At 74.7% G+C, this 106580-nt stretch carries 103 protein-coding genes, 1 pseudogene and 2 riboswitches; of the genes and pseudogenes, 52 read left to right on the top strand and 52 right to left on the bottom strand.

What is annotated here, in order from left to right; all coding sequences use genetic code 11:
• The 4 genes from GCU56_RS21375 to GCU56_RS21360 all read right to left on the bottom strand — a co-directional run.
• On the bottom strand, nucleotides 1-181 hold a 181-nt coding region (locus GCU56_RS21375; RefSeq protein ID WP_163484075.1), incomplete at its 3' end, for a hypothetical protein.
• An 89-nt stretch (nucleotides 182-270) separates the two neighbouring features.
• Nucleotides 271-4059: a DNA polymerase III subunit alpha gene (locus GCU56_RS21370; protein WP_345771995.1), complete on the bottom strand. Its 3789-nt coding sequence runs from the start codon at nucleotides 4057-4059 to the stop codon at nucleotides 271-273.
• Entirely contained in the window at nucleotides 4056-4535 is a 480-nt protein-coding gene (locus tag GCU56_RS21365; protein ID WP_163484073.1) for an SAV_6107 family HEPN domain-containing protein, read from the bottom strand. Before GCU56_RS21365 ends, GCU56_RS21370 begins: the two co-directional genes overlap by 4 nt.
• Nucleotides 4535-4861: a DUF6504 family protein gene (locus tag GCU56_RS21360; protein WP_163484071.1), complete on the bottom strand. Its 327-nt coding sequence runs from the start codon at nucleotides 4859-4861 to the stop codon at nucleotides 4535-4537. Before GCU56_RS21360 ends, GCU56_RS21365 begins: the two co-directional genes overlap by 1 nt.
• Before the next feature lie 213 nt (nucleotides 4862-5074).
• On the opposite strand from GCU56_RS21360, the gene GCU56_RS21355 reads away from it, so the two are divergent.
• From GCU56_RS21355 to GCU56_RS21330, 6 genes are read left to right on the top strand one after another with little or no spacing between them, the layout of a single operon-like run.
• Entirely contained in the window at nucleotides 5075-5599 is a 525-nt protein-coding gene (locus GCU56_RS21355; RefSeq protein ID WP_163484069.1) for a YbaK/EbsC family protein, read from the top strand.
• Entirely contained in the window at nucleotides 5596-6183 is a 588-nt protein-coding gene (locus GCU56_RS21350) for a GNAT family N-acetyltransferase (RefSeq protein WP_163484067.1), read from the top strand. The genes GCU56_RS21355 and GCU56_RS21350 overlap by 4 nt, the downstream gene beginning before the upstream one ends.
• Entirely contained in the window at nucleotides 6180-7820 is a 1641-nt protein-coding gene (locus GCU56_RS21345; protein WP_163484065.1) for an NAD(P)-binding protein, read from the top strand. Before GCU56_RS21350 ends, GCU56_RS21345 begins: the two co-directional genes overlap by 4 nt.
• Entirely contained in the window at nucleotides 7817-8614 is a 798-nt protein-coding gene (locus GCU56_RS21340) for a carotenoid biosynthesis protein (protein WP_163484064.1), read from the top strand. Before GCU56_RS21345 ends, GCU56_RS21340 begins: the two co-directional genes overlap by 4 nt.
• Nucleotides 8611-9750, top strand: coding sequence for a glycosyltransferase (locus GCU56_RS21335; protein WP_163484062.1), 1140 nt, complete (start codon nucleotides 8611-8613; stop codon nucleotides 9748-9750). Before GCU56_RS21340 ends, GCU56_RS21335 begins: the two co-directional genes overlap by 4 nt.
• On the top strand, nucleotides 9747-10418 hold the full coding sequence (locus tag GCU56_RS21330; protein ID WP_345771994.1) for a flavin reductase family protein: 672 nt from the start codon (nucleotides 9747-9749) through the stop codon (nucleotides 10416-10418). The genes GCU56_RS21335 and GCU56_RS21330 overlap by 4 nt, the downstream gene beginning before the upstream one ends.
• Here GCU56_RS21330 and GCU56_RS21325 read toward each other — a convergent pair whose 3' ends face one another.
• The 3 genes from GCU56_RS21325 to GCU56_RS21315 all read right to left on the bottom strand — a co-directional run bounded on the left by GCU56_RS21325 (nucleotide 10419) and on the right by GCU56_RS21315 (nucleotide 12638).
• A complete protein-coding gene (locus GCU56_RS21325) occupies nucleotides 10419-10856 on the bottom strand; it encodes a VOC family protein (RefSeq protein WP_163484060.1) in 438 nt (145 codons plus the stop codon).
• A gap of 45 nt (nucleotides 10857-10901) precedes the next feature.
• The gene (locus tag GCU56_RS21320) at nucleotides 10902-11876 is read right to left on the bottom strand and encodes a PfkB family carbohydrate kinase (RefSeq protein ID WP_163484058.1); all 975 of its coding nucleotides are present in this window, start codon (nucleotides 11874-11876) and stop codon (nucleotides 10902-10904) included.
• A 114-nt stretch (nucleotides 11877-11990) separates the two neighbouring features.
• The gene (locus GCU56_RS21315; RefSeq protein WP_163484056.1) at nucleotides 11991-12638 is read right to left on the bottom strand and encodes a CDP-alcohol phosphatidyltransferase family protein; all 648 of its coding nucleotides are present in this window, start codon (nucleotides 12636-12638) and stop codon (nucleotides 11991-11993) included.
• Between the two features lie 68 nt (nucleotides 12639-12706).
• On the opposite strand from GCU56_RS21315, the gene GCU56_RS21310 reads away from it, so the two are divergent.
• Nucleotides 12707-13510, top strand: a complete 804-nt coding sequence (locus GCU56_RS21310; protein ID WP_345771993.1) for a lipase family alpha/beta hydrolase — start codon at nucleotides 12707-12709, stop codon at nucleotides 13508-13510.
• A 78-nt stretch (nucleotides 13511-13588) separates the two neighbouring features.
• Here GCU56_RS21310 and GCU56_RS21305 read toward each other — a convergent pair whose 3' ends face one another.
• The 5 genes from GCU56_RS21305 to GCU56_RS21285 form a co-directional block, all read right to left on the bottom strand.
• Nucleotides 13589-14398 carry an ABC transporter permease gene (locus GCU56_RS21305; protein WP_163484054.1) on the bottom strand — a complete coding sequence of 270 codons (810 nt, stop codon included), beginning with the start codon at nucleotides 14396-14398 and terminating at the stop codon, nucleotides 13589-13591.
• Nucleotides 14395-15315 (bottom strand): ABC transporter ATP-binding protein, encoded by a 921-nt coding sequence (locus GCU56_RS21300; RefSeq protein ID WP_345771992.1) that lies wholly within the window; start codon nucleotides 15313-15315, stop codon nucleotides 14395-14397. Before GCU56_RS21300 ends, GCU56_RS21305 begins: the two co-directional genes overlap by 4 nt.
• The gene (locus tag GCU56_RS21295) at nucleotides 15312-16421 is read right to left on the bottom strand and encodes a transcriptional regulator (RefSeq protein ID WP_163484052.1); all 1110 of its coding nucleotides are present in this window, start codon (nucleotides 16419-16421) and stop codon (nucleotides 15312-15314) included. The genes GCU56_RS21300 and GCU56_RS21295 overlap by 4 nt, the downstream gene beginning before the upstream one ends.
• Nucleotides 16422-16454: 33 nt before the next feature.
• Nucleotides 16455-16997, bottom strand: a complete 543-nt coding sequence (locus tag GCU56_RS21290) for a 2,4'-dihydroxyacetophenone dioxygenase family protein (protein WP_163484051.1) — start codon at nucleotides 16995-16997, stop codon at nucleotides 16455-16457.
• 116 nt (nucleotides 16998-17113) lie between these two features.
• Nucleotides 17114-18046: a DUF808 domain-containing protein gene (locus GCU56_RS21285; RefSeq protein WP_163484049.1), complete on the bottom strand. Its 933-nt coding sequence runs from the start codon at nucleotides 18044-18046 to the stop codon at nucleotides 17114-17116.
• Between the two features lie 234 nt (nucleotides 18047-18280).
• On the opposite strand from GCU56_RS21285, the gene GCU56_RS21280 reads away from it, so the two are divergent.
• From GCU56_RS21280 to GCU56_RS21265, 4 genes are all read left to right on the top strand, one after another.
• Nucleotides 18281-18928, top strand: coding sequence for a hypothetical protein (locus GCU56_RS21280; protein WP_163484047.1), 648 nt, complete (start codon nucleotides 18281-18283; stop codon nucleotides 18926-18928).
• 149 nt (nucleotides 18929-19077) lie between these two features.
• Nucleotides 19078-20205 (top strand): polyprenyl synthetase family protein, encoded by a 1128-nt coding sequence (locus GCU56_RS21275; RefSeq protein ID WP_163484046.1) that lies wholly within the window; start codon nucleotides 19078-19080, stop codon nucleotides 20203-20205.
• Nucleotides 20205-21701 carry a phytoene desaturase family protein gene (crtI, locus tag GCU56_RS21270; RefSeq protein WP_163484044.1) on the top strand — a complete coding sequence of 499 codons (1497 nt, stop codon included), beginning with the start codon at nucleotides 20205-20207 and terminating at the stop codon, nucleotides 21699-21701. The genes GCU56_RS21275 and crtI overlap by 1 nt, the downstream gene beginning before the upstream one ends.
• Nucleotides 21698-22651, top strand: coding sequence for a phytoene/squalene synthase family protein (locus tag GCU56_RS21265; RefSeq protein ID WP_345771991.1), 954 nt, complete (start codon nucleotides 21698-21700; stop codon nucleotides 22649-22651). Before crtI ends, GCU56_RS21265 begins: the two co-directional genes overlap by 4 nt.
• On the opposite strand, the pseudogene GCU56_RS24300 reads toward GCU56_RS21265, so the two are convergent.
• From GCU56_RS24300 to GCU56_RS21250, 3 genes and pseudogenes are all read right to left on the bottom strand, one after another.
• Nucleotides 22648-22857, bottom strand: a pseudogene (locus tag GCU56_RS24300) (lycopene cyclase domain-containing protein); the annotation flags it as partial. The gene GCU56_RS21265 and the pseudogene GCU56_RS24300 overlap by 4 nt on opposite strands.
• Nucleotides 22854-23204: a lycopene cyclase domain-containing protein gene (locus GCU56_RS21255; protein ID WP_163484040.1), complete on the bottom strand. Its 351-nt coding sequence runs from the start codon at nucleotides 23202-23204 to the stop codon at nucleotides 22854-22856. The gene GCU56_RS21255 and the pseudogene GCU56_RS24300, both read right to left, overlap by 4 nt.
• A gap of 16 nt (nucleotides 23205-23220) precedes the next feature.
• The gene (locus GCU56_RS21250) at nucleotides 23221-23544 is read right to left on the bottom strand and encodes an Rv2175c family DNA-binding protein (RefSeq protein ID WP_163484038.1); all 324 of its coding nucleotides are present in this window, start codon (nucleotides 23542-23544) and stop codon (nucleotides 23221-23223) included.
• 13 nt (nucleotides 23545-23557) lie between these two features.
• On the opposite strand from GCU56_RS21250, the gene GCU56_RS21245 reads away from it, so the two are divergent.
• The 6 genes from GCU56_RS21245 (at nucleotide 23558) to bfr (ending at nucleotide 30175) form a co-directional block, all read left to right on the top strand.
• On the top strand, nucleotides 23558-24688 hold the full coding sequence (locus GCU56_RS21245) for an alpha-hydroxy acid oxidase (RefSeq protein ID WP_163484036.1): 1131 nt from the start codon (nucleotides 23558-23560) through the stop codon (nucleotides 24686-24688).
• 16 nt (nucleotides 24689-24704) lie between these two features.
• Nucleotides 24705-24788: riboswitch (ZMP/ZTP riboswitch) on the top strand.
• Between the two features lie 26 nt (nucleotides 24789-24814).
• Entirely contained in the window at nucleotides 24815-26272 is a 1458-nt protein-coding gene (locus tag GCU56_RS21240) for a glycine hydroxymethyltransferase (protein ID WP_163484034.1), read from the top strand.
• Nucleotides 26273-26391: 119 nt separating this feature from the next.
• Nucleotides 26392-28386, top strand: coding sequence for a Stk1 family PASTA domain-containing Ser/Thr kinase (gene pknB, locus GCU56_RS21235; RefSeq protein ID WP_345771990.1), 1995 nt, complete (start codon nucleotides 26392-26394; stop codon nucleotides 28384-28386).
• Nucleotides 28387-28393: 7 nt separating this feature from the next.
• On the top strand, nucleotides 28394-29302 hold the full coding sequence (locus GCU56_RS21230) for a deoxyribonuclease IV (protein WP_163484032.1): 909 nt from the start codon (nucleotides 28394-28396) through the stop codon (nucleotides 29300-29302).
• A 71-nt stretch (nucleotides 29303-29373) separates the two neighbouring features.
• Complete coding sequence (locus GCU56_RS24295; RefSeq protein WP_204332578.1) at nucleotides 29374-29607, top strand: (2Fe-2S)-binding protein; 234 nt, start codon at nucleotides 29374-29376, stop codon at nucleotides 29605-29607.
• A gap of 79 nt (nucleotides 29608-29686) precedes the next feature.
• Nucleotides 29687-30175 carry a bacterioferritin gene (gene bfr, locus GCU56_RS21220; protein ID WP_163484030.1) on the top strand — a complete coding sequence of 163 codons (489 nt, stop codon included), beginning with the start codon at nucleotides 29687-29689 and terminating at the stop codon, nucleotides 30173-30175.
• A gap of 47 nt (nucleotides 30176-30222) precedes the next feature.
• Here bfr and GCU56_RS21215 read toward each other — a convergent pair whose 3' ends face one another.
• The 3 genes from GCU56_RS21215 to GCU56_RS21205 all read right to left on the bottom strand — a co-directional run bounded on the left by GCU56_RS21215 (nucleotide 30223) and on the right by GCU56_RS21205 (nucleotide 33679).
• Entirely contained in the window at nucleotides 30223-31245 is a 1023-nt protein-coding gene (locus GCU56_RS21215; RefSeq protein WP_345771989.1) for a threonine aldolase family protein, read from the bottom strand.
• Nucleotides 31238-32575 (bottom strand): class II 3-deoxy-7-phosphoheptulonate synthase, encoded by a 1338-nt coding sequence (locus GCU56_RS21210; RefSeq protein WP_163484028.1) that lies wholly within the window; start codon nucleotides 32573-32575, stop codon nucleotides 31238-31240. The genes GCU56_RS21215 and GCU56_RS21210 overlap by 8 nt, the downstream gene beginning before the upstream one ends.
• A gap of 78 nt (nucleotides 32576-32653) precedes the next feature.
• Nucleotides 32654-33679, bottom strand: a complete 1026-nt coding sequence (locus GCU56_RS21205) for a 6-phosphofructokinase (RefSeq protein ID WP_163484026.1) — start codon at nucleotides 33677-33679, stop codon at nucleotides 32654-32656.
• A 77-nt stretch (nucleotides 33680-33756) separates the two neighbouring features.
• On the opposite strand from GCU56_RS21205, the gene GCU56_RS21200 reads away from it, so the two are divergent.
• Both GCU56_RS21200 and GCU56_RS21195 read left to right on the top strand, forming a co-directional pair.
• On the top strand, nucleotides 33757-34644 hold the full coding sequence (locus GCU56_RS21200; RefSeq protein ID WP_163484024.1) for an NmrA family NAD(P)-binding protein: 888 nt from the start codon (nucleotides 33757-33759) through the stop codon (nucleotides 34642-34644).
• 93 nt (nucleotides 34645-34737) lie between these two features.
• Nucleotides 34738-35607: an MBL fold metallo-hydrolase gene (locus tag GCU56_RS21195; protein WP_163484023.1), complete on the top strand. Its 870-nt coding sequence runs from the start codon at nucleotides 34738-34740 to the stop codon at nucleotides 35605-35607.
• A 3-nt stretch (nucleotides 35608-35610) separates the two neighbouring features.
• Here GCU56_RS21195 and GCU56_RS21190 read toward each other — a convergent pair whose 3' ends face one another.
• The 3 genes from GCU56_RS21190 to GCU56_RS21180 form a co-directional block, all read right to left on the bottom strand.
• Complete coding sequence (locus tag GCU56_RS21190) at nucleotides 35611-36117, bottom strand: DinB family protein (protein ID WP_163484021.1); 507 nt, start codon at nucleotides 36115-36117, stop codon at nucleotides 35611-35613.
• On the bottom strand, nucleotides 36114-36701 hold the full coding sequence (locus GCU56_RS21185; protein WP_163484019.1) for a GNAT family N-acetyltransferase: 588 nt from the start codon (nucleotides 36699-36701) through the stop codon (nucleotides 36114-36116). Before GCU56_RS21185 ends, GCU56_RS21190 begins: the two co-directional genes overlap by 4 nt.
• Nucleotides 36702-36773: 72 nt before the next feature.
• Nucleotides 36774-37259 (bottom strand): polyadenylate-specific 3'-exoribonuclease AS, encoded by a 486-nt coding sequence (locus tag GCU56_RS21180; RefSeq protein ID WP_163484018.1) that lies wholly within the window; start codon nucleotides 37257-37259, stop codon nucleotides 36774-36776.
• Nucleotides 37260-37294: 35 nt separating this feature from the next.
• Here GCU56_RS21180 and glpK point away from each other — a divergent pair, with 35 nt between their 5' ends.
• On the top strand, nucleotides 37295-38770 hold the full coding sequence (glpK, locus tag GCU56_RS21175; protein ID WP_163484016.1) for a glycerol kinase GlpK: 1476 nt from the start codon (nucleotides 37295-37297) through the stop codon (nucleotides 38768-38770).
• Nucleotides 38767-39066, top strand: coding sequence for a DUF6221 family protein (locus GCU56_RS21170; RefSeq protein WP_163484014.1), 300 nt, complete (start codon nucleotides 38767-38769; stop codon nucleotides 39064-39066). Before glpK ends, GCU56_RS21170 begins: the two co-directional genes overlap by 4 nt.
• A 12-nt stretch (nucleotides 39067-39078) precedes the next feature.
• Here GCU56_RS21170 and GCU56_RS21165 read toward each other — a convergent pair whose 3' ends face one another.
• Both GCU56_RS21165 and GCU56_RS21160 read right to left on the bottom strand, forming a co-directional pair.
• Complete coding sequence (locus GCU56_RS21165; RefSeq protein ID WP_204332577.1) at nucleotides 39079-40368, bottom strand: cation:proton antiporter domain-containing protein; 1290 nt, start codon at nucleotides 40366-40368, stop codon at nucleotides 39079-39081.
• A gap of 107 nt (nucleotides 40369-40475) precedes the next feature.
• Nucleotides 40476-41240, bottom strand: coding sequence for a lysophospholipid acyltransferase family protein (locus tag GCU56_RS21160; protein WP_345771988.1), 765 nt, complete (start codon nucleotides 41238-41240; stop codon nucleotides 40476-40478).
• Between the two features lie 125 nt (nucleotides 41241-41365).
• On the opposite strand from GCU56_RS21160, the gene GCU56_RS21155 reads away from it, so the two are divergent.
• From GCU56_RS21155 to GCU56_RS21145, 3 genes are read left to right on the top strand one after another with little or no spacing between them, the layout of a single operon-like run.
• Nucleotides 41366-42181, top strand: coding sequence for an alpha/beta hydrolase (locus GCU56_RS21155; protein WP_345771987.1), 816 nt, complete (start codon nucleotides 41366-41368; stop codon nucleotides 42179-42181).
• On the top strand, nucleotides 42178-42861 hold the full coding sequence (locus GCU56_RS21150) for a hypothetical protein (RefSeq protein ID WP_163484010.1): 684 nt from the start codon (nucleotides 42178-42180) through the stop codon (nucleotides 42859-42861). The genes GCU56_RS21155 and GCU56_RS21150 overlap by 4 nt, the downstream gene beginning before the upstream one ends.
• Nucleotides 42862-42874: 13 nt before the next feature.
• Nucleotides 42875-44116, top strand: coding sequence for an ornithine cyclodeaminase (locus GCU56_RS21145; RefSeq protein WP_163484008.1), 1242 nt, complete (start codon nucleotides 42875-42877; stop codon nucleotides 44114-44116).
• A 6-nt stretch (nucleotides 44117-44122) separates the two neighbouring features.
• Here GCU56_RS21145 and GCU56_RS21140 read toward each other — a convergent pair whose 3' ends face one another.
• The 4 genes from GCU56_RS21140 to GCU56_RS21125 are packed head-to-tail and all read right to left on the bottom strand — an operon-like array spanning nucleotide 44123 to nucleotide 47042.
• Complete coding sequence (locus tag GCU56_RS21140) at nucleotides 44123-45118, bottom strand: ROK family glucokinase (protein ID WP_163484006.1); 996 nt, start codon at nucleotides 45116-45118, stop codon at nucleotides 44123-44125.
• Nucleotides 45119-45448: a hypothetical protein gene (locus tag GCU56_RS21135; protein WP_163484004.1), complete on the bottom strand. Its 330-nt coding sequence runs from the start codon at nucleotides 45446-45448 to the stop codon at nucleotides 45119-45121. It lies immediately after the preceding gene.
• The gene (locus GCU56_RS21130) at nucleotides 45445-46599 is read right to left on the bottom strand and encodes an ArsA family ATPase (protein WP_163484002.1); all 1155 of its coding nucleotides are present in this window, start codon (nucleotides 46597-46599) and stop codon (nucleotides 45445-45447) included. Before GCU56_RS21130 ends, GCU56_RS21135 begins: the two co-directional genes overlap by 4 nt.
• An 8-nt stretch (nucleotides 46600-46607) precedes the next feature.
• Nucleotides 46608-47042: an SRPBCC family protein gene (locus GCU56_RS21125; RefSeq protein ID WP_163484000.1), complete on the bottom strand. Its 435-nt coding sequence runs from the start codon at nucleotides 47040-47042 to the stop codon at nucleotides 46608-46610.
• Nucleotides 47043-47195: 153 nt separating this feature from the next.
• Between GCU56_RS21125 and GCU56_RS21120 the strand changes: the two genes are divergently transcribed.
• Nucleotides 47196-48989: an AMP-binding protein gene (locus GCU56_RS21120; RefSeq protein WP_163483998.1), complete on the top strand. Its 1794-nt coding sequence runs from the start codon at nucleotides 47196-47198 to the stop codon at nucleotides 48987-48989.
• Here the strand turns inward: GCU56_RS21120 and GCU56_RS21115 are convergent.
• The 5 genes from GCU56_RS21115 to GCU56_RS21095 all read right to left on the bottom strand — a co-directional run bounded on the left by GCU56_RS21115 (nucleotide 48977) and on the right by GCU56_RS21095 (nucleotide 55210).
• Entirely contained in the window at nucleotides 48977-50113 is a 1137-nt protein-coding gene (locus GCU56_RS21115) for a glycosyltransferase (RefSeq protein ID WP_163483996.1), read from the bottom strand. The genes GCU56_RS21120 and GCU56_RS21115 overlap by 13 nt on opposite strands.
• Nucleotides 50110-51381 (bottom strand): M48 family metalloprotease, encoded by a 1272-nt coding sequence (locus tag GCU56_RS21110; RefSeq protein WP_163483994.1) that lies wholly within the window; start codon nucleotides 51379-51381, stop codon nucleotides 50110-50112. The genes GCU56_RS21115 and GCU56_RS21110 overlap by 4 nt, the downstream gene beginning before the upstream one ends.
• Nucleotides 51382-51588: 207 nt before the next feature.
• Nucleotides 51589-52668, bottom strand: a complete 1080-nt coding sequence (locus tag GCU56_RS21105; RefSeq protein ID WP_163483993.1) for an NlpC/P60 family protein — start codon at nucleotides 52666-52668, stop codon at nucleotides 51589-51591.
• 16 nt (nucleotides 52669-52684) lie between these two features.
• Nucleotides 52685-52882: riboswitch (cyclic di-AMP (ydaO/yuaA leader) on the bottom strand.
• A 181-nt stretch (nucleotides 52883-53063) separates the two neighbouring features.
• Nucleotides 53064-53387, bottom strand: coding sequence for a hypothetical protein (locus tag GCU56_RS21100; RefSeq protein ID WP_163483991.1), 324 nt, complete (start codon nucleotides 53385-53387; stop codon nucleotides 53064-53066).
• Between the two features lie 98 nt (nucleotides 53388-53485).
• A complete protein-coding gene (locus GCU56_RS21095; protein WP_163483989.1) occupies nucleotides 53486-55210 on the bottom strand; it encodes a D-alanyl-D-alanine carboxypeptidase family protein in 1725 nt (574 codons plus the stop codon).
• 195 nt (nucleotides 55211-55405) lie between these two features.
• Between GCU56_RS21095 and GCU56_RS21090 the strand changes: the two genes are divergently transcribed.
• Nucleotides 55406-57280 (top strand): DEDD exonuclease domain-containing protein, encoded by a 1875-nt coding sequence (locus GCU56_RS21090; RefSeq protein ID WP_163483987.1) that lies wholly within the window; start codon nucleotides 55406-55408, stop codon nucleotides 57278-57280.
• Entirely contained in the window at nucleotides 57277-57564 is a 288-nt protein-coding gene (locus tag GCU56_RS21085; RefSeq protein WP_163483985.1) for an Lrp/AsnC ligand binding domain-containing protein, read from the top strand. The genes GCU56_RS21090 and GCU56_RS21085 overlap by 4 nt, the downstream gene beginning before the upstream one ends.
• 85 nt (nucleotides 57565-57649) lie before the next feature.
• Here the strand turns inward: GCU56_RS21085 and trpD are convergent, their stop codons facing one another.
• A complete protein-coding gene (gene trpD, locus GCU56_RS21080) occupies nucleotides 57650-58708 on the bottom strand; it encodes an anthranilate phosphoribosyltransferase (protein WP_163483983.1) in 1059 nt (352 codons plus the stop codon).
• Nucleotides 58705-59121, bottom strand: a complete 417-nt coding sequence (locus GCU56_RS21075) for a hypothetical protein (protein ID WP_163483981.1) — start codon at nucleotides 59119-59121, stop codon at nucleotides 58705-58707. The genes trpD and GCU56_RS21075 overlap by 4 nt, the downstream gene beginning before the upstream one ends.
• 130 nt (nucleotides 59122-59251) lie before the next feature.
• On the opposite strand from GCU56_RS21075, the gene ctaE reads away from it, so the two are divergent.
• Genes ctaE through qcrB form a run of 4 tightly spaced genes read left to right on the top strand, consistent with a single transcriptional unit; the run spans nucleotide 59252 to nucleotide 63528 of the window.
• On the top strand, nucleotides 59252-59866 hold the full coding sequence (gene ctaE / locus GCU56_RS21070) for an aa3-type cytochrome oxidase subunit III (RefSeq protein ID WP_163483979.1): 615 nt from the start codon (nucleotides 59252-59254) through the stop codon (nucleotides 59864-59866).
• 7 nt (nucleotides 59867-59873) lie between these two features.
• Entirely contained in the window at nucleotides 59874-60755 is an 882-nt protein-coding gene (gene qcrC, locus GCU56_RS24885; protein ID WP_163483977.1) for a cytochrome bc1 complex diheme cytochrome c subunit, read from the top strand.
• Entirely contained in the window at nucleotides 60752-61864 is a 1113-nt protein-coding gene (qcrA, locus tag GCU56_RS21060; RefSeq protein ID WP_163483975.1) for a cytochrome bc1 complex Rieske iron-sulfur subunit, read from the top strand. Before qcrC ends, qcrA begins: the two co-directional genes overlap by 4 nt.
• Nucleotides 61864-63528 carry a cytochrome bc1 complex cytochrome b subunit gene (qcrB, locus tag GCU56_RS21055; RefSeq protein ID WP_163483973.1) on the top strand — a complete coding sequence of 555 codons (1665 nt, stop codon included), beginning with the start codon at nucleotides 61864-61866 and terminating at the stop codon, nucleotides 63526-63528. The genes qcrA and qcrB overlap by 1 nt, the downstream gene beginning before the upstream one ends.
• A 564-nt stretch (nucleotides 63529-64092) precedes the next feature.
• Here qcrB and GCU56_RS21050 read toward each other — a convergent pair.
• Nucleotides 64093-64494 carry an aa3-type cytochrome oxidase subunit IV gene (locus tag GCU56_RS21050; RefSeq protein WP_163483972.1) on the bottom strand — a complete coding sequence of 134 codons (402 nt, stop codon included), beginning with the start codon at nucleotides 64492-64494 and terminating at the stop codon, nucleotides 64093-64095.
• A gap of 45 nt (nucleotides 64495-64539) precedes the next feature.
• Nucleotides 64540-65409: an aa3-type cytochrome oxidase subunit II gene (ctaC, locus tag GCU56_RS21045; protein WP_163483970.1), complete on the bottom strand. Its 870-nt coding sequence runs from the start codon at nucleotides 65407-65409 to the stop codon at nucleotides 64540-64542.
• Nucleotides 65410-65676: 267 nt separating this feature from the next.
• Between ctaC and GCU56_RS21040 the strand changes: the two genes are divergently transcribed.
• From GCU56_RS21040 to asnB, 3 genes are read left to right on the top strand one after another with little or no spacing between them, the layout of a single operon-like run.
• Nucleotides 65677-66042, top strand: coding sequence for a metalloprotease (locus GCU56_RS21040; protein ID WP_163483968.1), 366 nt, complete (start codon nucleotides 65677-65679; stop codon nucleotides 66040-66042).
• Entirely contained in the window at nucleotides 66032-66406 is a 375-nt protein-coding gene (locus GCU56_RS21035) for a DUF3817 domain-containing protein (RefSeq protein WP_163483966.1), read from the top strand. Before GCU56_RS21040 ends, GCU56_RS21035 begins: the two co-directional genes overlap by 11 nt.
• A 57-nt stretch (nucleotides 66407-66463) precedes the next feature.
• Nucleotides 66464-68413 (top strand): asparagine synthase (glutamine-hydrolyzing), encoded by a 1950-nt coding sequence (asnB, locus tag GCU56_RS21030; RefSeq protein WP_163483964.1) that lies wholly within the window; start codon nucleotides 66464-66466, stop codon nucleotides 68411-68413.
• A 64-nt stretch (nucleotides 68414-68477) separates the two neighbouring features.
• Here the strand turns inward: asnB and GCU56_RS21025 are convergent, their stop codons facing one another.
• Nucleotides 68478-68834 (bottom strand): HesB/IscA family protein, encoded by a 357-nt coding sequence (locus tag GCU56_RS21025; protein ID WP_163483962.1) that lies wholly within the window; start codon nucleotides 68832-68834, stop codon nucleotides 68478-68480.
• Between the two features lie 143 nt (nucleotides 68835-68977).
• On the opposite strand from GCU56_RS21025, the gene GCU56_RS21020 reads away from it, so the two are divergent.
• Together GCU56_RS21020 and GCU56_RS21015 are read left to right on the top strand one after the other, a co-directional pair.
• Nucleotides 68978-69586, top strand: a complete 609-nt coding sequence (locus tag GCU56_RS21020) for a DUF3043 domain-containing protein (protein ID WP_163483960.1) — start codon at nucleotides 68978-68980, stop codon at nucleotides 69584-69586.
• A 255-nt stretch (nucleotides 69587-69841) separates the two neighbouring features.
• Nucleotides 69842-70642, top strand: a complete 801-nt coding sequence (locus tag GCU56_RS21015; protein WP_345771986.1) for an aldo/keto reductase — start codon at nucleotides 69842-69844, stop codon at nucleotides 70640-70642.
• A gap of 49 nt (nucleotides 70643-70691) precedes the next feature.
• On the opposite strand, the gene GCU56_RS21010 is transcribed toward GCU56_RS21015, so the two are convergent.
• Nucleotides 70692-70904 carry a hypothetical protein gene (locus GCU56_RS21010; RefSeq protein WP_163483959.1) on the bottom strand — a complete coding sequence of 71 codons (213 nt, stop codon included), beginning with the start codon at nucleotides 70902-70904 and terminating at the stop codon, nucleotides 70692-70694.
• Nucleotides 70905-71026: 122 nt separating this feature from the next.
• Here GCU56_RS21010 and GCU56_RS21005 point away from each other — a divergent pair, with 122 nt between their 5' ends.
• Genes GCU56_RS21005 through GCU56_RS20990 form a run of 4 tightly spaced genes read left to right on the top strand, consistent with a single transcriptional unit; the run spans nucleotide 71027 to nucleotide 73314 of the window.
• Nucleotides 71027-71464 carry a phage holin family protein gene (locus GCU56_RS21005; protein WP_163483957.1) on the top strand — a complete coding sequence of 146 codons (438 nt, stop codon included), beginning with the start codon at nucleotides 71027-71029 and terminating at the stop codon, nucleotides 71462-71464.
• Nucleotides 71461-71910 carry a DUF3618 domain-containing protein gene (locus GCU56_RS25415; RefSeq protein WP_163483955.1) on the top strand — a complete coding sequence of 150 codons (450 nt, stop codon included), beginning with the start codon at nucleotides 71461-71463 and terminating at the stop codon, nucleotides 71908-71910. Before GCU56_RS21005 ends, GCU56_RS25415 begins: the two co-directional genes overlap by 4 nt.
• Nucleotides 71907-72182, top strand: coding sequence for a DUF4235 domain-containing protein (locus GCU56_RS25410; RefSeq protein ID WP_163483953.1), 276 nt, complete (start codon nucleotides 71907-71909; stop codon nucleotides 72180-72182). Before GCU56_RS25415 ends, GCU56_RS25410 begins: the two co-directional genes overlap by 4 nt.
• Nucleotide 72183: 1 nt before the next feature.
• Complete coding sequence (locus GCU56_RS20990) at nucleotides 72184-73314, top strand: YhjD/YihY/BrkB family envelope integrity protein (RefSeq protein ID WP_163483951.1); 1131 nt, start codon at nucleotides 72184-72186, stop codon at nucleotides 73312-73314.
• 4 nt (nucleotides 73315-73318) lie between these two features.
• Here GCU56_RS20990 and gcvT read toward each other — a convergent pair whose 3' ends face one another.
• Nucleotides 73319-74437 carry a glycine cleavage system aminomethyltransferase GcvT gene (gcvT, locus tag GCU56_RS20985; RefSeq protein ID WP_163483949.1) on the bottom strand — a complete coding sequence of 373 codons (1119 nt, stop codon included), beginning with the start codon at nucleotides 74435-74437 and terminating at the stop codon, nucleotides 73319-73321.
• A gap of 144 nt (nucleotides 74438-74581) precedes the next feature.
• Between gcvT and GCU56_RS20980 the strand changes: the two genes are divergently transcribed.
• The gene (locus GCU56_RS20980) at nucleotides 74582-76093 is read left to right on the top strand and encodes a leucyl aminopeptidase (RefSeq protein ID WP_163483947.1); all 1512 of its coding nucleotides are present in this window, start codon (nucleotides 74582-74584) and stop codon (nucleotides 76091-76093) included.
• Between the two features lie 66 nt (nucleotides 76094-76159).
• Here the strand turns inward: GCU56_RS20980 and GCU56_RS20975 are convergent, their stop codons facing one another.
• Nucleotides 76160-76486 carry an oxidoreductase gene (locus tag GCU56_RS20975; protein ID WP_163483945.1) on the bottom strand — a complete coding sequence of 109 codons (327 nt, stop codon included), beginning with the start codon at nucleotides 76484-76486 and terminating at the stop codon, nucleotides 76160-76162.
• A gap of 152 nt (nucleotides 76487-76638) precedes the next feature.
• On the opposite strand from GCU56_RS20975, the gene lpdA reads away from it, so the two are divergent.
• The 3 genes from lpdA (at nucleotide 76639) to GCU56_RS20960 (ending at nucleotide 80935) form a co-directional block, all read left to right on the top strand.
• Complete coding sequence (gene lpdA, locus GCU56_RS20970) at nucleotides 76639-78018, top strand: dihydrolipoyl dehydrogenase (RefSeq protein WP_163483943.1); 1380 nt, start codon at nucleotides 76639-76641, stop codon at nucleotides 78016-78018.
• A 48-nt stretch (nucleotides 78019-78066) separates the two neighbouring features.
• Nucleotides 78067-79950, top strand: coding sequence for a 2-oxoglutarate dehydrogenase, E2 component, dihydrolipoamide succinyltransferase (sucB, locus tag GCU56_RS20965; RefSeq protein ID WP_163483941.1), 1884 nt, complete (start codon nucleotides 78067-78069; stop codon nucleotides 79948-79950).
• Between the two features lie 76 nt (nucleotides 79951-80026).
• Nucleotides 80027-80935 (top strand): TIGR01777 family oxidoreductase, encoded by a 909-nt coding sequence (locus GCU56_RS20960; RefSeq protein WP_163483939.1) that lies wholly within the window; start codon nucleotides 80027-80029, stop codon nucleotides 80933-80935.
• Between the two features lie 2 nt (nucleotides 80936-80937).
• On the opposite strand, the gene GCU56_RS20955 is transcribed toward GCU56_RS20960, so the two are convergent.
• A complete protein-coding gene (locus GCU56_RS20955; protein WP_163483937.1) occupies nucleotides 80938-82524 on the bottom strand; it encodes a serine/threonine-protein kinase in 1587 nt (528 codons plus the stop codon).
• Between the two features lie 184 nt (nucleotides 82525-82708).
• Here GCU56_RS20955 and GCU56_RS20950 point away from each other — a divergent pair, with 184 nt between their 5' ends.
• Together GCU56_RS20950 and lipB are read left to right on the top strand one after the other, a co-directional pair.
• Nucleotides 82709-83443, top strand: coding sequence for a Type 1 glutamine amidotransferase-like domain-containing protein (locus tag GCU56_RS20950; RefSeq protein WP_163483935.1), 735 nt, complete (start codon nucleotides 82709-82711; stop codon nucleotides 83441-83443).
• 71 nt (nucleotides 83444-83514) lie between these two features.
• Nucleotides 83515-84180: a lipoyl(octanoyl) transferase LipB gene (lipB, locus tag GCU56_RS20945; RefSeq protein WP_163483933.1), complete on the top strand. Its 666-nt coding sequence runs from the start codon at nucleotides 83515-83517 to the stop codon at nucleotides 84178-84180.
• 60 nt (nucleotides 84181-84240) lie between these two features.
• Here the strand turns inward: lipB and leuS are convergent, their stop codons facing one another.
• A complete protein-coding gene (gene leuS / locus GCU56_RS20940; RefSeq protein ID WP_163483931.1) occupies nucleotides 84241-87132 on the bottom strand; it encodes a leucine--tRNA ligase in 2892 nt (963 codons plus the stop codon).
• 215 nt (nucleotides 87133-87347) lie between these two features.
• The gene (locus GCU56_RS20935; RefSeq protein WP_163483929.1) at nucleotides 87348-88277 is read right to left on the bottom strand and encodes a TIGR03560 family F420-dependent LLM class oxidoreductase; all 930 of its coding nucleotides are present in this window, start codon (nucleotides 88275-88277) and stop codon (nucleotides 87348-87350) included.
• Nucleotides 88278-88358: 81 nt separating this feature from the next.
• Here GCU56_RS20935 and GCU56_RS20930 point away from each other — a divergent pair, with 81 nt between their 5' ends.
• The 3 genes from GCU56_RS20930 (at nucleotide 88359) to GCU56_RS20920 (ending at nucleotide 91466) form a co-directional block, all read left to right on the top strand.
• A complete protein-coding gene (locus tag GCU56_RS20930; protein WP_163483927.1) occupies nucleotides 88359-89522 on the top strand; it encodes a hypothetical protein in 1164 nt (387 codons plus the stop codon).
• A gap of 67 nt (nucleotides 89523-89589) precedes the next feature.
• Nucleotides 89590-90564, top strand: a complete 975-nt coding sequence (gene lipA / locus GCU56_RS20925) for a lipoyl synthase (RefSeq protein ID WP_163483925.1) — start codon at nucleotides 89590-89592, stop codon at nucleotides 90562-90564.
• 53 nt (nucleotides 90565-90617) lie between these two features.
• On the top strand, nucleotides 90618-91466 hold the full coding sequence (locus tag GCU56_RS20920) for a DUF4191 domain-containing protein (RefSeq protein ID WP_163483923.1): 849 nt from the start codon (nucleotides 90618-90620) through the stop codon (nucleotides 91464-91466).
• A gap of 32 nt (nucleotides 91467-91498) precedes the next feature.
• On the opposite strand, the gene GCU56_RS20915 is transcribed toward GCU56_RS20920, so the two are convergent.
• Complete coding sequence (locus GCU56_RS20915) at nucleotides 91499-93184, bottom strand: MFS transporter (RefSeq protein ID WP_163483921.1); 1686 nt, start codon at nucleotides 93182-93184, stop codon at nucleotides 91499-91501.
• 77 nt (nucleotides 93185-93261) lie between these two features.
• Nucleotides 93262-93681, bottom strand: coding sequence for an RDD family protein (locus GCU56_RS20910; protein ID WP_163483919.1), 420 nt, complete (start codon nucleotides 93679-93681; stop codon nucleotides 93262-93264).
• A gap of 183 nt (nucleotides 93682-93864) precedes the next feature.
• On the opposite strand from GCU56_RS20910, the gene glnA reads away from it, so the two are divergent.
• Together glnA and GCU56_RS20900 are read left to right on the top strand one after the other, a co-directional pair.
• Nucleotides 93865-95298, top strand: coding sequence for a type I glutamate--ammonia ligase (gene glnA / locus GCU56_RS20905; RefSeq protein WP_163483918.1), 1434 nt, complete (start codon nucleotides 93865-93867; stop codon nucleotides 95296-95298).
• 327 nt (nucleotides 95299-95625) lie between these two features.
• The gene (locus GCU56_RS20900) at nucleotides 95626-97107 is read left to right on the top strand and encodes an FAD-dependent monooxygenase (RefSeq protein WP_163483916.1); all 1482 of its coding nucleotides are present in this window, start codon (nucleotides 95626-95628) and stop codon (nucleotides 97105-97107) included.
• Nucleotides 97108-97123: 16 nt separating this feature from the next.
• On the opposite strand, the gene GCU56_RS20895 is transcribed toward GCU56_RS20900, so the two are convergent.
• The 5 genes from GCU56_RS20895 to GCU56_RS20875 all read right to left on the bottom strand — a co-directional run bounded on the left by GCU56_RS20895 (nucleotide 97124) and on the right by GCU56_RS20875 (nucleotide 101977).
• Nucleotides 97124-97960 carry an ATP-binding cassette domain-containing protein gene (locus tag GCU56_RS20895; protein WP_163483914.1) on the bottom strand — a complete coding sequence of 279 codons (837 nt, stop codon included), beginning with the start codon at nucleotides 97958-97960 and terminating at the stop codon, nucleotides 97124-97126.
• A gap of 52 nt (nucleotides 97961-98012) precedes the next feature.
• Entirely contained in the window at nucleotides 98013-99065 is a 1053-nt protein-coding gene (locus GCU56_RS20890; protein ID WP_163483912.1) for an iron chelate uptake ABC transporter family permease subunit, read from the bottom strand.
• Nucleotides 99062-100105 carry an iron chelate uptake ABC transporter family permease subunit gene (locus GCU56_RS20885; RefSeq protein ID WP_204332575.1) on the bottom strand — a complete coding sequence of 348 codons (1044 nt, stop codon included), beginning with the start codon at nucleotides 100103-100105 and terminating at the stop codon, nucleotides 99062-99064. Before GCU56_RS20885 ends, GCU56_RS20890 begins: the two co-directional genes overlap by 4 nt.
• Nucleotides 100102-101127 (bottom strand): iron-siderophore ABC transporter substrate-binding protein, encoded by a 1026-nt coding sequence (locus GCU56_RS20880; RefSeq protein WP_163483910.1) that lies wholly within the window; start codon nucleotides 101125-101127, stop codon nucleotides 100102-100104. Before GCU56_RS20880 ends, GCU56_RS20885 begins: the two co-directional genes overlap by 4 nt.
• A 220-nt stretch (nucleotides 101128-101347) precedes the next feature.
• On the bottom strand, nucleotides 101348-101977 hold the full coding sequence (locus tag GCU56_RS20875) for a putative quinol monooxygenase (protein WP_239522670.1): 630 nt from the start codon (nucleotides 101975-101977) through the stop codon (nucleotides 101348-101350).
• A gap of 145 nt (nucleotides 101978-102122) precedes the next feature.
• On the opposite strand from GCU56_RS20875, the gene GCU56_RS20870 reads away from it, so the two are divergent.
• A complete protein-coding gene (locus GCU56_RS20870) occupies nucleotides 102123-103841 on the top strand; it encodes an AMP-binding protein (protein WP_163483908.1) in 1719 nt (572 codons plus the stop codon).
• A gap of 45 nt (nucleotides 103842-103886) precedes the next feature.
• On the opposite strand, the gene GCU56_RS20865 is transcribed toward GCU56_RS20870, so the two are convergent.
• Nucleotides 103887-104081: a CstA-like transporter-associated (seleno)protein gene (locus GCU56_RS20865; protein WP_163483906.1), complete on the bottom strand. Its 195-nt coding sequence runs from the start codon at nucleotides 104079-104081 to the stop codon at nucleotides 103887-103889.
• Nucleotides 104078-106300, bottom strand: coding sequence for a carbon starvation CstA family protein (locus tag GCU56_RS20860; RefSeq protein WP_163483904.1), 2223 nt, complete (start codon nucleotides 106298-106300; stop codon nucleotides 104078-104080). Before GCU56_RS20860 ends, GCU56_RS20865 begins: the two co-directional genes overlap by 4 nt.
• Nucleotides 106301-106580: the final 280 nt, after the last annotated feature.

Raw genomic sequence — 106580 nt, 5'->3', positions numbered from 1 at the left:
CCACCCGGTACGCCGCGATCATCGCCTCCAACCGGGCCAGCCGCCCCAACTCCAGCGCCTTCTCCTCCGGCGTCCGCGACCCCGGCGGCAGGATCTCCGACAGGCGCGCCGGACCGGGCACCGCCGGAAGGTCGACCTCGGCCACCGTCAGGCCCAGCCCGAACCCGCCACCGATGAACACACCCCGAACCTACGAAGGGGGTACGACAGTTCCAGGCCGCTGAGCAGCGTCTTCGCACCGGAAGCGGCACGAACGGACCCGCTCGCCTGTCAGTGACCGGAGCTGCCAGGGCTGGAGTGCCAGAGCTTGCGGGGTGGGCCGGCGGCCGCGCGCCGGGCGGCGGTCGCGGCGTCGTCCCCGGCGGGCTTGATGTCGGCGTAGGGCGACATGCGGAAACCGGTCGGGTGCACGAGCACCGGCTTGACCACCACCGGCCGCGACCCGTGCGATGCAGCCGCTCCGCTGATGGCCGCGTCGGTGTACTCACCGGCCGCGGCCATCTGTTCCGCGACTGCCGCAGCTCCACCGGTCTCCCACGCCTCGTGCAGCGCCGGCAGCTCCCACGCCCCGGTCGCCCGCAGCGACACCCCGCGGGGGCCGGTGCGCCGCAGCACCCCGCGGATCACCAGCAGCCAGGAGTGGAAGACCGTGGCGGCGTAGGGCCCCTGCGCGTCCTCGAAGAAGGTGGAGTCGGTGCACCCGGTGCCGTCGTCGAGGGTCACGAAGACCACCCGGCGCCCCGACCGGATCGGCGGGGTCTGGGTCGCCACCTTGACCCCGGCCACGAGCACCTCCGCGCCGCTGCGGCTGCCGAGCAGCTCACCGGCCGGCACCGCACCGATGGCGGCGAGGAACGGCCGGTAGAAGTCCACGACGTGCCGGCTGGCGTCGAGTCCGAGCACCTCCAGCTCGGCCCGCACCAGCTCCGCGTCGGTGAACTCGGGCAGTCCGCTGCCGGCCGCCCAGTCGAGGCCGGGCTCGGCCGACTCCTCCTCGGAGCCCGGCAGCTCCAGGCCCATGAGATCGAGGCTGAGCTGACCGACCGAGCTCGCCTTGGCCCCGCTGCGGCTCCACCGGTCGAGCTCGCCGATCTGCAGCAGGAGGTCGCGTCGGGTCACCTGCTTCCGGCGGTGGGTCGGCCGCCCGGCCTCGCGGTCCCGCACACCGAAGCCGTAGAGGGAGTCGAAGCCCCCGGCGAGCACCAGCCGCTCGACGACCGGCCGGGACACCGGAGCCCGGTGCCAGAAATCCGTCAGTGACCGATAGGGCTGCCCTGCGACGACGCGGGCCACCTCCTCCTCGGAGATGCCCTTCACGTCGGCGAGGGAGAGCCGGATGCCGTACCGCGAGGGGTCGGGCATGGACGCCGGCATCCACCCCGGCCGCCGCCACGACGGCTCCTCGTCCGGCTCGGCGGTGTCCTCGCCCTCCTCCTCGAGCCGCTCGACGCGGTACGTCCCGGTCGAGGCGTTGACGTCCAGGCCCAGCACCCGGACGCCGAAGTTGCGGGCGTCGTCGAGGATCAGCCGCTTGGGGTACATGCCCGGGTCGTGGGTGAGCACCCCGGCGAGGAAGGCGGCGGGGTGGTGCGCCTTGAGCCACGCCGACTGGTAGGTGGGCAGGGCGAACGCCGCGGCGTGGGCCTTGCAGAAGCCGAACGAGCCGAAGGCGACGAGCACCCCCCACACCTGCTCGGCCACCTCCACCGGATAGCCCTCGGCCAGCGCCCTCGGGACGAACCAGGCGCGCACCTCCGGGTGGGCGTCCTTCTCCCCCAGCGCCCGGCGCACCTCGTCGGCCTCGGCCAGGGTGCAGCTGGTCATCCGGGCCACGACCTGCAGCACCTGCTCGTGGAAGACCACCACCCCGGCCGTCTCCTCCAGCGCGAAGGCGAGGTCCGGGTGCGGGTAGACCGTCTCCCGCCAGCCGTTCCGGGCCATGAGGAACGGGGTGACCATGTCGCTCTTCACCGGACCGGGACGGAACAGCGAGATGTCGATGATGAGGTCCTCGAACGTCCGTGGCCCGAACTTGCCGACCAGCTCCCGCTGGCCCGGGGACTCGATCTGGAACATGCCGAGGGTCCGGGTGCTCTGGATCAGCTCGAACGTCGTCGGGTCGTCGCGGGGGACGGCGTCGATGTCGACGGTCACCCCGTCGACCCGGGCCACCTCGTCCAGGGCATGCGCGATCGCCGACTGCATCCGGATCCCCAGCAGATCCAGTTTGAGCAGCCCGAGCTCCTCGACGTCGTCCTTGTCGAACTGGCTCATCGGGTAGCCCAGGTAGCTGTTCTCGACGGGGGTGCGGTCGAGCAGGGTGGCGTCCGACAGCAGCACTCCGCAGGGGTGCAGGGCGATGTGGCGGGGCAGGCCGTCGAGTCGGGCGACGAGGTCGAACAACAGGTCGAGGTCGCCGGTGCCGCCGCCGCGCCGCGACCCCAGCCGGCTGGCCTGCAGCTCGGGGAGGTCCTTGAGCGCGGCGTGCACCTGGTTGGCGCGGATGTGCGGGAAGGCCTTGGCCACCGCGTCGATCTCCGCCGGAGGGAGTCCCAGCGCGGCGCCGACGTCGCGGATGGCGTGCCGCACCCGGTAGGTGTCCATCATCGAGATGCAGCTGACCCGGTGGGCGCCGAACCGGTCGATGACCGCGTCGTAGACCTCCATCCGCCGGGCGGACTCCACGTCGATGTCGATGTCGGGCAGCTGGTGGCGCAGCGGGGAGAGGAAGCGCTCCATCAGCAGCCCGTAGCGGATCGGGTCGACGTCGGAGATGCCCAGCAGGTAGGTGACCAGGCTGCCCGCACCCGACCCCCGGGCCGCGGCGCGAACCCTCAAGCTCGAGATGAGGTCGACCACGTCGGCGACGGTGAGGAAGTAGGACGGGTAGCCCAGGGAGTCGATGACCGACAGCTCCTCCTCCAGCCGCACCCGCACCCGCTCGGTCAGCGCCATCCCGCGCCGTCCCAGCCCGGCCTCGCAGCGGGCCCGCAGCACCGCCGACGGGCCCATCCCCTGCTCGGCGGGGGTGGTGACCACGTCGAGCTCGGGGTAGCGGACGGTGCCGATGCCCAGGTCGGCCCGGATGTCGACCGCGCACTGCTCGGCCAGCCGGGCGGTGCGCTCCAGCAGCCGCAGCACCGCGTCGCGGTCGGGACCCAGCAGGTCCTCGGCCACCTCGGCCATCTCCTTGCCCGACTTCAGGTACCCCTCGGCGGTGCGCCGGTCGACGTGCCGGAGGTCCAGCGGCACCAGCCGCCGGGCGGCGTCCAGGACGTCGGCGGTGGGGGCGTCGAGGGCGTCGACGTAGCGGACGGCGTTGGTCAGCACCACCGGCACCCCCTCGGCGGCGGCGAAGCGCAGCAGCGCCTGCGCCCGGGAGCGGTCGCCGCGGCCGCGGTGGTGCACGACCTCGAGCACCAGCGACCCCGCCCCGAACACCGCCCGCCAGGCGGCCAGCCGGGCCGAGGCGACGTCGGCCCGGCCGGCGGCCAGCGCCCGGCCCACCGGGGAGTCCGGCCCCAGCAGGGCGACCAGCCCGGCGGCGTGCTCGGCGGCCAGCGCCAGGGAGCTCACCGGCTCCCCACGGGTGCCGCGCAGGTGGGTGGCGCTGGTCAGCCGGCACAGCGACCGCCAGCCGGCGCCGTCCCGGGCGAGGAAGGTGACCCGCGGCAGCCGCGGGTCGACGCCGGCTCCGCCCCGGGCGGGAGCCCGGCGTCCCGGCCCGCCCCGCGCGCCGGGCGGGGCGTCCGGACGGCGGGACCGGCTGAGCTCCGCCGAGTGCTCGCCGCCGATCGCCGGGGCCAGCGCGGGCGGCACGGTGCCGTCGACGGTGGGGACCACCGCGAGGTCCACCCCGAACACCGGCCGGACGTCGACCGCCCGGCAGGCGAGGGCGAACTTCACCGCGCCGTAGAGCCCGTCGCGGTCGGTCAGCGCGAGCGCCCGCATGCCGTGCTCGGCGGCCCGGGCGACGAGGTCGACCGGGTGGTTGGCCCCGTACTGCATCGAGTAGCCGGAGGCGACGTGGAGGTGGACGAAGGGGTCGGTGCCGGTCACCTCCGGTACTCGGAGCCGCCGACCACCCGGGGCCGCGCGAGCCGGGGCGACTCGGGCACCGGCGTGCTGCCCAGGCAGCTCTCGACCACCGCGAGGAAGGCGCGGACGTCGCGGACGAGGTCGTCGGCCTCCCGGTCGGTGACCGCCCGGGAGAGCCCGGCCTCCGCCGCGGCGCGCTTGGTGGCCCCGGCGGCGAAGAAGGTGGCCCACTCCCCCAGCTCCGGGGCGACCTGGCCGAGCAGCACCCAGGCACTGCGCGGCCGCCGGCGGCCGGACTCCGGGCGGGTGCGCGCGGCCAGCACCGCCGCGGCGGCCCGCAGTGCACCCAGGTGGGCCGTGGCGTAACGCTGCCGGGCGTCGGTGCTCGCCGCGGCCTCGGTCAGGGCGCGGGAGGCCTGGTCGAGCAGCTGGACGGCGGCGGGCGGCAGCGGCGGAGGCAGGGGCAGCTGGTCGGCCATGGCTCGGACGGCGCCCATCAGTCGTGGACCCGGACGAGCGACCACCGGTTGTCCGTCGACTCCCAGCTGAGGTCGAAGACGCCGGCGAAGCTCATCCGCGACCGCCCGGCGCGCACCGCCTCCACCCGCCACACCTCGCGGGTGGCGACCAGCTCGGCCGAGGCGCCCCCGGCCGTCGCGGCGCCGCGCTGCCACCACGGTGCGGTCTCCACCCACGAGTCGAGCAGCTCGCCCACGACGTACCTCGACTGCCCGCGCCAGAACTGCGCCGGACCGAGCGGGCCCCGCTCGACCTGCACCTCTTCGCCGACCCGACCGCCGACCCCACCCAGCACCCGGCTCATGACCGACTCCCCACCGCTGTCCACCGACCCACCGGCCCCGGCCCGCCGCACCGGGTGGGGAAGGACCCAGGTGCGACGGGAGACCGACGTCGTTCGAACGCCTGTTCGAACGACGTCGAGTAGACCCGACCCCACCCCCGGCGTCAAGCGGGGCACGCAGGAGGCGGGACCGGAGCGCAGCGGTCGGCCGGGGCCGATGGCAGGATCCGTCCCATGAGCGCACCCGAGCACCCACGGGTGGCCGCGATCGCCCGCCTCCTCGTCGGGGCCGGCGCGGCCGGGGAGGTGCTCGAGCTGCCCGACAGCGCCCGCACCGCCGCCACGGCCGCCGGCCAGCTGGGCGTCCCGGTGGGGGCCATCGCCAACAGCCTCGTGTTCGACGTCGGCGGTGCGCCGCTGCTCGTGCTCACCAGTGGCGCGCACCGGGTCGAGGTCGACCGGGTCGCCACCCTGCTCGGCGTCCCCGGGATGACCCCCGGCTCCCCGGACTTCGTCCGCCGGCACACCGGCCAGCCGATCGGCGGGGTGGCACCGATCGGGCACCCCGAGCCGATCGGCACGCTGGTCGACGTCGAGCTCGCGCGGTACCCGCGCGTCTGGGCCGCCGCCGGGCACCCGCGCGCGGTGTTCCCCACCAGCTACGACGAGCTGCTGAGGCTGACCGGCGGCACCGCCGCCGAGGTGGGCGCCGGTCCGGTCGCCCGCTCCGGGGACGACGTCGAGGCGGCCGCCCGATGACCGGCACGACCCCCGCCACCCGCGTCGTCGAGCTGCCCACCCCGTGGCTGCGCGACCACTTGCACGAGGCCCTGGCGATCTACGGCGCGGCCATGGGCTACGGCCCGTCGGTCGTCGCCGGCCGCTACGGCTACGCCGTCCAGCACACCGAGCGTCCCGGCTTCCGCGCGGTGGGCGCCTTCGTCGGAGGCCCCGAGGGCGAGACCCTCGTCGGGTTCGGGTACGGCTACCTGGTGGCGCCTGGCCAGTGGTGGCACGATCAGGTGCGCGCCGCCCTGGACCGGCGGACGGCGAAGAAGTGGCTGCCCGGCGCCTTCGAGGTCTGCGAGCTGCACGTCCACCCCGACTCGCAGAGCCGCGGCCTGGGCCGACAGCTGCTGCACGCCCTCGTCGCCGACCTCCCGCACCCGGCCGCGCTGCTGTCCACCCCGGACAACGACACCAAGGCCTTCCGGCTGTACCACGCCGACGGCTTCGTCGACCTGGCCCGCAACTACCACTTCCCCGGCGACTCACGCCCCTTCGCGATCCTCGGCGCGCGCCTCCCGCTGCGGCCGCCGACCCCCCGGCCCTACGCGCCGTGACGGAGGACGCCGGCGTCGACGCCGTCGTCGTGGGTTCGGGCCACAACGGGCTGGTCGCCGCCTGCTACCTGGCCCGCGCCGGGCTGCGGGTGGAGGTGGTGGAGCGCGACGAGGTGCTCGGCGGGGCGGTCTCGACCGTCGAGCGCTGGCCCGGCGTCCGCGTCGACCGCGGCTCGAGCGCGCACGTGATCATCCGGCAGAGCGGCATCGTCGAGGAGCTCGGGCTCGCCGCGCACGGCCTGCGTTACGTCGACTGCGACCCGTGGGGCTTCGCGCCGGCGCCGCTCCCCGGCGACCCCGGCCCCGACGGGCAGCCCCTCGTGTTCTCCGTCGACCTGGACGCCACCTGCGCCTCGATCGCGGCCGCCTGCGGCCCGTCCGACGCCGAGGCCTACCGCCGGTTCGTGGCGGTCTGGGCGCCGCGCAGCCGCGCCGTGGCGGCGTCCTTCGGCCGGCGGCCCAGCGCGAGCGGGCTGGCCCGCTCGTTCTGGCCGCTGGGCGCGCCGGCCGAGGGCCGGCCGCGCACCTCCGGCGGCGACCTCGCCGTGGACTTCCTCGGCTCGGGTGACGCCCTGCTGGACCGCTGGTTCGGCAGCGAGCGGCTCAAGGCGGCGCTGGCCTGGTTCGGCGCGCAGTCCGGCCCGCCCATGTCCGAGCCCGGCACGGCCGCGATGGTCGCGTGGGCGACCCTGCTGCACGACGTCCCGCCCGGCCACCCCGTGGGCGGCTCCGGCGGGCTCACCGCGGCGCTGCGCCGCCGGCTGGAGGCCGACGGCGGCCGGGTCGCCCTCGGGGACGCGGCGGCCCGCCTCCTCGTCGACGGCGGCCGGGTCGCCGGGGTCGAGACCGCGTCGGGACGGCGGATCGCGGCACCCGTGGTCGTCGCCGCCTGCCACGTGCTGGCGACCCGCGACCTGGCTGGCGAGCACGCCCCGCCCGCGCTCGCCGACGCCGCGCCCCCGCTGGGCAACGGCTTCGGCCTCGTGGTGCGGGCCCTCACCGACGCCCCGCCGGCCTACCCCGGCGTCCCCGCGGACCAGGCACTGCAGGGGCTGCAACTGCTGTGCACCGACCGGGCGGTGCTCGCCGCCGCGCACGGCGACTGGCTGGCCGGCCGGCTGCCCCGCGAGCCGGTGCCGCTGGCCATGTGCTTCTCGGTCAGCGACGACACCCTCGCCCCGCCCGGGCAGCACGTGGTCACCCTCTGGGGCCAGTGGTACCCGTACGCGCTGGCCGACGGGGCCGACTGGGACGCGCTCGCCGAGACCGAGGCGGCCCGTCTGGTCGCCGCCGTCGACCGGTTCGCGCCCGGATTCGCCGCATCGGTACAGCGACTGTACGTCCAGACGCCGCTGCGACTGGAGCAGGAACTGTCCCTGCTCCGTGGCAACGTCATGCACGTGGAGATGGGGCTGGCCAGCATGTTCGGCTTCCGGCCCACGCCGGCGCTGTCCGGGTACCGGGTCCCCGGCCTGCCCGGCCTCTACCTCGCCGGCGCCTCGACCCATCCCGGCGGCGGGGTGTCGGGCAACTCCGGCCGGACGGCGGCCCGCACGGTGCTGGCCGACCGCGCGCCGTCCGCGCGGGTCCGCGCGGCGGCCGCCCGGCTGGTCGGCCGCGCCCGGGGAGCGCGGTGACCGGCCTGGCCACCCGGCGGGCCCGGCGCCCCGCTGCCGTCGTGCCCTGGGTGCTGGCCGCGCTGCTCGTGCTGACCGCGATCAGCTACCCGCTGACGGAGGGGCCGGCCCGCACCACGGTCAGCTGGACGATCGTGCTGCTGGGCGCGGCCCTGTCGGTGGGGCACGCGGGGCTCAGCCGCGGCCGGGTGACCGGGGCGGGGGTCCTGCTGCTGGTCGGCGCCACCGCTGTCGTCTTCGAGGCGGTCGGGCTGGCCACCGGCTTCCCCTACGGCGAGTACACCTACAGCGACGACCTCGGCCCGACGCTGCTCGGTGTCCCGTTCCTCGTCCCGCTGGCCTGGCTGATGATGGCGTGGCCGAGCTGGTTGCTGGCCGCCCGGCTCACGCGGGCAGCCGGCGGTCGCACGGTGCGGGTCGCCGTCGCCGCGGCGGTGTTCGCGGCCTGGGACGTGGTGCTCGATCCGCAGATGGTGCAGGCCGGGTACTGGACGTGGGCGCATCCGCAGCCGTCGCTGCCGGGCATCGACACGGTGCCGCTGACCAACCTGGCCGGCTGGCTGCTGGCCGGGCTGGTCCTGATGACCCTGCTCGACCTGCTCGTCGACCGGGCCGCCGGGGCCGCGCCTCGCCTCGGTGACGGCGCCCCGCTGCTCGCCCTGGCCTGGATGACGCTGGGCGGCGCGCTGGCCCATGCCGGCTGGCTGGACCTGCCCGGCTCCGCGGCGTGGGGCGCCTTGCTGGCCGTGCCCGTGCTGGTGACCCTGGCCGTGCAGGCCCGCCGGGCACCGTGAGCGGCCGGCTGACCGGCCTGCTGTCCGGGGTGGCGGTCGCCGGCGCGGTGCACGCGGCGGCCAACGCCGCGCTGCTGCGCCGCCCGCCCGAGCACCCGCCGCCGGTGCACCGCCCGGTCACCGTGGTACTGCCGGTGCGCGACGAGCAGGCGCAGGTCGGCGGCTGCCTCGACGCGGTCCTCGCCCAGCAGCGAGTCCCCGACCTGCGGGTGGTCGTGGTGGACGACGGCTCGACCGACGGCACCGCGGCCGTGGTGCGCGCCGTCCCCGACCCGCGGGTCCGGCTGCTGACCGCGCCCGACCTCCCGCGCGGGTGGCTGGGCAAGCCGCACGCCTGCGCCACCGGTGCCGCTGCGGCGGAGGCGTCCGACGACGGGGTCCTCGTGTTCGTCGACGCCGACGTCCGGCTCTTCCCCGACGCCGTGGCGGCGGCCGTCGCGATGCTCGACGCACACCGGCTGGACCTGGTCTCCCCCTGGCCGCGGCCGGTCACGGGCAGCCGGGCCGAGCGGCTGGTCCAGCCCCTGTCGCCGTGGCTGTGGATGACCACGCTGCCGCTGCGGCTGGCCGAGCGCTCACCCCGGCCCTCGTTGACGGCGGCCAACGGCCAGTTCCTCGTGCTCACCCGCGCCGGCTACGAGCGGGCCGGCGGGCACGCGGCGGTCCGCGGTGAGGTCATCGAGGACGTCGCCCTCGCCCGTGCGGTGAAGCGCGCCGGCGGGCGCGCGGTGCCGGCCGACGGCTCGCGGCTGGCCGCCTGCCGGATGTACGAGGGCTGGCCGGCGCTGCGCAGCGGCTACACGAAGTCGCTGTGGGCCTCCGTCGGCGGGTCGCCCGCCGCCAGCGGGCTGGCCGCCGCCGCGCTGACCGCGGTCTGGGTGGTGCCCGCGCTGGCCGCCCTGCGCGGCTCCCGCGCCGGGCTGGTCGGTTACGCCGCCGGCGTGGCCGGCCGGGCGGTGTCGGCGGCGGCCACCGGCAGCCGCGTGTGGCCCGACGCCCTGGCCCACCCGCTGTCGATGCTGCTGTTCGACGGGCTGCTGGCCGCCTCCGTGGCCGGCCGGCGCCGGGGCACCCTGTCCTGGCGTGGCCGCCCGGTCGGCGGGCCCACCCCGGACGAGGAGACGATGGCCCGGTGAGCAGCCCGAACGCCCGCGTGCGGTTCGACCCGGCGACCATGGACAGCGGCGCCTTCTACCGGGTGCTCAACTCGGTGGTGGTCCCCCGCCCGATCGCCTGGGTGTGCAGCCGCTCGGCCGACGGGGTGGTCAACCTCGCACCGCACTCCTTCTACACGGTCGCCTGCGTCGACCCGCCGGTCGTGCAGTTCACCTCGGTCGGCCGGAAGGACTCGCTGCGCAACGTCGAGGCCACCGGCGAGTTCACGGTCAGCCTGACCCCCGAGTCGCTGTTCGAGCAGGTCAACGCCACGGGCACGGAGTTCCCGCCGGGCACCAGCGAGGCCGAGCAGTGCGGTGTCGAGCTGGAGGACAGCGAGCGGGTCGGCGTCCCCCGGGTGGCCGGATCGCCCGTGGCGGTGGAGTGCACGCTGCACTCCACGCTGCGGCTGGGCGACAGCACCGTGGTGTTCGGGCGGGTGCAGGTGATCAGCGTCTGGGAGCGCGCGGTCCGCGACGGCCGGCCACGGATCGAGGAGCTCCGGCCGCTGGCCCGGCTGGGCGGCAACGAGTGGACGACGATCGGCGAGATCAAGCAGATCCGGCGGATCCCCTTCCGCCGCTGGACCGAGGACCCCTCGATCGGCGAGCGGCTCCGCGACGCCGGGTCCGACCCCGCCGGGAGCTGATCAGTCCAGGCAGAACTCGTTGCCCTCGGGGTCGGCCATGACGATGTGACCGGCGCCGAGCGGAGGAGCGGGCTCGTGCCGCGCGAGCCGGGTGGCACCGTGCGCGACCAGCCGCCCGGCCTCCGCCTCCAGCGCCGCCATCCGCGCGTCCCCCTCGAGCCCCGGGGCGGCGCGCACGTCCACGTGCACGCGGTTCTTCACCTGCTTGCCCTCCGGCACGCGCTGGAAGAACAGCCGCGGACCCGAGCCATCCGGATCGACCACGGCCGAGGCGTCGTTGCGGTGCTCGGGCGGCACGCCCAGCGCGTCCAGTGCCTGCTCCCACGACTCGAAGGCGCCGGGCGGGTCCTGCAGCCGGTAGCCGAGGGCCTCGGCCCAGAACGCGGCCAGCCCCGCCGGGTCGGCGCAGTCGACGGTGATCTGGACGTCGCGGGCCATCTCGGCTCGCCTCCTGTCGGGTCCACGGCTCGCGGCCGGGGTGGGTCAGCTCAGGTGGGGCGCGATCTCGTCGGCGGCGTCGGCGCCGAACGCGTCGGCGAAGCGCTCCAGGAACGGCTGCCGGTGCAGGGAGTACTCCTGCGTGCCGACGACCTCCACGGCCTCGGTCGCCACTGCCGAGCCCAGCTGGGTGGCCCGTTCCAGGCCCAGGCCCCACACCCGGCCGGCGATGAACCCGGCCCGCAGCGCGTCGCCGCCACCGGTCGGCTCCACCGGCTTGGTCTCGGGGACGGCGATCACCGAGATCGGCTCGGCGTCGGCCTGCCGTACGAGGACGCCCTCCGCCGCCCGCGTGGTCACCCACACGCCCACCCGGGCGAGCACCTCCTCGGCGGTCCACCCGGTCTTCTGCAGCAGCAGCGCGGCCTCGTACTCGTTGGTGAACAGCAGCTCGGCGCCGTCCACCAGCTCGCGGATCATGTCGCCGTCGGCCCAGGCCAGCTGCTGGCTCGGGTCGGCGGCGAAGGAGTAGCCACGCTCCCGGCACTCCTGCGTGTGCCGCACCATCGCCGTCGGGTCGTTGGGGCCGACCACCACGAGGTCGAGGTCGCCGACGCGCGCGGCGACCGGGGCCAGCTCGATCGAGGCCGCCTCGCTCATCGCGCCCGAGTAGAAGGACGCGATCTGGTTGTTGACCGCGTCGGTGGTGCAGACGAACCGGGCGGTGTGCTTGACCTCCGACCAGTGCACGCTGGCCGTGTCCACGCCGTGCCGGGACAGCCACGCGTCGTAGTCCGCGAAGTCGCTGCCGACCGCGCCGACCAGCACCGGGCCCAGGCCCAGCAGTCCGAGGCCGTAGGCCATGTTCGCGCCGGCTCCGCCGCGGTGCTGCACCAGGTCGTCGACGAGGAAGGACAGCGAGACGTTCTCCAGCTGGCCCTCGACGAACTGCTCGGTGAACTTCCCGGGGAAGGTCATGAGGTGGTCGGTGGCGATGGAGCCGGTGACGGCGACGGGCACGGGGGCTCCCTGGGGTCGCGACCGGCGGTGGCCGGGCGGGATCGGGTCGGAGAACGGCGGGTTACCGGGCACCGCACACTGTAGGGAGACCGGGCCGGGCCCGGCGACCGGACGTCAGTCGGCCAGCGCCCGCCGCAGCTGCACCCCGAGCTGCGCGACTCCCACCACGCCGAGCAGGCAGCCGGCCGCGGCCCCGCCGGTGGCGGCCACCGCGGCGTCCGGGACCAGCCCGGCGCCGCCGACCGCGAAGCCGGCCAGGATCACCCGGGTGGGGCGCTCCCACACCGAGATGGCGCCGGTCTCGGCGACCCCGGCCTGGCCGGCCCGCGCCCGCAGGTAGTCGGGCAGCCAGCACAGCGCACCGAAGGCGGCGGCCAGCCACCCCGGGGCGCCGGCCACCCACAGCGCAGCGGCGTAGGCGACCTCGGTCAGCCGGTCGACGGCGGAGTCGAGGACGAAGCCCCGGCGCGAGGCCCGGCCGGTCGTGATGGCCAGCGCCCCGTCGAGGGAGTCCAGCAGGCCCGAGAGCCCGACGAGCACCCCGGCCAGCACCAGCCACCGGCCGCCGGCGACGGCCGTCGGGACGGCGGAGGCCGCGACCGCGAGCCCGAAGCCGGTGGCCGCGATCGGCGGCAGCGCCGCGAGCGGGCGGGCCAGCGCGTAGGCGGCCGACAGCCAGCCGTGCACCAGCCGGTTCGCGCCGGGGTCGGTGCCGCCGTGCCACTGCGACCACGCGGCCAGGTACTCGTCGCGGGTCAGCACGGCGTCCCCTGCACCCCCGCAGTCCACCAGGCACGACCCCGGGTGGCGCGACCGGGGACAGTGGGGACGTGTTCGCCGGCCTCTCCCCCGCCCGCCGCCGTCTGGTGCTGGGCGTCCTGGCGCTCGCCGTCGTCGGCGTCCTCGTCCTGGCCGGGACGCTCCTGCTGGACCGCCCCTCGGACGCCCGGGAGCCGGTGTCGCAGGAGCGTCCCGGACCGGTGCTGCTCGTCCCCGGCTACGGCGGCTCGGTGGCCTCGATGCGGCCGCTCGCCGACCGGCTGACCGCCGAGGGACGGGACGCCACGGTGGTCGAGGTGCCCGGGAACGGCACCGGCGACCTCGCCGCCTCCGCCGACGCGCTGGCCGAGGCCGTCGACGGCGCGCTGGAGCGGACCGGCGCCGGCAGCGTCGACGTCGTCGGCTACTCGGCGGGCGGGCTGATCGCCCGACTGTGGGCGGCCGACGGGGGCGCCGGCGTCGCCCGGCGCGTCGTCACCCTCGGCTCGCCGCACCACGGGACCACGCTCGCCGACCTGGCCGGTTCCGTGGCGCCCGGCCAGTGCCCGGAGGGGTGCCGGCAGATGGCCACCGACAGCGCGCTGATCGCCGGGCTCAACGCCGGGGACGAGACGCCGGAGGGGCCCACGTGGATCTCCATCTGGACGACCCAGGACGAGACGGTCACCCCTCCGGAGTCGGCCCGGCTCGAGGGCGCGGTGAACCTCCCGGTGCAGTCGGTGTGCGCCGACGCGCAGGTGAGCCACGGTGGCCTGCCCCGCGATCCGCTGGTGCAGGCGATGGTCCTGGCCGAGTTGGGGCCCGGCGCCCCGGTCGAGCTGGGGCCCGCCGACTGCGCCGCCCTCGGCGGCTGAGGGAGGATCCCGCCCTCCCCCGGCCTCGCCGCAGGGCCCCGTCGCGAGCCTGCGAGTGGTGGGGGCCAGCGAGGTGCTTCAGCTGGTGACGTCCTTGGTGGTGAAGTTCGCCCAGGCCGCGGCGAGCAGGACGCCGACGTAGACGCCCTGCAGCGCGAGCCCGCGGGTCAGGTCGCGCCACAGCACCGGGTCGCGGAAGAGGTCGACGAAGGCCAGCCAGTAGCGGGTGGGCAGGTACGGCGCGATCGGCGAGGCGGCGTCCAGCGTGAACAGCAGCGACGAGGCCACGAGGACGGCCAGCGCCCCGAGGGCGGCGGCGAGCGGCGAGTCGGTGAGCGTGGAGAAGAACAGGCCGAAGGCGGCCACCCCGAGCATCGAGACCGTGACGTAGCCGATGGCCAGCAGGGTCCGGCCGACGAGCTCCTCCTGCGTCAGCGAGGTCCCCGACACCGACGTGCCGGCGGCCGGCTGGACGTCGAAGACCGTCGTCCCGGTCAGGTAGCCGACGGCGGCCACCACCAGCACGGTGACCAGCACGAAGGCCACCACCGAGACCAGCTTGGCGACCAGCAGCCGGGTCCGCCCGGCCGGCCTGGCCAGCAGGTAGCGCAGGGTGCCGGCCTGGGCCTCCCCGGCCACGGAGTCCCCGGCGACCACGGCGACCGCGATCGGCAGGAACAGCGGCAGCACGATCGCCAGCGCGGCCAGCGGGTAGAGCGCGCCGTTGGTCAGCACCGCCGAGAGGAACGGCGGCCCCTCCCCGGGCCGGGGCGCGAGGTCGGTCAGCCGCACCAGCACGGCCACGAGCACCGGGAGCGCGTTGAGCACGGCGATGGTCGTCCAGGTGCGCGGACGACGGAAGAGCTTGCTCAACTCGACGCCGATCACCGCGCCCCCTCCACCCGGTCGGGGCTGCTGCCCGCCGCGGCGAGCACCACCTCCTCCAGCGTGGGCCGCTGGAGCGCCAGCCCGGTCACCGGGACGCCGGCGCCGACCAGCAGCGCGTTCACCTCGGCCGGGTCCGCGCCCCGGACCACCACCCGCGAGCCCTCGACCGCCAGAACCCGGCCGTCGAGGACGGCGCGCACCCGGTCGGCCGCCGGCGTGTGGACGACGGTCGCGCCGGTGGGGGCGGTCAGCGTCGCCAGCTCCTCCTGCAGCACGAGGTGCCCGCGGTCGAGAACCCCCACGCGGGTGCACAGCTGCTCCACCTCGGCCAGCAGGTGGCTGGAGAGGAAGACCGTCGTCCCCCCGCGGTGCAGGTCGAGGAGCAGCTCGCGGACCTCCGAGATCCCCTGGGGGTCCAGGCCGTTGGTGGGTTCGTCGAGGACGAGCAGCTCCGGGCGCCGCAGCAGGGCACCGGCCAGCCCGAGCCGCTGCCGCATGCCGAGGGAGTAGGCGCGCACCGGCCGCCGGTCCACGCCGCCCAGCCCCACCTGCTCCAGCACCTCCTGCACCCGCCGTGTCCGCGTACGGCGCGAGCCGCCCGGTCCGGCGGCGTCCAGCAGCGCCAGGTTGGCCCGGCCCGACAGGTGGCCGTGGTGCGCCGGGCCCTCGATCAGCGCCCCGACCCGTGGCAGCACCCGGCGGGCGGCCCGCGGCATGCGCTCCCCCAGCAGCGCCACCTCGCCGGCGGTGGGCAGCACCAGGCCCAGCAGCATGCGGACCGTCGTGGTCTTCCCGGAGCCGTTGGCGCCGAGGAAGCCGTAGACGTCGCCGGCCCGCACGTCCAGGTCGATGCCGTCGACCGCGCGGATCCGGCCGTAGCGCTTGACCAGCCCGCGGGTGGAGATCACCGGGGTCACGACGGCCTCAGCCGCCAGATCCCGTTCCCGGCCTCGGCCACCGCGTCGAGGGTCACCGTGCCGGCCAGCAGGAACGCCCGGAGGTCGGGGGTCTCGACCAGCATCACCGCCAGCGGGCCGGCGGCCAGCCGCACGCCGGCCGGGCCGACGACCGATCCCGGGGCGGCGTGCAGCGCCCGGCGCAGCCCGCTGGTGTTGCCGGGCGAGACCGGCACGACGGCGAGCTGGGTGACGCCCCGGCCGTACACGCCGACCGCTGGTGGCACGCCCTCCAGGGGCCGGCGGGGCAGTCCGGCCAGCGCGGCCGGCAGCTGCACGGCGGGGGACGAGCGGCCCGAGTCGAGCGCGGCGCTGAGCGGGTCCGGCGCGGGGACGATCCGGGCGTCGGCCGGCGGGGTGAACGCGACCACCGAGGCCGGCGGGACGCCGAGGTCCAGGTCGAGGAACCGGGTGTCCAAGGCGGGCTGCCGGGCGCCCGCGGCGACCACCTCGACCTGCAGGGGCAGCCCGGTGGCGCGGTCGACCCAGACGTCCACCCGGTCGACCGACGACCCGGGCTCGGCGGGGACCAGCCGCAGGCCGAGCGCGTCCCGGCCGGCCACCCGGCGCGCACCGATGCGGGTGAGCTCCCCGCCCGTGGCCTCCGACAGCAGCCGCCGGCCCAGCGACGAGGGGAGCAGGTCGGGCGGGCTGGGCAGCGCCAGGGACGCCGGCTCGCCGCGGGCCGCCACCGAGGACTCGTAGTCCCACGTCCAGGTGCCCCCGGCGTCCCGGTGCACCCCCGTCTCGCCGGCGGCGCCGAGCACGTCGACCCGGTGGTCGTCGGCGCCCCGCCACCAGACGCGCATCGTCGTCCGGTCGCTGAACAGGTCGGCGGCCTCGGTCAGCTGCTGGGTGACCGGCAGGCGCAGTCCCCCCGCCGAGACCGCGTACCCGGAGAAGCCGACGTCCGCGCTGCCCACGGCGGCGTCCCGCAGGTCGGCCGCCGGCACGGCGGCGTCGGAGGCGGGGAGCGCACCGACGATCGCGGGCAGGGCCGCGAGGACCGCGACCAGTGCCCCGACGGCTCCCCAGCGCCACCACACCCCGTGCGCCCGAGCGGACATGCGGCCCAAGGTACGGGCGGTCCGCCCGCGGGGTCAGCGGAGCAGCGCGTTCACCGCGTCGGCGCCGAGGCCGACCGCCTCGTAGTGCTCGCGGGCCAGTTCCAGGTAGTCGTAGGCGTCGAAGGTGCCGTTGGGCTGGCCGTCCTCGTCGAGCCAGATGAGCGGGCCGGTGACGTTGAAGTGGACCCGCATCGGCTCGTCGGACTCGTGCGCGACCAGCGTGTGCGCCTCACCCGGGGTCTCGTAGACGAAGGTGCCCTTGGTGGCCACCCAGTCGTGCTCCAGGTAGCTCCACGTCCCCGACAGCGTGTAGCCGAAGACCTGGTGCGGGTGGTAGTGCCGGTTGACCAGACCGGCCTGCTTGGCCATGAGGACGTCGCACCAGCGGTTCTGCGCCAGCGAGATCCACAGCGGCCGGGTGAAGACGGTCTCCGACAGCGGGACGAAGTACCGGTCGTCGTCGGCCAGGGTGTCCGGCAGGAAGATCTCGGGGGCGGCGTCCTTGCGGAAGACGTGCGCGATCGGCTTGATGTCCCGCCAGAACTCGCGGCCGGCTCCCGGGTCGGGGGTGACCATGGCGATCTCCTCGCTCGAGACGCCCGTCGGTGCCCCTCCGGCCCGGTGTGACGTGGGTCTCATCCACCTCGGTCAAGGCCCGGCTGTCAACGGTCCCCGCGGCGGAGGCGGCCGGGTCAGTGCGCGCGCCGCCGGTGGACGGTGAGGGTCATGACCACGACGACCACGGCCCCGACGACGAGCCCGAGGAGCGCGCTGCCCAGCGTGTTGACCAGCCACCCCACGACACCGCCGAGTGCACCGGTGGCCTCGTGCGCCGCCTCCTCCAGGTGGTGCACGACGTCGTAGAGGAGGTGGAAGCCCAGCTCGTCAGTGCCCACCAGGAGGATGTGGCCGCCCACCCACAGCATCGCGGCGGTCCCGACCACGGTGAGGGCGGTGAGCAGCTTGGGCATGCCCTTCACCAGTCCGCGACCGAACCCGGCGACGCCCTTCCCGGAGCGCTGGGACAGGGACAGGCCGACGTCGTCCATCTTCACGATGAGGCCGACGACGCCGTAGACGAGGACGGTGATGCCGAGGGCGACGACGGCGAGGATGATCGCCCGGGACCAGAAGCCCTCGTCGACCACCTCGTTGAGCGAGATGACCATGATCTCCGCCGACAGGATGAAGTCGGTGCGCACCGCTCCGGACACGATCGTCTTCTCGTCGGGGACCGTCTCCTCGCCGGCGGCGTGCTCGTCGGCGTGGCCGCGGAGCTTGTGCCACACCTTCTCCGCGCCCTCGTAGCAGAGGTAGGCGCCGCCGACCATGAGGATCGGGGTGAGCAGGACCGGCAGGAACTGACTGAGCAGCAGGATCGCCGGCAGGATGATCAGCAGCTTGTTGCGCAGCGAGCCGACGGCGATCTTCCGGATGATCGGCAGCTCGCGCTCCGCGGCCAGCCCGTGCACGTACTGCGGCGTGACGGCCGTGTCGTCGACGACGACCCCGGCCGCCTTCACGCTGGCCCGTCCAGCAGCGGCGCCGATGTCGTCGACGGAGGCCGCGGCGGCGCGGGCCAGCACCGCCACGTCGTCGAACAGGGCTACCAGTCCACCCGCCAAGGGAAGTCCTTCCGGTCGGGCAGCACCCGCGTGCCGCCTCGGTGATGGTGTCCGCCCGGCCCGTACCGCGCGCGGACGCCGGCTGCCGGGCGCGGCGTCCGCAGGCGGCACTACCCAGCCGGGGGGCGTCGGACGCCTCGATCGTGGCGGCTCCCGCCGAGCGCGTCCGTGGCCGCGGTCGGCAGGGGACGTGGCCAGGCATGGGTGGCCGCCCGGCGGGGCACCGGCAGGGGCATGGCGCCTCCCCTGAGCGACGCGGTCGTCGTCGACGTCCTCCGCCGGGTCGACCGGCTCACCGCTCCCCTGGTCCGCCGGCTGGGCCGGCCCCCGGCACTGCCCCAGGCCCAGCGGGACCGGTGGTGGGCCGACCGGGTGTCCCGGGTCGCGGCGGGGGTCAGCGCCGCGCCGCGCCTCGCCGGCAAGCTGGCCGACCTGCTCCCGCTGCAGAACACCGTGGGGACGGCGGTGCAGGCCGTGGTGGTGGGCGGGGTCGCCAGCGAGCACGGGGTGCAGGACCCGGCGGCCCGCGTGGCGCTGCTGGCCCGGGTGCTGCTGGGCCGCGACCTCCCCGTCTCGCGGATCGAGCCGCTGCTCGAGCGGGCCCGGGGCACCTACGCCGAGGACGCGTTCGGCGTGCGGGAGGAGCGCGCCGGCGTCCGGGGCAACGTGCGCACGCTGTGGCGGGCGGCCCGCCTGCTGAGCCGCATCGACGAGGCCCTCGACGCCCGCCCGAAGGGCAAGCTGCGGCACCGGGCACTGGCCAACCTGCCGGTGGTGGGCGTCGTCGGCGGGTACGCGGCCGAGCGGGAGGGACTCCGGCGGGCCGCCGCGCGCGCGGCCGAGCTGCTGGCCGCTCCCCCCGCCGTCCTCGCGGCCACGTGAGTTCCGCGGCAGCTGCATCCAGCCGTCGTCCTCCGGGCGAAGGGGGAGGGAGTGTGCCCGCCCGCGACGAGGAGACCGGTCCGTTGACCCTGATCCAGGACATCCTGCAGGCCGCGCCGAGCCCGTCGGCGCCGGGCGATACTCGGTCCATGACGGCCCGGGCGCAGGAGCGCGAGTCCCCCGCCCTCCCCCCGGCCCCACCGCTCGCCGCCGCCGAGCTCGACCGCGTCCGTGGCGCGGTCTCGGCCGCGCTCACCGGCTTCCTCGACGTCCAGCGGGAGACCCTCGCCGGCATGGACCCCGTGCTCGTCCCGGTGGCCGACGAGGTCCGCGCGCTCGCCGACGGGGGGAAGCGGTTGCGCCCGCTGTTCGCCTACTGGGGCTGGCGGGGCGTCCGGCCCGAGGGCCCCGGCGAGGACGACGACGCGGTGCTGCGCGCGGTGGCGGCGCTGGAGTTCGTGCACGCCAGCGCCCTGGTCCACGACGACGTCATGGACGGCGCCCTCACCCGCCGCGGCCGCCCGGCCACCCACGTCGGCTTCGCCGCCCGGCACTGCGACGGCCGGCTGGCCGGGGACGGCGAGGCGTTCGGCATCGGCTCGGCCATCCTCGTCGGCGACCTCGCCCTCGTGTGGTCCGACGAGCTGCTGCGCCGCTCCGGCCTGTCCACCGCGGCGCTGAGCCGCGCCCGCGCCGTCTGGGACACCATGCGCACCGAGGTCACCGCCGGGCAGTACCTGGACCTGCTGCGCGCCGCCGGCGGGCTGCCCGGCCCTCAGGGCGCGCTGACGGTGGCCCGCTACAAGAGCGCCGGTTACACCGTCCAGCGGCCACTGCAGCTCGGCGCGGCCATCGCCGGGGCGGGCGAGCGCGCCGCGGAGGTGTACACCGCGATCGGGCTGCCGCTGGGCGAGGCGTTCCAGCTCCGCGACGACGTCCTGGGGGTGTTCGGCGATCCGGCGGTGACCGGCAAGTCCGCCGACGACGACCTGCGGGAGGGCAAGCAGACGCTGCTCATCGCGCTCGCCGAGGAGGCCGCCGACGCCACCGGCCGCCGGCTGCTGGCCGGGTCGCTGGGCGACCCGGACGCCGACGCCGCCGACCTCGACGCGCTGCGCGACCTGCTGGAGACCACCGGGGCCCGTGCGCGGGTGGAGGAGCGGATCGCCGAGCGCACCGCGCTGGCCCGGACCGCCATCGCCGGCGCACCGATCGCCGCCGACGCCCGCGCCGCCCTGGACGCGCTGGCCGTGGCCGCGACCACGCGCACCGCCTGATGGTCCGCACCGTCCCGGGGCGCACCGACCGCGTCGTCGTCGTCGGCGCCGGGCTGGCCGGGCTGTCCGCGGCGCTGCGGCTGCGCGGTGCCGGCCGCGAGGTGACCGTCGTGGAGCGGGCGTCGGGGCCCGGGGGCCGGGCCGGCCGGATCGAGTCCGCCGGGTACCAGCTTGACACCGGCCCCTCGGTGTTCACCGCCCCGGAACTGGTCGCCGACACCCTGGCCGCGGTCGGCGAGAAGCTCGAGGACCGGCTGACGCTGGTCCCGCTGGAGACGACCTACCGCGCCCGGTTCGCCGACGGCTCGCACCTGGACGTGCACGCGGACGCCGAGGCGTTCGCCGCCGAGGTCGCGGCGCTGTGCGGCCCGGCCGAGGCGGTCGCGCTGCGCCGCTACCTGGCCGACCTCGCCGAGCTGTACCGGCTGCAGCTCGACACCTTCATCGACCGCAACCTCGACAGCCCGCTGGACCTGCTCGGCCCGGAGCTGGTCGCGCTGGTGCGGCGCGGCGGGTTCGGCCGGCTGTCGACCCACGTCGCCCGCTACTTCACCGACGACCGGCTGCGGCGGCTGTTCAGCTTCCAGGCCCTCTACGCGGGGGTCTCGCCGTTCCGGGCCATCGCCGCGTACGCCGTCATCGCCCAGCTCGACATCGGCGCCGGCGTCTGGCACCCGATGGGCGGGATCGCCGCCGTCCCCCGCGCGATGGCCGCCGCCGCCGGGGACGCCGGCGTGGTCCTGCGCTACGACACCGGCGTCCGCGAGCTCGAGCTCACCGGCCGGCGGGTCACCGGCGTGCTGCTCGAGGACGGCGAGCGGCTCCCGGCCGACGCCGTCGTCGTCACGGTCGACCAGCCCGGGCGGCTGGTGCCCGGGACCGCCCGGCGGCGCCGCCCGGTGCACTCGCCGTCCTGCGTCGCCCTGCACGTGGGGGTGCGGGCCGACCTGCCCGGACAGGCGCACCACACGATCAGCTTCGGCGCCGCCTGGCAGCAGGTGTTCGACGAGCTCACCCGGGACGGCCGCCCCATGAGCGACCCGAGCCTGCTGGTGAGCATGCCGTCGCGCACCGACCGCAGCCTGGCCCCCGACGGCGGCCAGGTGCTGAGCGTCGTCGCCCCCACGCCCAACCTGGACCGGCACAGCGGCGGCAACCCCGACCTGGACTGGACCACCCTGGGCCCCCGGTACCGCGACGAGGTGCTCGCCACCCTCGAGGCCCGCGGCTGGACCGGCCTCACCGGCGCGATCGAGGTGGAGCACATGGACACCCCCCTGACCTGGGCCGCCCAGGGCATGGCCGCCGGGACCCCGTTCGCCCTGGCGCACACCTTCGGGCAGACCGGCCCGTTCCGGACGCCGACCCTCCCCCGCCGCGGCCCCGAGAACGTCGTCCTCGCCGGGTCGTCGGTGCAGCCCGGGGTCGGCGTGCCGATGGTGGTCATCAGCGGCCGGCTCGCCGCCGAGCGCATCACCGGGCCGGTGCAGCGGTGACCACCACCGACCGGCCGCTGACCCGGGCCGACCGCCAGGCCCGGCTGGACGCCGCCTACCGGCACTGCGCCGCGATCGCCGCCCGGCACGGCAAGAGCTACCACCTGGCCACCCGGCTGCTGACCCCCGACCGGCGGCCGGCCGTGCACGCGCTCTACGCCGCGGCCCGCACCGCCGACGACCTGGTCGACCACCCCGGCGCCGACCCGGCCGGGGACCTCGCCGACTGGTCCCGCGCGGTGCTCGCCGAGCTGGAGACCGGCTGGTCCGACGACCCGGTGCGGCTGGCCCTCGTGCACACCTACCGCCGCCACGGCATCGCCGTCGAGCACCTGGTCGACTTCCTCGCCGCCATGACCAGCGACCTCGACGTCACCGGCTACGCCGACATGGACGCCCTGGACCGTTACATGTGGGGCTCGGCCTCGGTCATCGGCCTGCAGGTGCTGCCCGTCCTCGGCACCGCGCCGGGCGTCAGCCGGGAGGAGGCCGCGCCGCACGCCGTCGCCCTGGGCGAGGCCTTCCAGCTGACCAACTTCCTGCGCGACGTCGCCGAGGACGTCGACCGCGGCCGGGTCTACCTGCCCGCCGACCTCATGGCCGCGCACGGGGTGACCCGCGAGCAGCTGGCGGCCAAGCGCTTCGACGCCGGATTCCGCGAGCTGATGCGGGAGATGGTCGCGATCGTCCGGCGCCGCTACGACGACGCCGCCCCCGGGACGCCGATGCTCGCGCCGGAGTCGCGCGACTGCGTGCGGGCGGCCACCGACCTCTACGGCGGCATCCTCACCGAGATCGAGCGGGCCGACTACCGGGTGCTCGACCGGCGGGTGCGGGTGCCGCGGCCCCGCCGGCTCGCGGTGTTCGCCCGCCGGTTGACCGCCGCCCAGCTGGCCAGGGTCAGGGTCACCATGGCGAAGCCGAACAGCAGGTCCTCGACCGGCGCGTAGGCGATCCGCGGGCCCCAGATCGTCTCCGGGTCGTAGGTGACGACGTCCAGCCCGGTGAGGACGCCGTTCATCAGCAGCTGGAAGGTGATGATGATCGCGTAGGCCACCCAGAACACCGGCCGGGTGACCATGCGGGTCCGGTAGACGGCCAGGTCGACGACGAGCACGGCGAGCACCGCGACGACGGCGAGGGTGGAGTAGCTCATCGCTGGGCCTCCGCCTCCTCCGCGGGGTACCCGGCGTCCCAGCCGGTCACCTTCCGCACCGCCTCCAGCGCCAGCACCGAGCACAGCGGGACGACGAGGAAGAACAGCACCTCCTCGACCGGGACGCCCCCCGGCAGCCGGACGCCGAGGGTGCGCTCGCCGGAGTACGCCCAGTGGCCCTGCGCGATCGCGTACAGCACCCACACCACGAACACGACGAACTCGGGGGCGACCGCCAGCGCCAGCCGCCGCCACCGGGCGTAGACCCGCACCCGCAGGACGAGCTCCAGCGGCGCGGTCACCACCAGGCAGCCGACCAGCAGCGCCAGGTAGGTCAGCTGGCCCACGGCGACGGCGTCCCGCTCAGAAGGCCAGCGCCTGGGCCCGGCGGGTGACCTCGGTGTGCCGGTCGTCGCGCAGCGCCTGGACGGGGGTGCCCGGCAGCGACTCGTCGTCGCGGAACAGCCACTCGAAGACCTCCTCGTCCCGGAAACCGCCGTCCCGGAGGACGGTGATCAGCCCGGGGAGGTGCCTGAGGACGGCGCCGTCCTGCAGGAAGTCGGCGGGGATCCGGCTGTTGCCGCTGCCGGGGACGGCCATGAGCTTGCGCTCGCGCACCAGCTGCCGGACCCGGTTCGGTGAGACCCCCAGTGCGGTGGCGACCTCTGCGGGGGTGAGCGTCTCCATAGGGTGCGAGCCTATGGCGCACGCAGACCAGACACCCACGGTGGCCGGTGGCGTCCCCGGGACGCCCCGCCAGCGACGGCCCGGCGAGGCCCCGGACGACCGCCCCGCCCCCGATCTGCTCGATCTGACGGCCCTGGAGACCCGCGCGCGGGAGCTGCTGGCGCCCGACGTCGCCGACTTCTTCGCCGGCGGCGCCGAGTCCGAGACCACCCTGCGCGAGGCCCCCGCCGCCTGGCGGTCCTGGCGGCTGCGGCCCCGCGTGCTGCGCGGTGAGCCCGCACCCTCGCTGGGCACCAGCCTGCTGGGCAGCGAGGTCGCGACGCCGGTGGGGGTCGCGCCCTGGGCGTACCAGACGATGGCGCACGCGGACGGGGAGCGCGGCACCGCCGAGGGAGCCGCGGCCGCGGGGGCGCTCATGACCGTCTCCACGTCGGCGAGCACCGAGCTGGCCGAGCTGACCGCCGTCGCACCCGACGCCCCGAAGTTCTTCCAGCTCTACCGGGTCCACTCCCCGGCCCACACCGAGGACGTCGCCCGCCGCGCCGGCGCCGCCGGCTACCGGGCACTGGTGCTGACCGTGGACATGCCGGTGTTCGGGCGGCGGCTGCGCGACCTCGTCTCCGGTTTCGCCCTGCCCGCCGACCTCCCCCTGGCCAACCGGCCGGCCGCCGGGCACCCCGCGGCACCCACCCCCGCGTGGGCGTTCGACGACATCGGCCGCTTCGCCGACCTCTCCGGCCTGCCGGTCGTGGTGAAGGGCGTGCTCCGCGGCGACGACGCGGCGCGCTGCGTGCAGGCGGGCGCCGCGGCGGTGTGGGTCTCCAACCACGGCGGCCGGCAGGCCGACCCGGCGGTGGCCACCGCGCACGCGCTGCCCGAGGTGGTCGACGCGGTCGGCGACGAGGTGGAGGTCTACGTCGACGGCGGCATCCGCTCGGGCTCGGACGTGCTGACCGCGCTGGCCCTCGGCGCCCGGGCGGTGTTCGTCGGCCGCCCGGCGGTGTGGGGGCTGGCCACCGGCGGCCGGCAGGGGGTGACCCGGGTGCTGTCCGGGCTCACCGCCGAGCTCGCCCACACGATGGCGCTGTGCGGGGTCGACGACGTCACAGCGGTGCCCCGCGACACCATCGCGGCAGCGCGCTGATCCGCGGCTAGGATCACCGCGGGGCCGTGACTGGCGCATCGAGGTGGACGACCACCGTGGAGCGGCCCGCAGTTCCCCGCCGGGCGCCTGGGCACCCCCCGACGTCGACCGCGCTGGAGTTCTCCGATGACCGACGCCACCGCCTCCTTCGACCCCGCCACCGCGTCGGCGGCCTACCGCAGCGCCCTGCAGGTCATCGGGGCCGTCGAGCCCCGCGTGGCCGAGGCGATCGGCGCGGAGCTCGCCGACCAGCGCGCCTCGCTCAAGCTGATCGCCAGCGAGAACTACGCGAGCCCCGCTGTGCTGCTCACGATGGGGAACTGGTTCAGCGACAAGTACGCCGAGGGCACCGTCGGGCACCGCTTCTACGCCGGCTGCCAGAACGTCGACACGGTCGAGGCGCTGGCCGCCGAGCACGCCCGCGAGCTGTTCGGCGCGCCGTACGCCTACGTCCAGCCGCACTCGGGCATCGACGCCAACCTGGTCGCCTTCTGGGCGGTGCTGGCCCAGCGCGTCGAGCTGCCGGCCCTGGAGAAGGCCGGCGCCACCCACGTCAACGACCTCACCGCCGAGGACTGGACGACGCTGCGCCGCGCCCTCGGCGACCAGCGCATGCTCGGCATGAGCCTGGACGCCGGCGGCCACCTCACCCACGGCTTCCGGCCCAACATCAGCGGCAAGATGTTCGAGCAGTCCTCCTACGGCACCGACCCGAAGACCGGGCTGCTGGACTACGCCCTCGTCCGGGAGCGGGCCAAGGAGTTCCGGCCGCTCATCCTCATGGCCGGCTACTCGGCCTACCCGCGCCGGGTCGACTTCGCCGCGATGCGCGAGATCGCCGACGAGGTGGGCGCCACCCTCGTCGTCGACATGGCCCACTTCGCCGGCCTGGTCGCCGGGAAGGTCCTCACCGGCGACTTCGACCCCGTCCCGCACGCGCACGTGGTCACCACCACCACCCACAAGTCCCTGCGCGGCCCGCGGGGCGGCATGGTTCTGGCCCAGCCGGAGTTCGCCGACGCCGTCGACCGCGGCTGCCCGATGGTCCTCGGCGGCCCGCTCCCGCACGTCATGGCCGCCAAGGCCGTCGCGCTCGCCGAGGCCCGGCAGCCGGCCTTCGCCGGGTACGCCCGCGCCGTGGCCGACAACGCGCAGAGCCTCGCCGAGGGGCTGACCAGCCGCGGGGCGACGCTGGTCACCGGCGGCACCGACAACCACATCGTGCTCATCGACGTCACCAGCTTCGGGCTGACCGGTCGGCAGGCGGAGTCCGCGCTGCTGGACGCCGGCATCGTCACCAACCGCAACTCCGTCCCGGCCGACCCCAACGGCGCCTGGTACACCTCGGGCGTCCGCATCGGCACCCCGGCGCTGACCACGCGGGGCTTCGGCGCGGCCGAGTTCGACCGGACCGCGGAGCTCATCGTCGACGTCCTCTCGGGCACCACGCCGACGGCGACGCAGGACGGCGGGTCCTCGCGGGCGCGGTACGCGATGGCCGACGGCCTCGCCGGCCGCACCCGCGCCGCCGCTGCCGAGCTGCTCGACGCCCACCCCCTGTACCCCGGGCTCGACCTGGCCTGACGGAGGACCCCGCTGCCCCGGGTGGGCCGGCGGGGCGGGTGGGGCGGGTGCTCCCGACGTGATCGGCCACCCCGCGTGTACGGACCGTCCCGGCTCGCCCCGCTCCTACACTCGACCGCGTGGAGACCGCCGTGACCGACCCCGTGGTCGGCCTGCTCCTCGAGGGGCGGTACCAGCTCGAGGAGCGTCTCGCCCGCGGCGGCATGTCCACCGTCTACGCGGCCACCGACCTGCGGTTGCACCGCACGGTGGCGGTCAAGGTCATGGCCGAGCACCTCGCCCACGACCCGACCTTCGTCGACCGGTTCACGCGGGAGGCGCGGGCGGCGGCGATGCTCAGCCACCCCAACGTCGTGTCGGTCAGCGACCAGGGCAGCGACCAGGGACTGGTCTTCCTGGTCATGGAGCTGGTCCGCGGCCGCACGCTGCGCGACCTGCTCCAGGCCCGGGGCCGCCTCACCGTCGGCGAGGCCTTCGCCGTCCTGGAGCCGGTGCTCTCCGGCCTCACCGCCGCCCACCGGGCCGGCATCGTGCACCGTGACATCAAGCCCGAGAACGTGCTCATCGGCACCGACGGCGTGGTGAAGGTGGCCGACTTCGGCCTGGCCCGCGCGCTCACCGGCACCGGGCAGACCAGCCACACCGGCGGCGTGCTCATCGGCACGGTCGCCTACCTCTCCCCGGAGCAGCTCGAGCGCGGCAAGGCCGACGCCCGCAGCGACGTCTACGCCGCCGGGGTGGTCCTCTTCGAGATGCTCACCGGGCACCCGCCCTACGGCGGCGACACCCCGCTGGCGGTGGCCTACCAGCACGTCCACCACGACATGCCCACGCCCTCGGAGGAGGTGCCAGGCATCCCGTGGCAGGTCGACGAGCTCGTCGCCCGCACCACCCGCCGTGACCCCGCCGTCCGGCCCCTGGACGCCGGGGCGTTCCTCGCCGACCTCGAGGACGTGCGCACCGACCTGGGGGTCGACCGGGTGCCGGTGCCCACCGGCCGCAGCACCGCCGGCCCGGGCACGCTCCGGCCGACCAACCGGCCCAGCCGCCCGCGCCACCCCAGCGACCCGGGGCCCGCCGACGGCACCGAGGTCCTCAGCAGCAGCGGCACCCGGCCCGGCCGCGGCGCGCGGACCTCGATGCTGCCGGGCATGGGTGCCGGCCCGACCGTCGACGTGGGCGGCCGCCGGCCGGCGCCGGAGCGGCCGCGACCCGGCGTCCCGCAGCACATCCGCCGCCGCCGCGCCCGGCTGGCCGTCGCGGTCGTCCTGCTGCTGGCGATCACGATCGGTGCGGTCGGGTGGTGGATGGGCTCCGGCCGCTGGACGACCGTCCCGTCCCTGGTCGGCAAGGAGCAGAGCTCGGCCATCGACCTGCTGCAGGAGGCGGGCCTGGACCCCGACTGCTGCGACGAGCAGTTCAGCGAGGACATCGCCGCCGGCGTGGTCATCGCCGCCGACCCCGAGGGCGGTGACGCGATCCGGGGCACCGACGTCCGGCTGACCGTGTCCAAGGGCCCCGAGCGCTTCGAGGTCGACCCCGGGCTGGTCGGCCAGCCGCAGGACACGGTGCTGGCCGCGCTCGCCGAGGGTGTCCCGGTGCTGCCCCAGGTCGTGCAGGACTACGACAACGAGACGCCCGTCGGCCACGTCACCGGCTTCGACCCGGAGGCCGGGACGCCGCTGGTCCGCGACCAGCCCATCACCGTCTTCGTCAGCCGCGGCCACGAGCCGGTCGCGGTGCCCGACGTCGTGGGCCTGTCCCCGGAGGCCGCGACCACCAACCTGGAGGCGCTCGGTTTCACCGTGCAGCGCACCGAGGGCCGCAGCGCCGACGTCGACGCCGGGGAGGTCATGGCCGTCACCCCGGGGCCGGCCACCCAGGCGCCCTACGAGAGCACCGTCACCATCCAGGTGTCGGTCGGCGTGCCGCAGGTCGCCGTGCCCGACGTCGTCGGCACGAGCCAGGAGGAGGCGACCGCGGCGCTCCAGGCCGCCGGCCTGCGGGTCGAGGTGAGCCAGTTCTTCGGCAACCGTGTCCTGCGGCAGACCCCCCGGGCCGGCGAGGTGGTCGACATCGGCACCGGCGTCACCATCCTCGTCACCTTCGGGTAGCCGCGACGTGCACTCCCCCGACGGGCCGCCGATCGGCGCGCACATCCAGGTCAAGGGCGGACTGGCCACGGGCGGCCTGCGCTACGCCGACGCGGTCGGCGCCCGCGCCGTGCAGGTGTTCGTCGGCAACCCGCGCGGCTGGCGGCTCACCGCCGGGACGCCGCGCCAGGACGCCCTGTTCACCGCCGGCTGCGCCGAGCGCGGCGTGCCCTCGTTCATCCACACGCCGTTCCTCGTCAACGTCGGGTCCCCGACCGAGGCGACCGTCGAGCAGTCGATCGCCTCCATCACGCACAACCTGGCCCGCGGTGCCGAGCTGGGGTGCCGGGGCGTGGTGGTGCACGCCGGCTCGGCGGTCGGCGAGGACCGCTACGAGGCCGCGCTGCGCCAGCTGCACGAGCGGCTGCTGCCGGTGCTCGACGCCGCACCCGCCGACGGGCCCCGGTTGCTCGTCGAGCCGACCGCCGGCGGTGGCAGGTCGCTGGCGGCCACCGTCGAGGACCTGGGCCCCTACCTGGCCGCGCTGGACGGGCACCCGCTCGTCGGGGTCTGCTTCGACACCTGCCACGCGTGGGCGGCCGGTCACGACGTCGCCGTCCCCGGCGGGATGACCGCGACCCTCGACGCCCTGGAGGCGACGGTCGGCCCGGGCCGGCTGGGCCTCGTGCACGCCAACGACTCCCTCGACGCGTGCGGCTCCAAGCGCGACCGGCACACCACGATCGGGGCCGGCACCATCGGGACGGCACCGTTCGCCGAGCTCCTCGCGCACCCGGCCATGGCCGACGTCCCGGTCGTCGTGGAGACCCCCAGCGAGCTGGACGGCTCCCCCTCCGCCGGGCACGCCCGCGACATCGCGCTGCTGCGCTCCCTGCGCGACGCCGGCCTGCCGGTCGCCGCGGCCTCCGCCGCCTAGTCCCGGCGCGCCGGGCGGCACGAATCCGTCCGCAGCCCTTGGCAGGGAGGTGAGGCTCGGCTAACTTAGGCGTGCCTGACCTTTCCCCGGCCCAGGAGTGCGCCCGCGTGTACGTCTGCATCTGCTTCGCCGTCAGCGACCGCGAGCTCGCCGGTGTCATCGCCGACGGTGCGCGCACCGAGGAGGAGGTCGGCGACGCCTGCGCCGCCGGCACCGGCTGCGGCAACTGCCTGGACCGCATCTGCGACCGGCTGCGCGCCGCCGACCCGCTGCACGGTCTCGACCTCCGCGAACGGGCCGCCTGAGCACTGAGGGCAGCCTGACTGCGGCCGGACCGCACCCGCCCCGCTAGCCTCGGCCGCAGCCGGATCCGAGGAGGACCTCATGCAGGGCGACGCACGGGTGATCGAGCTGCTCAACGAGCAGCTGACCAGCGAGCTGACCGCCATCAACCAGTACTTCCTGCACGCCAAGATGCAGGAGAACTGGGGCTACAACAAGCTCGCCGCGCACACCCGCAAGGAGTCCATCGAGGAGATGACCCACGCGGAGCGGCTCACCGACCGCATCCTCTTCCTCGAGGGCCTGCCCAACTACCAGAAGCTGCTGGCGCTGCGCATCGGGCAGACCGTCCGCGAGCAGTTCGAGGCCGACATGGCCGTCGAGATCGAGGTCGTCGACCGGCTGCGCCCGGCGATCGCCTACTGCGACTCCGTCGGCGACCGCACGAGCAAGAACCTCTTCGAGGAGATCCTCGCCGACGAGGAGCACCACATCGACTACCTCGAGACCCAGCTGCACCTGCTGGACACCCTCGGGGAGCAGCTGTACCTCGCCGGGCAGATCGAGCACCCCACCAGCGGCACGGAGTAGTCCCGCCGGCAGGGAGGGCCCGCCTCCAGGGGCGGGCCCTCCGCGTCTCAGAGGACGGCGGACAGGACGTCGGCGGCGCGGTCGATGCCGGCGCGGTCGACGTCCAGGTGGGTGACCAGCCGGATCCGGCGCGGGCTCACCTGGGAGACCAGCACGCCCTGCGCCTTCGCCGCCTCGGCGACCAGCGGCGCGGGGACGTCGTCCAGCACGACCATGTTGGTCTCGACGGTGGCGGGGTCCACACCCAGCCGCTTGGCCAGCAGGCGGGCGTGCCCGTGGTCGTCGGCCAGCCGGGCCAGGTGGTGGTCCAGCGCGTGCAGCCCGGCCGCGGCCAGGACGCCGACCTGCCGCATCCCGCCGCCGAGCCGCTTGCGCCACAACCGGCCGGCGGCGATCCGCTCCGCCGAGGCGACCAGCACCGACCCCACCGGCGCGCCCAGGCCCTTGGACAGGCACACCGACACGGTGTCGGCCAGCTGCCCGTAGGTGGCCAGCTCGACACCCGAGGCGACGGAGGCGTTGAACAGCCGCGCGCCGTCGAGGTGGACGGCGACGCCGGCGTCCCGCGACCAGTTCCAGAGCCGCTGCAGCTGGTCCAGTGGCTGCACCAGGCCCCCGCCGCGGTTGTGGGAGTTCTCGACGGCGACCGCAGCGGTGGCGGTCAGGTGCCAGTCGTCGCGCGGACGGACCTGGGCGATGAGCTGGTCGGCGTCCAGCCGGCCGCCGTCGGACACCACGGTGCGGGTGGAGATGCCGAAGACGGCGGCGGCCGCACCCATCTCGTAGGTGACGACGTGGGCGTCGGCGTCGCAGAGCACCTCCTGGCCGGGCTCGCACACCAGCCGCATGCCGATCTGGTTGCCCATCGTGCCCGAGGGGACGAACAGCGCCGCCTCGTGGCCCATCAGCTCGGCGACCCGCTCCTCGAGCGCCCGGACCGCGGGGTCCTCGCCGTAGACGTCGTCGCCGACCTCGGCCTCGGCCATCGCCCGGCGCATGGCCGGGGTCGGCCTGGTGACGGTGTCCGAGCGGAGGTCGACCCAGAGGAGGTGGGCGGGTGCCTCAGCCACGGAGCATCTCGGCCACGAGGAACGCCAGCTCCAGCGACTGCCCGGTGTTCAGCCGCGGGTCGCAGGCCGTCTCGTACCGGCTGTTGAGGTCCTCGTCGCTGATCTCCATGGCGCCGCCGAGACACTCGGTGACGTCCTCGCCGGTGAGCTCGACGTGGATGCCGCCCGGCCAGGTGCCCAGCGCCCGGTGCACGTCGAAGAACCCGAGGACCTCGTCCACGACGCGGTCGAAGTGGCGGGTCTTGTAGCCGGTGGGCGACTCGTGGGTGTTGCCGTGCATCGGGTCGCACTGCCAGACGACGGTGTGCCCGCTGGCGGTGACCTTCTCCACGATGGCCGGGAGGACGTCGCGGATCTTCCCGTTGCCCATCCGGCTGATCAGCGTCAGCCGGCCGGGGACGCCGTCGGGGTCCAGTCGCTCGACGAGCTCGGTGGCCTGCTCGGGAGTGGTGGTCGGACCGATCTTCACGCCGATCGGGTTCGCCACCCGGGACATGAACTCCACGTGCGCGCCGTCCAGTTGCCGGGTCCGCTCCCCGATCCACACGAAGTGCGCCGAGGAGGCGTAGGGGCGACCGTCGTGCACCCGCAGCAGCGCCCGCTCGTAGTCCAGGATCAGCGCCTCGTGGCTGTTGTAGAGCTCCACCCCACGCAGGGCGTCGGAGTCGATGCCGCAGGCCTTCATGAAGGCCAGCGCCCGGTCGATCTCCCGGGCGATGACCTCGTACCGGACGCCCGCCGGGGAGTTGGCGACGAAGTCCTTGTTCCAGTCGTGCACGGCGTGCAGGTCGGCCAGGCCCCCGCGGGCGTAGGCGCGGATCATGTTCATCGCGGCGGCGGAGTTGGCGTAGGCGCGCACCAGGCGGTTCGGGTCCGGGATGCGCTGCTCGAGCACCGGCTCCAGCGCGTTGACCATGTCGCCCCGGTAGGAGGGCAGGCCGAGCGCGTCGGTGTTCGACGACCGCGGCTTGGCGTACTGCCCGGCGACCCGGCCCACCTTCACCACGGGCACGCTGGCGCCGTAGGTCAGCACGACGGCCATCTGCAGCAGCGTGCGGGTGGTGCTCTGCAGGTGTGCGTCGGTGTTGAGGTCGAAGGTCTCCGCGCAGTCCCCGCCCTGCAGGAGGAAGGCCCGCCCCTGGGCGACGTCGGCCAGCCGGGTCCGCAGCTCGTCGACCTCGCTGGGCGCGACGATCGGCGGGACCGAGGACAGGGTGGACAGGACGGAGTCCAGGGCGGCACGGTCGGGCCACTCGGGCTGCTGGGCGGCGGGGAGGTCCCGCCACCGGTCCAGACCGTCGACCAGCACCGCGGGATCGGGGAGGCTCACGCCTTCAGAGAGTACGTGGGAGGACCTCGCCGCCCCCCGGCACTCACCAGCTCGCACCAGGTCCCTGCGGCGGGGCCGTCAGCCGAAGAAGACCTCCACCTCGGCGTACCGCTCCACCGGCACCAGCTTGAGCTGGGCGGTGGCCGCCGACAGCGGGACACGGACGATGTCGGTGCCGCGCAGCGCCACCATCACCCCGGACTGCCCGTCGTGGACGGCGTCGACCGCGGCCAGCCCGAAGCGGGTGGCGAGCACGCGGTCGAACGGCGACGGGGTGCCGCCGCGCTGGATGTGCCCGAGGACGACCGCCCGGGACTCCCGGCCGGTGCGCGCCTCGATGAGCGAGGCCAGCGCGGTGCCGATGCCGCCGAGCCGCACGTGGCCGAAGGCGTCCTTGTCCCCCGCGGCGAGCACCATGCCGCCGTCCTTCGGGGTGGCGCCCTCGGAGACCACGACGATCGGCGAGTACCCGGAGTCGAAACGGTGCTGGCAGTGCGCGACGACGGCGTCGACGTCGAAGGGCTGCTCGGGGATGAGGACGACGGTGGCGCCCCCCGCCATGCCGGCGTGCAGCGCGATCCACCCGGCGTGCCGCCCCATCACCTCGACGACCAGGGTCCGGTGGTGGCTGTCCCCGGTGGTGTGCAGCCGGTCGATCGCCTCGGTGGCGACGCCGAGCGCGGTGTCGAAGCCGAAGGTGTAGTCGGTGGCGTCCAGGTCGTTGTCGATCGTCTTGGGGACGCCGACCACCCGCATCCCGGCCTCGGCCAGCCGGGTGGCCACCCCGAGGGTGTCCTCGCCGCCGATCGGTATCAGCGCGTCGATGCCGAGCCTCTCGAGGTTGGCCAGCACCCGGTCCGCGCCGCCCTCCAGCGCGTACGGGTTGGTCCGCGACGTGCCCAGCACCGTGCCGCCGCGGGGCAGGATGCCGCGGACCGCGGCGAGGTCCATCGGCACCGTGTCGGCCTCGAGCACGCCACGCCACCCGTCCCGGAAACCGACGACCTCGTCGCCGTGGTGGGTGACGCTCTTGCGGACCACGGCCCGGATCACCGCGTTGAGGCCCGGGCAGTCACCGCCGCCGGTCAGGATGCCGATGCGCATGTGCGTCCTCCGGGAAGGGTTCTCGCTGCTCAGCGGTTGGTGGGGGCCATGATGCCGCACTCGGACGCAGCGCACGCGTGACCCGCCTGATCGCCGTCACCGGGGCCAGCGGCACGCTCGGCGGCCGGGTCGCCGCCCGGGTTGCCGGGCGGGACGACGTCGCGGTGCGGCTGGTCGTCCGCGACCCCGGCCGCGCCCCGCGGCTGCCCGGCGCGCAGGTCGTCGCGGCGCCCGGCGGGTACGCCGACGGCCCCGGCCTGAGCCGCGCACTGGACGGCGTGCACACCCTGTACCTGGTGTCCGCTGCGGAGGCCGAGGACCGGCTGGAGCAGCACCGCACCGCCGTCGCCGCGGCGGCGGACGCGGGCGTCGAGCGGGTCGTCTACACCTCGTTCCTCGGCGCCGCCCCGGACGCGGTGTTCACCCTGGCCCGGCAGCACGCGGCCACCGAGGCGGCGATCGCCGCCACCGGCGTGCGCCACACCGCCCTCCGGCACGCCATGTACGCCGACTTCGTGCCCTTCTTCGCCACCGTCGAGGACGGGCAGGCGGTGATCGCCGCCCCGGCCGGCGACGGGCGGGCCGCCTTCGTCTCCCGCGACGACCTGGCCGACGTGGGTGCCGCCGTCCTGCTCGACGACTCCCCCGCCCTCGACGGCCGCGCGCTGGACGTGACCGGCCCCGAGGCACTGTCGATGGACGAGGCGGCCGCGGTGCTCGCCGAGGTGACCGGGCGCCCGGCGGTCTACCGCCGGCAGACCGTCGAGGAGGCCTGGGCCACCCGGCGCCCCTCCGGGCACCCCGACTGGGAGGTCGAGGGCTGGGTCACCAGCTACCTGGCCATCGCCGCCGGCGAGATGGCGGCGGTGACCGACGTCGTCCCGTCGCTGACCGGGCACCCGGCGCGGACCGTCGCCGAGCACCTGCGCGCCCATCCCGAGGACTGGGCTCCGCTGCGCGGCTGAGCCGGTCGCGGGACGGGGGACAACGGCCCTGTCGGGCCCTCCGGGTCGGGCCTAGCGTCGGCGGCCTCCCCCAGCGGCGGCAGGAGGCCTCCCATGGATCTCCCCTACCAGGCGTCCGACGACGTCCACGTGCTCCCGGCGAACCTGACCCTGCCGGGCCTCGGCGTCCTGCCGATCAACGCCTTCCTGCTCATGGCCGAGCAACCGGTGCTCGTCGACACCGGCCTCGGGGTGGACGCCGACGAGTTCGTCGCCGCAGTGGGCTCGGTCATCGACCCCCGGGAGATCCGGTGGCTCTGGCTGACCCACGACGACGCCGACCACACCGGCAACATCGCGCGGATCATGGAGCTGGCACCGAACGCCCGGCTGGTCACCCACGGGTTCGCCGCGCTGCGGATGTCGACCTGGTGGCCGGTGCCGATGGACCGGGTGCACGCCATCCGGCCCGGGGACGACCTCCACGTCGGTGACCGCACGCTGACCGCCGTCGCGCCGCCGCTGTTCGACAACCCCATGTCGATCGGGGCGCTGGACCGGTCCACCGGCGCGCTCTTCAGCGTCGACGCCTTCGGGGCGATCCTCCCGGAGCCCACCCAGTCGGCCTCGGACGTGCCCCCGGAGGCCCTGGCCGGCGGCATGCTCGGCTGGGCCCTGTCCGACTCGCCGTGGGTGCACCTCACCGAGCCCGCCGGGTTCGGACAGGTCCTCGACCGGGTGCGCCGGATCCAGCCGAGGCGGATCTTCTCCTCGCACCTGCCGGCCGCGGACGGGACGTCCCTCGAGGAGTTCCTGACCGTGCTGCAGCAGGTACCGGCCGCCGAACCGGACATCCCGCCCGACGCCGAGCAGTTCGCGCAGATGGTGGAGGCGCTGACCGCTGACCAGCGCGCCGGGGTGCCGGTGCCGCGGACCGCGGTGGAGCCGCAGCCGAGCCCCGCCGGACAGGCGCGGCAGGGCTGACGGTCAGACGCCGACGGAGCCGTCGATCCGCTCGCGGAGCAGGTCGGCGTGCCCGTTGTGCCGCGCGTACTCCTGCACGAGGTGCACCAGCACGCGGCGCAGCGAGTACTGCTCCCCGGAGCCGCGGTCGCGCCCCGTCACCTCCAGCGAGGCGGCCGCCTGCTCGGTCCGGCGGGCATGGGCGATCTCGGTCTCCCAGGCCTCGAACGCCTCCGCGCGGGAGGCCCCGTCGACGTCGAAGGCCGCCCCGTGCTCCCCGGCGGCCGACCACAGCCACGGCACGTCCTGCCCCTCGAGCACCCGGCGGGACCAGGACCGCTCCACCTCCGCCATGTGCCGGACGAGCCCGAGCAGCGACAGCGCCGACGGCGCGGCCGCACGGCGGCGGAGGTCCTCGTCCGACAGCCCGGCGCACTTGACCGCCAGCGTCTCCCGGTGGAACTCCAGGTAGGCCCGCAGGAGCTCCCGCTCGCCCCCGGTGCGGGGCACGGCGGTCCGGTCGGCGCTCACCCGGTCGCCATCGCCCAGACCGTGGGCCCGCCGGCACCCAGCCGGGCCTCGTGCCGCACCGACATCCCGTGCGCCTCGTAGAACGGCACGTTGACCGGGTTCATCGTGTCCAGGCAGGCGACCAGGCCGGCGGAGCGTGCCGCGGCGAGACCACGCTCGAGCACCTCGCCGCCGAGACCCTGGTGCCGGGCGTCGGGGTGGACGGCGAGCAGGTGCAGGTAGGCGTGCGGCCGGCTCGGCCGCAGTTCGTCCAGCAGGCCGAGCGCGCCGCCGACCTCCGCGGCGCGCTCGGCCCCCATGAAGGCGGTCATGAGCCCGCCGACCGTGGGCAGCGACTCCGCGGCGGCCTCGGGCTCGGCGTCGTCCGGTCGCGGCCACTGCCACATCGCCACCGCGAGGGGGGCCGGACGCCGGACGACGTCCACCCGCCCGTCGGCGAGGTAGTGCTCGGCGAACAGGCCGAACATCGCTGCGCACGCGTGTGGCCGCGCGTCGTCGTCCGGGTAGAACCACCTCATCAGCGGGTCGTCGACGAAGGCACGGGCCAGGAGCGTGCGCGCCTCGGCGGGATCCAGGTCTGCCACGCCGGCCAGCCTCCCGCGCGGGCCCCGGCGCCGCCAAGGGCCGCGGCCGCGGTCGGGTGCCGGCCGCCGCGGTCAGCGGCGGGCGGCGGCCATGGCGTTCCAGCGCTCCCGGTTGTACCGGGCGTCGACCAGCGCGTCGTGGGTGCCGCTGGGCTTGGGGGGCAGCGGCGGCTGACCGAGGTCGTCCCAGCGCTGGCGCAGCTCACGGGTGAACCGCGGGATGGGCCGCGGCAGCGCCGGCATCGCCCCCCACAGCTGGCACAGCGCCACGTGGTCGTAGGCAGCGAACCAGGCCCACAGCTCGATCTCCTCACCGGGGCCGGTGAGGAAGGCCAGCAGGTCGTCCCGGATCCGCTCCCGGCTGCGCCACGCCCGGTCGGCCGGCGACGGCAGCTGGTCGAGCACGTTGCGGCGCACCCACGGGATGGCCTTCCCGGGGTCGAACTCGGTGCTCACGGCGTAGAACTCCCGGCCGGCCTCGTCGACGACCCCGATCGAGACCAGGTCGATGGTGGTGCCGTCCTCGATGAACTCGGTGTCGTAGAAGAACCGGCGCACGGGCCCACGGTAGGTCCTCGGGTTAGGTTGCCCTCATGCCGGTGCTGGCGATCGACGCGGGGACGACCGGGGTGACGGCGCTGGTCGTGGGTGAGGACGGCGGCGTCCTCGCCCGCGGCTACCGCGAGTTCGCCCAGCTGTTCCCCCGCCCCGGGTGGGTCGAGCACGAACCCGACGACATCTGGACCGCGACGGTGGCCGCCTGCCGGGAGGCGCTGGCCGGCACCGACGCGGAGCCCACCTGCGTCGGGATCACCGACCAGCGGGAGACCGCGGTCGTGTGGGACCGGCGGTCGCTGCGCGCGCCGCGGCCGGCGATCGTGTGGCAGGACCGCCGGACCACCGGCATCTGCGACCGGCTGCGGTCCGACGGCGCGGAGCCCCGGGTCACCGAGCTGACCGGGCTGCGGCTGGACCCGTACTTCACCGCGACGAAGTACTGCTGGCTGGCCACCGAGGAGCCCCGGACGTGGGCCGGCGTCCGCGACGGCGCCCTCGCCCTCGGCACGGTCGACTCCTACGTGGTCGCCCGGCTGACCGGCGGGGCCGCACACGTCACCGACCCGAGCAACGCCAGCCGGACGCTGCTGTACGACCTGGAGGAGGGCGGCTGGTCCGACGAGCTGTGCGAGCTGTTCGGCGTCCCGCGGTCGGCCCTGCCCGACCTCGTGCCGAGCTCCGGCGTCGTCGGCACCACCGACCCGGACGCGTTCCTCGGCCTGTCGCTCCCCGTCGCCGGCATCGCCGGCGACCAGCAGGCGGCCCTCTTCGGGCAGGCCTGCTTCTCCCCCGGGACGAGCAAGTGCACCTACGGCACCGGCTCGTTCGTGCTCACCAACACCGGGACGACGCCGGTGCGCTCCGACGCCGGCCTGCTGACCACCGTGGCGTGGGACCTCGGCGACGGGCTGGTGTACGCCCTGGAGGGCGCCGTCTTCGTGACCGGCGCGGCCGTGCAGTGGCTGCGCGACGGCCTGGGGCTGATCGACTCCGCGGCCGAGATCGAGGGGCTGGCGCGGACGGTGCCCGACTCCGGGGACGTCGTCTTCGTGCCGGCGCTGACCGGCATGGGCGCGCCGCACTGGGACCCGCACGCCCGCGGCGCGATCCTCGGCATCACCCGCGGCACCACCCGCGCGCACCTGGCCCGGGCCACCCTGGAGGCGATCTCGTTCGAGGTGCGCGACGTCGTCGACGTGATGGTCGACGAGGCGGGCCTCGAGGTGCCGGAGCTCTCGGCCGACGGCGGCGCGAGCGCGAACGACCTGCTGCTGCAGATGCAGGCCGACCAGCTCGGTGTCCCGGTCCGCCGTCCCGAGGTCACCGAGACGACGGCGCTGGGCGCGGCCTTCCTCGCCGGGCTCGGCACCGGCGTGTGGGGCAGCACGGACGAGCTCGCCGACACCTGGACGCTCGACCGCCGGTTCGAACCCGAGCCCGGTCGCCGGGACGACGGCCGGCACGACCGCTGGCGGACCGCCGTCGCGCGGGCCGGGGGGTGGACGTCGTGACCGGGGCGCGGCACGCCGACCTGCCCCTCCGCGACGGCGACCTGGTGGAGTTCCTGCTGGCCCGCTTCGACGAGGACGAGGAGGCCGCCCGCTTCGTCCAGCTCAGCCCGGCCCCGACGAACCGGGCCCTGGTCGACCACGTGCTGCGCGACGCCGACGCCAAGAGGCAGCTGGTGCAGTACTTCCGCGAGCTCGAGGAGCGCGGCGCGCGCGGGGCCACGATGGACCACGCGCTGCGGCTGATCGCCCAGACCTACGCCGACCACCCGCACTACCGCGACGAGTGGCGCCCCTGAGGCAGCTCCGGCTCAGATCGCGGTGACCGGCGCCTTGTCCTCGGTGCCGTGCACGGCGCGCGCGGTCGCCGCGCGCCGGCGGTCCAGCCAGGTCATGACCGGCGCGGCCGTCGTCCCGTGCAGCACCACCGACCCCACGACGGCCAGCACGGTGACCGCCCAGAGCCGGTCGGCACCGGGGATGCCGGACTCGCTCAGCCCGTAGGCCACGTAGTAGAGCGAGCCGATCCCGCGGATCCCGAAGAACGCGATCACCGCCCGCTCCCGGCGGCCGGTGTCCCCGCCGAGCAGGCCGATCGCGCCGGTGACCGGTCGCACCACCAGCAGGAACAACAGCACGAACACGACCTCGGCCCAGCCGACGTCGGCGAGGATGCCGCGGCTGATCGCGCCGCCGACCAGCAGGAGCACCACCACGGTCAGGCCCCGCTCGAGCTGCTCCACGTGCGCGTGCAGCACGCGGTGGCGGCCGTGCGCCCGCTCGGCCGCCCGCACCGTGGCGGCACAGACGAAGACCGCGATGAAGCCGTACCCCTCGACGAGCTCCGCGGCGCCGTAGGCCATCAGGATGCCGGTCAGGGCGACGAAGCCCTCCGCCCGCTCGGCGAGCCGGATGCGCTCGGCCGGCCGTGAGAAGAAGAGCACGCGCAGCAGCCAGCCGACGGCGATGCCCATCGCCACGCCCGCCGCGATCCGCCAGAGCACGTCGACGGCCAGCCACTTCCCGACCCACCCGCCGGGGGCGGCGCCGACGGCGGCCATGGTGATCGCGGCGTAGGTGAACGGGAAGGCCAGCCCGTCGTTGAGCCCGGCTTCGGACGTCAGCGCGAAGCGCGTCTCGTCCTCGCTGCTCTCGTCGTCGCTGGGCTCGGCGACCTGGACCTCGGTGGCCAGCACCGGGTCGGTCGGGGCGAGCGCCGCCGCCAGGAGCAGCGCCGCGGCCGCGCCCAGACCGAGCAGCCAGCCGCCGAGCAGGCTCATGGCCAGGATGGACAGCGGCATGGTCACGGCCAGGAGTCGCCACGTGGAGGACCACCGCCGCCAGCCGATCGGCCGGTCCAGCGCCAGGCCGGCGCCCATCAGCGAGACGATGACGACGATCTCGGTGAGGTGGAGGGCGACGGTCTCGTGCTGCACCGGGTCGGGTGTCGGCAGCTCCTCGACGAGCGCGAACGCCAGCGTGCCCAGCCCGACGAAGACCATCGGCATGGACAGCGGGGCGCGGCTGAGCAGCCGGGGCAGGAGCGCGGCCAGCAGGGCGGCGACGCCCGCGGCGGCGTAGAGCAGTCCGGTGGGCTCCACCGGTCAGCAGGTGCCGCGGCGGCGGGGAAGGTGGCGCACCACTGGAGTGTGGGCGATCGGCGGCGGTCCGGCTCGGTGGAGGGCATCTCCGACCGGCCGGGCCGGGTTCAACCGGCCAGGGACTCCGGTGCGCGGTCGCCGGCCTCGTCGGCCGGGGGCTGCAGCTTCGAGACCACCTCCGACGCCGTCGCCCCGGTGGCGTCCATCGACTTCTTCACCGTGGCCCCGTAGACGTCGACGTACTCCTGCGCCGACAGGGTCATGATCTCGTACATGATCTCGTCGGTGATCGACCGTTCGACGAACCGGTCGCCGGCCAGACCCTCGTAACGGCTGAAGTCCAGCGGCTCCCCGAACCGCACGCTCACCCGCGGCAGCCGCCGGCCGATCAGCGGCAGCCGGCGCGGCCGGTAGACCATCGCCACCGGCACGACGGGGGCACCGGTCTCCAGTGCCATCCGGGCCACCCCGGTCTTGCCGCGGAACAGCCGGCCGTCGGGCGAGCGGGTGCCCTCGGGGTAGATGCCGAGCACCTTGCCTTCCCGCAGGATCCGCAGCCCGGTGAGGATCGCGTTCTCGGCCGCCGAGGCGCTGGACCGGTCGATCGGCACCTGCCCGGCCCCGGAGAAGAACGCCCGCTGCAGGAAGCCCTTGAGGCCGGTGCCGGTGAAGTACTCGGCCTTGGCGAGGAAGGTCACCCGCCTGCGCAGGGACAGGGGCATGAACACCCAGTCGGCCGCCGACAGGTGGTTGCTCGCGAGGATGGCCGCGCCGGTCCGCGGGATGTGGTGCACGCCCTCCACCCGGGGTCGGAAGACCAGCTTCACGACCGGGCCGATCGCGACGAACTTGAGGAACCAGTAGAACAACACGCCTCCCTCTGGGGCTGTCAGACTAGGGAGCCCGGTGGCCGATGGACAATCGACGGTCCGCACCGCCGGGCAGCTCCCCGCCCAGCCCTGTCGGTCGGCACCCGCCGACGCCGAGGAGGACCTCCGTGCCCGACGACTCGGTGCCCACCGTCCCGGCACCCGTGTCCGGCCTGCTGCCCGGCGCCGAGCCGTTCGCGTTCCCCGGCGGCCCGGCGGGTGCAGGGACCGGCGTCCTGCTGGTGCACGGTTTCACCGGGTCGCCGTCCAGCCTGCGCCCGTGGGGTGAGCACCTGGCCGCTGAGGGCTTCGCCGTCCGGGCGCCGCTGCTGCCCGGCCACGGCACCCGCTGGCAGGACTGCAACCTGACCACCGAGGACGACTGGCTGGGTGCGGTCTCCCGCGGCCTCGACGAGCTGGCCGCGGAGTGCGACCGGGTCGTGGTCGCCGGCCTGTCGATGGGTGGCACCCTGGCCCTGCGGCTGGCCGAGCTGCGGCCGGACGACGTGGCCGGCCTGGTGCTGGTGAACCCGTCGCTGCTCACCCAGCGGCTCGACGCCAAGCTGCTGCCGCTGCTGGCCCGCGTGACCCCCAGCTGGGCGCCGATCGGCAACGACGTCAAGAAGCCCGGCGTCACCGAGCTGGCCTATCCCAGGCTGCCCACCCGGGCGGTCCTGGCCCTGCGCCGGCTGTGGGCGGCGACCCGCGCCGACCTCGGCCGGGTGCGCGCGCCCCTGCTGGTCTTCCGCAGCGTCACCGACCACGTCGTCGAACCGGCCTCGGTGCGGGTGCTGCTCGCCGGGGTGGCCAGCACCGACGCGACGGAGGTGCTGCTCGAGGACAGCTACCACGTCGCCACGCTGGACAACGACGCCCCGGCCATCTGCCGGGGCTCCGTCGACTGGATCCGTGCCCGGGTCCCGGCCCTCGACGAGAGGACATGAGCGGCCCGCGCCGGGGCCGGCGGGACAACGGCCTGGACGCCGCGCTCTGGGCGCCGCTGCGCGACGTGGACCCCCGCGTCGGCGAGCACCTCCTCGACCTGCTGCGGGAGGCGGGCATCGCCGCCTACCTGGAGCCGTCGGCCGACGTCGAGCCCTACACCCGCAGCGTGTCGCTGCCCAGCCCGCCGGCCGACCGGCTGTTCGTCGACCGCTCCCGCGCGGCCGAGGCGCGCGCCCTGGTCGAGCAGCACGTCGACGAGCACGTGCCCGAACGCGCCCCCACCCCGCCACGGGCGGTGCGCCGGGACGTCGACGAGGACGCCGAGTGGGAGCGCATCGTGGCGGCGTTCGAGGCCGAGCACGGCCGGACGGTGGTCGGCGAGGAGCCCTCCGACGCCGTACCCCCCGCACCCGTCGAGCCCGAGGTGCTCGACCGGCCCGAGGAGCACTACGAGCCCCCGCCGGCTCCCCCGGTCCCGGCCCCGGCGCCCGCGTCGCTGTACGCGGTCCTGCTCATCGCCGCCGGCGCCGTCCTGGTGGTCGCCCCGAGGGTGCTCGGGTTCTCCTCCGACGTCGGGCTGGTGCTGGGCGTGGCCGCCGTCGTGGGCGGGGTCGGGGTGCTGGTGTCGCGCATGCGGGAACGCTCGACGGAGGACGGGGACGACGGCGCCGTCGTCTAATAGCCTGCGCAGGATGGAGGCCGCGGCCCACTCGACCACCGTCACGCTCACCGGTCACCTCATGGACACCGGCATCCTGGCCCGGGTCCTCGACGACGTCCTCGAGTACGGCGGCGACTACCGCATCGAGGACCTCGCGCTGGGCCGGCAGCACGAGGACGAGTCCCGGGCGCTGATCCGGCTCAGCGCCGGGGACGGCGAGCTGCTGGCGCGGATCGTCATGCGGCTGCAGACCCACGGGGCCAACGCCGTCGACCCCGGGACGGCGACGCTGCGGCCGGCGCCGGCCGACGGCGTCTTCCCCGAGGACTTCTACTCGACGACCAACCTGGACACCTACGTGCGGCTGGACCGGGAGTGGCTGCCGGTGGACCGCGCGGAGATGGACTGCGGCCTGGTCGTCACCGAGACCGACGGGCGCCCCGTGGTGCGGACGGTCCCGGTGAGCGACGTGGCCGCCGGGGACGCCGTGGTGTGCGGTGCGCATGGGGTGCGGGTGGAGACGCCGCCGGCCGTCCCCCGCGGCGAGGAGGAGGCCTTCGGGTTCATGTCGTCGGTCGCCTCCAGCGAGAAGCCGCAGGTGGTGCAGGTCCGCCAGATCGCCGAGCGGATGCGGGAGGTCAAGGCGGCCGGGCAGAAGGTGCTGTGGGTGGGCGGCCCCGCGGTGGTGCACACCGGCGCCGCCCCGGCGATGGTCCGCCTGGTGGACGCCGGCTACGTCGACGTCCTGTTCGCCGGCAACGCGCTGGCCACCCACGACATCGAGTCGGCGCTGTACGGCACGTCGCTCGGGGTCGACCTGGCCAAGGGCTCGGGGGTGCCGCACGGGCACGAGCACCACATCAGGGCGATCAACACCGTCCGGGCGGCCGGATCGATCGCGGCGGCGGTGGACTCCGGCGTGCTCACCGGCGGCGTCATGCACGCCATGGTGCGGGCGGGGAAGCCGTTCGTCCTGGTCGGGTCGGTGCGCGACGACGGCCCCCTGCCCGACGTGTACACCGACGTGATCGAGGGTCAGCGGGCGATGCGGGCCCAGCTGCCCGACGTGGGCTTCGCGATCATGGTCGCCACCATGCTGCACGCCATCGCGACCGGGAACATCCTGCCCGCGTCGGTGCCCCTGGTCTGCGTGGACATCAACCCGGCGACGGTCACCAAGCTCGCCGACCGGGGCAGCGCGCAGGCGCTGGGGATCGTCACCGACATCGGCCTGTTCCTCGAGCAGCTCGCCCGGGAGCTGGCTCCCGAATGAGCCCGGCTACGCCGTGCCCTCCGCGACGGCGGTGCGCACCAGGTCGGCCGCGCCGACCAGGCCGGCCTGGGCGCCCAGCCGCGCGGCGACGATCCGCGGGCCCGGCCGGAACCCGCGGCCGGGCAGTGCCCGCTCCAGCCGGCCGCGCGCGGGGCCCAGCAGCATCTCCCCGAGCACGCTCACCCCACCGCCGATGACCACGACCTCCGGGTCGAGGACGGCGGCGAGGTCGGCGATGCCCTGACCCAGCCAGGACCCCACCTCGGCCAGGAGCTCCAGGGCCAGCGGGTCGCCGTCGGCCGCGGCCTTGGCGACGTCCTCACCGGTGAGCCGGTCGGCGTGGCCACCGACCCGCTCGAGCAGCAGCGCCGCGGCGGCCGGGGAGTTGCGGGCCACCTCCCGCGCGGTCTGGCCGAGCGCGGTGCCGCTGGCGTACTGCTCCCAGCAGCCGCGGTTGCCGCAGGCGCACAGCCGGCCGTCGGGGACCACGCGCATGTGCCCCCACTCCCCCGCCACCCCGTGCGAGCCGCGCTGCAGGCGGCCGTCCATGACGATGCCGCCGCCGATCCCGGTGCCGAGCGTGATCATCAGCGCGAGGTCGGCGCCCGCGGCGGCGCCGTAGCGGTACTCGGCCCAGGCGGCGGCGTCGGCGTCGTTGCCCACCCACATCGGCCGCTGCAGCCGCCCGGTGAGGTCCTGGCGCAGCGTGGAGTTGCGCCAGGCCAGGTGCGGGCTGAAGAGCACCGTGTCGCCGGTCCGGTCGAACCAGCCCGCCGCGCCGACCCCCACGCCGACCAGTGGCCCGCCGTGCCGGAGCGCCAGTTCCTCGACGACGGCGACGATGGCGTCCTCGGTCTCGCTGACCGACGCCCCGGGCGTGGCCCGGCGGGCCGTCGCCAGGACCGTCCCGTCGGGGGCGACGACGCCGCCGGCCACCTTGGTGCCGCCGATGTCGATGCCCAGGGCGGGCAGGTCCACGGCCGGCGGCTGCTCGGCGTCCACTCAGGCGATCTCGATGCGCTGGACCGGCGGCGGCCCGGGAGCGGGCTCCGGCTCGGCGTCGGGCGCCGGCTGCGTCGGCACGGGTTCGGCGAGGGTGCGCAGCGCCTCGGCGGCCGCGGTCAGCAGGTCGGCCAGGGCCGTGGTGACCTCGGGGCGTTCGCCGCGCACCACGGCCGCGGCCTGGCACAGCGGGCACCAGCGGCAGTCGGCCGGGTGGTCGCCGTCGGCCGCGGCGGACCGGCGGGCCTGCTGCAGGCTCTCGCCGAGGGTGGCGCCGAGCCCGGCCACCAGCCGGCGGGCCTCCTCCACCCAGTCCGGTGCATCGCTCATCGGGCGCTCCCCTCGGCGGCCAGCAGATCGGCCGGCCACTGTTGCGGATCGGGTGTGAAGGTCACTTCCAGCCGGGCCTGCGCCGTGCCGGCGTCGATCAGCGTCCCGGCCGTGACCACGCAGCGGCGCAGCAGGGCGTCGAGCCGGATCGAGCGGCGCGTCCCGGCGACGGTGACCACCAGGTCGTCGGCCCAGCGGGTGAGCTCGAGCCCACCCCGCTCGGCGAAGGGCAGGGGCAGCACCAGCCGCCGGTCGCCTCCGGCGCGGTCGGCGACCGGGTGCAGCGGCGGCGGTGACCCGGCGGCGTCGTCGGGCAGCAGCGTGCCCAGCGCCGCGACGTCACCGGGCGCCTCGGCGGCCTCCTCCACCCGCCGCACCGGGGCCAGGCCGGCCAGCGCGGTCAGGACGGCGTCCTGCTCGGCGACCCGCCGGGCCCACCACGGACCGGCGCCGCCGGGCAGGACCCGCACGAACACCCCCGTCGGGCGCTGGCCGTGCAGGGCCAGCGCGGTCACCGCGGCGCGCAGCGCCGGGACGGCGTCCGGCCGGGGCTGGGCGACCAGCCGCACCTCAGTGGTCGCCGGGTCGGTGGGGTCCAGCCCGCCGAGCAGGTCCTCGAGGGCGGCGACCGCGGCCAACCCGGCGTCCGCCGGCCCGCGACGCAGCGTGCCCGCGCGGACGGCGGCGGTCCGGACGGCGCCCAGCATCCGCAGCCGGGTCGGCAGGGCCTGGTCCAGCCACCACCGCAGCGCGCCGGGCAGCCCGACCAGCGCCGTGCCGGCGTCCAGCGGACCGGCGTCCACGACCACGGTGTCGGCCTCGGCGTCGCCCGCGGCGCGGGCCAGCCGGGAGAGCAGCGCCAGCTCGCCCATGCCCGGCAGCGGCACGACCGCGGCCGCCGGCGGCAGCGGGAGCCCGGGAACGGCGGTGCCGAGCTCCGCGGCGGAGGCCGTCCACAGCGACTCCAGGGCGCCCAGCGGCTCCACCGGCGCGACGGCCAGCCGGGGGACGGCGTCCAGCCCGGCGACCGGGCGACCCGGGCGGGTCAGCAGCAGGGTGCGGGCACCGGCCCGCGCCGACCGCACGGCGACGGCCGCGGCGAGCGTGGAGGTGCCGGCCCCACCGGGACCGGTGAGGAGGAGCGTGCGCATCGGGACGGTCAGCCCTCGACGCGCTTCTTGAGCTCCTTGAGCGCGGTGTCGAGGATGACCTTCTCCGCGCGCCGCTTGAGCATGCCGATCATCGGGATGTTCACGTCGACGGTGATGGCGTAACGGACCTCGGTGCTGCCCGGTGCGGTCTCGGTGAGGGTGTAGGAGCCCTCCTGGCGCTTCATCAGCTTGCTCTTCACCAGGGTCCAGGAGACCCGGCGGTCGTCGTCCCACGTGTACTCGAGGACGTAGTCGTCGCTGAGGACGGAGGCGTCGATGACGAAGTGCACCCGGCGCGCGCGGCCGTCGGGGCCGGGCTCGACGACCTCCACCTCCTTGGCGGCCGCCACCCACTGCGGATAGGCCGGGAAGTCGGCGATGACCGCCATGACGGCCGACGGCGGCGCCGCGACGGTGATCGACTGGGTGGACTGGTCGGCCATGGAGGCAGGCTAATCGCTCCCGCGGCGGGCGGGCCCCGGCACCACCGGCCGCTCCTACTCATGGGTAGCCGCCAGCCGCTAGATTTGGACGACGCCCGCGACCGGGGCCGCAGGCGACGGTGCCGTGGCCGGGAGCGGAGGAGAGGACGAGGCGTGCGCGAGTTCAGCGTCCCGGCGACGACCGAGGTGGGCCCGGACGAGGCCCTGCCCGACATGCTCGCCAGCAACGTGGCCGAGCACGGCGACGAGGTCGGCCTGCGGGTCCAACGCGACGGTCGCTGGGAGGACGTGACCTGGCGCGAGTTCGGGGACCAGGTCGCCGGCGTCGCCAAGGGCCTGGTCGCCGCCGGTGTGCAGGCCGGTGACCGGGTCGCCCTGCAGGCCAGGACCCGGTACGAGTGGACGGTCCTCGACTTCGCCATCTGGACCGCCGGCGCCGTCGTCGTCCCGGTGTACGAGACGTCCAGCCCCGACCAGGTCGCCTGGATCCTGGCCGACTCCGGGGCGCGGGCCGCGGTCGTCGAGCGGGCCGAGCACGCCGAGGCGGTCGACTCGGTGCGGGACCAGGCACCGGACCTCGGCCCGGTGTGGGTCATCGACGAGGACGCGCTCGGCACCCTGACCACCGCCGGGGCCGACGTGCCCGACGCCGAGCTGACCGCCCGCCGCGCGACCCTCTCCGCCGAGAGCGTCGCCACCCTGATCTACACCAGCGGCACCACCGGCCGGCCCAAGGGCTGCGAGCTCACGCACCGGAACTTCCTGTTCGAGATCGGCAACGGGATGGGGCTGCTCACCCGGTTCCTCAACCCCGAGGGCTCGATCCTGCTGTTCATCCCGCTGGCGCACGTCCTCGCGCGGGTCATCGAGGTCGGCGCGGTGAAGACCCGAACGGTCATCGGGCACACCCCGGACGTCTCCGACCTGGTGGCCGACCTCGGCGGCTTCCGCCCGACGTTCGTGCTGGCCGTGCCGCGGGTGTTCGAGAAGGTCTTCAACCAGGCCAAGGCCAAGGCCGACGGCGACGGCAAGGGCGCGATCTTCGACCGCGCGGCCCAGGTGGCCATCGACTGGTCTCGCGCCCAGGACACCGGTGGGCCCGGCGTCCTGCTGCGCGCCCAGCACGCGCTGTTCGACCGGCTCGTCTACGGCAAGCTGCGCGCCGCGCTCGGCGGCCGGTGCCTGGGCGCCATCTCCGGCGGCGCCCCGCTCGGCGAGCGGCTCGGGCACTTCTTCCGCGGCGTCGGGGTCACCGTCTACGAGGGCTACGGCCTGACCGAGACCACCGCGGCCGCCGCGGTGAACCACGACGGCGCCCTCCGGATCGGCACGGTGGGCCGCCCGCTGCCCGGCGTGGGCGCGGCGATCGCCGACGACGGCGAGATCCTGCTGCGCGGCGGCATCGTCATGCGCGGCTACTGGAGGAACGAGCAGGCCACCGCCGAGGCCATCGACGCCGACGGCTGGTTCCACAGCGGCGACCTCGGGGACATCGACAGCGACGGCTTCATCCGGATCACCGGCCGCAAGAAGGAGATCCTGGTGACCGCAGGGGGCAAGAACGTCGCCCCCGCCGTCCTGGAGGACCGGCTGCGCGCCTCCCGGCTGGTCAGCCAGTGCATCGTCGTCGGCGACCAGCGGCCGTTCATCGCGGCGCTGGTCACCCTCGACGAGGAGGCGCTGCCGAGGTGGCTGGAGTCGAAGGGCAAGCCGGCGGGCACCCCGGTCGCCCAGCTGGCCGACGACCCCGACGTCCAGGCCGAGATCCAGGCCGCCGTCACCGAGGCCAACAAGGCGGTGTCGCAGGCCGAGGCCATCAAGAAGTTCCGGGTGCTGTCCAGGGACTTCACCGAGGCCAACGGGATGCTGACGCCCAGCCTCAAGCTCAAGCGGTCCGTGGTCATGAAGGAGTTCGACGCCGAGGTCGAGGCCCTCTACGACCGTTGAGGCGGGTCGAGCAGGTCTGCGAAGGTCGCGGCGATCGTCGTCCACGACCAGCGCTGCTCGACCCAGCGCCGGCCCGCGGCGCCCATCGCCCGGGCGCGCTCGGGGTCGTCGAGCAGCCCGCTGACGGTCGCGGCCACGCCCTCGGCCGACCGCGGGTCGGTCACGACGTGCCCGGTGACCCCCTCCCGCACGGTCTCCGGCGCCCCGCCGGAGGTCCCGGCGACCACGGGGAGGCCGCAGGCGGCGGCCTCCAGGTAGACCATGCCCAGGCCCTCGACGTCGAGCCCGCCGCGGCGGGTGCGGCAGGGCATGGCGAACACGTCCCCGGCGGCGTAGTGCTCCGGCAGCTGGCCGGGTGACACCGCGCCGGTGAGGACGACGGAGTGCTGCAGTCCTCGGTCGGCGACAGCGCGGCGCAGCGCAGCCTCCAGCGGCCCGCCGCCGACCAGCAGCAGCCGGGCGTCGGGATGCCGGGCCAGCACGTGCGGCCACCCGGCGACCAGGACGTCCTGTCCCTTCCGCGCGACCAGCCGGGACACGCAGACGACGACCGGGGCGTCGCCCAGCCCGTACCGCTCACGCACGGCGGCCCCGTCGGCCTCCGGGGTGAAGACGTCGACGTCCACCCCCGGGGACAGCTGCGCCGTGCGGGTCACCCCACCGAGCGCGGGGGCCAGCCGGTCGCCGGTGTACTCGCTGATGTAGGTGAGCACGTCCAGACCCCCGGCGATCCGGCGCATCACCTGCCGCGCGCCCGGGAGGGCGACCCACCCGGTCTCGTGGCCGTGGGTCGCCCCGACCAGGTGGCCGACGCCGGCCGCACGCAGCGCCGGCGCGATCAGGCCGAGCGGGGCCGCCGCGCCGAAGAAGGCGGTGTCGCAGCCGTACCGGCCGGCGAGGTCCACCGCGGCCCGGGTGGTGGACCGGGTGGGCAGCAGCATGCCGGTCGGCCGGCGGACCACCGGGTACGGCAGCCCCGCGTCGTGCTCCTCCCACCCCGGCGACCGGGACGCGAGCACGACGAGGGAGGCCGGCGGCCGACGGGCCAGCAGCGCGGCGACGAAGGTCTGGATGCCGCCCTGGCGTGGGGGGAAGTCGTTGGTGACCACCAGCGTGCGGGTCACCGACGCTCCCCCGTCACCGCCAGCCAGTCACGGGCGAACGCCACCCGCTGCGGGCCGGTGGGGTGCGAACCGAAGAACCACTGCCAGGCCGCGGGCGGGTCGGGGTCGGAGAGGTTGGCGACGGCCAGCCGGTGCTGCATCGAGATGAACGCCGGAGCGTCCCCGGTCAGGTCCAGCGCGCGCAGGTCGGCCCGGGCCTCGACGTGCCGGGAGACCAGGTTCTGCACCGGCGTCGACACCAGCGTGCCGAGGGCGACCAGCAGCAGCACGAGCGGCACCACGCTCGGATCGCCCGCCGAGTCGGCCCCCGCACGGCGCAGCAGCGGCGTCCAGGAGAGCAGCCAGCCCAGCGCCGCGACCGCCGCTCCGGCTCCCAGTGCACCCATGAGCGTGCCGGTGAGCACGTCGTCGGCGGCCACGTGGCCCAGCTCGTGGGCGACGATCGACTCGATCTCGGCGTCGGGCAGCTGGTCGAGCACCGTGTCGTACAGGACGATCCGCCGCGTCGACCCGAACCCCGACACGTAGGCGTTCAGGGCCGTCGTCCGGCGCGAGGCGTCGGAGACGAGGACGTCCTCCACCGGCGTGCCGTTCTCCTCGGCGAGGGCGAGCAGGTCGGTGCGCAGCTCTCCGGCCGGCAGCGGGTCGAACCGGTTGAACGCCGGCTCGATGACGACGGGGTACAGGAACGAACCGACGACGACGAGCCCCGCCGCGGCGAGCGCCGCCCACGCCCACCAGGTGCGCGGCGCGCGGCGGGCCAGCCACACCAGCACGAGGAGGACGACGGCGGTGAGCGCCGCGTCGATGGCGGCGGAGAGCGCGACGTCCCGGAGCCACAGCCCCCAGCTGCGGGTGGACAGGCCGTACCGATGGCGGACCACCTCGCCGTACGCGGACAGCGGCAGGGTGACCAGCCGGCCCAGCAGCAGGAGCACGACCGTGCCCAGCAGCACCTGCCCGGCCCACCGGCCACGCACCGGGCGACCGGCCGCGCGGACCAGCCGGCCGCCGAGCGGGGTGAACGCCAGGCCGGCCGAGACGGCGAGGCCCAGCAGCAGGGAGGCGAACGAGGCCGGCCGGATCGCCGCGGCGAAGGACTCCGCCCGGTCCGCCACCCCCGGCGGCAGCCCGGCCCCCGGGCGGACCGGGGTGGAGCCGCCCGGGGGTTCGGGCAGCAGCGTCCACGGCGTGCGGACGGCGATGACCACGACGAGCGCCGCACCCAGGACGACCGCGGCCACCAGCGCGGCCCGGCGGGCACTCACCCGACCGATCCTAGGTGCGCACCTCGAGCGGACCGTCGGCCGCGTCCCGGGCCTGCCGATGGGGGGCGGCCGCCCTGCCGGGTCCCGCCGCGAGGGTGCGAGCGGAGGGGGGCAGGGAGGTCCTCTCTCAGGCGATGACTCTGGCCTGACTCCGCGCCCCGGTCCGCTCCTCGCTCGTTCCTCGCTGCGATGCTCCCGTGGCTGTCGTCAGGCGATGCGGCGCATGGCGGTGATGCCGCCCATCGAGTCCACGCTGGCGACCTTGACCGGCTGGCCCGATGTGGAGGCGTGCACCATCTGGCCGTTGCCGATGTACATCGACACGTGGCTGACCGGGCTGTAGTAGAAGATCAGGTCCCCGGGCTGCAGCTGCGCCCGCGTGACCGCCGTCCCCATCTGCGACTGTATCCGGCTGGAGTGCGGCAGGCTGATCCCGGCCGCGGCGTACGCGTACTGGGTGAGCCCGGAGCAGTCGAAGGAGTTCGGCCCGCCGGCGCCCCAGACGTAGGGGTCCCCGACCTGGGCGAGCGCCGTGTCGACGGCGGCCTGGGCGGTACCGCTGCTGGCCGGCGCCGGCGCGGCAGCGGGCACCGACTCCCCGGCGTGCGCGGTGAGGACCGCCTGCTGCTGCGGCGCGGACAGCGCCTCGTACTGCGCCTGGTAGTCCGCGATGTCCCCCTCCAGCTGCGCCTGCCGAGCGGCGACGTCGGCCAGCGCCTGCTCCGCCTGCTCCTGGGCGGCTCCGGCGTCGGTCCGCGCCTGCTCGGCGGCCGCGGCCGTCTCGGCGACGTCCACCAGCACGTCGGTGGTGTGCCCGGCGATCAGGTCGAGGGTGGCCAGCTGGGAGACGAAGTCCTCGGCGGAGTCGCTGGTCATCAGCAGGTCGAGCTCGGACGTGCCCTCGGCGGTGAAGGCGGCGCGAGCGACCTGGCGGATCTGGCCGTCCAGCGCGGCGAGCTGGTGCTCGGCGTCGGCGGCCGCCTGCTCGGCGTCGGCCACGGCGGCCTGCTGCTGCGCGAGCGCCTCACGGGCCTCGTTGACCTGCTCGCTGACGACCTCGAGGTCGTGGCTGGCCCGGGCGACCAGCTGAGCGGCCTGGGCGGCGCTGGTGGCCTCCTCCGGGTCGGCAGCGGCGGTGCCGGGGAGGAGCGCGACAGCGAGCGAGGCGCCGGCGCAGAGGACGACGCCGCGGCCGAGGCGGCGCCGGAGCGGGCGGTGTGCGGTGGCCGGGAGGCCGGGGTGGAGCTGATCGAGTGCATGCCCCAGGGCAGGGCGAGGCGTCGCCACGGTCGGCGGCTCTCCGTTCTTCCTCTGCGACCGCCTACCGAGTTAGCTGACGGGTTCGGGCTGGGAAGAAGGCGCCCTATCTCTGCGTGCCGGCGAGCCGGCACGTGTGCTCCGGCGGACCGGCGCACGCGAGAACTCACCCCAGTGCTGCGGTGGGTCCCCGGTTCACCCTCGACGCCGCAAGACGTGTCGGGCGATTCGGCGGTGCCCAGCCGAGGCCACCCTGTGCGGGCGACGACCACCCGGCCGGACCGGCACACCGTACGGGCGTGATGGAGATGTGACAAACGGGGCTGTCGGGAACTGTGGGATCTCCCACACGGCGCACCCCCGCCACGCCGGTCGCGACGCACGGTCACCGTCAGGGTGGACGGACGGTGCGCGACGCGGGTGGGTCACCCGGTGCGCCGGCGGGAGGGCGCCGCCTCGCGCCGGTGTTCTCGCGGCGAGGCCTGGTGCCGCAGCGGGGGCACGAGTCCGGCGTCGGCGAGGACCCGGACCGCCCGCCGCTCGACCTCGTCGAACTCCACGACCACCCCGGGACGCGGGACGACGACGACGTCCTCGGCCGCCAGCGGGACCGCACCCTCCCGGCCCGTCAGTGGCACGACGGTCGGGTCGGCACCCTGCCAGCCCGGCGGTGCCCCCAGCAGCACCGTGACGACGCAGTCGGTGCAGCCGGCACCCCGTGCGGTGCACGTGTCGCAGTCGATGAACATGGCCCACTCCTCCGCTGGCCGACGTCTGGTCGGGGAGGCCGTCCATGGCCCCGGTCGGTCCGGGCAGGACGGTAGGGACGGGCACCGACAGTTCCGGCTCAGGCGCCGGCGTACTCCCAGTGCCACGGCTCCTCGCGACCGTGACCGGGGTCGGCCCACGAGGGGTGGACGAAGCCGAAGCGGGCGGCGTTGGCGGCCATCCACGCGTACTGCGGCGTCCCGAACGACTCGACCCCGCCGCAGAGGTCGACGGCCAGACCCCAGCCGTGCTCGCTGGTCCCGGGCACGGCCGCGAGCGCCGGCTTCTCCCCGTAGAGCCGCACCTGCGCCGCGTAGGTCCGGTAGGAGTCGGTGGTGCACAGCGGCGTCCCGAAGACCCCGGCGTAGGCCGTGCTGAGCGCGCGGTGGGCAGCCGCCGCGTCGCAGCGCAGCGCGTGCCCGGGCGCTTCGAGGGGGCACATCGCGCTGGGCGGGATCAGGCCGTTCGGATAGCCGCCCCACGCGCGCGGACCGTCGACGGACGGGCGGTGGAGGGTGTCGCCGCACTCCTCCCGGAGCCCGGCGGCCTCGGGGCCCGGTGCCGGCGCTCCCGACCGCGGCCCGAGGCTGGGCCGCCCCACGGCGATGACCAGGTCCGCCGGCAGCGGGCGGGCCACCACGGCTCCGGCGCGGGCGTCGGCGGTCAGCACGGTGCGCGGACCGACGGCGATGCCGACGTGACCGAGCCCGGCCCGGTCGGTACCGAGGAAGACGAGGTCGCCGGGCAGGAGGTCGGCGAGGTCGATCCGGGCGGTGGCGGAGAAGAGCCCGGCCTGGTCTCCCGGCAGCGCGATGCCGGCCGACCGGTAGACCGCCTGCACGAGCGACCCGCAGCCCCAGGCGTCCGGACCCGTGGCACCGGACGCGTACGGCGCACCCAGGGCGTCGACGGCGGCGGTGACGGCGGCGAGGGTCTCCGCGGGCAGGACGAGCAACGAGGTGGGCAGCTGCGCCGCCCCGGGCTGCACCCCGCCGGCGGCCGCACCGACCGGCACCAGCCCGGCCGGCAGCCCGGCCGCCGGGTCGAGCAGCGCCGCGGCCGGAGGCGCGAGGACCCCTGCCGCGGCCAGCTGGTCGAGGCGGGCCCGCCAGTCGGCCGCCGCCTGCCCGTCGGCGACGTCCTGCGCCTGCCGTTGCCGGGTCAGCTCCCGTTCGACGTCGGCCAGCGCGTCCTCCAACTGGCCGGTCGCCGCGGCCGCCGCCGCCTCCAGCTCCTGGATCTGCACCGCCAGTTGCGCCGCCCGGTCACGCTCGGTCGCCAGCGCCTCCGCCGCAGCTGCGCGTCGGGCCACCGACGCCTGGCGCTGCACCTCCGCCGCGGCCACCACCGCGGCTGCGTGCCGCTCGGCGACCTCCAGGTAGCCGGCGGCCAGGACGACGTCGCCGGGGTCCCCACCGGACAGCAGGAGGGTGAGCGCGCTCAGGTCCGCGCCGTCGCGATAGAGGGCCGACGCGTGCTGGGCGACGAGGGCACGGGTCCGCGCCAGCTCGACGTCCGCCGCGGCGATGACCGCCTCCGCCTCCGTGGCGGCCGCCTCGGCGGCCGTGAGCGCCGCCCGTGCCTCGACCACCCGGGTCTGGCGCACCAGCAGGTCCGCCTGCACGTCCGCGGCCCGCTCCTGCAGGTCGTCGAGCGCCGGGCTGTCGGGCACGCCGGTCGTCCCGCCGTCGACGGAGGCCGCCACGGGTCCGGTGGGCAGCAGCACCAGCACGGCCGCGACGGCGACCACGGACAGCGACGACAGCGCCCGACGTCCGGGGCGCCACCGTGGGCCAGTGCGCATCGGACCACCTCGGCGAGTCGGGACCGCAGAGGGTCCGGCTCGGGCATCGTGGCCCTCCCGAGGCCCGGTCCACCAGGCGATCCGGCGCGTCTCCCCCGCTCGGGCGAGGCGGCCGCCGCCGACGGGTGACCCGGCCGCGCCGGTCCCCCGGCGCGCGTCCCCGGGACTGTCGGTGGCCCGACCTACCGTCCGCCCGTGCCCCTCTCCCCCGCCCGGCTGGCCGGGATCGCCGCCGGGACAGCCGCACGAGCCGCCGCCGCACTGCCCCGCTACGAACAGGCGACCCTCGACGACCTGGGCACCCCCCTGGCCGAGGTCACGTTCGTGGTCGTCGACCTGGAGACCACGGGCGGGTCACCGAAGGACAGCGCGATCACCGAGATCGGCGCGGTCAAGGTGCGCGGCGGGGCCGTGCTCGGTGAGTTCCAGACCCTCGTCGACCCCGGCTGCGAGATCCCGCCCTACATCAGCGTCCTGACCGGCATCACCTCGACGATGGTGGCGGCGGCGCCCCGCATCGGGGCGGTGCTGCCCGGCTTCCTCGAGTTCGCCCGCGGCGCGGTGCTCGTCGCCCACAACGCCCCGTTCGACCTCGGCTTCCTCAAGGCGGCCTGCGCGGAGACCGGCATCGGCTGGCCCCCGGCCGCCTCGGTCGACACCGCGGTCCTCGCCCGCCGGCTGCTGACCCGCGACGAGGTGCCCAACTGCAAGCTGGCCACCCTGGCGCCGTACTTCGCCGCGAGCACCTCGCCCACCCACCGCGCGCTGGACGACGCCCGCGCCACGGTCGACGTCCTGCACGGCCTCTTCGAGCGGCTCGGGCCGCTGGGCATCACCTCCCTCGAGGAGCTCTCCGGCCTGACTCGCCAGGTGGACCCGGAGCGCCGGCGCAAGCGGCACCTGGCCGACGCGGTGCCCACGGGCCCCGGCGTGTACCTGTTCCGCGGGCCCCGCGACGAGCCGCTCTACGTCGGGACGTCGAACGACCTGCGCAGCCGGGTCCGCAGCTACTTCACCGCCGGCGAGCAGCGCAGCCGGATCACCGAGATGGTGGCCCTGGCCCAGCGGGTCGACGCGATCCCCTGCGCGCACGACCTGGAGGCCGCCGTCCGCGAGCTGCGGCTCATCGCCGAGCAGAAGCCGCGCTACAACCGGCGCTCGCGCTTCCCCGAGCGAGCGCTGTGGGTGAGGCTGACCGAGGAGCCGTTCCCCCGCCTCTCGGTCGTCCGCCGGGTCCGCCCGGGCGCGGGGGTCTTCCTCGGCCCGTTCCCCGACCGTCGGGCCGCCGACGCCGCGGTCGCCGCCATCCACGAGTCGCTGCCGCTGCGGCAGTGCACCGGCCGGCTGTCGGTGCGCGTCCTGGGCACCGCCTGCGCGCTGGCCGGCATGGGCCGGTGCGGCGCGCCGTGCACGGGCGCTCAGTCGGTCGACGAGTACGCCGGGATCGCGGCCGTGCTGCGGTCGGCAGTCGCCACCGACCCGCGTGCCCTGCTGGCGCCGCTGCTGGACCGGGTCGACCGGCTGGCCGGCGAGGAGCGCTACGAGGACGCCGCCGTGCTCCGCGACCGCGTGGCCGTGCTCGTGCGCGCGGTGCGCCGGCGACAGCGCCTGGAGTCTCTGGCCGCCGTGCCCGAGCTGGTCCTCGCCCGGCCCGACGGGGAGGGCGGCTGGCACCTGTCGGTCGTCCGCCGGGGACGGTTGGTGTCGGCGGGCGCGGCACCCCGGGGCACCTCGGTGCGGGCGACGCTGGCCGGCCTGCTCTCCACCGCCGAGACACCGCTGGGCCCCGACGGCGAGCTGGCCGCGTCGGTCGACGAGACGGAGCTGGTGCTGCGCTGGATGGAGAAGCCCGGCACCCGCCTGGTGGAGGTGACGGGCACGCTGGCCTGCCCCGTGCCGGGCACCGGGGCCTTCAGCGCGTTCCTCGACCGGGTGGCGGCCGGGCGGACCGGCCGGGACCCGTTCGCCGACGCCCGCGACCTGGGCACGCGGGCCCGCCCGGACCGCGTCTCCGCCGGCCCGCGCGGGTCCGCCGCGGGGGCGGCGCCACGGCTAGCATCGCCGGCGTGATCACCGCCATCGTCATGATCGACGCGGCCACCGACGCGATCCCCGAGGTGGCCGAGGCCGTCGCCGACCTCGAGGGCGTCAGCGAGGTCTACTCGGTCGCCGGCAGCGTCGACCTGGTCGCCGTCGTGAGGGTCCGGGAGTTCGAGCAGATCGCCGAGGTCATCGCGGGCCGGATCAACAAGGTGCCCGGCGTCCTCGAGACCGACACGCACATCGCCTTCCGCGCCTACTCCCGGCACGACCTCGAGGCCGCGTTCACCATCGGCTTCGACACCGCCGACTGAGAGCGGACCCCCTTCCTCCCCACCCCTCGCACGCTCGGGGCGGGCCCCTGGAAGGGGGCCGGCAGGGGTGGGAGCGGGGTCCTCCTCAGCCGCGGGCGGTCTGGCTGACGGTCACCCAGCGGTCGAGCTGGGCGGCGGCCCGGCCGTCGTCGACGGCCGCGGCGGCCCGCTCCAGGCCGGCGGCGACGGCGTCGTGCAGCCGGGTCGGGCGCTCGTCGAAGGCGGCCAGTGCGGCTGCGGCGTTGAGCAGCACCGCGTCGCGCACCGGACCCGGCTCCCCGTCGAGGACACGGCGGAAGACGTCGGCGTTGAAGGCCGGCGACCCGCCCCGCAGGGCGTCGACGGCCGACGCCTCGATGCCGAGGGCCGCGGGGTCGAGCCGGTCGGGGGTCACCTCGCCGTCCCGGACCACCCACACCGACGACGTCGTCGCGGTGGTGAGCTCGTCGAGGCCGTCGTCGCCACGGAAGACCAGGGCCCGCATGCCGCGGCCGGCCAGCACCGCGGCCATGACCGGGGCCATCCGCCGGTCGGCGCAGCCGATCGCCGCGGCCACCGGACGGGCCGGGTTGCACAGCGGGCCGAGGAAGTTGAAGACCGTGCCGATGCCCATCTCCCTGCGCGCGGGGCCCGCGTGCCGCATGCCGGGGTGGAACACCGGCGCGAAGAAGAAGCCGATGCCGGCCTCCTGCACACAGCGGGCGACGCCCGCGGCGGGCAGGTCGATGACCACGCCGAGCTCCTCGAGGACGTCGGCCGCGCCGGAGGACGACGACGCGGCACGCCCGCCGTGCTTGGCGACCGGCGCCCCGGCGGCGGCGGTGACGACCGAGGCCATCGTCGAGATGTTCACCGTGTGCGCCCCGTCGCCGCCCGTGCCGACGATGTCGACGCACTCGACGGCGAGGTCCACGGGTGTGGCCTGGGCCATCATCTCCGCGGCCAGCCCGGCGACCTCCTCGGCCGACTCGCCCTTCGCGCGCAGGGCCACGGCGAAGGCGGCCACCTGGACCGGGGTGGCCTCGCCGGTCATCACCTCGCGCATCGCCCAGCCGGTGTCGGCGGCGGTGAGGTCCTGCCCGGCCAGCAGCCGGTTGTAGAGCGCCGGCCAGGTGGTCCGGCCGGGGGCGGCGGGCGCGCTCACCGGAGGCCGGCCGGCCGCCCCACCCGCTCGCGCAGCAGGTCGGCGACCACGGCGGGGGCGGTGAGCGGGTCGATCGGGAAGGGCAGCGTGGCGTCGGCCAGCGACCAGTGCGCCAGCCAGCGGTCGGGCTGCCGCGCGATGAGCACGCACAGCGCCGGGCGGTCGGCGACCTCCGCGGTCAGCTGGCGGCTGAGCGCCATGCCGCCGGTGGGCTGGGCCTCGGCATCGAGGATGCAGAGGTCGATGCCCCCGCCGTCCACCGTGTCGACGACGTCCTGGCCCGTGGCGCACTCGACGTACGTCACCGGCCCCACGTCGGACGCCGGACGCCGGCCCACGGCGGTGCGCACGGCGGCTCGCACCTCGGGACGGGAGCTGTAGACCAGGACGGTGGCCGCGGCGGCGTCACTCACGGTGCCGAGCCTAGTGCCCGGGCGCACCGCCCCCGGGGAGCCGCCACCCAGGTATCGAGCAGGTCACGGTGCCGCCACGCCCGCACACCCGCGGTCGTGACCTTGACGGGGCCGATGCCATGATGGCCCCGTGACAACGGCTCCCGTCGCGAGCGGCACCTTCGACACCTCTCGGGTGCACTCCCTGACCCGCCCGAACATGGTCAGCGTCGGCACGATCATCTGGCTCTCGAGCGAGCTGATGTTCTTCGCCGGCCTGTTCGCCATGTACTTCACCGCGCGCGCCCGCGCCACCGAGGGGTGGCCACCGGAGCCCACCGAGCTGAACCTGCCCTACGCGCTGATCTTCACGATCATCCTGGTGGCGTCCTCGGTCACCTGCCAGCTCGGCGTCTTCGCCGCGGAGCAGGGCAACGTCTACGGCCTGCGGCGCTGGTTCACGATCACCTTCGTCATGGGCCTGGTGTTCGTGCTGGCCCAGGCCAACGAGTACCGCGTGCTCGTGACCGAGCACGGGACGACGATCTCGAGCTCCACGTACGGCTCGGTCTTCTACCTGACCACCGGCTTCCACGCGCTGCACGTCATCGGAGGCCTCGTCGCCTTCGTCTACCTGCTCATCCGGTCCACCATGGGCCGGTTCACGCCGGCACAGGCGACCTCGGCCATCGTGGTCTCCTACTACTGGCACTTCGTCGACGTCGTGTGGGTCGGGCTCTTCGCCACGATCTACCTGATCCGCTAGGGAACCGGTGTCCACCACGAACCCGCAGTCCGACGCCCAGCCCGACGGCGGGTCGCCCCGCGTCCGCTGGTCCCGCCGCCCGGCCGACGGAACCCCCGCCGCGGCCGCCCGCGCCCGCCGCCGGTCCAAGCACCGGCGCCGCGTGGTCAACGTGGCGGGCCTCATGGCCGCCCTGGTCCTCACCGGCGCGCTCTACTCGGCCCTGTCGCCGGCGTACGCGACGAACGAGGGCTCGGGCAGCGAGTCCGCCGCCGAGGCGGCCGGCCGCGAGCTGTACGAGCGCAGCTGCATCAGCTGCCACGGCGAGAACCTCGAGGGCGTGCCCACCCGCGGGCCGTCGCTGGTGGGGGTCGGCGAGGCCGCCGTCTACTTCCAGGTGCACACCGGCCGCATGCCGCTGGTCCGCCAGGAGGCCGATGCGCCCGACAAGCCGGCCGTCTTCTCCGACGAGGAGATCGACCAGCTGATGGCCTACGTCCAGGCCAACGGCGGCGGCCCCACGCTGCCCTCCGGTGACCTGCGCGACGGCGACCTCGCGCAGGGCGGCGAGCTGTTCCGGCTCAACTGCGCCTCCTGCCACAACTTCGTCGGCCAGGGCGGTGCCCTCTCCTCGGGCAAGGCGGCGCCGAGCCTCGAGGGCTCCAGCGCGCTGGAGATCTACACCGCGATGCTGACCGGCCCCGAGAACATGCCGGTGTTCGGGGACAACCAGCTCACCCCGGACGAGAAGCGCGCGATCATCAACTACGTGCAGACCATCGACAACCAGGCCGACCCCGGTGGCGCCGGCGTCGGCCGCATGGGACCCGTGGCCGAGGGCCTGGTCATCTGGGTCGTCGGCATCGGCGTCCTGCTGTTCGGGATCTTCTGGATGGGGAGCAAGGCGTGACCACCCGCGAGACCCGCCCCGGTTCGACCGGTGGCGCGGACGTCCCCGGCCCCCTCCACGGCGGCCCGGACGACGACTACACGCCCGAGCAGCTCGCGGCCATCTCCCGCGAGGACCTCGACCGCCTGGGCGCCGCCTACGACGGCGTGCAGATCCTGCACGTCGACCCGGGCCCCGAGCCGGGGTCCGCGGTCGAGCGGCGGGCCGTCCGCCAGGTCGGGCTCACCTTCGCCCTGGCCGGCCTCGCCGCCTTCGCCTTCATCGTGATCTACGTCGGCTCGGGCTGGTTCCTGCCCGACTGGCACTGGGAGATCACCGAGGGCGGTTGGAGCGCGCTGTTCACGCCGATGCTGGGCGCCCTGATGGGCCTCTCGCTGGTCCTCGTCGGCGTCGGTCTGGTGCTCTACACCAAGAAGCTGCTCCCGCACGAGACCGCGGTGCAGGACAAGCACGACGGTTCGCACTTCGACCGGGTCACCACCGGCGCCACCCTCGTGGGCGGCCTGCACAACAGCGGCCTGGCGCGGCGCAAGCTGATCACCCGTTCGCTGGTGTTCATGGGCGGCGGCCTCGGGCTGATGCTGATCATGCCGCTGGGCGGCCTCATCCGGAACCCGAACACCGGCGATCCGCTGGGCACCACCAACTGGGGCCCGGGGGTCCGCCTCGTCCGCGACGACGGCACCCCCATCCGGCCCGGCGACCAGCAGCCCGGCTCGCTGGAGACGGTGTTCCCGGCCGTCCCGGGCGGGAACCGGCAGGCCGACGCCGCCACGATGCTGATCCGGCTGCGGCCCGAGCAGGTCGCGGTCAACCGCCCCCGCGAGGGTCAGGACGACTTCGGCTACGGCGACTACGTCGCCTACTCGAAGATCTGCACGCACGCCGGGTGCCCGGTGTCGCTGTACGAGCAGGAGACCAGCCGGATCCTCTGCCCGTGCCACCAGTCGCAGTTCGACGTCACGCAGGGTGCCAAGCCGGTCTTCGGCCCGGCGACGCGGGCGCTACCGGAGCTGCCCATCACGGTCGACGACGAGGGCTACTTCGTCGCGCGCGACGACTACCCTGAGGCCGTGGGCCCCACCTACTGGAACCGGGAGCGCATCTGATGGCTCGTACCGCCACGGCGCCGGGTGTCCCGACCACGCTGCTGGGCAAGGCCGCGCTCGAGGTCGACGACCGCCTGATCGTCGCTGGACCGCTCCGCCGGACCCTGAACAAGGTCTTCCCCGACCACTGGTCGTTCCTGCTGGGCGAGATCGCGCTCTACGCGTTCGTCGTCCTGCTGCTGTCGGGCACGTACCTGACCTTCTTCTTCGACGCCTCGATGCGGGAGGTCGTGTACGAGGGCTCCTACGCGCCGCTGCGCGGCGTCGAGATGTCCGCGGCCTACGACTCCGCGCTGCAGCTGTCGTTCGACGTCCGCGGCGGCCTGTTCATGCGGCAGATCCACCACTGGGCGGCGCTGCTGTTCGTCGCCGCGATCGTGGTGCACCTGCTGCGCATCTTCTTCACCGGCGCCTTCCGGCGGCCGCGCGAGAGCAACTGGCTCATCGGTGTGGTCATGCTGGTGCTCGCGCTGCTCATGGGCGTCACCGGCTACTCGCTCCCCGACGACCTGCTCTCGGGCACCGGGCTCCGCATCATCAGCGCGATCCTGCTGTCGGTGCCGGTCATCGGCACCTGGGCACACTGGGCGGTCTTCAACGGCGACTTCGTCGGCGAGAACATCATCGGCCGGTTCTACATCGTGCACGTGCTGCTGATCCCGGCCATCCTGCTGGCACTCATCGCGGTGCACCTGCTGGTCCTGGTCAAGCAGAAGCACACCCAGTTCCCCGGCCCGGGCCGCACGGAGCACAACGTGGTCGGCAACCGGCTCTTCCCGGCCTTCGCCGGCAAGGCGACCGGCCTGTTCTTCATCGTGTTCGGTGTCTGCGCCGCCCTCGGCGGCCTCGTGCAGATCAACCCGGTGTGGCTCTGGGGCCCGTACAACCCGGCTCAGGTCTCCTCGGCCTCGCAGCCGGACTGGTACATCGGCTTCCTCGACGGGTCGACGCGCATCTTCCCGGCCTGGGACATCAACCTGCCGGGCGACTACACGATCCCGGCGCTCTTCTGGCCCACGGTCGTCGTCGCCGGCGCGATGTTCACCGTCCTCGCGCTGTACCCGATGATCGAGCGCAAGCTCACCGGCGACACCGCCTCGCACCACCTGCTGCAGCGGCCGCGGGACGTGCCGGTGCGGACGTCGCTCGGGGTCATGGCCCTGACGTTCTACGTCTGGCTGATGATCGCGGGCGGCAACGACGTCATCGCGGACAAGTTCGACATCAGCCTCAACGCGATGACCTGGGTCGGCCGGATCGGCGTGATCATCCTGCCGCCGATCGCCTACGTGCTCACCTACCGGATGTGCCTGGGCCTCCAGCAGCACGACCGCGAGGTGCTCGAGCACGGCATCGAGACCGGCGTCATCCGGCGCCTGCCGCACGGCGAGTTCATCGAGGTCCACCAGCCCCTGGGTGAGGTGGACGCGCACGGCCACGGCCAGCTCGCCTACGGCGGTGCTCCGGTGCCCAAGAAGATGAACCAGGTCGGCGGTGCTCGCCGGGCCATCCGGGGCTTCTTCAGCCCCATCGAGGAGCCGGCGCAGGTCGAGCTCGAGCAGCGCCGCGAGGAGCACGGCCCGGCGGCCGCGGAGTCCAGCCGGGAGCTCACCACCTCCGGTCGGCCTCAGGAGGGCGGGCGGCCGCAGGAGCCGCGCGACTGACCCACCTGGCAGCTCACCAGCAGGGCCCCCGACGGGATCCCGTCGGGGGCCCTGCTGCGTCCGGGGCACCGCTGCGCACGCGGGTGACCCCGGGTCGGACGCTGGGTGCGCCCGGGCCGCCACCGGCTCCGTTCCCCCGCGGTCGCTGGTCCTCGACCGCGGCGGGAGCCACGTGCGGACGCCGGGGGTGGTGTCGGCACCGACCGTGGCACGACCACCCGTGCGCGCGTCACCGGCCGGCTGGGCGGGCAGCAGGACGGCCTCACGCGGTGTCGCAGGGACGTCGGCGGGATGCGGGCCACCGCTCGTCCGGCGGAGGGAGCCTCGGCTCGACGCAGCACGCCCTCGTCCGGCCGAGCAGTCTCCCGTGGCCGGGTCCCACGAGGGGCGGCTGTGGGTGGGGAACCCGGCGCCGGCCGGGGCGTCGCCGCCGCAGCGGTACCCCGGAGCGCTCACCGGGGGCCGCCACACGCTGGAGGGGCCGCCCCGGCCCGCGGGACGTCACAGGGCCCCTCCTCGCGGCTGCGGGGAGGGGCCCTGTGGGGGAACGCGGAGGATCGCCGCTCAGCTGTGCGCGTTCTGCCCGACGTAGTACTCGAACAGCAGGCCACCGATGGTGACGAGCAGCGCGGCGCCGGCGATGAGGATCAGCCACGAGTAGAAGAAGGCCAGCGCCAGACCCATCAGCGCGGCCGACAGGGCGATGGCGAAGGGCCAGTAGCTCCCCGGGCTGAAGAAGCCGAGCTCACCTGAACCGTCGGCGATGTCGGCGTCCTTGCGGTCCTCCGGGCGGGCGTCGATGCGCCGCGAGACGAACCAGAAGAAGCCGCCGATGAGGAAGGTGAGTCCCCCCGACAGGACCAGCGCCGTGGTGCCGATCGGCTCACGGGACCAGATCCCGTAGACCGCGGCCATCACGATGCAGAAGACACCGATGATGTTGAAGATGAGCGCTTCGACCTTCACGGCCGTCCCTCCTCGTGCGTGGTTCCTGCTGCCCCGCCGGACCGGTCAGCCATCGGCGCGCTGGGCGTCGTCGACGAGGTCCCACGCCTGCGTGGACTGCGGGCCGCCCGGCTGGCCGATGCTCTCGAGGGCGGCGGCGGTGTCCAGGCCCGACTCGCGTGCCTCGAGGTAGTCCGCGTAGTCGTCCTGCGACACCGCCCGGACCTCGAAGTTCATGTAGGCGTGGTAGGTCCCGCAGAGCTCGGTGCAGCGTCCGACGAAGGCGCCCTCCTCGCGGACGGTCACCTCGAAGACGTTGTCCCGGCCGTTCTCGTTGCCGGGGATGACGTCGAGCTTGAAGAGGAACTCCGGCACCCAGAACGAGTGGATGACGTCCGCCGAGGCCACCTCGAACCGGACGACCTGGTCGGTGGGCAGGACGAGGATCGGGATCTCCTCGCTGGTGCCGATCGTGTCGACCGGCTGGCCGTCGTCCCCGGTGGTCTCCGGGTAGACGAACTGCCAGTTCCACTTGAAGGCGTTGACGGCGATGGTGACGTCGGGATCCTCGCTGCGGTCCTGGACCCGGTTCTGCACCACGACGGTGAAGAAGAACAGCCCGGCGATGATCAGGAACGGGATGATCGTGTAGACGATCTCCAGCGGCAGGTTGTACGCCGTCTGCTTGGGGAGCTCGTCCCCACGCTTCCGGTGCTTGACGACCGACCACAGGATCAGGGCCCACACCCCGATGCCGACGATCAGTGCCGCGATGACCGACCAGATCCACAGGTTGCGCATGTCGACGGCCTCGTCGGTGATGCCGTCGGGCCAGCCCCAGCGCCAGAACTCGTTGTTCGGGGTGCACCCGGTGAGGGCGACCACCCCCAGGAGACCGAGCGCGGGGACCCGCGCGAGCCTGCTGCCTCGAGCCACTGCTCGCTGCCTCCTCGTCCTCCGTCCGGACGTCCCGGACGGTCGTCCCGGCGGGCCGCCAGCCGGGGTTCGGCGAACGGCTCCCGTGCCGATCACAGTCTGCGGGGAGACTAGCCGACCCCGCATGGCGGCCGACCACCGGAGACGCACGACCGGCGGGTCGCGTGCCTGCACCGTCGGACGGCGGCGCGGGCGACGGTCCGCAGGCCGGTGAGACCCGCCACCGGCGGCCCCGGACCGACCGGGACGCCGGTTAGAGTCGAGGTCGTGATCTCCCGGCTGCTGACCCCCAGGTGGGTGCTGATGCACCTGCTCGTGGCGGCGCTGTTCGTCGCCACCTTCTTCCTGGGCTGGTGGCAGTTGAGCAAGGCCGAGGCCGGCGGCGGTGCGGTCAACTGGAGCTACGCGCTGCAGTGGCCGCTGTACGGGTTCATGGGCCTGTGGTTCTACGTGCGCATGTGCCGCGAGGAGCTGCACCGTGACCCCGACGAGGAGGAGCCGGGCAGCTCGCTGGTCCTGTACCAGCGGCCCCGGATCGACACGACCGGCGACCCGGAGCTGGCCGCGTACAACGCCTACCTGGCCGAGCTCAACGAGAAGGCCCTGGGCCGGCGGGGCACCAGTGGCGGCTGAACCGGCCGCGACCGCCCCGCGGCTGCCCCGGGCGCTCGCCCGACGGGTCGGCCAGGGCGTCCCCGCCGCGCTGACCCGCTACCGGGTGATGGCCTGGGTGGTCGGCGTCCTGCTGATCGCGCTGATCCTGGTCGCCGTCCCGCTGAAGTACGCGGCGGGACTCGACCAGCCCGTCGCCGTCATCGGCACGGCGCACGGCTGGCTGTACTTCATCTTCTTCCTCACCGCCTGCGACCTCGCGGTGCGCGCCCGCTGGACGCTCCGGGGCACGGTGCTCGTGCTCCTGGCCGGCACCGTGCCGATCCTGTCCTTCGTCGCCGAGCGGATCGCGACCCGCAAGACCCGCGCCGGCGAGCGCGTCTGACCCCGTCCCGGCTCCAGCAGCCGGGACACGAGCCGACACCCCGGAGACCTGCGCCTCATGTGCGGCCTGCTGGCCTACCTGTCCACCGACGCCGACCGGGTCGGCGTCGACCACGTCGACGGCGTGCAGTCCGCGCTGCACTGCCTGCACCACCGCGGCCCCGACGACACCGCGGTGTGGTCCGACGACCGCGCGGTCCTCGGCTTCAACCGGCTGTCGATCATCGACCTGGAAGGCAGCCCGCAGCCGCTGCCCTACGCCGGCGACCGGTACCGGATCCTGTTCAACGGCGAGATCTACAACTACCTGGAGCTCCGGGAGGCGCTCGCCGCCGCCGGCGCCGAGCTGAGCACCCACGGGGACACCGAGACGATCGTCGCCGGCTACCACCTGTGGGGCCAGGACGTCGTCCGCCGGCTGCGCGGGATGTTCTCCTTCGTCATCTGGGACACCGCCACGCGGACGGCGTTCGGCGCCCGCGACCCCTTCGGCATCAAGCCACTGTTCACCGCCCGGCTGGCCGACGGCGGCCTGGTCTTCAGCTCGGAGAAGAAGGCGGTCCTGGAGATGCTCGGCGGCAGCGCCGCCGCCGGCGGGGTCGACCCCGCCTCGCTCCAGCACTACCTGACGCTGCAGTACGTGCCCGAGCCGGCGACGCTGCACCGCGGCATCCGCCGGATCGAGAGCGGTACGAGCTTCACCGTGGTGGACGGCGAGCTGCACACCGCCCGCTACTTCCACCCGACCTTCCGGCCGCAGCCGGTGGCGGCCGGACGGGAGCAGGAGCTCTACGACCGGATCGCGGCGGCGCTGGACGAGTCCGTGGCCAAGCACATGCGCGCCGACGTCACCGTGGGGTCGTTCCTCTCCAGTGGCATCGACTCCACCGCGATCGCCGCGCTCGCGCACCGCTACAACCCGGACCTCATGACCTTCACGGTCGGGTTCGAGCGGGAGTCGACGTCGGAGGTCGACATCGCCGCGGAGTCGGCGGCGGCGCTCGGTGTGGCCCACGTGCCGGTCGTGATCACCGCGGAGCAGTTCGCCGAGGCCATCCCGGAGGTGGTCTGGTACCTCGACGACCCGGTCGCCGACCCCGCCCTCGTACCGCTGTACTTCGTGGCCCGCGAGGCGCGCAAGCACGTCAAGGTGGTGCTCTCCGGCGAGGGCGCGGACGAGCTGTTCGGCGGGTACACGATCTACCGCGAGCCGCTGAGCCTGGCCTGGGCCGAGCGGGTGCCGCCGTTCGGCAAGCGGGCGATGGCCGCCCTGTCCGAGCGGCTGCCCGAGGGGATGCGCGGCAAGGACCTGCTGCGCCGCGCGTCGATCCCCCTGGAGGAGCGCTACTACGGCAACGCGCGCAACTTCTCCGGTGCGGAGCTGGCCCGGCTGATGCGCGGCCACGACACCGACCTGTCGCACGTCACCGTGACCGAGGCCCTCTACCGGCAGACCCGCGAGGCCGGGTACGACGACGTCACGGCCATGCAGTACGTGGACCTGTTCACCTGGCTGCGCGGCGACATCCTGGTCAAGGCCGACAAGATGACGATGGCCAACTCGCTCGAGCTGCGGGTGCCCTTCCTGGACCCCGAGGTGTTCGCCCTCGCCAGCACCATCCCGCTGGACCAGCGCGTGCCGGTGGGCGGCTCGGGTGACCGGCAGAACGCCACCAAGTACGCGCTGCGCCGGGCGATGGAGCAGATCGTCCCGCCGTCGATCCTGCACCGGCGCAAGCTGGGCTTCCCCGTGCCGACGGCGGACTTCCTCGCCGGGCCGCTGCACGAGTGGGCGCGCGACATCGTGGCGGGCAGCCAGACCGACGAGTGGCTCGACCGCGACCACGTGCTGGGCCTGCTCGACCGGCTCCGGACGGCCGAGGTGCCGAGCAAGCGCATCGCCCGTCAGGTCTGGGAGGTGCTGGTCTTCATGGTGTGGCACGGCATCTTCGTCGAGGAGCGGATCAAGCCGGCGATCCCCGAGACCGTCTACCCCGTCCGGCTCTGACACGACAGCGCCCGGCTCCTCCGCGAGGAGGAGCCGGGCGCTGTGGTCGTGCGTCAGGCGAGGATCAGGAGAACGAGTCCCCGCAGGCGCACGAGCTGCCGGCGTTGGGGTTGTCGATCGTGAACCCCTGCTTCTCGATGGTGTCGACGAAGTCGATCACGGCACCGCCGAGGTAGGGGCCGCTCATGCGGTCGACGATGACCTCGACCCCACCGAACTCGTAGGTCTGGTCGCCGTCGAGGAACCGCTCGTCGAAGAAGAGCTGGTATCGCAACCCGGAGCAGCCGCCCGGCTGGACCGCGATGCGCAGCCGCAGGTCGTCGCGACCCTCCTGGTCCAGCAGCGCCTTGACCTTCGAGGCCGCGGGGTCGCTGAGCAGCACACCGGTGCTACCGGGGGCCGTGGTGTCCTGCACCGTCATGTTCTGTCCTCCCACATCCGAGGGCGTCCGCTGCGGCACTCCCTGCAGCGGGTGAACACCGCCGTGGCGGAGCCTGTTCCCAGTCTACGTCCCGGACCGGCGCGCGGGCCGGGACGGCGGGGCGCCCCCGTAGACTCGCCGCTGTGAAGCTCCGCCTGCCCGGGCGCCGGGACCGCGCCGAGACCGCGCCGGACGCCGGCACCGACGTGACCACCTCGCTGGTGAAGGCCGGCGGCAAGGGCCGGCCCACGCCGAAGCGGTACGAGGCCCAGGGCCGCCGTCCCGGGCCTCCCCCGCCGCCGCCGACCACCCGCAAGGAGGCCTACAAGCGGATGCGCGAGCAGCAGGCGGCCACGCGGGGCGCCGCGCGCGCGGGCGCCGTCCGCGGCGACGACAGCCACCTGCCGGTGCGCGACCGCGGGCCGGTCCGCAAGCTGGTGCGCGACACCGTCGACGCCCGCCGCAACGCCGGCAGCTTCTTCCTGGTGGTCGCCGCGCTGGTGCTCGTCGGCTACTTCGTGCCGGTCCCGGAGGTGCAGAGCTACACGGTGTTCCTCTGGTTCCTCTTCTTCCTGGTGATCATCGCCGACTCCGTCGTCCTGGGCCGGCGGATCAAGCGGAAGGTGCTCGAGCGCTTCCCCGACGACGACCACCGGATGCGTGGGCTGATCTGGTACGGCGTCAGCCGGTCCACGATGGTCCGGCGGTGGCGGTTCCCCAAGCCCGAGGTGGCACTGGGCGCCCAGGTCTGAGGGAGGACCCCGTCCTCCTCACCGCTCGCAGGCTCGCGGCGAGCCTCCGGGCGGGGCCGCTAGCGTCGGCCGGGTGGAATCCAGACGACTGGGCCGATCCGGCCTCACCATCTCCTCGATCGCGTACGGCAACTGGCTGACCCACGGCGGGCAGGTCGAGGAGGACGCCGCCCAGGCCTGCGTGCGGGCGGCGCTCGACGCGGCATCACCACCTTCGACACCGCCGACGTCTACGCCGGCACCCGGGCCGAGTCGGTGCTCGGCCGCGCGCTGGCCGGCCAGCGCCGCGAGGGCCTGGAGATCTTCACCAAGGTCTACTGGCCGACGGGGCCCGGGCACAACGACCGCGGACTGTCCCGCAAGCACGTCATGGAGAGCTGCACGGCGTCCCTCCGCCGGCTGCAGATCGACCACGTCGACCTCTACCAGGCGCACCGCTACGACCCCACGGTGCCGCTGGAGGAGACGATGACCGCCTTCGCCGACCTGGTGCGGGCCGGCAAGGCGCTCTACATCGGCGTCTCGGAGTGGCGCGCCGACGAGATCGCCGCCGGTGCCGCCCTGGCCCGCGACCTCGGCATCCAGCTGGTCAGCAACCAGCCGCAGTACTCGATGCTCTGGCGGGTGATCGAGGACGAGGTCGTGCCCACCTCCGAGAAGGAGGGGCTGTCGCAGATCGTGTTCTCCCCGATCGCCCAGGGCGTGCTCACCGGCAAGTACCTCCCCGGCCAGCAACCGCCCGCCGGGAGCCGCGCCACCGACCCCGAGGCCGGCCGGTTCATCCAGCGGTTCCTGCGGGACGACGTCCTCACCCGCGTGCAGCAGCTGCGCCCGATCGCCGACGATCTCGGCCTCTCGATGGCCCAGCTGGCGATCGCGTGGGTGCTGCAGAACGGCAACGTCGCCGCCGCGATCATCGGCGCCACCCGGCCCGAGCAGGTCCACGACAACGTCCAGGCGGCCGGCGTCACCCTCGGCGACGACGTCCTGGCCCGGATCGACGAGGTGCTCGGCGACGTCGTCGAGCGTGACCCGGCCAAGACCGCGCGCGGCTGAGGGGAGGTCCCCTGCCCCGCGCCGCGGGACGGGTGCAGGGGGCCCTCGCTCAGGTCGCGGCCAGGCCCATCGGGCCGTAGACCTTCCGCTCCCCCTCGAAGAGCGAGACCGTGGCGACGCCGCGCTCGAGCAGGTGCCGCCAGTTCTCGCCGAGCCACGACTCGGCGTCGCCCTGGTTGTCGGTCCGCGGGACCTCGACGCCCACCGCGGCGGGATCGACCTCCGCCCCCGAGGGGTCCTCCAGCCGCCAGTACCAGTCCATGGCGCGAGGCTAGTGACCTCCTCGCACCGGCCGTCCCCCGACTGTGACCTGGAGCTGGTTACCCCGGCGATCATCGGGGGCATGTGAGGTCATCGACCGTGCACGTGCCGACCGGAGGACCGATGACACACCCCACCGCGGGCGCGAGCCGCGCGACCGCTCCACCCCCCGCGACCGAGGACGCCTCGACCGGGCAGCTGATCGGTCAGCTCACCGAGCAGATCTCCCGGCTGGTCCGCGACGAGGCGCGCCTCGCGCAGGCGGAGGTCACCCAGAAGGCCAAGCGGCTCGGAGTCGGCGCCGGCCTGTTCGGCGGCGCCGGCCTGTTCGCCTTCTTCGGCCTGGCAGTGCTCATCGCCGCCGCCGTCCTGGCCCTGGCGCTGGCCGTGCCGGCCTGGCTCGCCGCGGTCATCGTGGCCGTCGTGCTGTTCGCCGTCGCCGGCGTCCTGGCGCTGGTGGGCAAGAAGGACGTCGACAAGGCGACACCGCCGCTGCCCACCGAGGCCATCGCGAGCACCAAGACCGACATCGCCACCGTGAAGGAGAGTGCCCGCCGGTGAGCACGCCCATCAGCTCCGGACCCGACGGCGCCGACAAGCCGGCGCCCAACGACCCCGACGCCATCAAGGCCGACATCGAGGCCACCCGCGCCCAGCTCGGCCGCACGGTCGACGAGCTGTCGCACCGCCTCGACGTGCCCTCGCGCGCCAAGGAGGGTGCGGCCCGCGCCAAGGACACCGCCGTGGAGACCTACCGCGAGAGCCCCCCGACGGTGATCGGTGCGGGAGCGGGCGTGGCCGGCCTCCTGGGCCTGCTCGTCTGGCGCAGCCGGACCAAGGACCGCCGGAAGGCCAAGCGCCAGGCGAAGCGGGATGCCAAGCGCGCGACCAAGGCCGTCGCCGCCCGGCGTGCCGCCGCGGAGAAGGCCGCCCGCAAGGCGACCCGGACGGCTGCGAAGAAGGCGAAGAAGGCCAAGGCCCGCCGGGTGTCGAGGAGGACGAAGTGAGCAGCAAGGGCGCCAAGCTCGCCTACCGGCCGATCGGCCTGCTCGGCGGTCTCCTCGCCGGCACCGTGTCCGGCGCCGTCTTCAAGCAGGTGTGGAAGCGCGTCGCGGACCAGGACGATGCACCCGACGCGCTGCAGAGCGAGTACCCGATGTACCAGGTGATCATCTCGGCCGCCCTGCAGGGCGCGATCTTCGCCGCCACCAAGGCGGCGATCGACCGGGCCGGTGCGCGTGGCTTCACCAAGCTGACCGGCACCTGGCCGGGCGACTGACGTGGCCGGGACCCGGCCCCGCGAGAGTGCCGTCGACCGGATCCGGGAGCGGGTCGAGGAGAAGGCAGCGCGACGGGCGGCCGCCAAGGCCGCCGCCGAGCGCGGTCCCGACCCCGACGCCGACCGTTCGCCGCCCGGGACGCCGTCGGAGGAGACGCTGCCGGGGGTCTCCGCGGAGAAGCCGACGGACATCCCCCTGCGCGGCTGGAAGCAGGTGGTCAAGCGGGCGTGGGCGGAGAACAAGGCCGACAACATGCCGATCATCGCCGGCGGGGTGGCCTTCTTCGCCTTCCTGGCCATCTTCCCGGCGTTGATCGCGGCCATCTCGATCTACGGCCTGGTGGCCTCTCCGGAGTCGGTCGCCGAGCAGATCGAGTCGCTGTCGGCGCAGCTGCCGGAGAGCGCCTCGGAGCTCATCGGCGACCAGCTCAACGCGATCGTCACCAACAGCGGCGGCGCGCTGACCGTGGGCCTGATCGTGTCGATCCTCGCCGCGCTGTGGAGCGCGTCCGGCGGCGTGGGCAACCTGATCACCGCCGTCAACCTGGCCTACGACGAGGTCGAGACCCGCGGCTTCGTGCGGATGAAGGCCACCTCGCTGGGCCTGACCCTGGGCGCGATCGTGTTCGTGCTGATCACCTTCGGTCTCGTCGCCATCGTCCCGGCGGTGCTGGAGGACCTCCCGCTCGGCGCCGTCGGCACGATCCTGGCGCAGGTGGTGCGGTGGCTGCTCCTGCTCGGCGTCTTCGCCGGTGCGCTCGCCGTCCTCTACCGGGTGGCCCCCGACCGCGACGCGCCGCAGCTGCGCTGGGTGAGTCTCGGCTCGATCGTCGTCACCGTCGTCTGGGCCGTGGTCAGCATCGGCTTCAGCTTCTACGTCGACAACTTCGGGTCCTACAACGAGACCTACGGCGCGATCGCCGGCGTCATCGTGCTGATGCTGTGGCTGTACCTCACCTGCTACCTGGTGCTGCTGGGCGCGGAGATCAACTCCGAGGCCGAGCACCAGACCGCCCGGGACACCACCGAGGGCGACCCCCAGCCGATGGGCCGGCGGGACGCCGTGGTCGCCGACTCCCTGCCCGACAAGCCGGAGCCGACCAAGGAGGACAAGGACCCGACGCGGAAGTAGGGCCTCAGCGCACGTGCGACGGGACGAAGGGCGGCCGCACCACCTCCACGGGCTGCGGCCGCCCGCGTACGTCGACGGTCAGCCGGCCGTCCTCGGGGTCGGCCGCGGCGGTGTCCAGCAGCGCGAGCGCGATGCCCGTGCGCAGGGTCGGTGAGAACGTGCCGCTGGTGACCTCGCCCACGCGGGCCCCGTCGGGGTCCAGCACCGCCATGCCGGGCCGCGGGATGCCCCGCCCGGAGACCCGCAGCCCCCGCAGCAACCGGGCCGGACCCGTCTCCCGTTCGGCCCGCAGGGCGTCCCGCCCCCAGAAGGCCGGCTTGTGCCAACCCACGGCCCACCCCACGCCGGCCTGCAGCGGGGTGATGTCCGGCGAGAGCTCGTGGCCGTGCAGTGGATAGCCCATCTCGGTGCGCAGCGTGTCCCGCGCGCCCAGCCCGCACAGCCGCAGCCCCTCGTCGCGGCCCACGTCGACGAGCACGTCCCACACCGCACCGGCCCGCTCCGCCGCGACCAGCAACTCGTAGCCGTGCTCCCCGGTGTAGCCGGTCCGGCAGACGGTCACCTCGGTGTCACCGCCTCCGGTGCCGGTCACGAAGGACAGGTGGGGCAGCTCGCCGGGCAGGCCGAGGAAGGCCAGCACCTGGGCCGACCGCGGCCCCTGGACCGCCAGGACGGCCACGTCGGCGTGCCGGTCGGTGACCGTCACCCCCGCGGGGGCGGCGTCAGCGAGCCGGGTCACGACGTCGGCGGCGTTGGCCGCGTTCGGCACCAGGAGCACGTCGTCGGGTCCGCGCAGGTAGACGAACAGGTCGTCGACGACGCCGCCGGCCCGTGGGTCGCCGTCGGGCAGGCAGACCAGCGTGTACTGCGCCCGGCCGGGGCCGATGCGGGACAGGTCGTTGGTCAGGCAGGAGTCGAGGAAGGCGGCGGCGCCGGTTCCGCGGACGGTCACCGTCCCCAGGTGGGAGACGTCGAACAGCCCGACGCCGGTCCGGACGGCGGCGTGCTCGGCCAGCACCCCTCCCCCGGCGTACTCCAGGGGCATCGACCACCCGGCGAACTCGGCCAGCTTGGCGCCGGCCGCGAGGTGCCGCTCGTGCAGCGGCGAGGTGCGCGCGGTCACGCCCTCACGCTATCGACGGCGGCGGCCTCCCTGCAGGTCGATCACCAGGTCGCGCCCGGTGACGGGCCCGGGCGGCCCCTCCGCAGGGGGCCACCGTGAGCCCGCGACCGGTGGGGGGCAGAGGGGTCCTCATAGGATCGAGCGGTGCCGACGACGATCACCGCCAGCGACCGCCCGCTCGAGAAGCTCTCCGCCGACGCCGTCGTCGTCGGGATCGGCACGGGCCCGACCGGCCTGCTGCGCACCCCCGGGGCCGAGGCGGTCGACCGCCTGCTCGGCGGCCGGCTGCTGCCGGCGCTGGCCGACCTGGGCGCACGCGGCGCCGAGGACGAGGTGACCCGGCTGTCCTCGCTCGGCCAGGGACCGTTCCCCGTCGTCGCCGCGGTGGGACTGGGCGCGCCGGACGCCGCCGGCGGTTACCCGGCCGAGGCCGTGCGCCGCGCCGCGGGGGCGGCCAGCCGCGCGCTGGCCGGCCGGGGGTCCGTCGTGAGCCTGCTCGCCGCGGTGGGCGGGGCCCCCGACGACCTCCGCCTGCACGCGGTGGGCGAGGGCAGCCTCCTGGGCGCCTACGAGTTCACCGCCTACAAGTCCGACCTGCCGGCCCACCGGCCGGTGCCGCCGCGGGAGTTCACGGTGGTCGTCCCCGACGCCGGCGACGCGCGGACCGCCCTCGCGCGTGCCCGCGCGGTGGCCGGCGCGGTGCACCTGGTCCGCGACCTGGTCAACACCCCGCCCAACGACCTCTTCCCGGCCGAGCTCGCCGACCGCGGTGCGGCGGCGGGGAAGAAGGCCGGCCTCAAGGTCGAGGTGCTCGACGAGGCGGCCCTGGCGGCCGGCAACTACGGCGGCATCCTGGCCGTCGGGGGCGGCTCGGCTCGCGGGCCGCGGCTGCTGCGCCTGACGTACTCGGGCAAGAAGGCGAAGAAGAAGATCGCGCTCGTCGGCAAGGGCATCACCTTCGACAGCGGCGGCCTGTCGATCAAGCCGGCGCTGAAGATGGAGGACATGAAGAGCGACATGGCCGGCGCGGCGGCCGTGATCGCCACCGTGTGCCTCGTCGCCGAGCTCGGCCTGCCGGTCGAGGTGACCGCCACCGTGCCGATCGCGGAGAACCTGCCCAGCGGCACCGCCTACCGCCCGGCGGACGTGGTGACCTTCCGCAACGGCAAGAAGGCCGAGATCACCAACACCGACGCCGAGGGCCGCGTGGTCCTGGCCGACGCCCTGGCTCGCGCCGCCGAGGACGGCCCCGACTACCTGCTGGAGACGGCGACGCTCACCGGCGCGCAGCTGGTGGCGCTCGGCTCCCGCACCGCCGGCGTCATGGGCAGTGACGACCTCCGGGACGCCGTCGTGGCCGCGAGCCGGCGCAGCGGCGAGTCGATGTGGGCCATGCCCATGCCGGCGGAGCTGCGGCAGGGACTGGACTCCCCCATCGCCGACCTGGTCAACGCCAACGCCGACCGGATGGGCGGGATGCTCGTCGGGGCGCACTTCCTCGCCGAGTTCGTGCCGGCCGGCCTGCCGTGGGCGCACATCGACATCGCCGGCCCGAGCTACAACACCGGGGCACCGTGGGGCTACACCCCCAAGGGCGGCACCGGTGTGCCGGTGCGGACCCTGCTGGCGACGATCGAGGACCTCATCGCCGCCTGACGTGCCGGAGCGGCCCTGTCCGGAGGCTCGCCCCGAGCGTGCGAGGGGTGAGAGGGACGGGGTCCTTCATCTGTGGTCTTTCGACCAGTCCCGCATCCGCTGCGGATAGCCGGTGACCTGCGCGTCGTACACCGGGACGCCGAGGTCCCGGGACAGCCGGCGCGCGGTGTCCGGCCCGTCGATGCGGCGGCGGGTCCACTCACCGTCGGCCGCGACGAGCACGATCGTGGTCTCGGTGACGGCGGTGCGCGGCTCGACGAAGCCCTCGACGCCGCGGCGGCTGGCGACGAACTGCTCCAGGTGGGCCAGGTCGGCGCGACCGGCCCCGCGGTCGAGGGTGGCGCGCCCGTCGCCGTCCGCGGTCCCGCGCCGCCGTCGTCGCCACAGCCCCATGTCCGCTCCCGTCCCCGCCGGCCACCATCGGGTCGCGGCGTCCGCGCTGGAAACGGCGCTCCGGGCCACGCCGTTCCCGGAGTGGCAGGATGGGCGCGGACGTTCACCCGACCGCGTGAGCGGGGCGGGACCACTGCACCAGAGGAGCACTCGTGAGCGCACCCACCTCGCCCGCCGACCTGGTCATCCTCGGTGGTGGCTCGGGTGGCTACGCCGCCGCACTGCGCGGGGCCGAACTCGGCCTGTCGGTCGTGCTGATCGAGCGCGACAAGGTCGGCGGCACCTGTCTGCACCGCGGCTGCATCCCCACCAAGGCCCTGCTGCACAGCGGTGAGGTCGCCGACAGCGCCCGCGAGGGCGAGCAGTTCGGCGTCAAGACGTCCCTGGCCGGGATCGACATGGACGGCGTCAACGCCTACAAGGACGGCGTCGTCTCCCGGCTCTACAAGGGCCTGCAGGGCCTGATCAAGAGCCGCAAGATCAACTACGTGGAGGGGGAGGGCCGGCTGGTCTCCCCCACCGCCGTCGAGGTGGACGGGCAGCGGTACGAGGGCAAGCACGTCCTGCTGGCCACCGGCTCCTACGCCCGCAGCCTGCCCGGCATCGAGGTCGACGGCACCAAGGTCATCACCAGTGACCACGCGCTGAACCTCGACCGGGTACCGGCCTCGGCGATCATCCTCGGTGGCGGCGTCATCGGGTGCGAGTTCGCCAGCGCCTGGAAGTCCTTCGGTGTCGACGTCACCATCGTCGAGGCGCTGCCGCACCTGGTCCCGCTCGAGGACGAGTCCTCCTCCAAGCTCCTGGAGCGTGCCTTCCGCCGCCGGAAGATCGACTTCTCGCTGGGCAGCCGGGTCTCCGGCGTCCAGACCACGGAGAACGGCGTCACGGTCTCGCTGGAGAACGGCAAGGACTTCGAGGCGGAGCTGGTGCTGGTCGCCGTCGGTCGCGGGCCGGTGAGCCAGGGCCTCGGCTACGAGGAGGCCGGCGTCGCCATGGAGCGCGGCTACGTCCTCGTCGACGAGTACTGCCGCACCAACGTGCCGACGATCTCCGCCGTCGGCGACCTGATCCCGACCCTGCAGCTGGCCCACGTCGGGTTCGGCGAGGGCATCCTCGTCGCCGAGCGGCTGGCCGGGCTCAAGCCGGCACCGATCGACTACGCCGGCGTCCCGCGGATCACCTACTCGGAGCCCGAGGTCGCCTCCGTCGGCCTCACCGAGGCGCAGGCCAAGGAGCGGTACGGGGAGGTCAAGACCCTCGTCTACGACCTCGGCGGCAACGGTCGCAGCCAGATCCTGAAGACCGCCGGGGCGGTGAAGCTGGTCCAGGCCGTCGACGGTCCCGTCGTGGGCGTGCACATGGTCGGCAGCCGGGTCGGGGAGCTCATCGCCGAGGCGCAGCTGATCTACAACTGGGAGGCCGAGGCCGACGACGTCGCGAGCCTCATCCACCCGCACCCCACCCAGAGCGAGGCCCTCGGCGAGGCGCACCTCGCGCTGGCCGGCAAGCCCCTGCACGTGCACGGCTGATCTCGCACCACCCTCACCCACCCCGCGCCACGAAGGAGTCCTGCCCCGATGCCGACGTCCGTCACCATGCCCGCCCTGGGCGAGAGCGTCACCGAGGGCACGGTCACCCGCTGGCTCAAGCAGGAGGGTGAGCAGGTCGAGGCCGACGAGCCCCTCCTCGAGGTGTCGACCGACAAGGTCGACACCGAGATCCCGTCGCCGGCCGCCGGCGTGCTGACCAAGATCCTGGTCTCGGAGGACGAGACCGTCGAGGTCGGCGCCGAGCTCGCGGTGATCGGTGGGGACGGCGACGGCGGTGGGGCCGCCTCGCCCCCGGCCTCGGCCGAGGACGCGGACACGGCGCAGACCCCCGACCAGCAGGTCGAGGACGCGAGCCCCGAGCCGCAGGAGGAGCCGGCTGCGCAGGAGCAGCCGGCCGCGGCACCCGCCTCTGCCGGGAGCGACTCGGACGGCGGGTCCGGCGGCGGATCCGGCGGTGGCGAGGGCACCCCGGTGACCATGCCGGCGCTGGGCGAGAGCGTGACCGAGGGGACGGTCACCCGGTGGCTGAAGTCCGTCGGCGACGAGGTGTCCGCCGACGAGCCGCTGCTCGAGGTCTCCACCGACAAGGTCGACACCGAGATCCCCTCGCCGGTCAGCGGCACCCTCCTCGAGATCACCGTCAACGAGGACGAGACGGTCGACGTCGGCGCCCAGCTCGCCGTCATCGGCAGCGGTGCCGGCGGTGGCGCGGCCCCGGCCGCTCCCCAGCAGGAGGCGCCGGAGCAGGCAGCCCCGGAGCAGGAGGCACCCGCCGAGGAGCCGCCGCAGGCCGCCCCGGAGGCGAAGCCCGCCGCGACGGCGACCACCCAGCCCGGTGGCGACTACGGCGCGAGCGGCGCCCAGCCCGCCACCTCGCCGACGTCCGCGCCGCCGCCCCAGGTCGCTCCGCAGGCGCCGGCCGCGCAGCAGCCGTCCGGCGACGGTCAGGGCGACGGCGGCGGCAGCTACGTGACCCCGCTGGTGCGCCGGCTGGCCGCCGACCACGGCGTCGACCTCGGCTCCGTGACCGGTACCGGCGTCGGCGGCCGGATCCGCAAGCAGGACGTGCTCGCGGCGGCGGAGAAGGCGGCACAGCCCGCGCCGGCGCCCGCCCCGGCGGCCGCTTCGTCCGGTTCGGGGCGGACGGCGCCCCGGCCCTCCCCGGCGGCCATGCCCGACACCTCGCTGCGGGGCCGCACCGAGAAGCTCTCCCGGCTGCGCACCGTCATCGCCCGCCGCATGGTGGAGTCGCTGGCGGTCAGCGCGCAGCTGACCACGGTCGTCGAGGCGGACGTGACGGCGATCGCGCGGCTGCGGGACCGGGCGAAGAAGGACTTCGAGGCCCGCGAGGGCGTCAAGCTGTCCTTCCTCCCGTTCTTCGCCAAGGCGGCGGTCGAGGCCCTCAAGGCCCACCCGGCGGTCAACTCCTCGATCGACCTCGAGGCCGGGACGGTGACCTACCACGACAGCGAGAACCTCGGCGTCGCGGTGGACACCGACCGCGGCCTGCTGGTGCCGGTCATCCGGGACGCCGGCGACCTCAGCCTCGGCGGGATCGCCCGCAAGATCGCCGACCTGGCCGAGCGCACCCGGACCAACAAGGTCACGCCGGACGAACTCGGCGGTGGCACGTTCACGCTGACCAACACCGGCAGCCGTGGGGCGCTGTTCGACACGCCGATCATCAACCAGCCCCAGGTCGCCATCCTGGGCACCGGCACGGTCGTCAAGCGTCCGGTCGTCGTCCAGGACGCGGACCTCGGCGAGGTCATCGCCGTGCGGTCGATGGTCTACCTGGCCCTCACCTACGACCACCGCATCGTCGACGGCGCCGACGCCGCCCGCTTCCTCACCACCGTGCGGGAGCGCCTGGAGGCCGGCCAGTTCCACGGCGAGGTCGGCCTCGCCTGAGGTCCCCCGGTCGGGCCCCGGCGACGAGCCGGGGCCCGACTGCATCCCGCTGCCCCGGGGGGACCGAAGGAGGAGCATGAGGATCGCGGTCACGGGCTCGTCCGGGCTCATCGGCTCACGGCTGGTGCCGGCTCTGCGCGCCGACGGCCACGACGTGCTGCGACTGGTCCGGCGCACGCCGCGCACGGCCGACGAGCACCGCTGGGACCCCCAGCACCGGCGGATCGACCCGGCGTTGCTGCGCGACGTCGACGCGGTGGTCAACCTGGCGGGCACGCCGATCCGGCCGCGGCCCTGGACCGCCGCCTACAAGGACCGGTTGAGGACCAGCCGGCTGGACAGCACGCTCACGGTGAGCCAGGCCCTGGCCGACGCCGCGGCGGAGGACCCGGGGCGCCCGCGAGTGCTGCTGTCGGCCTCCGGGGTGGGTTTCTACGGCGACACCGGCGACCGCCCCGTCGAGGAGGACGCCGCCCCGGGCAGCGACTTCCTCGCCCGGTTGTGCGTCGAGTGGGAGGGGGCCACCGCGGCCGCGGCCGATGCCGGCGTCCGGGTGGCGCAGCTGCGGACGGGGCTCGTCGTGGGACGCGGGGCACCGCTCATGCAGATCCTCGGCCTGGTGTTCCGGCTGGGTCTGGGCGGGCGGATGGGCCCGGGGCGGCAGTACTGGCCCTGGATCAGCCTCGACGACGAGGTGGGCGCGATCCGGTTCCTGTTGACCGCGGACGTGTCGGGTCCGGTGAACCTCACCGGACCGGCGCCGGTGACCAACGCCGAGTTCACCCGCCGGCTGGGTCAGGTCGTCCACCGGCCGGCCGTCCTCCCGGTTCCCGCCTTCGCGCTGTCGCTGGCCCTCGGCGAGTTCGGCCGCACGGGCGTGCTGGCCGGCCAGCGAGCGCTCCCCGCCCGGCTGGGAGCCGCCGGGTACGAGTGGACGCACCCGGAACTCGAGTCCGCGCTCCAGGCGGCGCTCGTCCGCGGCTGAGGTCATCCCACCCGCTCCGCTGCGTCCAGGAGCCACGCCTGCCCCGACCCGACCAACGTCAGTCGCACCCGCGCGGTGCCGCGCGCCTCGACCGTCCGCAGTGCCGGTCCGTCCGGGTCCGCCGCCGCGACGACCTCGTACGCGGGCCAGGTGTCGGTCACCGCCAGCGTGACCCGGCCCTCGCTCGCGCCGCCGTCGAGGACCGCCACCTCCTCCACGACCGGGGCGAACCCGCGCAGGTCCTCACCGGCGGCCACGAGGGAGGCGACGGTCCCCCGGTCGGAGCTCAGCAACGGGCTGCCGGCGGTGTGGACGTCGTCCAGGCGGTCGGTACCGCCGGGTCGAAGCGCCTCGGCGCGGCGGGCGTAGAGCCCGGTCAGCACGGCCCGCCACCACTGCGGCGAGTCGACGGCCGCTCCCGCCTGCTGCTCCGGGGGCTCGGGTCGCCCGGGCGGGGACGGTACCGACGTCCGGGTGGAGCTGGCGGCGCGGTCGGCCAGCCCGGCGGCCGGCGGGTCGCCCCAGCGCCCCCCGAGCCACACGACCGTGGCGAGGAGACCGAGCGCCACCACCACGGCGGCGGAGCGACGGAGCACCGGGCCCGCGGCGAGGACCCGCTCCCGGACCGGCCGGGCGATCGGCTCGTCCGGCGCCGGCCGGTGACGGCCCGGGACCTGGTGGGTCAGCTCGGTGCGCGGGCCGTGCCCGGTACGCCCGAGGTCCTCGTCGGGCACCCCGTGGAGCGGGAGGCGGACGGGCTCGGGCCGGCAGGCGTGCCGGAGGTCCAGGGCGAACGCGGCGGCCGACCCCCGCTCGTGCGGATGGGGCGACAGCCCGCGGGCGATGACGGCCAGCAGCTCGTCCGGCGCCCCGGAGGCGAGTTCGGCGAGGTCGGGGAGGCTGCCCTCGGCGGCGACCCGCAGGACGTCGGCCGGGGTGGCACCGTTCCACGGAGGCACACCGGTGAGGGCGTGGAAGGCCGCTGCCGCCAGCCCGAAGACGTCGGAGGCCGGCCCCGGGGCGCCGCCGCGGGCGACGGTCGGGTCGACGTAGGCCGGCGTCACCTCGCCGGCGGCGTCCTCGCCGAGCACGCGGGCCACGCCGAGGTCGGTGAGGACCGGCCGGCCCTCGGCCGTGAAGACCACGTTGCCGGGCGAGAGGTCGCCGTGCACGACCCCGCGGTCGTGCGCATGGGCGAGCGCGGCCGCCACGGGGGCGATCGCGGTGACCACCTCACCCGGCCGCAACCGGCCCCGCCGGGCCAGCAGCGCGGCGAGGCTGCCGCCCGGCAGCAGGTCCAGCACGAGGGCCACCCGGGGCGGTCGGCCGCGACGGGGCTGGTGCACCACCTCGACCAGCCGCACGAGGTGGGGATGGTCCAGCTCCCCGAGCAACGCCGCCTCGCGGGCCTGACGCTCGGCATCACCGGCGACGAGCACCTTGACCGCCACGGGAGCCCCGCCGGCCCGCGGCACGGCCCGCCACACCTCGCCCGACCCGCCCCGGCCCAGCAGCTCCTCCAACCGGTACCCCGGCACGACCGGCGGGCGGAGGGGCTCCCGGGGGCCGGGGGGCTGGGTCGACGGCATGGGTCGGGACCGTAGGCGGCCCGGCCCGGTCACCGCCCCGGTCGTCCACAGGCGCACCCGTCGTCCACAGTCCGGGTGCCGGACGGGTGCCAGCCCGCCCCGCCGCCTAGGTTCGGGGCATGCCCTCCCCCGCCCGGGCCGACCTCCCGGGCCACCAGCCCGACCCACGAGGAGCTGCCTGACCGTGACCGCCACCGCGCCGACCATCGTGGCGACCAGCATCGGTTTCGACTCCCGCGGCCGAGGGCCCTACGACTGGGCACCCGGTCCGGTCTTCGACCTCGCGTTCGACCTGGCGGGGGCGCCCGTCCGCCCACGGCTCTGCTACCTCGGCACCGCGACGGGGGACGACCCGGCGCGGCTGGCCGGCGTCTACGGCGCCTTCGCCGGCAGCGACGTCCAGGTGAGCCACCTGAGCCTGTTCACGATGCCCACGGTGCCCGACGTGCGCGCCCACCTGCTGGCGCAGGACGTCGTCTGGGTGGGTGGGGGCAGCGTGGCCAACCTGCTGGCGGTGTGGCGGGTGCACGGCCTCGACGAGGTGTTCCGGGAGGTGTGGGAGGCCGGGGTGGTCCTGGGCGGGGTCTCCGCGGGGTCGCTGTGCTGGCACGTCGGCGGCACCACCGACTCCTACGGACCCGACCTGCGCCCGGTCACCAACGGCCTCGGCCTGATCCCGACGTCCAACGGCGTGCACTACGACTCCGAGGAGCAGCGCCGCCCGCTGTACCACCAGCTGGTGGCCGACGGCACGCTCCCCGCCGGGCACGCCACCGACGACGGCGTGGGCCTGGTCTACCGCGGGACCGAGCTGGTGGAGGCGGTCGCCGACCGGCCGGGCAAGGCCGCCTACCGCGTCGAGCCCTGGCCCGAGGGCACCGCGGTGGAGACCCGCATCGAGCCCCGGCGGCTGCGCTGAGGCCCCGTCCCGGGTCCCGCCCGAGCTGGGGAGGATGGGGAGGACGGGGTCCTCTCACTAGGCTGGACCCCGTGAGCGAGCTCCAGGTGGTCCGGGCGGGCACCGTCGACTACGAGGAGGCCTGGGCGCGGCAGCGGGAGCTGCACGCGGCCCGGGTCGCGGGAACCGGACCGGACACCCTGCTGCTGCTCGAGCACCCCTCGGTCTACACCGCTGGGCGGCGCACCGAGGCGCACGAGCGGCCGCAGGACGGCACGCCGGTCGTGGACGTCGACCGCGGCGGCAAGATCACCTGGCACGGGCCCGGCCAGCTGGTCGGCTACCCGATCGTCGGGCTGCCCGACCCGGTCGACGTCGTCGCGCACGTCCGTCGGCTGGAGGACGCGCTCATGGCGGTCTGCGCCGGCTTCGGCGTCGACACCGTGCGCGTCGAGGGCCGCAGCGGCGTCTGGCTGACCGCCGACGTACCGGGGCCGGGCAGCCGGTTGCGTCCCGAGCGGAAGATCGCCGCCATCGGGGTGCGGGTCGCGCGGGGGGTCGCCATGCACGGGTTCGCCCTCAACTGCGATCCCGACCTCGGCGCCTTCGGCGCGATCGTCCCGTGCGGGATCGCCGACGCCGGGGTCACCTCCCTGTCGGCCGAGCTCGGCCGCGACGTCACCGTCGGCGAGGCCATCGACGCCGTCGAGGCCGCGATGCGCGACGTCCTCACCGCGGCGCACACCGTCCCGGCCTGACGGCCGCCGCCCCGGCCCCACCACTCGCTCGCTCGCCAGGGGCGCGGCCGGCGGGCCCTCTCAGCCGAGGACGAAGTTGACCAGCCGTCCCGGGACGGCGACGACGCGGCGCACCGTCTTCCCGGCCAGGTGCCCGGCGATCTTCTCGTCGCCGCGGGCGGCGGCCTCCAGCGCGTCGGCGTCCGCGTCGGCCGGCACGGTGACCTGCGCCCGCACCTTGCCGTTCACCTGGACCGCCACCTGCACGGTGTCCTCGACGAGCCAGCGCGGGTCGGCCACGGGGAACGCGGTCCAGGCCAGCGACGAGTCGTGCCCCAGCCGCGACCACATCTCCTCGGCGACGTGCGGGGCCAGCGGGGCCACCAGCAGCACCAGCGGCTCGGCCACCGAACGGGGCACCGGGGCCTCCGCGCCGTAGGTCTGGGTCAGGTGGTTGGTCAGTTCGGTGATCCGGGCGATCGCGATGTTGAAGCGCATCGTGGCCATGCCGTCGCGCACCCCGGCGATCGTCCGGTGCAGGGCCCGCGAGGTGTCCTCGCCGGGCTCGACGTCGTCCGCGGCCCGGACCTCGCCGGTCCGCTCGTCGACGACCACCCGCCAGATCCGCTGCAGCAGCCGCTGGGAGCCGACGACGGCCTTGGTCTCCCACGGCCGGGACTGGTCCAGTGGGCCGGTCGACATCTCGTAGACGCGGAAGGTGTCGGCCCCGAAGGCGCCGATCATCTCGTCCGGCGTGACCATGTTCTTCAGGCTCTTGCCGATCTTCCCGTACTCGCGGTTGACCGGCCGGCCCTCGTAGGTGAACCGCCCGTCCTCCTCCACCACGTCGGCGGCGGGCACGTAGAAGCCACGCTCGTCGGTGTAGGCGTAGGCGGAGATGTAGCCCTGGTTGACCAGCCGCCGGAACGGCTCCTCGCTGGACACGTGGCCCAGGTCGAACAGCACCTTGTGCCAGAAGCGGGCGTAGAGCAGGTGCAGGACGCCGTGCTCGACCCCGCCCACGTACAGGTCGACGCCGCCGACGTCGCCGGGCTCGCGCGGGCCCAGCCAGTAGCGCTCCAGTTCCGGGTCCACCATGCGCTCGTCGTCCCCCGGGTCGAGGTAGCGCAGGTAGTACCAGCACGAGCCGGCCCAGTTGGGCATGGTGTTGGTCTCGCGCCGGTAGCGCTTCGGCCCGTCGCCCAGGTCCAGGTCGACCGTCGTCCACTCCGTCGCGCGCGACAGCGGCGGCTCCGGCGCGGAGTCGGCGTCGTCGTTGGCGAACGTCTTCGGCGAGTAGTCGTCCACCTCCGGGAGCAGCACCGGCAGCATCGACGCGGGGACGGCGACCGGCAGGTCGTCCTCGTCGTAGAGGATCGGGAACGGCTCGCCCCAGTAGCGCTGCCGGCTGAACAGCCAGTCGCGCAGCTTGTAGGTGGTGGTCGCCTCGCCGTGCCCGTGCTGGACCAGCCAGTCGGTGATCGTGGCGATCGCGGTCGCCTTGTCCAGGCCGTTCAGCGAGATCTCGTCGTTCGCCGAGTTGATCATCGGGCCCGCGCCGGTCCAGGCCCCGCCCGCGAAGTCCTCCGGCGGCTGCACGGTCCGGACCACCGGCAACCCGAAGACCTCCGCGAACTCGAAGTCGCGGGTGTCCTCACCGGGCACGGCCATGATCGCCCCGGTGCCGTAGCCGGTCAGCACGTAGTCGGCGATGAACACCGGCAGCTCGCGGCCGTCGACCGGGTTCACGGCGGTGACCCCCAGCCAGACGCCGGTCTTCTCGCGGCCGGCGTCCTGTCGGTCGAGCTCGGAGCGCCGGGAGGCCTGCCGCTGGTAGGCCTCCACCGCCGCACCGGGGGTCGCCGCCCCGCCGGTCCAGCGCGGGTCGGTGCCGGCCGGCCAGGCGTCGGCGGTCAGCCTGGACACCAGCGGGTGCTCGGGTGCCAGCACCATGTACGTGGCTCCGAACAGCGTGTCCGGGCGGGTGGTGAACACCTCGACGGTCGCGTCGCCGCAGCCGAACCGGATCCGCGCACCGGTCGACCGGCCGATCCAGTTGCGCTGCATCAGCTTGAGCGAGTCGCTCCAGTCCAGCCGGTCCAGGTCGTCGATCAGCCGGTCGGCGTAGGCGGTGATCCGCATCATCCACTGCTTGAGCGGACGCCGGAACACCGGGAAGTTCCCGCGCTCGGAGCGGCCGTCGGCGGTGACCTCCTCGTTGGAGAGGACCGTGCCCAGGCCCGGGCACCAGTTCACCGGCGCCTCGTGCAGGTAGGCCAGGCGGTGCGCGTCGACCACCCGGCGGCGGGACACGTCGTCCAGCTCCGCCCACGGGAGGCCCGACGGGACGGTGCCGGGGGCGGGCTGCCGCGTGCCGGCGTCCAGCTCGGCGACCAGCTCCTCGATCGGGCGGGCCTTGCCGGCGTCGGCGTCGAACCAGGCGCCGAACAGCTGCAGGAAGATCCACTGGGTCCACTTGTAGTAGCCCGGGTCGATCGTGGCGAAGCTGCGGCGGTCGTCGTGGTCGACCCCCAGCCGGCGCAGCTGCGCACGGATCGCCGCGATGTTGGCCTCGGTCGTGACCCGCGGGTGCTGCCCGGTCTGCACGGCGTACTGCTCCGCGGGCAGGCCGAAGGCGTCGTACCCCATCGGGTGCAGCACGTTCTCGCCGTCCATGCGGCGGAACCGGCTGGTGACGTCGGTGCCCAGGTAGCCCAGGGGGTGCCCGACGTGCAGTCCGGCGCCCGACGGGTACGGGAACATGTCCATCACGAAGTACTTGGGCCGGTCGGCGACCCGGTCGAAGCCGTCGCTCAGGCGCCCGGTGGGGTTCGGCGTGTGGAACGTGCCCTCGGCCTCCCAGCGGTCCTGCCAGGCGAGCTCGATCGACTGCGCCAGCTCCGGCGTGTAGCGGTGCGGCGGGACCCCGTCGCCGGTGGTCTCGGTGCTCGCCTGGCTTGCCGTCTGGCTCACGTAGTGCTCCTGGGTCGCGGGTACCGGGGGTGGACAGCAAAAAACCCCTCGCACAGGAGGGGTCGCCGCGCTGGCCGGGAGGGTGGCGTCAGCGCGGCCGGGAAAGGAGGAACCGCCCGGTCACGTCCCCATCCTACTCCGGGGCGGCGCCGGCCCCGGCCATCCCCGCGGGCCTCGACCTCAGCTCGAGGTCGAGGCCCCTGGCCACACGGCGGTCACCCCAGCTGGGGCGCCACCTCGGCGGCCACCAGATCGAGGTGGTCGAGGTCGGCGAGGTCGAGCACCTGCAGGTACACCCGCGTGGCCCCGGCCTCGGCGTAGCGCCCCAGGACGTCGACGACCTCGGCCGGGCTGCCCGCGGCGCCGTGCTCCCGCAGCTCCCCCACCTCCCGGCCGATGGCGCCGGCGCGGCGGGACAGCTCCGCCTCGTCCCGGCCGACGCAGAGCACGAGCGCCGAGCTGCAGACGATGGAGGACGGGTCGCGGCCGGCCTCCTCGCAGGCCTGGCGGACCCCGGAGAAGAGCCGGGCGTTGTCCTCCACCGACGCGAAGGGCACGTTGAACTCGGCGGCGTAGCGGGCGGCGAGGCGCGGGGTGCGCCGCTTGCCGCGCCCTCCGACGAGGATCGGGATGCCGCCCTCCTGCACCGGCTTCGGCAGCGCCGGGGAGCCGGCCAGGCGGTAGTGGTCCCCGGCGAAGTCGAAGGTCTCCCCCGCCGGCGTCGACCAGAGCCCGCTGATGACGGCCAGCTGCTCCTCGTAGCGGTCGAACCGCTCCCCCAGCTCCGGGAAGGGGATGCCGTAGGCCGCGTGCTCGGCCTCGAACCAGCCCGAGCCGATGCCGAGCTCGACCCGGCCGCCGCTCATCTGGTCGACCTGGGCGACCGCGATCGCCAGCGGACCGGGCAGCCGGAAGGTCGCCGCGGTCATCAGCGTGCCGAGCCGGATCCGGGTGGTCTCCCGGGCGAGGCCGGCCAGGGTGACCCACGCGTCGGTGGGGCCCGGCAGCCCGTCCCCGCCCATGGCCAGGTAGTGGTCGGAGCGGAAGAAGGCGTCGAAGCCGGTCTCCTCGGTGCGCCGGGCCACGGCCAGCAGCTCGTCGTAGGTGGCGCCCTGCTGGGGTTCGGTGAAGATGCGCAGTTCCACCCGGCGACGCTATCCGGGCCGGTTCCCCACCGCCGTCCGGAGGTGGCCCCGGGGGTGTGCCCGCCGTCCCCAGCGGGCAGGATGACCGCCGAGACGATCAACTCGGAGGTGCATCTCGTGTTCCGCAAGAAGACGCACGGCCAGATCATCGGCGAGGAGCTGCACGAGGGCTTCAGCCACATCGGGACGGCGGTGGCCGAGGCCGGTCGGGCGGCGGCGGAACAGCTCGCACCGCGCGTCGAGGCCGCCCGCGAGGCGACCGGCCCGGCGCTGGCAGCTGCCCAGTTGGCGGTGGCGCCGAAGGTCGCCGCCGCCGTCGCCGTCGCAGCGCCGGCCGTCGAGGCCGCCCGGGAGGCGCTCGCGCCGCGGGTCGAGGCCGCCCGGGACGCCCTCGGGCCGCGGGTGGGGGCCGCCCGCCAGGTGGCCGGGCCCCGCGTCGCCGCCGCCGTGACCGCGGCACAGGCAGCGGCCACCCGCGCCGCGGCCGACCTCGGCCCGCGGGTGGAGACCGCCCGCGAGGCCGCGCAGCGGGCGCTCGAGAAGGACGTCGTCCCCCGGCTGACCGCCGCCCAGGCCGCCACGCTCGCGTACGCCACGCCGAAGGTGCTGGCCGCCCGCGAGGCGGTCAGCCCGGTGCTGGAGAGCACCCGCGACTCGATCGTCGCGGGGCTGCACAACGCCCTGGACGAGCTCGAGGTCCGCCGCGAGGAGCTCACCGCCACCACCGACGAGGCGCGCAAGCGCGCGGCCAAGAAGCGGAGGGCGCTGGGCAAGAAGGCGGCCCGCTCGGCCAAGAAGGCGAAGAAGGTGACGGCCGCGGTCGAGGCGGAGTCCGCCGCCCGCTGGCCGTGGCTGCTGGCCGCTCTGGCCGTCGGTGCCGCCGCCTTCGCCGTCCTGCGCCGCCGCCAGCAGGACGACCTCTGGACCCCCGCCCCCGCCGGGGACGGTCCCGTGCCCAGCTACCGAGAGGACCCCGTGCCCAGCTCACCGAGCAACTCCGGCAAGACCGTCTCCACCGCCCAGACCACCCCGGGCGACGCCACCCCGCCCGACACCGACGCGGGCTCGTGGGCCCAGCAGCCGGGCCCCTCCGAGGGTGCGGGGTCCAACACCCCCGGCACCGCCACGAGCGGTTCGAGCGACCCGGCGCTGGACACGGCCACCGCCTCGCCGAACGACCAGCCGCAGACCGCGACCGGCGCGGTGGGCTCCGACGCGGACGACGAGCGCAACCCGTCGTCCTGACCCCCTCCGACGGCGCCCGCCCCGACGGGGCGGGCGCCGTCGTACGTCCGGAGTACCGTGGCCGATCATGAGTGAGACGGTGGCCGCGACCCCCTCCCCGGACTCCTCGATCGCACCCGCCGGCCGCAAACTGCTCCGCCTGGAGGTCCGCAACAGCCAGGTCCCGATCGAGCGCAAGCCCGAGTGGATCAAGACGCGGCTGCGCACCGGCCCGGAGTACACCGAGCTGAAGTCGCTGGTCCGGCGCGAGGGGCTGCACACGGTCTGCGAGGAGGCCGGCTGCCCCAACATCTACGAGTGCTGGGAGGACCGGGAGGCGACCTTCCTCATCGGTGGCGACCAGTGCACCCGGCGCTGCGACTTCTGCCAGATCGACACCGGCAAGCCCGCCGACTTCGACGCCGACGAGCCGCGTCGGGTCGCCGAGAGCGTCGCCACCATGGGCCTGAGGTACGCCACGGTCACCGGGGTGGCCCGCGACGACCTGCCCGACGGCGGCGCCTGGCTCTACGCCGAGACGGTCCGCCAGATCCACGCCGCCCTGCCCGGCTGCGGCGTCGAACTCCTCATCCCCGACTTCAACGCCGACCCGGCCCAGCTCGCCGAGGTGTTCTCCTCCCGACCCGAGGTGCTCGCGCACAACGTCGAGACGGTGCCGCGCATCTTCAAGCGGATCCGCCCCGGCTTCCGGTTCGACCGCTCGCTGGCGGTGATCACCGCCGCCCGGGACGCCGGGCTGGTGACCAAGTCCAACCTGATCCTCGGCATGGGCGAGGAGCCCGCCGAGGTGGTCGAGACCATGCGCGCCCTGCGCGAGGCGGGCTGCGACCTGCTCACCATCACCCAGTACCTGCGGCCCTCACCGCGGCACCACCCGGTGGTCCGCTGGGTGAAGCCCGAGGAGTTCGTCGGTCTCCAGGCCGAGGCCGAGGCCATCGGGTTCCCCGGGGTGCTCGCCGGGCCGCTGGTGCGCAGCTCCTACCGGGCAGGCCGGCTCTACCAGCAGGCCGTCGAGGCGCGCGGTCTGACGCCCTCCATCTGACCGGCCGCGGCAGGTCGGCAGGGGAGGGTGCGGGACGCCCCTATCCTCTAGGCATGGCACGCAGCAGGTCCACCGACTCCCCCGCACCGACCGGCAAGGCCGGGCGGGGCCCGAGTGCAGGCAAGAGCGGCCGGGGCGGGTCGACCGCCTCCGGCGCGACGGCCACCGGGGGAGGTGGCAAGGCACCCAAGCTGGACAAGAACGGGCAGCCGAAGGTGGGCCGGCTGAAGAAGGTCGGCAACCAGGTCCGGATGATCAAGCAGGCCTACTCGCTGACCCGCAAGAGCGATCCCAGGCTCCCGTGGGTCATGCTCATCGCCTTCGTGGTGGTGGCCGGGCTCGTCGAGCTCATCGCGATCCTGCTCGGAGCCCCGTTCCTGTTCATCCCGGTGGCGGTCCTGCTGGGTGCGCTCGCCGCGCTGGTCGTCTTCGGCCGCCGGGCCCAGGGGTCGGCCTATCGCCAGGTGGAGGGCCAGCCCGGTGCCGCTGCGTGGGTGCTCGAGGGCATGCGCGGTGACTGGCGGGTCTCCTCCGGCGTCGCCGGCACCACCCAGCTCGACGCCGTCCACCGGGTGCTCGGCCGGCCCGGCGTGATCCTCGTCGCCGAGGGGGCCCCGGGACGCGTCCGGCCGCTGCTCGCGCAGGAGAAGAAGCGGATCTCCCGGGTGGTCGGCGACGCTCCCATCTACGACATCGTCGTCGGGGACGACGAGGGTCAGGTCCCGCTGCGCAAGCTCAGCGCGCACGTCATGAAGCTGCCCCGAAACCTCGACGGCGGGCAGCTCAACGCCCTGGGCAAGCGGCTGTCGGCCCTCGGTGGCGGCCGCATGCCGGTGCCGGGCGGTCCGCTCCCCGGCGGCCGGCAGATGTCGGTGAGCCAGCGGCAGGTCCGCCGGCGGTAGTCCGACGGCACCGGCGACGACCGACGGGACGCCTATCCGGCCGGTTGCCCGAGGTCGTCCCGCGGCGAGTAGCGGTGGAGCATCGTGTCGACGACCGTGCCCGCCTCCCGGGCGCTCGGCGTGTAGCCGAGCACGACCGGGAGGAAGTGGTCGGAGCCCAGCGACTGGAGCCGCAGGTCGCTGGTGGCCCGGACGGTGGCGGTCCGCCGGATGCTCCGGAGCAGCGCGACCTCCCCGAACCCCTCCCCCCGGCCGAGCGTCGCGACGGCTCGTCCGTCCCCGATGACGTCGGCGGCACCGGACTCGATCACGAAGTAGCGGTGGCCGATGTCGCCCTGCTCGAACACGACCTGGCCGGCCGGCACCGCGACCGGCTCGAGGCGGCGGGCGAGCTGTTCGATGGCGGGCAGCGGCAGGACGTTCAGCATCGTCACCGCCTGCAACAGCTCGATGTCCCTGTCGCGGACACCGATGGACCGGTCCATGCGGCGCAGCCGGCGCAACGACGCCGCCGCGGCCAGGGGGCACACCAGACCGACGGCCACCAGCGCCGGCCGGACGCCGGTCAGCTCGACCACCAGGGCCGCGACCACCGCCCCGAGCCCCATGGCCAGGGCGACGAGGCTCTCCAGCACCCCGAACACCCGCGCCAGCACGTCGTCGGGCGCCATCCTCCCCAGGAGCGTGAACCCGCCGACGTCGATCAGCGCGTTGCCGACCCCGACGGAGGCCAGCAGGACCAACGCGGCGGCCTCGTGCGGGAGGACGCCGATCAGCGTGACCGGGAGACCCCACAAGGTCACCCCGACGGCGAACCACGCGCCCAGTCGGCGCGTCCCGACCAGCAGCGACGCGGCGAGCGACCCCAGGACGGCACCTGCCCCGATGGCGGCGGTGAGGGTGCCGACGCCCGGTTCGCCGGTGCCCAGCAGGTCGATGGCGACCACCACGGTGAGCACGGTCAGCGCTCCTCGGGTGAACGTCTGCGCCGCGGCGAGGCCCACGATGAGGGCCAGGTCGCGGTTGCCGGCGACGGCACGCACCCCGTCGACCGCCTCCTCCACCAGGTGCACCTCCGCCGGGGCGGACGGGCGCGGTGGCGCGTCGTACCGCAGCCGCAGCAGCAGCGCCGCCGCCCACAGGGAGGCGCCCGCGGCGACGGCGAACACGACGGTCACGCCGGAGAACTGCAGCAACACCGCCGCCAGCAGCGGACCCGCCAGCGTGGCCACGGAGTCCAGCAGCCCACGGACCACGTTGGCGCTGGCCAGCTCGTACCCGGTGCGGCACAGCGACGGGAGCAGTGCCGAGTGCGCGGGCCGGAAGAGGGTGGCCGCCACCGTCGACACCACGGCCAGCGCGTAGACGATCTGCGGCGGACCGGCCAGGCCGACCACGACCGCTGCTGCGGCGGTGGCCACACCGCGCACCGTGGACACCAGGATCAGGACGCGCTCCCGGCGCCCCCGGTCGGCCAGCGGGGACAGGAGCGGGGCCACGATCGCCGACGGCACCATCCGCAGCAGGCCGACCAACCCGACGGCGGTCGCCCCACCGTCCCGGTAGGCCACGATGCCGAGTCCCACGGTGAACGCCCACTCGGCCGTCCACGCGCCGAGGAAGCTCAGCTGGGCCCGGCGGAGGTCGGGGTTCCGGGCGTTGCTGGTGAACGCGGCAGCAGCCCTCCCGAGCCGGCCCGGGCCGCGTCCGTGCGCCATCGGGCGACGCTACCGCCCGTGGCCCTGCCTGCGTCGATGCCGGCTCGGCGGTACCCGCCGGCGTCCGCGGGACGGGGTCAGGCCCGGACGACGGCGGTGCCGGTCAGCCGGTCGTGCAGCCCCCGGCCATCGGCGTCCACCACGAGGGCCGGCACCAGCAGCATCAGCAGCGCCGTCCGCGCGAGGACCCGCCAGAGGGCCAGTCGCTCAGCTGCTCGAGGGTGCGCCAGGCGCAGTCCGAGCAGCCGCATGCCCGGGGTCTGCCCGAACGCGACGAGCGTGCCCACCGTGACCAGGCCGAAGGACAGCAGGCTCCAGTTGCCCGGGAGCCGGGGTGCGGTGACCAGGCCGGCGACCAGCCCCGCGGCGAGGGCGTCGACGACGAAGGCCACCGCCCGGCTGGAGAACGTGGCCAGGGAGCCCGGTCCGTCGGCGGGCAGCCCCAGCGAGGCGCCGCGGCGGCGCTCCTGAGAGGGTGGCTGCGCGTCCCCGACCATGACCGCCAGCGTAGTGAGAGGACTCCCCGCCCCCGACCGCCCGCCGGCTCGCGCCGGGCCCCCGCAGGGAGTCACGGCGACACGCCCGGCCCGTTGTTACCGGTCTGAAACACCAGAGACACTGGCGGGCAACTCCCCCCTCGTAACTTGCGGTTCGGTAGTCAGCCCAATCCCGGAGGATCGATGTTCACCAGCCCCGACGAGGTCGCCGCCTACATCCGCGACAACGACGTCGAGTACGTCGACGTGCGCTTCTGCGATCTGCCCGGCGTCATGCAGCACTTCACCATCCCGGCGACGGCCTTCGGCGAGGACACGTTCTCCGACGGGCTCGGCTTCGACGGCTCCTCGATCCGCGGCTTCCAGGCGATCAACGAGTCGGACATGCTGCTGCTGCCGGACGCGAACAGCGCCTTCCTGGACCCGTTCCGCCGGCACAAGACGCTCAACGTCAACTTCTTCATCCACGACCCGATCACGCGGGAGGCCTACAGCCGCGACCCGCGGAACGTGGCGAAGAAGGCCGAGGCGTACCTCGCCAGCAGCGGCATCGCCGACACCGCCTACTTCGGCGCCGAGGCCGAGTTCTACGTCTTCGACTCGATCCGCCACGGCACCGGCATCAACGAGGGCTACTACCACATCGACGCCGTCGAGGGCTCGTGGAACACCGGCTCCCACACCGGCGAGAACGGCGGCCCCAACCTGGGCTACAAGACCCGGCCCAAGGGGGGCTACTTCCCGGTCGAGCCCTACGACCACCAGAGCGACCTGCGCTCGACCATGATGACCAACCTGACCAAGGCCGGTCTGGAGCTCGAGCGGGGCCACCACGAGGTGGGCACCGGCGGCCAGGCGGAGATCAACTACAAGTTCGACACGCTGCTGCGGTCGGCCGACAGCCTGATGCTGTTCAAGTACATCATCAAGAACACCGCCTGGGCCGAGGGCAAGAGCGTCACCTTCATGCCCAAGCCGCTGTTCGGCGACAACGGCTCGGGCATGCACTGCCACCAGAGCCTCTGGATGGACGGCGAGCCGCTGTTCCACGCCGAGACCGGCTACGCGGGCCTGTCCGACATGGCCCGGCACTACATCGGCGGGCTGCTCAAGCACGCCCCGTCGCTGCTGGCGTTCACCAACCCGACCGTCAACAGCTACCACCGCCTGGTGCCCGGCTACGAGGCGCCGATCAACCTCGTCTACTCCGCGCGCAACCGCTCGGCCTGTACCCGTATCCCGATCTCGGGTGACAGCCCGAAGGCCAAGCGCATCGAGTTCCGCGTGCCCGACCCGTCGGCCAACCCCTACCTCGCCTTCTCGGCGATGCTCATGGCCGGCCTGGACGGCGTGAAGAACAAGATCGAGCCGCCGGCGCCGGTCGACAAGGACCTCTACGAGCTGCCGCCCGAGGAGGCCCTGGGCATCGAGAAGGTGCCCGCGTCGCTGGACGCCGTCCTCGACCGGCTCGAGGTCGACCACGACTACCTCATCGACGGCGGGGTGTTCACCCCCGACCTGATCGAGACGTGGATCGAGTACAAGCGGGAGTTCGAGATCGACCCGATCCGCCTGCGCCCGCACCCGCACGAGTTCGCGATGTACTACGACATTTGAGTTCCGTCAGCGGGCTGACCTGCGGTGATGCCGCAGGTCGGCCCGCTCGGTCCCCCACGGGTCCCCACGAGTCGCCGACACTGCACCGACGGCGGCGCGTGGGGACCCGTTGCCGTCTGCTGGTCGCCGATGACGAGGCCGGGAAAGGCGCTGGACCGGACGGTGCCGCGCTCGTAGCGTGCCGTTGATCGTGACACCGCCCGAGGAGGTGAGACCCATGGACGCCGTATCGATGTGGGTGCTCCCCCGTTCCGTCACGGTCGGGCGATCGACGTAGGTGTCGCCGGGAGCGCCTCGCCCACGAGGCCCTCCCGAGAGGCAACTCCCATGCACCCTCTGCAGTCCACCGCCGAGCCGTCGTCGGCCGGAACGGTCGAGCGTGGACCCACCGACGTGGTCATCGCCGGGTGCGGGCCGACCGGTGCGATGCTGGCCGCCGAGCTGCGGCTGCACGACGTGCGGGTGCTCGTCCTGGAGAAGGAGGCCGAGCCCCCGCCGTTCGCCCGCATCGTCGGTCTGCACATCCGCAGCATCGAGCTGATGGCGATGCGCGGACTGCTGGAGCGCGTCCTCGAACACGGACGACGGCGTCCGGCCGGCGGCTTCTTCGCCGCCATCGGCGCACCCGCGCCCCGGGGCCTCGACTCGGCGCACGCCTACCTGCTCGGCATCCCGCAGCCGGTCATCGTCCGCCTGCTCGAGGAGCACGCGGTCGAGCTGGGTGCGCACGTCCGGCGCGGTCGTGCGGTGGCCGGCCTCGTGCAGGACGAGGACGGGGTGACCGTCGAGCTGGCGGACGGGGAACAGCTGCGTTCGCGCTACCTCGTGGGCTGTGACGGCGGGCGCAGTACGGTCCGCAAGGCGCTCGGCGTCGGCTTCCCCGGCGAGCCCACGCGGACCGAGACGCTGATGGGCGAGCTGGCAGTCGGTGTGCCGCCGGAGGAGATCGCCGCCACGGTGGCCGCGGTCGGCGAGACCGACCGGCGGTGGTGGCTCAGGCCCGCGGGCCCGGGGCTCTACCACGTCGTGGTCCCCGCCGCGGGGGTCAGCGATCGCGCGCAACCGCCCACCCTCGAGGACTTCAGGCGACAGTTGCGCGCCCTCGCCGGAACCGACTTCGGCGTGCACTCCCCGCGCTGGACGTCCCGCTTCGGGGACGCCACCCGGCTGGCCGACCGCTACCGGGTCGGGCGGGTGCTGCTGGCCGGCGACGCAGCCCACGTCCATCCACCCATCGGCGGACAGGGCCTCAACCTCGGCGTCCAGGACGCCGTCAACCTCGGCTGGAAGCTGGCCGCACGGGTCCGCGGCTGGGCGCCGGGCACCCTGCTGGACACCTACCAGGCCGAGCGGCGTCCGGTCGCCGAGGAGGTGCTGGACGACACGCGCGCCCAGCTGGAACTGCTGTCCCCCGGCCCGGGCCCGCGGGCCGTGCGCAGGCTGCTCACCGAGCTGATGGACGTCGAGGAGGTGAACCGCCGGCTGATCGAGAAGATCACCGGGATCGGCATCCGCTACGACTTCGGGACGGGCCCCGACCTGCTCGGCCGCCGCCTGCGCGACATCCGGGTGGGACACGGCCACCTCTACGGTCTGCTGCACCGCGGCCGCGGCCTCCTCCTGGACCGGACCGGACGCCTGACCGCCGGCGGCTGGTCGGACCGGGTGGATGACCTCGCGAACCCCACCGCGGACCTGGCTGCTCCGTGCGTCCTGCTCCGCCCCGACGGCCACGTCGCCTGGATCGGCGACGACCAGCAGGACCTGGACGACCACCTCTCCCGCTGGTTCGGCGAGCCCGCCCACTGATCCCGTCCGAGCGCGGTCAACCCACCTGTCGGACGACGTCCCGCGGGGCGGCGGCCGCCATGTGGTGCCGGCCGATCGGGAGCATCAGCGGCCGCTCCGAGGTGGGGTCGACGATGACGCGGCTGTCGAGGCCGAACACCGCACGCACGTGGTCCTCGGTGAGCACGTCCTCCGGCGTGCCGGCGGCGTGCACGCGGCCGGCCGCCAGGGCGACGAGGTGGTCGGCGTAGCGGGCGGCCATGTTGAGGTCGTGCAGGACCATGACCACGGTCGTGCCGCGCGCCCGGTTGAGGTCGGTGAGCAGGTCGAGGACCTCGACCTGGTGGGCCACGTCGAGGAAGGTGGTCGGCTCGTCGAGCAGCAGCAGGTCGGTCTGCTGGGCGAGGGCCATCGCGATCCAGACCCGCTGGCGCTGGCCACCCGACAGCTCGTCCACCGGCCGGTCGGCGAGGGTCGTCGTCTGCGTCGCCTCCAGGGCGGCCGCGACCGCCTCGTCGTCCTCCCTGCGCCAGCGGGTGAAGACGCCCTGGTGCGGATGGCGGCCCCGGCCCACGAGATCGGCGACGGTGATGCCCTCGGGCGCGATCGGGGACTGCGGCAGCAGGCCCAGCGTGCGGGCCAGCTCCTTCGCGGGCAGCCGGTGCACCGCCTTGCCGTCGAGGAGCACCTGCCCGCCGCGGGGGGCGAGCAGCCGCGACATCGACCGCAGCAGCGTCGACTTCCCGCAGGCGTTGGCTCCGACGATCGCCGTGATCCGGCCGGGCGGCACCACGAGGTCGAGCTCGTCGATGACCGTGCGGTCGCCGTACCCGAGCGTCAGGGCCTCGGCCGCGAGGGAGTGGGTGGCGGTCACAGCGTTTCCCGTTCGCTCGTGTGCGGCGGAGCCGCCAGGACAGCAGAGCCGCTCACAGCGAGCCTCCGGCGCGGTTGGTGCGGACGATCAGGTAGATCAGGTAGGGGGCGCCGAGCACGCCGGTGACGACGCCGACCGGGAAGCGGGTGCCGAGGGCGAACTGGCCCACGAGGTCCGCGACGAGCACCAGCAGTGCCCCGACGAGCGCGGCCGGGACCAGCAGCGAGCCGTTCGGCCCCACGATCCGGGCGGCGATGGGCCCGGCGAGGAAGGACACGAAGGCGATCGGACCGCACGCGGCCGTGGCGAAGGCGAGCAGGCCGACCGCCCCGACGATGGCCGTGATCCGGGTCCGCTCGACGCGGATCCCCAGCGCGGAGGCGGTGTCGTCGCCCAGTTGCAGCCCGGAGAGGTCCCGGGTCAGCACGAGCAGCAGGGGCCCGAGCACGACCAGCGCGAGCAGGGCCGGGACGGTCGCGCCCCAGGTGGTGCCGTTGAGGCTGCCGGTGAGCCAGCGCAGCGCCTCGGCGAAGTCCCACGCCCCGGCCTTCGAGAGGACGTAGGAGGTGATGCTCTTGGACATCGCGGCGATGCCGATGCCGATCAGGATGAGCCGGGTGCCCGCCACGCCGTCCGTGAACGCCAGCGTGTACATGAGCACGGCCACGCCCAGCGCGGCGACGATCGCGGTGACCGAGACGGCGGTCCCGCTCCAGCCGAGGAACACGATGGCGAAGGCGGCCGCCGCGCTGGCCCCGGAGGTGATGCCGATGACGTCGGGGCTGGCCAGCGGGTTGCGCAGCATCGTCTGGAAGGTCACGCCGGCCAGACCGAAGGAGAGTCCCGCCACGACCGCGAGGACCGCCCGCGGCAGCCGCAGCCGGCCGACGGTGAAGGAGGCGCCCGGCACGTCCTGACCCAGGACGACCCGCAGCACGTCCCCGGGCGGGTAGAACGTCTGCCCGATCATCAGCGACGCCGCGAACGCCGCGACGACGAGGACGGCGAGGACCGCGACGACGAGGCGGCGGCGGGCGGCGCGGCGGGTCCTGCCCCGGGCGACGGCGTCGACGGTCGCGGGCCGCGGTGCGGCGACGGCGGTCACAGCTCACGCACCTTCTGCCGGCGGACGATGGAGATGAAGAACGGTGCGCCGATCAGGGCGGTGACGATCCCGACGTCGAGCTCGCTGGGGCGGGCCACGATGCGCCCGACGATGTCGGAGGCGGTCAGCAGGCAGCCACCGGCGATGGCCGAGAACGGCAGCAGCCACCGGTGGTCCACGCCGACCAGGAGCCGGCACAGGTGCGGGACGACGAGACCGACGAAGCCGATGGGCCCGGCGACGGCGGTGGCGGCGCCGCAGAGCAGGACCGAGCCGAGCGCCGCGGTCCCCCGGGCGAGCACGACCCGTTCGCCGAGGCCGGCGGCCAGCTCGTCGCCCAGCGCGAGCGAGTTGAGGCTGCGGGCCGACAGCAGGCTGACCGCGAACCCGACGAGGAGGAACGGCAGCACCGTGCCGATGGCGTCGAAGGTGGCACCGCCGACGCCGCCGATCTCCCACGACTGGACACTCTCGGCGATGTCACCGCGCGGCAGGGCGATGGCGGTGATGAACGAGACGAGCGCGGCCGACGTCGCCGTCCCGGCCAGGGCCAGCTTGAGCGGGGTCGCCCCGCCCCGCCCCAGCGAGCCGACGGCGTAGACGAACACCGCCGCGCCGGCGGCGCCGACGATCGCCGTCCAGACGATGGCGGTCGCCGAGAACAGCCCGAACCAGGCGATCCCGACGACGACGGCGAGCGACGCCCCCATGTTGATGCCGAGGACGCCGGGATCGGCCAGCGGGTTGCGGGTGACGCCCTGCATGACCGCGCCGGAGAGGCCCAGCGCCGCGCCGACGACGACCGCGAGGAGCGTCCGGGGGATCCGCTTGGTGGCGGCGGCCTGGCCGATGGTGTCCGACGACCCGCCGAGGGCGGCGACGACGTCCGACCAGCCCACGTCGCGGGAGCCGACCACGACCGAGGCGGCCATGAGCGCGACCAGAGCCGCCACGACCACCAGGAGCCAGAGCAGCCGGACCGACCCCGGGCGCCGCGCGACGGCGGCGTCCGGGGCCGGAACGGAGGGAGCAGTCGTCACCGACCCTTGTCAGCTGCCTCGGCGAGCATCGAGACGTAGTCCTCGAGCACCCAGGAGATGGCCAGCGGGGTCGGGTTCGCCGCGGTGCCCAGCGGGGTGTCCGGCAGCAGGACGATCGCGCCGCTCTGGACGGCGGGGATCTGGGAGAGCAGCGGGTCGGCGTTCAGCGCGTCGACGAGGGCCTGGTCGCCGTAGGTCACGATGACGTCCACGTCGTCGAAGACGTCCACCTGCTCGGCGCTCACCGTGCCCGAGAACTGCTCGGGGTCGGTCGAGGCCGCCTCGACGCTCGCGGGGGTGGTCAGCCCGAGGTCCTCGAAGAAGGCGCTCCGGGTGTCGAACGGCGTGTAGAAGCTGACCTCGCTGAGGTCGGTCGTGTCCACGTGCGTCATGAACATGGTCGACGTGCCCTCGAGCTGCGGGTACTCGGCGAGCGTGTCGGCGATGTCCTGCTCGATGCTCGCGACGAGCTCCTCGCCCTCGGCGGCCATCCCCATCCCCGCGGCGTTCATCTCGATGACCTCGCGCCACGGCGTCGCCCAGGGGCCCTCCGGGTAGGCCACGACCGGCGCGATCTCGCTGAGCGTGTCGTAGTCCTCCTGGGTCAGGCCCGAGTAGCCGGCGAGGATGACGTCGGGATCGGTGTCGGCGACGGCCTCGAAGTCGATGCCGTCGGTCTCGTCGAACAGGACCGGGACCTCGGCGTCGAGCTCCTCGAGCCGGTCGCTGACCCACGGCAGGAGGCCGTCGCCGTCGTCGTCGCCGAAGTTGGCGGCGGCCATGCCGACGGGCACGACGCCGAGCGCGAGCGGGACCTCGTGGTTGGCCCAGTTCACCGTCGCCACCCGCTCGGGCTTCGACTCGATCGTCGTCGAGCCGAGCGCGTGCTCGATCGTCACGGGGGTGAAGTCGGCGGAGCCCTCGGCCTCGTCCCCCGCCGAGGCCGATGACGAGCAGGCGGCCAGCCCGCCGGTGAGCAGGGCAGCGGTCGACAGAGCCAGGAGACGTGTCGCGGAGCGCATGGTGTCCTTCCGGTCGGGAGCAGCGCCGGGGGGACAGCGCCGCCGTGGTCGAGCAGTCGGCAGTGCTGACGCGATCAGACCGACGGCGAGATGAGGGTTGCCTAACCGAACTTAGGGTGTCCTTGCCCGCCAGGCAATCACGAACCGGTCACGAGCCCCGACGCAGCGCGGCCCCCGGCCTCGGGAGAGGTCGGGGGCCGCGCCGGGACGAACGCCGCGGTCAGGTCGTCTCGGGCACCCCGAGGTGGGCGATGACCAGTTCGAACACCGCGGTGTCGACGACCTCGACACCCATCGACGGCCCGAACTCCTCCCGGAACTCCCGGGCCTGCTCGCCCGCGTCCTCCAGGTCCGCCCAGCTGTCGTAGGCCACGGCCGACACCGTCGCGCCCTCGTTCCGGCGCACCATGGCGCTGACGCTGCAGAACCCGGGCAGGTCGTCGAGGCGCGGCATGAGGGAGAGGCGGACGGCGTCCACGGCCCGGTTGACCGCCTCCGGGGCGGTCCGCAGCCAGGTGACGCGGGTGGCGCTCCCGTGGTGCACCTCGTGCACCCGGTGCATGGCGGCGATCTCCCACTCCTCCACCTCCGCCCGGCCACCGAGCGCCTCCGCGGTGCGCTCCAGGTACGGCCCGACCTGCTCCCGGCTGGCGGTGATCGCCGCCTCGTCCCGCCAGGACGTCGTGACGATGCAGTGGCCGGACTCGCGGTTGACCAGCATGGACAGACCGGCACAGCCGTCCATCTGCCGCATCAGCGGCATGGCCTCGTCACGGACGAACGCGATCCCGTCGTCCATCGACTCTGGCTTGCCGTGGACCGTCGTCGAACGGGCGTACATGCCGGCCATGCCTCTCCCGGGGTCTCGTGGACGGCGGCACCCCGGTGGCACCGCCGCTCGGGACAGGTTCCTCGCCCTTCCGGCCGGAGGCAAAACGGTCGCCCGGTCCAGCGCTCGCCCCGACCCGCCGCGGTCCGGAGCAGACTGCGCACCCATGACCGTCACCGAGGCCTACCGGGCCGCCCGCGACCACCTGCTCGCCCTGCGCGGGCAGCACGACCGCGCGGTGGCGGAGTTCAACTGGCCGGACCTGGGCGACCGGTTCAACTGGGCGGTGGACTGGTTCGACGCCGTCGCCCGCGGCAACGACCGGCCGGCGCTCGTCCTCGTCGGGGAGGACGGGACCGCCACGACCCGCAGCTTCGACGACATGGCCCGGCGCTCCGACCGGGTCGCCGCCTGGCTCGGCGCGCAGGGCGTGGGCCGCGGCGACCGGGTGCTGCTCATGCTGGGCAACCAGGTCGAGCTGTGGGAGACGATGCTGGCCGTCATCAAGCTCGGCGCGGTGATCATGCCGACCACCACCGCCCTGGGCCCCGCCGACCTCACCGACCGGATCACCCGCGGCCGGGCACGGCACGTCGTCTGCGCCCCGGCCGACACGGCGAAGTTCGAGCAGGTGCCCGGCGACTACACCCGGATCAGCGTCGGCCACGCCGAGGGCTGGGCGGACCTGCACGACGCCGCCGGCCTGGACGCCGGTCCGGCCGCGCACCCGGGCACCGCGCCCGGCGACCCGCTGCTGCTGTACTTCACCTCCGGCACCACCTCCCGGCCCAAGCTGGTCGAGCACACCCAGGTCTCCTACCCCGTCGGGCACCTCACCACGATGTACTGGCTGGGGCTGCAGCCCGGTGACGTGCACCTCAACGTCTCCTCCCCGGGCTGGGCCAAGCACGCGTGGTCCTGCTTCTTCGCGCCGTGGATCGCCGAGGCCACGGTGTTCCTGTACGGCTACACCCGGCTGGACCCGCAGCTGCTCCTCGCGCGGCTGCGGGAGCACCGGGTGACGTCGTTCTGCGCCCCGCCGACGGTCTGGCGGATGCTCATCACCAGCGACCTCAGCGGTGGTCCCGGGGCGCTGCGCGAGGTCGTCGCCGCCGGCGAGCCGCTCAACCCGGAGGTCATCGAGCAGGTCCGGCGGGCCTGGGGCCTCACCGTCCGCGACGGCTACGGCCAGACCGAGACGACCGCGCAGATCGGCAACACCCCGGAGGCCCGCCTGGTGCCCGGCTCGATGGGCCGGCCGCTGCCCGGCGTCCCGGTGGTGCTCGTCGACCCGCTCACCGGCGACCGGGTCGAGGGGCCCGGCGAGGGGGAGATCTGCCTCGACCTCGCGCCGTCGGACGGGTCGGGACGCCCGCTGCCGCTGATGACCGGGTACGAGGGGGATCCCGGCCGCGACGCCGAGGCCATGGCCGGCGGCCTGTACCGCACCGGGGATCTCGCCGGCCGGGACGCCGACGGCTACATCACCTACGTCGGTCGCACCGACGACGTCTTCAAGGCCTCGGACTACAAGATCAGCCCGTTCGAGCTGGAGTCGGTGCTCATCGAGCACCCTGCGGTCGCCGAGGCCGCGGTGGTGCCGGCGCCGGACCCGGTGCGCCTGGCCGTGCCCAAGGCCTACGTCGCCCTCGCGCCCGGCCACGAGCCCACCGAGGAGACGGCGCTGGCGATCCTGCGCCACGCCCGCGAGCACCTCGCGCCGTTCCAGCGGGTGCGCCGGATCGAGTTCGCCGACCTGCCCAAGACCATCTCCGGGAAGATCCGCCGGGTGGAGCTCCGGGCCCGGGAGCAGGAACTGGCCGGCGCGGAGGGTCCGCGGTCCGGTGAGTGGCGCGACGACCAGTTCCCCGGCCTGCGCGGCTGAGGACCACGGTGCGCGGCCCCGGTGCCCACCCGGGCCGCGCCCGGGTCAGCAGCAGCGGCTGGCCGGGATCCGTTCCAGCGCATCCGCCCGGCGTCGTTCGAACTCCCGCCGGCTGACCGGCTGGTGCCCGTGCGCGGCGCAGTGCTGCAGGTAGTCGTCCCAGCGGGCCTCGCCGGTGAACTCCTTGAGGTACCAGCGCACGCCCCGCCAGGCGCGCGCCACCGTCCCGCCGGCGGTCACTTCGCCTCCGCCTCGGTGCGACCCGCCCCGGCACCGACCAGCCGCTCGTGCTCCGCGATGGCCCGCTTCTCCTCCGCGGTCGGGAAGAGCCCGGCAGGCTCGACGAGCTTCGACGGCACAGCCGGTTCCTCCGTGGTCGGCAGGCCCCCCGCCCGGATCGCCCGCATGATCACCACCGCGGCGTGGGCGGCCACGACCAGCGTCAGCAGCGCGAAGACGGCCTGCAGGATGCCGTTGAGCGTGGAGTTGAAGATGACCTGGTCCATCTGCCCCTGATCGGTGGCGGGTGCCAGGACCTCCCCGGCGTCCTGGGCGTCGCGGTACACGCTCGCCTGGGTGAAGTAGCCGACCCGCGGGTCGCCGGAGAAGACCTTCTGCCAGCTCGCGGTCATGGTGACGACGAGGTCCCAGACCAACGGGATCCCGGGCACCCACGCGTAGCGGAGCTTCCCGTGCTTGATGAGCAGCACGGTGCACAGCGTCAGCGCGATGGCCGCCAGCAGCTGGTTGGCGATGCCGAACAGCGGGAAGAGCTGGTTGACCCCGCCCAGCGGGTCGGTGACGCCGATGTAGAGCACCGAGCCCCACAGGCCGACGACGACGGCGCTGGCGATGATGTTGCCCGGCCGCCACGACAGGTCGCCGAACTTCTTCCAGACGTTGCCGACCGTGTCCTGCAGCATGAACCGGCCCACGCGGGTGCCGGCGTCGACGGCGGTGAGGATGAACAGCGCCTCGAACATGATCGCGAAGTGGTACCAGAACGCCTGGCCGCCACCGCCGAACGCCTGGCTGAACACCTGGGCCAGACCGACCGCCAGCGCCGGGGCGCCGCCGGTCCGCGAGATCAGGGTGTCCTCCTGCACCTCCGCGGACGCCTGCGCGAGCTGGTTGGCCGTCGTGTCGAACCCGAGACCCTGCACGAAGGCGGCGGCGGACTCCGCCGTCCCGCCGGTCGCCCCGGCCGGGCTGTTCATCGCGAAGTAGAGGCCCTGGTCGATGACACAGGCCGCGATCAGGGCGCTGACGGCGACGAAGGACTCCATCAACATGCCGCCGTAGCCGATGAGCCGGACCTGGCTCTCCTTGGCGACCATCTTCGGCGTCGTCCCGGACGAGATCAGGGCGTGGAAACCCGACAGTGCACCGCAGGCGATGGTGATGAACACGAACGGGAACAGCGAGCCGGCGAACACCGGGCCGGTGCCCTCCCGGGCGAAGTCGGTCACCGCGTCGGCCTGCAGCACCGGGCGGGCGACGATCAGGCTGATCGCCAGCAGCACGATCACGCCGACCTTCATGAAGGTCGAGAGGTAGTCGCGCGGGGTGAGCAGCAGCCAGACCGGCAGCACCGAGGCGACGAAGCCGTAGACGACCAGCGCGAGGACCAGCCACTCCTTGGAGAGGGTCAGCGTCTCGCCGAGCGCGCTGTCCTCGATCCAGCCGCCCGAGACGATGGCCAGCAGGAGCAGCGCGACGCCGATGCCGGTCGCCTCGAGCACCCTGCCCGGCCGGAGCCGGCGCAGGTACACGCCCATGAACAGCGCGATCGGGATGGTGAGCCCGATGGACCAGACGCCCCACGGCGACTCGGCCAGCGCGTTGACCACGATCAGCGCGAGCACCGCCAGGATGATGATCATGATCGCGAAGACGGCGATCAGCGCGGCGACGCCGCCGACCACGCCGATCTCCTCGCGGATCATCTGGCCGAGGCTCTTCCCGTTGCGGCGCATCGAGAAGAACAGGACGGTCATGTCCTGGACGGCGCCGGCGAAGATGACGCCGACCACGATCCAGATCGTGCCCGGCAGGTAGCCCATCTGCGCCGCGAGGACGGGGCCGACGAGCGGGCCGGCGCCGGCGATCGCGGCGAAGTGGTGCCCGAAGAGGACCCGGCGGTCGGTGACGTCGAAGTCGACGCCGTTCTCCAGCCGCTCGGCCGGGGTCGCCCGCTCGTCGTCGGCCCGCAGCACCTTGTAGGTGATGAACCGCGAGTAGAAGCGGTAGGCGATCGCGTACGAGCACAGCGCCGCGAACAGCAGCCAGAGCGCGGAGATCGTCTCGCCCCGGGCGATGGCCAGCACGCCCCAGCAGACCGCGCCGACCACCGCCACCGTGAGCCAGACCAGCACGGACCGGACCGACGGGCGGCGGGCCGTCCCCCCGTTCGGGGACTGCCCGCCGCCGGTGTCGTGCCTGCTGACGGTCGTGGACATCGCGCGCCTCCTGCATGCCGGCAGCGCCCCGAGCGACGCTGCTCACGGTCGAGGAGATCATGCTGCGAACGATCCCCGCCCACCACCGGAGGGGTCCCCCACCCCCGCCAGCCTGCGGGTGGTGAGGAGACGGGCGGCCCCGTCCAGAGGCTCCCGCCGAGCGTGCGAGGCGTGAGGAGGACGGGTCCTCTTTCAGGCGTTGCCCCAGACCTCCTGGGCGGTCTCCACGACCAGGGCCAGCTTGGCGATCTGCTCGTCGCGGGTCAGCGCGTTGCCCTCC

Origin of the sequence: Geodermatophilus sabuli, assembly GCF_010686765.1 — a bacterium.
In the GTDB taxonomy this organism is placed as follows: Bacteria; Actinomycetota; Actinomycetes; order Mycobacteriales; family Geodermatophilaceae; genus Geodermatophilus; species Geodermatophilus sabuli_A.
Note: the sequence above shows the minus strand (reverse complement) of the source record. Positions and strands in the feature narration are given on the sequence as shown.

Excerpts from the sequence above, each read along its gene's own strand:
- GCU56_RS21365 (WP_163484073.1), bottom strand. The coding sequence starts at position 4,535 with ATGGGCGCCGTCCGAGCCATGGCCGACCAGCTGCCCCTGCCTCCGCCG.
- GCU56_RS21360 (WP_163484071.1), bottom strand. The coding sequence starts at position 4,861 with ATGAGCCGGGTGCTGGGTGGGGTCGGCGGTCGGGTCGGCGAAGAGGTG.
- GCU56_RS21355 (WP_163484069.1), top strand. The coding sequence starts at position 5,075 with ATGAGCGCACCCGAGCACCCACGGGTGGCCGCGATCGCCCGCCTCCTC.
- GCU56_RS21350 (WP_163484067.1), top strand. The coding sequence starts at position 5,596 with ATGACCGGCACGACCCCCGCCACCCGCGTCGTCGAGCTGCCCACCCCG.
- GCU56_RS21325 (WP_163484060.1), bottom strand. The coding sequence starts at position 10,856 with ATGGCCCGCGACGTCCAGATCACCGTCGACTGCGCCGACCCGGCGGGG.
- GCU56_RS21295 (WP_163484052.1), bottom strand. The coding sequence starts at position 16,421 with ATGTCCGCTCGGGCGCACGGGGTGTGGTGGCGCTGGGGAGCCGTCGGG.
- GCU56_RS21290 (WP_163484051.1), bottom strand. The coding sequence starts at position 16,997 with ATGGTCACCCCCGACCCGGGAGCCGGCCGCGAGTTCTGGCGGGACATC.
- GCU56_RS21280 (WP_163484047.1), top strand. The coding sequence starts at position 18,281 with ATGGCGCCTCCCCTGAGCGACGCGGTCGTCGTCGACGTCCTCCGCCGG.
- GCU56_RS21275 (WP_163484046.1), top strand. The coding sequence starts at position 19,078 with ATGACGGCCCGGGCGCAGGAGCGCGAGTCCCCCGCCCTCCCCCCGGCC.
- crtI (WP_163484044.1), top strand. The coding sequence starts at position 20,205 with ATGGTCCGCACCGTCCCGGGGCGCACCGACCGCGTCGTCGTCGTCGGC.
- GCU56_RS21250 (WP_163484038.1), bottom strand. The coding sequence starts at position 23,544 with ATGGAGACGCTCACCCCCGCAGAGGTCGCCACCGCACTGGGGGTCTCA.
- GCU56_RS21245 (WP_163484036.1), top strand. The coding sequence starts at position 23,558 with ATGGCGCACGCAGACCAGACACCCACGGTGGCCGGTGGCGTCCCCGGG.
- GCU56_RS21240 (WP_163484034.1), top strand. The coding sequence starts at position 24,815 with ATGACCGACGCCACCGCCTCCTTCGACCCCGCCACCGCGTCGGCGGCC.
- bfr (WP_163484030.1), top strand. The coding sequence starts at position 29,687 with ATGCAGGGCGACGCACGGGTGATCGAGCTGCTCAACGAGCAGCTGACC.
- GCU56_RS21205 (WP_163484026.1), bottom strand. The coding sequence starts at position 33,679 with ATGCGCATCGGCATCCTGACCGGCGGCGGTGACTGCCCGGGCCTCAAC.
- GCU56_RS21195 (WP_163484023.1), top strand. The coding sequence starts at position 34,738 with ATGGATCTCCCCTACCAGGCGTCCGACGACGTCCACGTGCTCCCGGCG.
- glpK (WP_163484016.1), top strand. The coding sequence starts at position 37,295 with ATGCCGGTGCTGGCGATCGACGCGGGGACGACCGGGGTGACGGCGCTG.
- GCU56_RS21150 (WP_163484010.1), top strand. The coding sequence starts at position 42,178 with ATGAGCGGCCCGCGCCGGGGCCGGCGGGACAACGGCCTGGACGCCGCG.
- GCU56_RS21145 (WP_163484008.1), top strand. The coding sequence starts at position 42,875 with ATGGAGGCCGCGGCCCACTCGACCACCGTCACGCTCACCGGTCACCTC.
- GCU56_RS21135 (WP_163484004.1), bottom strand. The coding sequence starts at position 45,448 with ATGAGCGATGCACCGGACTGGGTGGAGGAGGCCCGCCGGCTGGTGGCC.
- GCU56_RS21130 (WP_163484002.1), bottom strand. The coding sequence starts at position 46,599 with ATGCGCACGCTCCTCCTCACCGGTCCCGGTGGGGCCGGCACCTCCACG.
- GCU56_RS21125 (WP_163484000.1), bottom strand. The coding sequence starts at position 47,042 with ATGGCCGACCAGTCCACCCAGTCGATCACCGTCGCGGCGCCGCCGTCG.
- GCU56_RS21100 (WP_163483991.1), bottom strand. The coding sequence starts at position 53,387 with ATGTTCATCGACTGCGACACGTGCACCGCACGGGGTGCCGGCTGCACC.
- GCU56_RS21095 (WP_163483989.1), bottom strand. The coding sequence starts at position 55,210 with ATGCGCACTGGCCCACGGTGGCGCCCCGGACGTCGGGCGCTGTCGTCG.
- qcrB (WP_163483973.1), top strand. The coding sequence starts at position 61,864 with ATGGCTCGTACCGCCACGGCGCCGGGTGTCCCGACCACGCTGCTGGGC.
- asnB (WP_163483964.1), top strand. The coding sequence starts at position 66,464 with ATGTGCGGCCTGCTGGCCTACCTGTCCACCGACGCCGACCGGGTCGGC.
- GCU56_RS21025 (WP_163483962.1), bottom strand. The coding sequence starts at position 68,834 with ATGACGGTGCAGGACACCACGGCCCCCGGTAGCACCGGTGTGCTGCTC.
- GCU56_RS21010 (WP_163483959.1), bottom strand. The coding sequence starts at position 70,904 with ATGGACTGGTACTGGCGGCTGGAGGACCCCTCGGGGGCGGAGGTCGAT.
- GCU56_RS21005 (WP_163483957.1), top strand. The coding sequence starts at position 71,027 with ATGACACACCCCACCGCGGGCGCGAGCCGCGCGACCGCTCCACCCCCC.
- GCU56_RS20975 (WP_163483945.1), bottom strand. The coding sequence starts at position 76,486 with ATGGGGCTGTGGCGACGACGGCGGCGCGGGACCGCGGACGGCGACGGG.
- sucB (WP_163483941.1), top strand. The coding sequence starts at position 78,067 with ATGCCGACGTCCGTCACCATGCCCGCCCTGGGCGAGAGCGTCACCGAG.
- GCU56_RS20960 (WP_163483939.1), top strand. The coding sequence starts at position 80,027 with ATGAGGATCGCGGTCACGGGCTCGTCCGGGCTCATCGGCTCACGGCTG.
- GCU56_RS20955 (WP_163483937.1), bottom strand. The coding sequence starts at position 82,524 with ATGCCGTCGACCCAGCCCCCCGGCCCCCGGGAGCCCCTCCGCCCGCCG.
- GCU56_RS20930 (WP_163483927.1), top strand. The coding sequence starts at position 88,359 with ATGACCGCCGAGACGATCAACTCGGAGGTGCATCTCGTGTTCCGCAAG.
- lipA (WP_163483925.1), top strand. The coding sequence starts at position 89,590 with ATGAGTGAGACGGTGGCCGCGACCCCCTCCCCGGACTCCTCGATCGCA.
- GCU56_RS20920 (WP_163483923.1), top strand. The coding sequence starts at position 90,618 with ATGGCACGCAGCAGGTCCACCGACTCCCCCGCACCGACCGGCAAGGCC.
- GCU56_RS20915 (WP_163483921.1), bottom strand. The coding sequence starts at position 93,184 with ATGGCGCACGGACGCGGCCCGGGCCGGCTCGGGAGGGCTGCTGCCGCG.
- GCU56_RS20910 (WP_163483919.1), bottom strand. The coding sequence starts at position 93,681 with ATGGTCGGGGACGCGCAGCCACCCTCTCAGGAGCGCCGCCGCGGCGCC.
- glnA (WP_163483918.1), top strand. The coding sequence starts at position 93,865 with ATGTTCACCAGCCCCGACGAGGTCGCCGCCTACATCCGCGACAACGAC.
- GCU56_RS20900 (WP_163483916.1), top strand. The coding sequence starts at position 95,626 with ATGCACCCTCTGCAGTCCACCGCCGAGCCGTCGTCGGCCGGAACGGTC.
- GCU56_RS20880 (WP_163483910.1), bottom strand. The coding sequence starts at position 101,127 with ATGCGCTCCGCGACACGTCTCCTGGCTCTGTCGACCGCTGCCCTGCTC.
- GCU56_RS20875 (WP_239522670.1), bottom strand. The coding sequence starts at position 101,977 with ATGGCCGGCATGTACGCCCGTTCGACGACGGTCCACGGCAAGCCAGAG.
- GCU56_RS20870 (WP_163483908.1), top strand. The coding sequence starts at position 102,123 with ATGACCGTCACCGAGGCCTACCGGGCCGCCCGCGACCACCTGCTCGCC.
- GCU56_RS20860 (WP_163483904.1), bottom strand. The coding sequence starts at position 106,300 with ATGTCCACGACCGTCAGCAGGCACGACACCGGCGGCGGGCAGTCCCCG.